This is a genomic window from Nocardia sp. NPDC051900, assembly GCF_044452545.1.
Classification (GTDB): domain Bacteria; phylum Actinomycetota; class Actinomycetes; order Mycobacteriales; family Mycobacteriaceae; genus Nocardia; species Nocardia sichangensis.
The window spans coordinates 1-115343 of sequence record NZ_JBITBU010000013.1 but is presented as its reverse complement, the minus strand read 5'-3'; the positions used below and the strand labels follow the sequence as shown (position 1 = coordinate 115343).

Annotated in this window: 105 protein-coding genes and 2 pseudogenes; 35 read left to right on the top strand and 72 right to left on the bottom strand. The window is 68.1% G+C overall.

The features are described 5' to 3' along the window. Positions 1 to 144 precede the first annotated feature (144 nt). Complete coding sequence (locus ACIA5H_RS22765; RefSeq protein WP_397077277.1) at positions 145 to 942, top strand: helix-turn-helix domain-containing protein; 798 nt, start codon at positions 145 to 147, stop codon at positions 940 to 942. A gap of 25 nt (positions 943 to 967) precedes the next feature. Here ACIA5H_RS22765 and ACIA5H_RS22760 read toward each other — a convergent pair whose 3' ends face one another. After that, positions 968 to 1348, bottom strand: coding sequence for a nitroreductase family deazaflavin-dependent oxidoreductase (locus tag ACIA5H_RS22760; protein WP_355077548.1), 381 nt, complete (start codon positions 1346 to 1348; stop codon positions 968 to 970). A 53-nt stretch (positions 1349 to 1401) separates the two neighbouring features. Here ACIA5H_RS22760 and ACIA5H_RS22755 point away from each other — a divergent pair, with 53 nt between their 5' ends. Next, a complete protein-coding gene (locus ACIA5H_RS22755) occupies positions 1402 to 2004 on the top strand; it encodes an NUDIX domain-containing protein (RefSeq protein ID WP_356962051.1) in 603 nt (200 codons plus the stop codon). On the opposite strand, the gene ACIA5H_RS22750 is transcribed toward ACIA5H_RS22755, so the two are convergent. Then, entirely contained in the window at positions 2005 to 2685 is a 681-nt protein-coding gene (locus tag ACIA5H_RS22750; protein ID WP_195080044.1) for a TIGR00266 family protein, read from the bottom strand. A gap of 44 nt (positions 2686 to 2729) precedes the next feature. Continuing rightward, positions 2730 to 3098 carry an arsenate reductase family protein gene (locus tag ACIA5H_RS22745; protein ID WP_364428320.1) on the bottom strand — a complete coding sequence of 123 codons (369 nt, stop codon included), beginning with the start codon at positions 3096 to 3098 and terminating at the stop codon, positions 2730 to 2732. 103 nt (positions 3099 to 3201) lie between these two features. Here ACIA5H_RS22745 and ACIA5H_RS22740 point away from each other — a divergent pair, with 103 nt between their 5' ends. Then, positions 3202 to 3705 carry a nitroreductase/quinone reductase family protein gene (locus tag ACIA5H_RS22740; RefSeq protein ID WP_356962048.1) on the top strand — a complete coding sequence of 168 codons (504 nt, stop codon included), beginning with the start codon at positions 3202 to 3204 and terminating at the stop codon, positions 3703 to 3705. 8 nt (positions 3706 to 3713) lie between these two features. Here ACIA5H_RS22740 and ACIA5H_RS22735 read toward each other — a convergent pair whose 3' ends face one another. From ACIA5H_RS22735 to ACIA5H_RS22720, 4 genes are read right to left on the bottom strand one after another with little or no spacing between them, the layout of a single operon-like run. Beyond that, complete coding sequence (locus ACIA5H_RS22735; RefSeq protein ID WP_355077538.1) at positions 3714 to 5024, bottom strand: aspartate aminotransferase family protein; 1311 nt, start codon at positions 5022 to 5024, stop codon at positions 3714 to 3716. A gap of 1 nt (position 5025) precedes the next feature. After that, on the bottom strand, positions 5026 to 6072 hold the full coding sequence (locus ACIA5H_RS22730) for a TIGR03842 family LLM class F420-dependent oxidoreductase (protein ID WP_397077276.1): 1047 nt from the start codon (positions 6070 to 6072) through the stop codon (positions 5026 to 5028). Between the two features lie 30 nt (positions 6073 to 6102). Continuing rightward, complete coding sequence (gene hydA / locus ACIA5H_RS22725) at positions 6103 to 7524, bottom strand: dihydropyrimidinase (protein ID WP_379251746.1); 1422 nt, start codon at positions 7522 to 7524, stop codon at positions 6103 to 6105. 16 nt (positions 7525 to 7540) lie between these two features. Continuing rightward, positions 7541 to 8377: a nitrilase-related carbon-nitrogen hydrolase gene (locus tag ACIA5H_RS22720; RefSeq protein ID WP_355077532.1), complete on the bottom strand. Its 837-nt coding sequence runs from the start codon at positions 8375 to 8377 to the stop codon at positions 7541 to 7543. A 212-nt stretch (positions 8378 to 8589) separates the two neighbouring features. On the opposite strand from ACIA5H_RS22720, the gene ACIA5H_RS22715 reads away from it, so the two are divergent. Then, positions 8590 to 9318, top strand: coding sequence for a peptidylprolyl isomerase (locus ACIA5H_RS22715; RefSeq protein ID WP_379251747.1), 729 nt, complete (start codon positions 8590 to 8592; stop codon positions 9316 to 9318). Between the two features lie 75 nt (positions 9319 to 9393). On the opposite strand, the gene ACIA5H_RS22710 is transcribed toward ACIA5H_RS22715, so the two are convergent. Both ACIA5H_RS22710 and ACIA5H_RS22705 read right to left on the bottom strand, forming a co-directional pair. After that, a complete protein-coding gene (locus ACIA5H_RS22710) occupies positions 9394 to 10575 on the bottom strand; it encodes a cation:proton antiporter (protein ID WP_355077528.1) in 1182 nt (393 codons plus the stop codon). Between the two features lie 4 nt (positions 10576 to 10579). Beyond that, on the bottom strand, positions 10580 to 11062 hold the full coding sequence (locus tag ACIA5H_RS22705; RefSeq protein ID WP_355077526.1) for a TrkA C-terminal domain-containing protein: 483 nt from the start codon (positions 11060 to 11062) through the stop codon (positions 10580 to 10582). A gap of 224 nt (positions 11063 to 11286) precedes the next feature. Here ACIA5H_RS22705 and ACIA5H_RS22700 point away from each other — a divergent pair, with 224 nt between their 5' ends. Next, a complete protein-coding gene (locus ACIA5H_RS22700) occupies positions 11287 to 13377 on the top strand; it encodes an acyltransferase family protein (protein ID WP_397077275.1) in 2091 nt (696 codons plus the stop codon). 12 nt (positions 13378 to 13389) lie between these two features. On the opposite strand, the gene ACIA5H_RS22695 is transcribed toward ACIA5H_RS22700, so the two are convergent. The 3 genes from ACIA5H_RS22695 to arc form a co-directional block, all read right to left on the bottom strand. After that, positions 13390 to 14913 (bottom strand): ArnT family glycosyltransferase, encoded by a 1524-nt coding sequence (locus tag ACIA5H_RS22695; protein ID WP_397077274.1) that lies wholly within the window; start codon positions 14911 to 14913, stop codon positions 13390 to 13392. Next, entirely contained in the window at positions 14906 to 15541 is a 636-nt protein-coding gene (locus tag ACIA5H_RS22690; RefSeq protein WP_379251750.1) for a TetR/AcrR family transcriptional regulator, read from the bottom strand. Before ACIA5H_RS22690 ends, ACIA5H_RS22695 begins: the two co-directional genes overlap by 8 nt. A 183-nt stretch (positions 15542 to 15724) precedes the next feature. After that, positions 15725 to 17485: a proteasome ATPase gene (gene arc / locus ACIA5H_RS22685; protein WP_355077520.1), complete on the bottom strand. Its 1761-nt coding sequence runs from the start codon at positions 17483 to 17485 to the stop codon at positions 15725 to 15727. Between the two features lie 179 nt (positions 17486 to 17664). Between arc and ACIA5H_RS22680 the strand changes: the two genes are divergently transcribed. After that, the gene (locus tag ACIA5H_RS22680; RefSeq protein WP_364428346.1) at positions 17665 to 18180 is read left to right on the top strand and encodes a hypothetical protein; all 516 of its coding nucleotides are present in this window, start codon (positions 17665 to 17667) and stop codon (positions 18178 to 18180) included. 31 nt (positions 18181 to 18211) lie between these two features. Here ACIA5H_RS22680 and ACIA5H_RS22675 read toward each other — a convergent pair whose 3' ends face one another. Beyond that, complete coding sequence (locus tag ACIA5H_RS22675; protein ID WP_355077516.1) at positions 18212 to 19045, bottom strand: tRNA (adenine-N1)-methyltransferase; 834 nt, start codon at positions 19043 to 19045, stop codon at positions 18212 to 18214. Positions 19046 to 19119: 74 nt separating this feature from the next. Here ACIA5H_RS22675 and ACIA5H_RS22670 point away from each other — a divergent pair, with 74 nt between their 5' ends. Beyond that, positions 19120 to 20031 carry a RecB family exonuclease gene (locus ACIA5H_RS22670; protein ID WP_397077273.1) on the top strand — a complete coding sequence of 304 codons (912 nt, stop codon included), beginning with the start codon at positions 19120 to 19122 and terminating at the stop codon, positions 20029 to 20031. A gap of 4 nt (positions 20032 to 20035) precedes the next feature. Here the strand turns inward: ACIA5H_RS22670 and ACIA5H_RS22665 are convergent, their stop codons facing one another. The 11 genes from ACIA5H_RS22665 to metH all read right to left on the bottom strand — a co-directional run bounded on the left by ACIA5H_RS22665 (position 20036) and on the right by metH (position 33781). Then, positions 20036 to 20263 (bottom strand): hypothetical protein, encoded by a 228-nt coding sequence (locus ACIA5H_RS22665; RefSeq protein ID WP_355077513.1) that lies wholly within the window; start codon positions 20261 to 20263, stop codon positions 20036 to 20038. Positions 20264 to 20418: 155 nt separating this feature from the next. After that, complete coding sequence (locus ACIA5H_RS22660; RefSeq protein WP_379251753.1) at positions 20419 to 21615, bottom strand: YeiH family protein; 1197 nt, start codon at positions 21613 to 21615, stop codon at positions 20419 to 20421. After that, entirely contained in the window at positions 21615 to 21749 is a 135-nt protein-coding gene (locus tag ACIA5H_RS22655; RefSeq protein ID WP_355077510.1) for a hypothetical protein, read from the bottom strand. Before ACIA5H_RS22655 ends, ACIA5H_RS22660 begins: the two co-directional genes overlap by 1 nt. A gap of 113 nt (positions 21750 to 21862) precedes the next feature. Further along, on the bottom strand, positions 21863 to 22714 hold the full coding sequence (hisG, locus tag ACIA5H_RS22650; RefSeq protein ID WP_379251754.1) for an ATP phosphoribosyltransferase: 852 nt from the start codon (positions 22712 to 22714) through the stop codon (positions 21863 to 21865). Between the two features lie 47 nt (positions 22715 to 22761). Then, complete coding sequence (locus tag ACIA5H_RS22645) at positions 22762 to 23025, bottom strand: phosphoribosyl-ATP diphosphatase (RefSeq protein ID WP_039798430.1); 264 nt, start codon at positions 23023 to 23025, stop codon at positions 22762 to 22764. A 120-nt stretch (positions 23026 to 23145) separates the two neighbouring features. Beyond that, the gene (locus tag ACIA5H_RS22640; protein WP_397077272.1) at positions 23146 to 24960 is read right to left on the bottom strand and encodes a choline/carnitine O-acyltransferase; all 1815 of its coding nucleotides are present in this window, start codon (positions 24958 to 24960) and stop codon (positions 23146 to 23148) included. Further along, positions 24957 to 25793: a class I SAM-dependent methyltransferase gene (locus tag ACIA5H_RS22635; RefSeq protein ID WP_364428360.1), complete on the bottom strand. Its 837-nt coding sequence runs from the start codon at positions 25791 to 25793 to the stop codon at positions 24957 to 24959. Before ACIA5H_RS22635 ends, ACIA5H_RS22640 begins: the two co-directional genes overlap by 4 nt. Positions 25794 to 25837: 44 nt before the next feature. Beyond that, complete coding sequence (locus ACIA5H_RS22630; protein WP_355077505.1) at positions 25838 to 26701, bottom strand: arpA protein; 864 nt, start codon at positions 26699 to 26701, stop codon at positions 25838 to 25840. A 159-nt stretch (positions 26702 to 26860) separates the two neighbouring features. Beyond that, complete coding sequence (locus ACIA5H_RS22625) at positions 26861 to 27562, bottom strand: HAD family hydrolase (RefSeq protein WP_397077271.1); 702 nt, start codon at positions 27560 to 27562, stop codon at positions 26861 to 26863. 146 nt (positions 27563 to 27708) lie between these two features. Next, the gene (locus ACIA5H_RS22620; protein ID WP_397077270.1) at positions 27709 to 29529 is read right to left on the bottom strand and encodes a protein kinase; all 1821 of its coding nucleotides are present in this window, start codon (positions 29527 to 29529) and stop codon (positions 27709 to 27711) included. Positions 29530 to 30184: 655 nt separating this feature from the next. Continuing rightward, positions 30185 to 33781 carry a methionine synthase gene (metH, locus tag ACIA5H_RS22615; protein ID WP_397077269.1) on the bottom strand — a complete coding sequence of 1199 codons (3597 nt, stop codon included), beginning with the start codon at positions 33779 to 33781 and terminating at the stop codon, positions 30185 to 30187. Between the two features lie 167 nt (positions 33782 to 33948). Here metH and ACIA5H_RS22610 point away from each other — a divergent pair, with 167 nt between their 5' ends. Together ACIA5H_RS22610 and ACIA5H_RS22605 are read left to right on the top strand one after the other, a co-directional pair. Next, positions 33949 to 34833: a PAC2 family protein gene (locus ACIA5H_RS22610; RefSeq protein WP_379251758.1), complete on the top strand. Its 885-nt coding sequence runs from the start codon at positions 33949 to 33951 to the stop codon at positions 34831 to 34833. Positions 34834 to 34947: 114 nt separating this feature from the next. Further along, positions 34948 to 37539 carry an AMP-binding protein gene (locus ACIA5H_RS22605; RefSeq protein ID WP_397077268.1) on the top strand — a complete coding sequence of 864 codons (2592 nt, stop codon included), beginning with the start codon at positions 34948 to 34950 and terminating at the stop codon, positions 37537 to 37539. On the opposite strand, the gene ACIA5H_RS22600 is transcribed toward ACIA5H_RS22605, so the two are convergent. Further along, complete coding sequence (locus tag ACIA5H_RS22600; protein ID WP_350901430.1) at positions 37441 to 37746, bottom strand: hypothetical protein; 306 nt, start codon at positions 37744 to 37746, stop codon at positions 37441 to 37443. The two genes, ACIA5H_RS22605 and ACIA5H_RS22600, sit on opposite strands and share 99 nt — an antisense overlap. Before the next feature lie 331 nt (positions 37747 to 38077). Between ACIA5H_RS22600 and ACIA5H_RS22595 the strand changes: the two genes are divergently transcribed. From ACIA5H_RS22595 to ACIA5H_RS22580, 4 genes are all read left to right on the top strand, one after another. After that, entirely contained in the window at positions 38078 to 39217 is a 1140-nt protein-coding gene (locus tag ACIA5H_RS22595) for an XRE family transcriptional regulator (protein WP_355077686.1), read from the top strand. A gap of 155 nt (positions 39218 to 39372) precedes the next feature. Next, the gene (locus tag ACIA5H_RS22590; RefSeq protein ID WP_397077334.1) at positions 39373 to 41022 is read left to right on the top strand and encodes a TIGR02677 family protein; all 1650 of its coding nucleotides are present in this window, start codon (positions 39373 to 39375) and stop codon (positions 41020 to 41022) included. Beyond that, the gene (locus ACIA5H_RS22585; RefSeq protein ID WP_397077267.1) at positions 41022 to 42446 is read left to right on the top strand and encodes a TIGR02678 family protein; all 1425 of its coding nucleotides are present in this window, start codon (positions 41022 to 41024) and stop codon (positions 42444 to 42446) included. The genes ACIA5H_RS22590 and ACIA5H_RS22585 overlap by 1 nt, the downstream gene beginning before the upstream one ends. 3 nt (positions 42447 to 42449) lie before the next feature. Beyond that, positions 42450 to 46640: a TIGR02680 family protein gene (locus ACIA5H_RS22580; protein WP_397077266.1), complete on the top strand. Its 4191-nt coding sequence runs from the start codon at positions 42450 to 42452 to the stop codon at positions 46638 to 46640. A gap of 90 nt (positions 46641 to 46730) precedes the next feature. Here the strand turns inward: ACIA5H_RS22580 and ACIA5H_RS22575 are convergent, their stop codons facing one another. The 4 genes from ACIA5H_RS22575 to ACIA5H_RS22560 all read right to left on the bottom strand — a co-directional run bounded on the left by ACIA5H_RS22575 (position 46731) and on the right by ACIA5H_RS22560 (position 52212). Further along, the gene (locus ACIA5H_RS22575) at positions 46731 to 47150 is read right to left on the bottom strand and encodes a M15 family metallopeptidase (protein WP_355077684.1); all 420 of its coding nucleotides are present in this window, start codon (positions 47148 to 47150) and stop codon (positions 46731 to 46733) included. 268 nt (positions 47151 to 47418) lie between these two features. After that, positions 47419 to 49203: an ABC transporter ATP-binding protein gene (locus ACIA5H_RS22570; RefSeq protein WP_397077265.1), complete on the bottom strand. Its 1785-nt coding sequence runs from the start codon at positions 49201 to 49203 to the stop codon at positions 47419 to 47421. Between the two features lie 731 nt (positions 49204 to 49934). After that, positions 49935 to 50399: a hypothetical protein gene (locus tag ACIA5H_RS22565; RefSeq protein ID WP_379251763.1), complete on the bottom strand. Its 465-nt coding sequence runs from the start codon at positions 50397 to 50399 to the stop codon at positions 49935 to 49937. Between the two features lie 136 nt (positions 50400 to 50535). After that, positions 50536 to 52212: a fumarate hydratase gene (locus tag ACIA5H_RS22560; protein ID WP_356962016.1), complete on the bottom strand. Its 1677-nt coding sequence runs from the start codon at positions 52210 to 52212 to the stop codon at positions 50536 to 50538. 273 nt (positions 52213 to 52485) lie between these two features. Here ACIA5H_RS22560 and ACIA5H_RS22555 point away from each other — a divergent pair, with 273 nt between their 5' ends. Further along, on the top strand, positions 52486 to 52956 hold the full coding sequence (locus ACIA5H_RS22555) for a MarR family winged helix-turn-helix transcriptional regulator (protein ID WP_379251764.1): 471 nt from the start codon (positions 52486 to 52488) through the stop codon (positions 52954 to 52956). A 4-nt stretch (positions 52957 to 52960) separates the two neighbouring features. Here the strand turns inward: ACIA5H_RS22555 and mftD are convergent, their stop codons facing one another. Both mftD and mftE read right to left on the bottom strand, forming a co-directional pair. Next, positions 52961 to 54184, bottom strand: coding sequence for a pre-mycofactocin synthase MftD (mftD, locus tag ACIA5H_RS22550; RefSeq protein ID WP_379251765.1), 1224 nt, complete (start codon positions 54182 to 54184; stop codon positions 52961 to 52963). Beyond that, positions 54181 to 54882 (bottom strand): mycofactocin biosynthesis peptidyl-dipeptidase MftE, encoded by a 702-nt coding sequence (gene mftE, locus ACIA5H_RS22545; protein WP_364428402.1) that lies wholly within the window; start codon positions 54880 to 54882, stop codon positions 54181 to 54183. Before mftE ends, mftD begins: the two co-directional genes overlap by 4 nt. Before the next feature lie 64 nt (positions 54883 to 54946). Between mftE and mftR the strand changes: the two genes are divergently transcribed. The 6 genes from mftR to ACIA5H_RS22515 all read left to right on the top strand — a co-directional run bounded on the left by mftR (position 54947) and on the right by ACIA5H_RS22515 (position 60309). After that, on the top strand, positions 54947 to 55543 hold the full coding sequence (gene mftR / locus ACIA5H_RS22540; RefSeq protein ID WP_355077481.1) for a mycofactocin system transcriptional regulator: 597 nt from the start codon (positions 54947 to 54949) through the stop codon (positions 55541 to 55543). Positions 55544 to 55681: 138 nt separating this feature from the next. Next, on the top strand, positions 55682 to 56587 hold the full coding sequence (locus tag ACIA5H_RS22535) for an STAS domain-containing protein (protein WP_039798458.1): 906 nt from the start codon (positions 55682 to 55684) through the stop codon (positions 56585 to 56587). Between the two features lie 13 nt (positions 56588 to 56600). Then, positions 56601 to 56990, top strand: a complete 390-nt coding sequence (locus tag ACIA5H_RS22530) for an STAS domain-containing protein (protein WP_039798459.1) — start codon at positions 56601 to 56603, stop codon at positions 56988 to 56990. Beyond that, entirely contained in the window at positions 56980 to 57393 is a 414-nt protein-coding gene (locus ACIA5H_RS22525; RefSeq protein ID WP_051020806.1) for an ATP-binding protein, read from the top strand. The genes ACIA5H_RS22530 and ACIA5H_RS22525 overlap by 11 nt, the downstream gene beginning before the upstream one ends. Further along, the gene (locus ACIA5H_RS22520; RefSeq protein ID WP_379251767.1) at positions 57386 to 58021 is read left to right on the top strand and encodes a SpoIIE family protein phosphatase; all 636 of its coding nucleotides are present in this window, start codon (positions 57386 to 57388) and stop codon (positions 58019 to 58021) included. Before ACIA5H_RS22525 ends, ACIA5H_RS22520 begins: the two co-directional genes overlap by 8 nt. After that, positions 58018 to 60309, top strand: a complete 2292-nt coding sequence (locus ACIA5H_RS22515; RefSeq protein ID WP_379251768.1) for a SpoIIE family protein phosphatase — start codon at positions 58018 to 58020, stop codon at positions 60307 to 60309. The genes ACIA5H_RS22520 and ACIA5H_RS22515 overlap by 4 nt, the downstream gene beginning before the upstream one ends. Here ACIA5H_RS22515 and ACIA5H_RS22510 read toward each other — a convergent pair. Then, positions 60254 to 61318, bottom strand: a complete 1065-nt coding sequence (locus ACIA5H_RS22510) for a DUF4185 domain-containing protein (RefSeq protein WP_397077264.1) — start codon at positions 61316 to 61318, stop codon at positions 60254 to 60256. The genes ACIA5H_RS22515 and ACIA5H_RS22510 overlap by 56 nt on opposite strands. A gap of 501 nt (positions 61319 to 61819) precedes the next feature. On the opposite strand from ACIA5H_RS22510, the gene ACIA5H_RS22505 reads away from it, so the two are divergent. Next, entirely contained in the window at positions 61820 to 63022 is a 1203-nt protein-coding gene (locus ACIA5H_RS22505) for an AI-2E family transporter (RefSeq protein WP_397077263.1), read from the top strand. 40 nt (positions 63023 to 63062) lie between these two features. Here the strand turns inward: ACIA5H_RS22505 and ACIA5H_RS22500 are convergent, their stop codons facing one another. The 7 genes from ACIA5H_RS22500 to ACIA5H_RS22470 form a co-directional block, all read right to left on the bottom strand. After that, positions 63063 to 64073: a DNA topoisomerase IB gene (locus ACIA5H_RS22500; RefSeq protein WP_379251917.1), complete on the bottom strand. Its 1011-nt coding sequence runs from the start codon at positions 64071 to 64073 to the stop codon at positions 63063 to 63065. A 107-nt stretch (positions 64074 to 64180) separates the two neighbouring features. Next, entirely contained in the window at positions 64181 to 64891 is a 711-nt protein-coding gene (locus ACIA5H_RS22495) for a hypothetical protein (RefSeq protein WP_379251770.1), read from the bottom strand. A 463-nt stretch (positions 64892 to 65354) separates the two neighbouring features. Next, positions 65355 to 67667: an arylsulfatase gene (locus ACIA5H_RS22490; protein ID WP_397077262.1), complete on the bottom strand. Its 2313-nt coding sequence runs from the start codon at positions 67665 to 67667 to the stop codon at positions 65355 to 65357. A gap of 84 nt (positions 67668 to 67751) precedes the next feature. After that, positions 67752 to 68810, bottom strand: a complete 1059-nt coding sequence (locus ACIA5H_RS22485; protein WP_397077261.1) for a TIGR03617 family F420-dependent LLM class oxidoreductase — start codon at positions 68808 to 68810, stop codon at positions 67752 to 67754. A 156-nt stretch (positions 68811 to 68966) separates the two neighbouring features. Next, positions 68967 to 69512, bottom strand: coding sequence for a hypothetical protein (locus ACIA5H_RS22480; protein ID WP_355077465.1), 546 nt, complete (start codon positions 69510 to 69512; stop codon positions 68967 to 68969). A gap of 178 nt (positions 69513 to 69690) precedes the next feature. Continuing rightward, positions 69691 to 70434: an APC family permease gene (locus tag ACIA5H_RS22475; RefSeq protein WP_397077260.1), complete on the bottom strand. Its 744-nt coding sequence runs from the start codon at positions 70432 to 70434 to the stop codon at positions 69691 to 69693. A 171-nt stretch (positions 70435 to 70605) separates the two neighbouring features. Then, complete coding sequence (locus ACIA5H_RS22470; protein ID WP_397077259.1) at positions 70606 to 70800, bottom strand: hypothetical protein; 195 nt, start codon at positions 70798 to 70800, stop codon at positions 70606 to 70608. Positions 70801 to 71002: 202 nt separating this feature from the next. Between ACIA5H_RS22470 and ACIA5H_RS22465 the strand changes: the two genes are divergently transcribed. After that, positions 71003 to 71668 carry a PAS and ANTAR domain-containing protein gene (locus ACIA5H_RS22465; protein WP_379251776.1) on the top strand — a complete coding sequence of 222 codons (666 nt, stop codon included), beginning with the start codon at positions 71003 to 71005 and terminating at the stop codon, positions 71666 to 71668. 35 nt (positions 71669 to 71703) lie between these two features. On the opposite strand, the gene ACIA5H_RS22460 is transcribed toward ACIA5H_RS22465, so the two are convergent. Then, the gene (locus ACIA5H_RS22460) at positions 71704 to 72093 is read right to left on the bottom strand and encodes a winged helix-turn-helix transcriptional regulator (protein WP_379251777.1); all 390 of its coding nucleotides are present in this window, start codon (positions 72091 to 72093) and stop codon (positions 71704 to 71706) included. Between the two features lie 95 nt (positions 72094 to 72188). Here ACIA5H_RS22460 and ACIA5H_RS22455 point away from each other — a divergent pair, with 95 nt between their 5' ends. Beyond that, complete coding sequence (locus tag ACIA5H_RS22455) at positions 72189 to 73064, top strand: alpha/beta fold hydrolase (RefSeq protein WP_397077258.1); 876 nt, start codon at positions 72189 to 72191, stop codon at positions 73062 to 73064. A gap of 189 nt (positions 73065 to 73253) precedes the next feature. Here ACIA5H_RS22455 and ACIA5H_RS22450 read toward each other — a convergent pair whose 3' ends face one another. The 14 genes from ACIA5H_RS22450 to ACIA5H_RS22385 form a co-directional block, all read right to left on the bottom strand. After that, positions 73254 to 74162: an oxygenase MpaB family protein gene (locus ACIA5H_RS22450; protein ID WP_397077257.1), complete on the bottom strand. Its 909-nt coding sequence runs from the start codon at positions 74160 to 74162 to the stop codon at positions 73254 to 73256. Next, positions 74159 to 74431 (bottom strand): hypothetical protein, encoded by a 273-nt coding sequence (locus tag ACIA5H_RS22445; protein ID WP_397077256.1) that lies wholly within the window; start codon positions 74429 to 74431, stop codon positions 74159 to 74161. Before ACIA5H_RS22445 ends, ACIA5H_RS22450 begins: the two co-directional genes overlap by 4 nt. 197 nt (positions 74432 to 74628) lie before the next feature. Then, complete coding sequence (locus ACIA5H_RS22440) at positions 74629 to 75879, bottom strand: TetR/AcrR family transcriptional regulator (protein ID WP_397077255.1); 1251 nt, start codon at positions 75877 to 75879, stop codon at positions 74629 to 74631. Between the two features lie 10 nt (positions 75880 to 75889). Beyond that, a complete protein-coding gene (locus tag ACIA5H_RS22435; protein ID WP_397077254.1) occupies positions 75890 to 76579 on the bottom strand; it encodes a hypothetical protein in 690 nt (229 codons plus the stop codon). A gap of 10 nt (positions 76580 to 76589) precedes the next feature. Beyond that, positions 76590 to 77768 carry an MCE family protein gene (locus ACIA5H_RS22430; RefSeq protein ID WP_397077253.1) on the bottom strand — a complete coding sequence of 393 codons (1179 nt, stop codon included), beginning with the start codon at positions 77766 to 77768 and terminating at the stop codon, positions 76590 to 76592. Beyond that, positions 77765 to 78895, bottom strand: a complete 1131-nt coding sequence (locus ACIA5H_RS22425; protein ID WP_397077252.1) for an MCE family protein — start codon at positions 78893 to 78895, stop codon at positions 77765 to 77767. The genes ACIA5H_RS22430 and ACIA5H_RS22425 overlap by 4 nt, the downstream gene beginning before the upstream one ends. Continuing rightward, a complete protein-coding gene (locus ACIA5H_RS22420) occupies positions 78892 to 79992 on the bottom strand; it encodes an MCE family protein (protein WP_397077251.1) in 1101 nt (366 codons plus the stop codon). Before ACIA5H_RS22420 ends, ACIA5H_RS22425 begins: the two co-directional genes overlap by 4 nt. After that, positions 79992 to 81005, bottom strand: a complete 1014-nt coding sequence (locus ACIA5H_RS22415) for an MCE family protein (RefSeq protein WP_397077250.1) — start codon at positions 81003 to 81005, stop codon at positions 79992 to 79994. Before ACIA5H_RS22415 ends, ACIA5H_RS22420 begins: the two co-directional genes overlap by 1 nt. Then, on the bottom strand, positions 81002 to 82024 hold the full coding sequence (locus ACIA5H_RS22410) for an MlaD family protein (RefSeq protein WP_397077249.1): 1023 nt from the start codon (positions 82022 to 82024) through the stop codon (positions 81002 to 81004). Before ACIA5H_RS22410 ends, ACIA5H_RS22415 begins: the two co-directional genes overlap by 4 nt. After that, a complete protein-coding gene (locus ACIA5H_RS22405; RefSeq protein ID WP_397077248.1) occupies positions 82021 to 83469 on the bottom strand; it encodes an MlaD family protein in 1449 nt (482 codons plus the stop codon). Before ACIA5H_RS22405 ends, ACIA5H_RS22410 begins: the two co-directional genes overlap by 4 nt. Before the next feature lie 8 nt (positions 83470 to 83477). Beyond that, positions 83478 to 84341, bottom strand: a complete 864-nt coding sequence (locus tag ACIA5H_RS22400; RefSeq protein ID WP_356961971.1) for an ABC transporter permease — start codon at positions 84339 to 84341, stop codon at positions 83478 to 83480. A gap of 2 nt (positions 84342 to 84343) precedes the next feature. Next, the gene (locus ACIA5H_RS22395; protein ID WP_397077333.1) at positions 84344 to 85153 is read right to left on the bottom strand and encodes an MlaE family ABC transporter permease; all 810 of its coding nucleotides are present in this window, start codon (positions 85151 to 85153) and stop codon (positions 84344 to 84346) included. 368 nt (positions 85154 to 85521) lie between these two features. Continuing rightward, positions 85522 to 85710, bottom strand: a complete 189-nt coding sequence (locus ACIA5H_RS22390; RefSeq protein WP_379251788.1) for a hypothetical protein — start codon at positions 85708 to 85710, stop codon at positions 85522 to 85524. Continuing rightward, on the bottom strand, positions 85710 to 85934 hold the full coding sequence (locus ACIA5H_RS22385; RefSeq protein ID WP_195080102.1) for a hypothetical protein: 225 nt from the start codon (positions 85932 to 85934) through the stop codon (positions 85710 to 85712). The genes ACIA5H_RS22390 and ACIA5H_RS22385 overlap by 1 nt, the downstream gene beginning before the upstream one ends. Before the next feature lie 460 nt (positions 85935 to 86394). On the opposite strand from ACIA5H_RS22385, the gene ACIA5H_RS22380 reads away from it, so the two are divergent. Continuing rightward, entirely contained in the window at positions 86395 to 87819 is a 1425-nt protein-coding gene (locus ACIA5H_RS22380; RefSeq protein WP_397077247.1) for a serine hydrolase domain-containing protein, read from the top strand. Positions 87820 to 87992: 173 nt separating this feature from the next. Continuing rightward, on the top strand, positions 87993 to 89171 hold the full coding sequence (locus tag ACIA5H_RS22375; protein WP_397077246.1) for a DUF3089 domain-containing protein: 1179 nt from the start codon (positions 87993 to 87995) through the stop codon (positions 89169 to 89171). Between the two features lie 109 nt (positions 89172 to 89280). Here ACIA5H_RS22375 and ACIA5H_RS22370 read toward each other — a convergent pair whose 3' ends face one another. Next, positions 89281 to 89673 carry a RidA family protein gene (locus tag ACIA5H_RS22370; RefSeq protein WP_379251918.1) on the bottom strand — a complete coding sequence of 131 codons (393 nt, stop codon included), beginning with the start codon at positions 89671 to 89673 and terminating at the stop codon, positions 89281 to 89283. A gap of 18 nt (positions 89674 to 89691) precedes the next feature. After that, positions 89692 to 90249: pseudogene (locus ACIA5H_RS22365) on the bottom strand (DinB family protein); the annotation flags it as partial. Between the two features lie 62 nt (positions 90250 to 90311). Here ACIA5H_RS22365 and ACIA5H_RS22360 point away from each other — a divergent pair. Beyond that, entirely contained in the window at positions 90312 to 91313 is a 1002-nt protein-coding gene (locus ACIA5H_RS22360) for a YafY family protein (protein WP_364428486.1), read from the top strand. 95 nt (positions 91314 to 91408) lie between these two features. On the opposite strand, the gene ACIA5H_RS22355 is transcribed toward ACIA5H_RS22360, so the two are convergent. From ACIA5H_RS22355 to ACIA5H_RS22340, 4 genes are all read right to left on the bottom strand, one after another. Continuing rightward, positions 91409 to 92398 (bottom strand): hypothetical protein, encoded by a 990-nt coding sequence (locus ACIA5H_RS22355; protein WP_397077245.1) that lies wholly within the window; start codon positions 92396 to 92398, stop codon positions 91409 to 91411. Then, positions 92395 to 93444 (bottom strand): 3-oxoacyl-ACP synthase III family protein, encoded by a 1050-nt coding sequence (locus ACIA5H_RS22350; RefSeq protein WP_397077244.1) that lies wholly within the window; start codon positions 93442 to 93444, stop codon positions 92395 to 92397. The genes ACIA5H_RS22355 and ACIA5H_RS22350 overlap by 4 nt, the downstream gene beginning before the upstream one ends. A 78-nt stretch (positions 93445 to 93522) precedes the next feature. After that, positions 93523 to 94359 (bottom strand): SDR family oxidoreductase, encoded by an 837-nt coding sequence (locus tag ACIA5H_RS22345; protein WP_397077243.1) that lies wholly within the window; start codon positions 94357 to 94359, stop codon positions 93523 to 93525. A gap of 123 nt (positions 94360 to 94482) precedes the next feature. Next, a complete protein-coding gene (locus ACIA5H_RS22340) occupies positions 94483 to 94878 on the bottom strand; it encodes a hypothetical protein (RefSeq protein WP_397077242.1) in 396 nt (131 codons plus the stop codon). A gap of 58 nt (positions 94879 to 94936) precedes the next feature. Between ACIA5H_RS22340 and ACIA5H_RS22335 the strand changes: the two genes are divergently transcribed. The 3 genes from ACIA5H_RS22335 (at position 94937) to ACIA5H_RS22325 (ending at position 97241) form a co-directional block, all read left to right on the top strand. Next, positions 94937 to 95383 (top strand): MarR family transcriptional regulator, encoded by a 447-nt coding sequence (locus ACIA5H_RS22335; RefSeq protein WP_355077420.1) that lies wholly within the window; start codon positions 94937 to 94939, stop codon positions 95381 to 95383. 230 nt (positions 95384 to 95613) lie between these two features. Then, positions 95614 to 96120: a hypothetical protein gene (locus ACIA5H_RS22330; protein WP_364428502.1), complete on the top strand. Its 507-nt coding sequence runs from the start codon at positions 95614 to 95616 to the stop codon at positions 96118 to 96120. Further along, on the top strand, positions 96117 to 97241 hold the full coding sequence (locus ACIA5H_RS22325) for a tyrosine-type recombinase/integrase (protein ID WP_364428505.1): 1125 nt from the start codon (positions 96117 to 96119) through the stop codon (positions 97239 to 97241). Before ACIA5H_RS22330 ends, ACIA5H_RS22325 begins: the two co-directional genes overlap by 4 nt. Positions 97242 to 97578: 337 nt before the next feature. On the opposite strand, the gene ACIA5H_RS22320 is transcribed toward ACIA5H_RS22325, so the two are convergent. Next, complete coding sequence (locus tag ACIA5H_RS22320; protein WP_397077241.1) at positions 97579 to 98637, bottom strand: transposase; 1059 nt, start codon at positions 98635 to 98637, stop codon at positions 97579 to 97581. Positions 98638 to 99186: 549 nt separating this feature from the next. After that, a complete protein-coding gene (locus tag ACIA5H_RS22315; RefSeq protein WP_397077240.1) occupies positions 99187 to 99852 on the bottom strand; it encodes a transposase in 666 nt (221 codons plus the stop codon). 867 nt (positions 99853 to 100719) lie between these two features. On the opposite strand from ACIA5H_RS22315, the gene ACIA5H_RS22310 reads away from it, so the two are divergent. Further along, positions 100720 to 101685, top strand: a complete 966-nt coding sequence (locus tag ACIA5H_RS22310) for a ferritin-like domain-containing protein (RefSeq protein ID WP_397077239.1) — start codon at positions 100720 to 100722, stop codon at positions 101683 to 101685. An 86-nt stretch (positions 101686 to 101771) separates the two neighbouring features. Then, on the top strand, positions 101772 to 102083 hold the full coding sequence (locus tag ACIA5H_RS22305) for a hypothetical protein (RefSeq protein WP_397077238.1): 312 nt from the start codon (positions 101772 to 101774) through the stop codon (positions 102081 to 102083). 164 nt (positions 102084 to 102247) lie between these two features. Here ACIA5H_RS22305 and ACIA5H_RS22300 read toward each other — a convergent pair whose 3' ends face one another. Next, positions 102248 to 102748 (bottom strand): hypothetical protein, encoded by a 501-nt coding sequence (locus ACIA5H_RS22300; RefSeq protein WP_397077237.1) that lies wholly within the window; start codon positions 102746 to 102748, stop codon positions 102248 to 102250. Between the two features lie 423 nt (positions 102749 to 103171). Here ACIA5H_RS22300 and ACIA5H_RS22295 point away from each other — a divergent pair, with 423 nt between their 5' ends. Both ACIA5H_RS22295 and ACIA5H_RS22290 read left to right on the top strand, forming a co-directional pair. Continuing rightward, complete coding sequence (locus ACIA5H_RS22295) at positions 103172 to 103654, top strand: hypothetical protein (protein ID WP_397077236.1); 483 nt, start codon at positions 103172 to 103174, stop codon at positions 103652 to 103654. Between the two features lie 156 nt (positions 103655 to 103810). After that, positions 103811 to 104059 carry a hypothetical protein gene (locus ACIA5H_RS22290; protein ID WP_364428526.1) on the top strand — a complete coding sequence of 83 codons (249 nt, stop codon included), beginning with the start codon at positions 103811 to 103813 and terminating at the stop codon, positions 104057 to 104059. Positions 104060 to 104286: 227 nt separating this feature from the next. Here ACIA5H_RS22290 and ACIA5H_RS22285 read toward each other — a convergent pair whose 3' ends face one another. The 4 genes from ACIA5H_RS22285 to ACIA5H_RS22270 form a co-directional block, all read right to left on the bottom strand. Further along, positions 104287 to 104658, bottom strand: coding sequence for a hypothetical protein (locus ACIA5H_RS22285; RefSeq protein ID WP_397077235.1), 372 nt, complete (start codon positions 104656 to 104658; stop codon positions 104287 to 104289). Positions 104659 to 104754: 96 nt separating this feature from the next. Then, positions 104755 to 105693, bottom strand: a complete 939-nt coding sequence (gene whiA / locus ACIA5H_RS22280; protein ID WP_397077234.1) for a DNA-binding protein WhiA — start codon at positions 105691 to 105693, stop codon at positions 104755 to 104757. A 964-nt stretch (positions 105694 to 106657) separates the two neighbouring features. Continuing rightward, positions 106658 to 106786 carry a hypothetical protein gene (locus ACIA5H_RS22275; RefSeq protein WP_397077233.1) on the bottom strand — a complete coding sequence of 43 codons (129 nt, stop codon included), beginning with the start codon at positions 106784 to 106786 and terminating at the stop codon, positions 106658 to 106660. A gap of 159 nt (positions 106787 to 106945) precedes the next feature. Next, a complete protein-coding gene (locus ACIA5H_RS22270) occupies positions 106946 to 108169 on the bottom strand; it encodes a hypothetical protein (RefSeq protein WP_397077232.1) in 1224 nt (407 codons plus the stop codon). 806 nt (positions 108170 to 108975) lie between these two features. Between ACIA5H_RS22270 and ACIA5H_RS22265 the strand changes: the two genes are divergently transcribed. Continuing rightward, on the top strand, positions 108976 to 109269 hold the full coding sequence (locus ACIA5H_RS22265) for a hypothetical protein (RefSeq protein WP_364428535.1): 294 nt from the start codon (positions 108976 to 108978) through the stop codon (positions 109267 to 109269). A gap of 107 nt (positions 109270 to 109376) precedes the next feature. After that, positions 109377 to 109640: pseudogene (locus ACIA5H_RS22260) on the top strand (hypothetical protein); the annotation flags it as partial. Here the strand turns inward: ACIA5H_RS22260 and ACIA5H_RS22255 are convergent. The 5 genes from ACIA5H_RS22255 to ACIA5H_RS22235 all read right to left on the bottom strand — a co-directional run bounded on the left by ACIA5H_RS22255 (position 109602) and on the right by ACIA5H_RS22235 (position 115095). Next, entirely contained in the window at positions 109602 to 110051 is a 450-nt protein-coding gene (locus tag ACIA5H_RS22255) for a Fic family protein (RefSeq protein ID WP_397077332.1), read from the bottom strand. The pseudogene ACIA5H_RS22260 and the gene ACIA5H_RS22255 overlap by 39 nt on opposite strands. Positions 110052 to 110990: 939 nt before the next feature. Beyond that, a complete protein-coding gene (locus ACIA5H_RS22250; protein WP_397077231.1) occupies positions 110991 to 111995 on the bottom strand; it encodes a hypothetical protein in 1005 nt (334 codons plus the stop codon). A gap of 277 nt (positions 111996 to 112272) precedes the next feature. Then, positions 112273 to 112896, bottom strand: coding sequence for a hypothetical protein (locus ACIA5H_RS22245; RefSeq protein WP_397077230.1), 624 nt, complete (start codon positions 112894 to 112896; stop codon positions 112273 to 112275). 179 nt (positions 112897 to 113075) lie between these two features. After that, the gene (locus tag ACIA5H_RS22240; protein WP_397077229.1) at positions 113076 to 113462 is read right to left on the bottom strand and encodes a hypothetical protein; all 387 of its coding nucleotides are present in this window, start codon (positions 113460 to 113462) and stop codon (positions 113076 to 113078) included. Between the two features lie 1285 nt (positions 113463 to 114747). After that, positions 114748 to 115095 (bottom strand): hypothetical protein, encoded by a 348-nt coding sequence (locus tag ACIA5H_RS22235; protein WP_397077228.1) that lies wholly within the window; start codon positions 115093 to 115095, stop codon positions 114748 to 114750. Positions 115096 to 115343 lie beyond the last annotated feature (248 nt).

Here is a 115343-nt window from a genome sequence, read left to right as displayed (position 1 = left end):
GCGGTGATCGGCGGGCCGGGGCGGCGGCTCGGACCGCACTGCCCCGGCGAACGGCGGCAATCGGAGGAATCGGGAATACCGCCTGCGCGAAACCGATACGCTCATCCCAGGATTCAGCGCGAGTGTCTCAGCCGGGAGCATCCCATGATGAAGGCTCTGGTCACCAACGGCTTCTCGATGGCGCCTGGCGGCGCGGCGGACGAACCGGCGCGAGCGGGTGTCGCGCTGCTCCGGCCAGGGGTGCTGGCTTTCGCCGGATCGGTCGGTCCGACGGAGTTACACGCGCATCACGCGGTGCAGATCGTCGCCGCGAGCACGCCGATCGTGGTGGTGGACGGTAGCGGCGTCCGCAAGCAGGGCACCCACGTCATCGTGCCGACCGACGCACCGCACCGGATCGACGTAGGCGCCGCGCACGGCACGGCCGTCTACCTCGACCCCGAGACGGCCGCCGGTGCGGCGGCGGATCGCAGAGCGCACCTCAACGGCTGGGTCGACAGCGCCGACGCCCTCGGCATCACCGCCGGTGGTGGAGACCTGACCGCTCAGGTCACCGCGGTGGTCGACGATCTGCTGCCGCAGGACGGCGCGTCCGGCGCGAGCGAGCGGCACGCGGTGATCACGGCGGCCCTGCAACTGCTGCCCGCACTCGTGCGCACCGGGTCGGTGCGGGGCGCGGATGTCGCACGACAGTTGGGTATTCCCGCGCCCCGACTGTCCCACCTGTTCACCGAGCAGATGGGAATTCCGTTGCGCCGCTATATCCTCTGGCTGCGGCTGCACATAGCGCGGACCCGCGCGCTGGCCGGAGACGACCTCGCGGCCGCCGCGCACGCGGCCGGTTTCTCCGATGGCGCGGATCTCACCCGCACCTGCCGCCGGACGTTCGGGCTGTCTCCATCGGTGCTCAGCCGTACCAGCGAATCGGTCCCGGACGCATAGCGGCCGGGACGGCTCGCGTTCCGTATCAGTCCGCCGGACGGGACTCGACGTAATAGTCCGCCGAGATCGTCTTCAGCATCTGCCGCACGCCGAGTGGCGCCCATACCGCGGAGGGGTCGTGCCGCACGACCGGATCGGTCAGCTCGACCACATGGCCGCGGGTTTCCAGGGCGAAACCACCCGCCGCGCAGATGTTCTTGACCCAGTCGACATTCCGGCCGTACGTCAGCGCGATCCGGTAGGCGCCGTCCTGCTCGAAGACCATGACCGGGGTGCGGTAGGACCGGCCCGACTTCCTGCCCTTGTGCAGCACGATGCCGAACCCGGGCGCGCGTCCCGCGACCAGCCCCGCGGTCGGATTGGTGACATGCCGGTTGAAATTCGCCAGTGCGTGCGGAAGCACCATGGGCGGCGATCCTCTCTCCCTGTGGCCTGCGGTGTTCACGTTACTCTCGACCCATGTCCGCTCCGCCGCCTCATCGCGAGCCGCCCCACACCGGAGATCCGAGCGCGGAAACGATCGCCATCTACGATGCGGCGGGCAACCCGGTGGGGGCCGCCGAGCGGGCCACGGTCTACCGCGACGGATTGTGGCACGCCAGCGCGGGGGTGCTTCTGCGCTCCGGTGACGGCGAGCGCGTCTACGTGCACCGCCGCACCGACACCAAGCTCGTTTTCGCGAGCATGCACGACTGCCTGGCCGGTGGTGTGGTCGCGCCGGGCGAAGCGCCGCGCGAGACGGCCCTGCGCGAACTGGCCGAAGAACTGGGCGTCACGCCGAACCCCGCCGACGTCTCGCCCGAACCGCTGGCGACGGTCTCCTGGGACGGCGAATGGGCCGGTCGGCCGATGCGGTGTCATCTGTTCGCGTACGAGTCGCGCTACGACGGGCCGGTTCGCCACCAACCCGACGAGATCGCCGCGGGATGGTGGTGGACCGACGCCGAACTGCTGGCGCGTCTGGCCGATCCGGACTGGCCGTTCGTCCCGGACACCCGCCTGCTGATCACGGATCTGCTGGTCGGCGCCCGGTCAGCGGCAGACGACGGGACGAGGCCCTGATCAGCTGGACGAGGCGACGGAGGCTGCCCAAGCGGCGAACGCGCCGGGATTGCGTGTCTGCAACAGCACCCGGCCGGGGCCGGTGAAATCGAAGACGAAACCCTCGCCGGACTTCAACGACTGGATCGATCGACCCGAGACCGCTCGCCGGATGCTGAAATTCATCGCCAGGTCGTAGGCGACCACGTGCCCGGTGTCGATCGTGATCGGCTCGCCCGGTTGCAGATCGATCACATCGATCGCCCCGAAGACGCCCACCACGATCTCACCCTCGCCGTGCGCGCGCAGACCGAATCCGCCTTCGCCGCCGAACAGATTGGCGAACCCGCCCCACTTGCTCTCCACCTGCACACCGTGCGAATTGGCGATCCATCCCCCGCGGCTGATGAAGAAAGGCCGATCCGGCGTGATCTGCAAGTTCAACATGTCGCCGGGAAGCGCGGGCGCCACGTCGACCCACCCGCCCTGCGGCGGCGCGGTGAAAGTCGAGACGAAGAACGACTCCCCGGCCAGCACCGACCGCTTCAGTCCGGCCAGGATGCCGCCCTCGGCCTTGGCCTGCAACGTGACTCCCGCCGAATGAGCCACCATGGCGCCGCTCTCGACCCGCATCGGCTCGCCCCCGGCGAGAAAGCACCGCGCGACGGCGGCGGCGGGACTGTGGCGCAGTTGTACTTTCATGTCCGCCGACCCTACCGCCGAATCCCCCACGGCGGGAACGGGTGTCAGAGCAGATCGCGCAGTGCGTCGTCGTCTCGGGCCACCACCGCCCCGCCGTCCGCGGTGAGCACGATCGGCCGCTGGATCAGCCCGGGATGTTCGACCAGCGCTTCGATCCAACGGTCCCGGTCCGCGGCGGTCCGCGCCCAGCTCGCCATGCCGAGGTCCTTGGCGATCTGTTCGCCGGTGCGGGTGATGTCCCAGGGTTCGGCGTCCAGCCGCCGCAACACCTCACGCAGCTCGGCGGCCGTCGGCGGCTGGTCCAGATACTTGCGCACGGTGTAGTCGACACCGGCGTCGTTCAGGAACGCGGTGGCGTTGCGGCTCTTGCTGCACCGCGGGTTGTGCCAGATCTCGGTCTGCCCGGAAGTCATGTACGCAGGGTACCGAGGACGTGCACCCGGGCCGCCCGGCGCCCACTGGCGGATCTCGGACGTCGCGCCGCCGAGCGCCGCGTGTGCTCCGATACTGGAAGCCATGACTGAGCACGCGTCGCCCGAAAACCCCTACGGCACACCGACCACATCCGGTCCCGAGCGCATCCCTTCATATCAGGGCGTGATGAATCGGGTCGTGCGCGCGCTGCTGCGTGTACCCGGGCTGTCCGGCGTCGTCGGCAAGCGGCTGATGATCCTGCACGTCGTCGGGCGCAAGTCGGGGAAGGTCTACGACGTGCCGCTGGCCTACACCCGGCACGGCGACACTCTGCTGATCGGCACCGCCCTGCGCCCGTGGGTGAAGAACCTGCGGGCGGGCGATCCGGTGCGGGCCTCCTTCGGCGGCGAGCCGCGCACCTTCGACCCGGTGGTCCACACCTCCGAGGCCGACGTGCTGCGGCTCTACGAGATCGTCGCGCGGGACAACAAGCAGAACGCCAAGTACAACGGCATCGGCTTCACCGCCGACGGTTCACCCTCCAAGGCCGATATCTACCAGACCTGGCAGCAGGGCGGCGTCGTGGTGGAACTGACGCCGCACTGAGCGGCCGGTCAGCTCGCGACGTAGCCGTCGGCCACGTCGAGCACTTCGTCGACGATCTCGAGGCCGGTGCGCAGTTCGTCGGCCGTCGTGGTCAGCGGCGGCGCGATCTGAAAGCGATTGCCCGCGTTGAACGGCCACAGCCCGCGCGCCTTGGCCGCGGCGGTGACCGCGGCCATCGGCTCGGCGTCCGCGCCCGCCGCCGCGAACGGGATCAGCGGCTGTCTGCTGCGCTGGTCCCGGACCAGTTCCAGCGCCCAGAAGAAGCCGAGTCCACGGACCTCGCCGACGCTCGGATGACGACCGGCGAGTTCGCGCAGGCCTTTTCCGAGCACATCGGCGCCCACCGCCCGTACGTGATCGAGGATTCCTTCGCGCTCGAAGACCGCGATCGAGGCGACACCCGCCGCGCAGGCCAGCGGGTGACCCGCGTAGGTGAGACCGCCCGGATACACCACATGGTCGTAGCGCTGCGCGATCCGCTCGGCCATGAGCACGCCACCGAGCGGGACGTAGCCGGAGTTCACCCCCTTGGCGAAAGTGATGATGTCCGGCTCGACGCCGAACGCCTGTACCGCGAACCATTCGCCCACCCGTCCGAATCCGACCATCACCTCATCGGCGATGTAGACGATGCCGAACTCGTCGCACAGCGCTCGCACGCCGGCCAGATAACCGGGCGGCGGGACGAGCACACCGTTGGTGCCGACCACCGTCTCCAAAATCAACCCCGCGATGTGCTGCGGGCCCTCGAGCTCGATGACCTGCCGCAGGTGCCGCAGCGCGGCGGCCGTCTCTTCCTCGGGAGTCGTCGTGCCCCATGGTGACCGGTAGGGGTAGGGGCCGAAGAACCGCACCACGTCGACGTTCGTCGGTTCCGCGCCCCAGCGGCGCGGTTCCCCGGTCAAGCCGATCGCGACGCCCGTGCCGCCGTGGTAGGAGCGGTAGGCGGCGAGCATTTTCGTCCGCCCGGTGTAGCTTCGCGCCAAACGCACCGCGTGCTCGACGGCCTCGGCGCCGCCGGTGGTGAACAGGATCCGGTTCAGCTCGCCGGGAGCCCGCTCGACGATCAGCCTGGCCAGTTCGCTGCGGACGTCGTTGCCGACCGTCGGCGAGATGGTCGCCAACCGCTGCGCTTGGGCGACGATCGCCGCGACGATGTCCGGATGCTGGTGGCCGATGTTCACGTTGACCAGCTGGGAGGAGAAGTCCAGATAGCGCTTGCCGGTGTCGTCCCAGAAGTAGGAGCCGAACGCCCCGGTGATCGGAGCCGGGTTCAATTCGGCCTGCGCGCTCCAGGGATAGAAGACGTGATCGGCCACGCTAGTCGCTCCCTTCGGTCGACTTGGTCGTGGTCACGAGGGAAGCGAGACGAGGCAGCACCGATTCACCGTACGCCGCCAAAGTCGCGTTCTTCGCGTCGTGCTGGAGATAGACGGCGAACTGGTCCACACCGAGCCTTTCCAGCTCCCGCAACCGGGACAGCTGGTCGTCGGGCGTGCCCAGCAGGCAGAAGCGGTCCACGATGGCGTCGGGCACGTACTCGGCATGGACATTGCCCGCGCGTCCGTGCAGGTTGTAGTCGTAGCCGCGCCTGCCTTCGATGTAGTCCGTGAGGGCAGCCGGGATGTCGCCTGCCGTACCGTATCTCGCCACCATCTCCGCCACGTGGTTGCCGACCATCCCGCCGAACCATCGGCACTGTTGCCGCGCGTGCGCCTGCGCCGCGTCCGTCCCGTCGGTGACATAAGCGGGTGCGGCGACGCAGATCCGCACCGACGCCGGGTCCCGGCCCGCGCGCTCGGCCGCGGCGCGCACCCGGGCGACGGTCCATGCCGTGATGTCGGGGTCGGCCAGTTGCAGGATGAATCCGTCGGCCACGGCACCGGTCAGCTCGAGTGCGCGTGGCCCGTAGCCCGCCACCCACACGTCCAACCGGGAGTCGGCCGCCCACGGCAACCGCACGACCGTGTCGTCCACTCGCGCGCCGCGACCGTTGCCCAGTTCGCGGATCACCTCGATCGATCGGCGCAGCGTGGCCAGCGTGGCGGGCTTGCCGCCCAGCGTGCGCACGGCCGAGTCGCCGCGGCCGATCCCGCATACGGTGCGATTGCCGAACATCTCGTTGAGCGTGGCGAAGGTCGACGCGGTCACCGTCCAGTCCCGGGTGGCCGGGTTCGTCACCATCGGACCGACCATGATCTTGCGGGTGGCGGCCAGAATCTGGCTGTAGATGACATAGGGCTCCTGCCAGAGCAGATGCGAGTCGAAGGTCCAGACGTGGGAGAACCCATATGTCTCCGCGAGCCTGGCCAGTTCGATCACACGCGAGGCCGGGGGCGTGCATTGCAGCACCACACCGATGTCCATGCGGCACTTCTCCGTTCCGAGGATCGAAAGTCAGATCAGGTTCTGCGCGAGTCCACGCGCGACGAACCGGCCGTGCCCCGCGTGCCCGAGGTAGCCGCCGTCGTCCACGACGACCCGGCCCCGGGACAGCACCGTGTCGACGTGACCGTCGATCTCGAATCCCTCGTAGGCCGAGTAGTCCATGTTCATGTGGTGGGTCTTGCCGAGACCGATGCTGGTGTGGCCGTCCGGGTCGTAGATGACGATGTCGGCGTCCGCTCCCGGGCTGATCACCCCTTTGCGCGGGTACATGCCGAACATCCGGGCCGGGGTGGTGCAGCAGACCTCGACCCAGCGTTCCAGCGGGATCCGGCCGGACCGGACGCCCTGGAACATCAGATCCATCCGATGCTCGACGCCGCCGATGCCGTTGGGGATCTTGCTGAAGTCGCCGATCCCCATCTCCTTCTGGCCCTTCATGCAGAACGGACAGTGATCGGTGCCGACGGCCGTGACGTCGCCGGTGCGCAGGTAGCGCCACAGCTTGTCCTGATGTCCTTCGGCCTTCGATCGCAGCGGCGTGGAGCACACCCATTTGGCGCCTTCGAAACCCGGCGCGCCGAGCTGATCCTCGAGCGAGAGATACAGGTACTGCGGGCAGGTCTCGCCGAAGACGTTGCGCCCGGCGTCGCGGGCGGCGGCGATCTGAGCCAGCGCCTGCTCGGCCGACACGTGCACGACGTACAGCGGCACGCCGGTCAATTCGGCCAGCATGATCGCGCGGTGGGTGGCCTCCTCCTCGAGCTGCCACGGTCGGGTCGTGCCGTGGAAGTACGGCGCGTTGTCCCCTCGCGCGAGCGCCTGTTCGACCAGCACATCGATGGCTATCCCGTTCTCCGCGTGCATCATCACCAGCGCGCCGAGTTCCGCCGCTGACTGCATGGCGCGCAGGATCTGGCCGTCGGTGGAGTAGAAGACACCCGGGTAGGCCATGAAGAGCTTGAAGCTGGTGACGCCCTCGGCCACCAATTCGCTCATGCCCTTCAAGGATTCGTCGTCGACGTCGCCGATGATCTGATGGAAGCCGTAGTCGATCGCGCACTGCCCGGCCGCTTTCGCGTGCCAGGCGGCCAGCGTGTCCTGAACCCGTTCCCCTTGCCGCTGGACGACGAAGTCGATGATGGTGGTGGTGCCGCCCCACGCGGCCGCGCGGGTGCCGGTCTCGAAGGTGTCGGAGGCCTCGGTCCCGCCGAAGGGCATCTGCATGTGGGTGTGACCGTCCACGCCGCCGGGGATGACGTATCTGCCGGTCGCGTCGAGCACGCGATCGGCGGACGCGGCGAGATCCGCGCCCAGCGCGACGGAGCCCGGCCGCAGGACGGCGGCGATGGTCTCGCCGTCGACGAGCACGTCGAGCGGCTGCGCTCCGGTGGCGGAGACCACCGTGCCACCGTGGATGAAGGTGCGCGCCATGTCGTTCTCCCCGGTCTCAGGGGGCCACCAGCGGCCCGTAGGCGTCGGGGCGGCGATCGCGGTAGAAGGCCCAGCGGTCGCGCACCACCTTGATCAGGTCCATGTCCAGATCACGGACGACCAGCTCGGGGTCGGTATCGGAGGCGACCTCGCCGACGAACTTGCCTTCGGGGTCGACGAAGTAGCTGGTGCCGTAGAAGTCGTCGTCGCCGTACTCCTCGGCGCCGACCCGATTGATGGCACCGATGTAGTACTCGTTGGCTACCGCGGCCGCCGGCTGTTCCAGTCTCCAGAGGTAACCGGACAAGCCGCGCGACGTGGCCGACGGATTGAACACGAGTTCCGCACCGGCGAGGGCCAGCGCGCGCCACCCCTCCGGGAAGTGCCGGTCGTAGCAGATGTACACGCCGACCTTGCCCACCGCCGTGTCGAACACCGGCCAGCCCAGGTTGCCCGGCCGGAAATAGAACTTCTCCCAGAACCCGTGCACGTGCGGAAGGTGGTGTTTGCGGTACTTGCCGAGATAGCTGCCGTCGGCGTCGATCACCGCCGCCGTGTTGTACAGCAGACCCGGCTGTTCCTGCTCGTACACCGGCAGGATCATCACCAGGCGCAATTCTTTCGCCAGTTCCGCGAATCGTTCCGTCGTCGGCCCCGGGACGGATTCGGCGTAGTCGTAGAACTCCGTGTCCTGCCGCTGGCAGAAATACGGGGCGTAGAACAGTTCTTGGAAGCAGATCACCGCGGCTCCGTGCGCGGCGGCGCGGCGCGCGTAATTCTCGTGCGCCGCGAGCATCGACTCCTTGTCACCGGTCCAGTTCGTTTGGACCAGCGCCGCTCGAACGATTCCCATGCCTCGTTATACGTCACCCGGAACCTGTTCCGTTGTCCGACGAGTGCCTGGAGGCATTTTGTAGCCAATCCGTGGCAACCGCGGTTACGGCGGCATCCCGACCTGCCCGTGCTCGAGTAATCGAGCCGTACTCCCCCACTTGGTCGGGCGAGATGGAATGATTCGCGCTGCATCGTCCGGTGCGCAACCCCGAGTGAAGGAGATTTTCAGCGGTGAGCAGCGAAGTGCAAGCGCGAGAACTCGTCGACGGCCGGCGCACGGGGCGCCGGGGCGTGCCGTGGCGATCGCTGCGGATCCTCGGGGTCCTCGTCGTCGGCGCGGCGCTGGTCGCGTCCGCGACCGGTGTCGTCTCGGCGACCCCGTCGCCTGCTCGGGAGCAGGGCCCGGCCGGCTGTGGCGTACCGACCGCGGGGCAGCCGAACGGTAAGCAGTGGCCCGCCGAACCCGGCATGACCATCGATCCCAACGCGCAATACACGGCGACGCTGATCACCACTTGCGGCACCGTGACCGTCGCCTTGGACGCCGCCCGCGCACCGCGCACCGTCAACTCGTTCGCGTTCCTGGCCGGAGAACGGTACTTCGACCACACGAGGTGCCACCGGATCACCACCGACGGCATCTACGTCCTGCAGTGCGGCGACCCCACCGCGACCGGCATGGGCGGCCCCGGCTATCAATTCCCCGACGAGAACCTGGCGGGCGCTACCTACCCGGCGGGCACGATCGCGATGGCGAACGCGGGCCCCGGCACCAACGGCAGCCAGTTCTTCCTGGTCTACCGGGACGCGCCGCTGCCGCCGAACTACACCCCGTTCGGCCGGGTCACCGCGGGCATGGACGTGCTGAACGCCATCGCCGCCGCCGGAGTCAAGGACGGCTCGTCCGACGGCGCACCGGCCGCCGACGTGGTGCTCGATTCCGTCGCCGTCCGCAACTGAATTCCGGACGACCATGGTGGCGGCGACGATCGGACGCCGCCACCTTGGTCGTCCCGGGGGGCTCGAACGAATCGGTCAGGACACCGCGGCGCGCCGACGCAGCAGCAGCGCCATCGCCGGCTCGACGAACCGGCTGACGACCGGCCCGAGCACCGCCATCAACAGCACGTAGGTTGTGGCCAGCGCGGCGAATTCGGCGGGGACCGCGCCAGCGGCCACCGCGAGACCCGCGATGACGATCGAGAACTCGCCGTGGGCGACCAGGGCGGTGCCCGCCCGCGCACGGCCCAAGCGGCCCGCACCGGCCCGCTTGGCCGCCCACCATCCGGTGGCGATCTTGCTGGCCGTCGTGACCAGTGCCAGCAGGCACGCCCAGCCCAGCACCGGCGGAATGCTCGTCGGGTCGGTGCTCAGGCCGAACAGCACGAAGAACAGTGCGGCGAACAGGTCGCGCAGAGGTTCCAGGAGCTTGGTGGCGTTGTGCGCGGTGGAGTCCGAGATCGCGATGCCGAGCAGGAACGCGCCGACCGCCGCGGACACTTGCACAGCGGAGGCCGCGCCCGCCACCAGCAGCGCGGAACCCAGCAGCTTCAACAGGAAGATCTCGCGGTCGGCGCTGTCGACGATCGCGGAAACGTAGCGGCCGTAGCGCAGCGCGACGATCAGCACGACCGTGACCGCCGCCAGGGCGATGGCCAGCGTCTTCAGTCCGGCGAGGAAACCGACTCCGGCCAGCACCGCGGTCAGCACCGGCAGGTATCCGGCCATCACCAGGTCCTCGAACACCAGGATGGACAGGATCACCGGCGTTTCCCGGTTACCGAGCCTGCCCAGATCGTTGAGCACCTTCGCGACGATGCCGGAGGACGAGATGTAGGTGACCCCGGCCATCGCGATGGCGCCGGTGAACCCCCAGCCGAGCCCGAGCGCGACGAGCACACCCGGCGTCGCGTTGAGCACGATGTCCACCACGCCCGCGGCCCACGATCGGCGCATGCCCGTGACCAGTTCCGGAGCGCTGTATTCCAGGCCGAGCAGCAACAACAGCAGGACGACGCCGATTTCGCTGGCGAGATGGATGAAGTCGTCCACCTGCCGCAACTCGACGAGGCCACCGGTGCCGAACACCAGTCCGCCGATCAGATACAGCGGGATGGGCGACATGCCGATGCGCGCGGCGATCCGCCCGAGCAGGCCGAGGCCGAAGAACACCGCGCCCAGCTGGATCAGCGCGAGCGCGGTCTCGTGTGCGACCATGCGCTCAGCCGTCTAACAGGATCTTGGCGGCGGCCTCGAGGCCCTCCACCGTGCCGACGACGACCAGCACGTCTCCAGCGGTGAAGGTGAAGTCCGGCCCCGGCGAGGGAATCGGCTGGCCACTGCGGACCACGGCGACGATGGACGCCTTCGTCCGGGTGCGCATCTGAGTTTCGCCCAGCCTGCGTCCGTCGAAGCGGGAGCGGTCCGGGATGGAGAGCTGCCGGGTGGTCAGTCCGGTGAACTCGCGGTGTTCCTCGCGCAGTTGTTCGACCAGTTGCGGCGCGCCGAGCAGACTGGCCAGCACGGCCGCCTCCTTCCCCGACAGCGGTACCTGCTCGGTCTCGTCGGGGTTGTCCGGCTTGCTCACGATGAGGTCCATCGTGCCGTCGCGATGGTCGATCACCCCTATCCGGCGTCGTGTATTGGTCAGCGGAAAATCCTTGCGCACACCTATACCCGGCAGGGGTGTCACCTCAACATTCACGACCTCACCCTATCGACCCACCCGTTACGACCCGTCGACGGGTGACCGAATTGTCCGTATTTCTCGCCGTTTCCGCACGCCACTCCGGCCTTGCGAGTTGGACCACGGTTCACCGCCCGTGGTAAGAGAAATGACGTGTCCCGTTCATGCCTCCGTCGCCGAGCCGTTGGATTCCGTTTCCGCGACGACCGCGCCGCGCGAGTCCGGTGACGGTCGCCCGAGCGGTGAATCGGTTGCTCCGGCCGGGTGCGGTCGCCACCGCGGCGGCCGTCCCGCGGGCGGGCGCCGGCGGGTACCGGCACGATCTGGACGGGCTGCGCGGCGTGGCGATCGCGCTGGTGGTGGCGTTCCACATCTGGTTCGGCCGAGTGTCGGGCGGCGTGGACGTGTTCTTGGCGCTGTCCGGGTTCTTCTTCACCGGCTCGCTGCTGCGCGGCGTGGCGGCCACCGGCACGGTCCGTGTCGCGCACACCGCTCGCCGGCTCGCCCGCCGATTACTGCCCGCCCTGGTCACGCTTCTGGCGGCCGTGGTCACGGCGACCGTGCTGCTTCGCCCGTTCACCCAGTGGGGCGAGATGGCGGCGCAGACGCTGGCGTCGCTGCTGTACTACCAGAACTGGTATCTGGCGCTGTCCTGGTCGGACTACCTGGCCGCCGATCCGTCGGTGAGCCCGTTGCAGCATCTGTGGTCGATGGCGGTGCAGATGCAGTTCTACCTGCTCGCGCTGATCGTCGTGGCGTCGGTCGCTGGCCTGTGCCTGCGTTTCGCTCGTCCGGGGGCAGTGCGTCCGGCCTTGGCGATCGTGCTCGCCGCGGGCGCGGTGGCCTCGTTCGTCTACGCCGCGCACGGTACCGCGGTGCATCAGGGCTGGAACTACTACGACAGTTTCGCCCGCGCCTGGGAACTCCTCGCCGGGGCGCTGCTGGCGATCGTCGCGCCCTGGCTGTCACCGCCGCGTTCGGTGCGGGTCGCGGCCGCCGTCCTCGGCGCGGTCGCGGTGCTCACGTGCGGTTGGTTGATCGACGGCGCCGATCGGTTCCCCGGTCCCGCCGCCCTGGTGCCAGTCGGGGCCACACTGGCGCTGATCGTCGCGGGCGGCGGTCTCGCCGCCGCCGATCAGCCACTACCGAACCGGCTGCTCGGCGCACCGGCCGCGGTGCGCCTCGGCGAACTGTCCTACGCGCTGTATCTGTGGCACTGGCCGATCCTGATCTTCGTCCTGGCGCGGACCGGAGCCGCGACCGCGGGACTCGGCGTGGGTCTGGGCGTCGTCGGGGCGTCGCTGGTACTCGCCCACCTGACCAACCGGTTCATCGAGCAGCCGCTACGAATGCGGTCCGGTCGTCCGGCCGGAAAGACGCCCGCCCGAGGACGCCGCACCGGCCGGCTGGTCGCGGCGCTCGGCATCGCGGTACTCGCGGCGGCGCTGGGCGAGCAGGTGGTGACCAAGGCGAATCCGCCGCGAGCGGTGGCCGGGCTGGACTCGGCGCGCTATCCCGGCGCGGAAGCACTGGTCAACGGCGTGAGCGCGCCCGATGCTCCGATGCGGCCGAGCATGTACGAAGCGCCGGCGGACGCGGCCTACCCCTCGCGCGACGGCTGCATCGCGGACTGGGATACCCGCGAGGTCATCACCTGCACCTACGGCGACGCCGCCGCGGAGCGCACCATCGCGGTGGTGGGCAGCTCGCATGCCGAGCACTGGGTGCCCGCGCTCGACCTGCTCGCCCGCGAGCACTCCTTCCGGGTCGAGGTCTACCTGAAGATGGGCTGCCCGCTGACCGTGGCGGCGGAACCGATGTACAAGGGTGAAGCGAATCCGGACTGCCGCGACTGGTCTGTGGAGGTGATCGACCGCCTGGGCGTCGAACGCCCGGAGTGGGTGTTCACGACAGCGACCCGCCCTCGTGACGGCGCGGGTGACGAGACCCCGGCCGACTATCTGGACGTCTGGACCCGCCTGGCCGACCGCGGACTCAACGTGCTCGCCATCCGTGACACGCCGTGGCTGCGCCGCGACGGCGTGCGGTACCGGGCCATCGATTGCCTCGCCCAGCACGGCGACCGGATCAGCTGCGGGATGCCGCGCGCGGAGGCGCTGAACCCGGTCGATCCGGCGCTGGAGTTCGCCGCCTCGTTCCCCAACGTGTTCCCGCTGGACCTGTCCGACGCGCTGTGCGAACGCGACGTGTGCGCGGTCACCGAGGGCAACGTCCTGATCTACCACGACGAGCATCACCTCACCGCCAGCTATTCACGGTCGCTGGCACCGGAACTCGGCAGGCAGTTGTCGCCGATCCTCGGCTGGTGGTGAGCCGGAACCGGATCAGTTCAGCCGCAACATGTCCGGCCAGGCTCGCGACCACGGCACGAGCGGCTGCGCGCAGCGCCAGACAGTGACGCCGCGGGTGACCCCCGGGAACCCGAGACGAGCGTCGACTTGCCCGATCGGGGTCACCTCGGCGCAGTGCGCGCGCACATCGGCCTCGGTGCCGCCCACCCACAGCACCGTCGTCGCCGTGTCCGGCGGGGTGCCGAAGTAGCCGAAGCCGCGATTCGGACTGAAGACGGCGGGCAGGCCATGCGTCGCGCGCGCGAGGTCCAAGGCGCTTGCCTGCCAATAGGAATCGGCGATCACCACGGCCGAAGCCCGCTCCGGCTCCGGCAGCGCCGCGTAGGCCGCCGCGGTCCCGGCCGCGAGTTCGGACCAGCCGAACCGCCCGTAGACCGCGATCTCCAGCCCCGCCTGGGCTTGGGTGTCGACCGGGTCGATGTCGGATTCCGGGCGCAGGGGAAGCGAGAAAATCACCAGCGCAACGGATATCGCGGCCACCGCAACGGTGAGGATCACACGCGATCGCCGCCGGTTCTCCATCCACCGCACCGCACCGACCGCGATCAGCGCTCCGTAGCAACCCGCCGCATAGTACGGTCGTCCACCGGTCGCGATGAAGACCACGATCAGCACCAACGGCAGGACACCGAGAAACCGGTACGGCCGCAAGCTTTCGGCACGAAACAGGGTCCACACCCCGTACACCAGCAGCAATCCACCGATCAATCCGGCGGAGGCGAGCGCGAGCGGCAGCCAGATGTAGCGCCCGCCGATCGTGGCCTGCTCCGCGGCGACCACACCACCCAGACGCAGCTGCGGCCACCCGTGCGCCGCCTGCCACACCAGGCTGGGTACCGAGGTGAGGACGACGATCGCGGCGCCGCACCACAGGGCGGGGCGGCGCAGCAACTCACGCGGTCCGTAGATCGCCACCCCGATCACCAGTGCGAACCAGAAGAAGGGAATCAGCCACTTGACCTGCATATCCACCGCGGTGAACAGCGCCGAGGCCAGCAGCAAGCCGTCGTGGCGGGTGCGGACCCAGCGGATCACCAGCCAGCTCACCACCACCCACAACGCCGTGTCGATCGTATTGGTGGCCAGCTGATCACCCTGGACCAGCAGGAACGGCGAGGTGGCATACGCGGCCGCGGCCAGCACCTGCGCCGGGCGAGCGCCTCCGAACTCCCTGGCGATCTGGGCGGTCACCACCACCGCGGCCACGGTGACGAGCACGGCCGGAAGACGCAGTGCCACCAGTGAATCCGGGGCGAGCAGATCCGTCATCCGCGCGATCGCGGGTAGCAGCGGCCCCTGATCGGCGTAGCCGACCGCGAGCCTGCGGCCCGCCGCGACGAAATACAGCTCGTCGCCGAAGAATCCGTACCGCTCGGTGGAAACCAGCAGCGCCACCGCGCCCAGCGCCGCCACTGCGCCGACTCCGCCGAAGGCGAACGAGGGCAACGGTGTCGTGGCATCGTCCCGGCGCCGCTGGGTGTCCAGTACCTCAGTCATCCTTATCCGCTTTCCGGGTCGCCGTGTCGAACAACCGGCACACGTGTGCCGCGTACGCGTCCATCGCGAAGTCCTGTTCCCGGACCGCCCGTCCGGCGGCGCCATCGATGGCGTCGCGGATGGACTTCGCCATCAAGAGCGGATCGAACTCGCCGAACTCGCCGGTGCGCTGCCCTTCGGTGAGGATGTCGACCAGCGGCGCGATGATGTCGCGTTCACCGTCGGCGGAGGCGAACTTCGGGTTGCCGTCCGCGTCCCGCAGATTCGTCACCACCTCGACCAGCGCCGCCACATACGTGGTGTTCGCATCGATGAAACCGAGGTTCGATTCGAGGTAGGCCAGCAGGCTCGCGCGCGGTCCGGCCGCCGCGCCGACCCGTGGCGCGATGTACTCCGCGGCCGAGACGTAGAGCTGGACCACCAGCTGCGTCATCAGATCGTCCTTCCCCTCGAAGTGATACGAGATGACGCCCTTGGAGATGCCCGCGCGCTCGGCGATCCGCGCCAGCGAAGCATTCGCGTACCCGACCTCGGAGATCACCTCCACCGCGGAGGCGATGATCTGCCGCCGTCGCGCCTCTTCGATGAAAGACCGCCGTTGGCCACTCGTACTGTTTTCTGGCCGCATGGTCAAATTTTAGCACGGGCGGACTGTAGGCCTGCTGATGAGCGACGACGTTCGAATGGAGCGCCGTCGAGAGTCATCCGGATACGAGTGGCGCGGCCGTCGCCGTGCACCGTCACCTGCGCCCTGGACAGCGAAAGGGCCGCGTCTCCGGGGAGACGCGGCCCATCGTGGTCGGCGCAACCTTTACAGGTACTGACCGGTGTTCGACTCGGTGTCGATGGCGCGGCTGGCACTGGCGTTCTTTCCGGTGACCAGCGTGCGGATGTAGACGATCCGCTCGCCCTTCTTACCCGAGATGCGTGCCCAGTCGTCCGGATTCGTGGTGTTGGGCAGGTCCTCGTTCTCGGAGAACTCGTCCACGATCGAATCGTAGAGATGCTGGATGCGCAGACCCGGGTTGCCCGTGTCGAGCACCGCCTTGATGGCGTACTTCTTGGAGCGGTCCACGATGTTCTGGATCATGGCGCCGGAGTTGAAGTCCTTGAAGTACAGGACCTCCTTGTCACCGTTGGCGTAGGTGACCTCCAGGAAGCGATTGTCCTCGCTCTCGGCGTACATCCGGTCGACGACGCGTTCGATCATGGCGTTGATGCACAAGAGCTTGTCGCCGCCGAACTCGGCCAGGTCGTCGTCGTGCAGCGGCAACTCCTTGGTGAGGTACTTCGAGAAGATGTCCTGCGCCGACTCCGCGTCCGGACGCTCGATCTTGATCTTCACGTCCAGGCGGCCCGGCCGCAGGATCGCGGGATCGATCATGTCCTCACGGTTGGAGGCGCCGATCACGATGACGTTCTCCAGGCCCTCGACACCATCGATCTCCGACAGCAGCTGCGGCACCACCGTGGTCTCGACATCGGAGGAGACGCCGGAGCCGCGGGTGCGGAAGATGGAATCCATCTCGTCGAAGAACACGATCACCGGCGTGCCCTCGGACGCCTTCTCGCGGGCCCGCTGGAAGATGATCCGGATGTGACGCTCGGTCTCACCCACGAACTTGTTGAGCAGCTCGGGGCCCTTGATGTTCAGGAAGAACGACTTGGCTTCCTTGGCATCCTCACCGCGCGCCTCGGCGATCTTCTTGGCCAGCGAGTTGGCCACCGCCTTGGCGATGAGCGTCTTACCGCAGCCGGGGGGACCGTAGAGCAGCACACCCTTCGGCGGACGCAGCGCGTACTCGCGGAAGAGGTCCTTGTGCAGGAACGGCAGCTCCACCGCGTCGCGGATCTGCTCGATCTGCCTGCCGAGACCGCCGATGTCGCTGTAGTCGACGTCGGGCACCTCTTCCAGCACGAGGTCCTCGACCTCGGCCTTGGGGATGCGCTCGAAGGCGAAACCGGCCTTGGTGTCGACCAGCAGCGAGTCGCCCGGCCGCAGCTTGCGGATGGGGGAATCGGGATCGTCGAGGTCGTCCATCTCGGCGACCTTCGCCAGCGGGCCTGCCAGCCACACCACACGCTCCTCGTCGGCATGGCCGACGACCAGGGCGCGACGACCGTCGTCGAGGATCTCCCGGAGGGTGCCGATCTCGCCGACCGCGTCGTAGTGCCCGGCCTCGACGACCGTGAGCGCCTCGTTGAGGCGGACGGTCTGACCGTATTCGAGCGTCGAGGTCTCGATGTTCGGTGAACACGTCAACCGCATCTTGCGACCCGAAGTGAACACGTCGACCGTCTGATCGTCGTACACACCGATCAGAATGCCGTATCCGCTCGGCGGCTGACCCAGCCGATCGACCTCCTCACGCAGCGCGACCAGCTGCTGGCGCGCTTCCTTGAGGGTGTCCATCAGCTTCGTGTTGCGAATGGTCAGCGAATCGATGCGGGCTTCCAATTCCCGTGTGCGATCCGGCGAATCGGCGAGTTGCCTTCGGAGTGCAGCCGCCTCGGCGCGCACTGCCTCGAGCTCTCTCCAGGCCGCCGAATCCGAATTCTCGATGGGGCTCATGTGCTGCTCCTCCCAGTCCCGGTCTATCAACGCTACCGGGCGCGACCCGTTCTCGCTTTCCGACATGGTTTCGTGGTGATCACATCTGGGCCGCGATCGGCGGCCGGATCACCATGTTAGCCTGCCCTAATCCGACCCTGGCGAGCCTCCTCGCCGCTCGAGCCGAAAGGTTGCCGACCATGCTCCTTCCCGCGAGAACCCTGCGTTTTTCCCTCGTCACCGCCGCGGCGGCGCTGGCCATCTCCGGCGCGGTGGCGGCGTGCGGCTCCGACGACGACTCCACCGGCGCGGCGACCTCGGCCGCCACCAGCACCGCCGCGTCGGGTACCCACGATCACTCCGCCCATGCGACCGGTGCGCCGACCGCCGATACCTTGCAGGCCGTGCTGGTAAAGCTCACCGATCCGACTGTACCCACCCCCGAGAAGGCCAAGCTGATCGTCAACGGTGAAAAGCGCACAGCGAACATCGACCAGATGAACAAGGGCCTGCAGGGCTACGCGCTCACCTTCGCCGTCGCCGACATCACCACCCAGGGCAACACCGCGAACGCGCAGGTGACCATCACCTCCCCGCATGGCGCCGCCCCCGCCGTGCCGCTGAGCTGGGAAAACGTCGACGGCACCTGGAAGCTGACGGACGCGAGCGGCTGTCTGCTGCTCGGCTTCGCGCAGGCGCCCTGCGTCCCGGCCTGAGTCGGCCACCACCTCGCCCGCCCGGCCGCGCTCAGCCCTTCGAGGGCCTGCGCTGCGGCTTGGGCGTGACGGTGCCCTCGGCGAGCCTGCGGGCGCTGACCAGGAAGGCGGTGTGACCCTGCATGCGATGCTCGGGCCGCACGGCGAGGCCGACCACATGCCACGGTCGCACCAGCGACTCCCAGGAGCGTGGCTCGGTCCAGCACTCCTGCTCGCGCAGCGCTTCGACCACTTTCGACAGCTGGGTGACGGTGGCCACATAGACGATCAGCACGCCGCCCGGCACGAGCGCCTTGGACACCGCAGGTAGCGCATCCCACGGCGCGAGCATGTCCAGTACCGCGCGATCCACCGGCTCCCCGGTGTAGTCGGCCACGTCACCCACGGTCAGCGACCAGTTCGCCGGCCGCTCGCCGAAAAACGTCTCGACGTTGCGGATCGCGTGCTCTGCGTGGTCGGCGCGGATCTCGTAGGACACCACCTGCCCCTGCGGCCCCACCGCCCGCAGCAGCGAGCAGGTCAGCGCACCGGACCCCGCGCCGGCTTCCAGCACACGCGCGCCGGGGAACATGTCGCCCTCGTGCACGATCTGCGCGGCGTCCTTCGGGTAGATCACCGCGGCGCCGCGCGGCATGGACAGCACGTAGTCGATCAGCAGCGGACGCAGTGCGAGGTAGGGCGTGCCGTTGGTGGAATGCACCACGCTGCCCTCGTCGGCGCCGATGAGGCTGTCGTGCTTGATCCCGCCGCGATGGGTGTGGAATTCCTTGCCCGGCTCCAAGACCACCGTGTACAGGCGTCCTTTGGCATCGGTCAGCTGCACCCGGTCACCGATGGTGAATGGCCCGGTCCGTCTGGCCGTCATGAATCTCCGTTCCACTTGTCGGAATCGTGCTGTGACGCACCGGCGTGTCGGTGCCGCCGGATAGCCTGCCAGGTATGTGCTCGCCCGTGTCCACGCCCCCTGCCGACGACGCGCGGACCGCCCGGCCCGATCCGACGGCCACCCGCGCCCGGCCCGCGCTCTCGCCTTCCCGGGCAATGGATTTCAAGCAGTGTCCGCTGAAATACCGCTTCCGCGCGATCGATCGGATACCGGAGCGGCCTTCGGTGCACGCGGTGCGCGGCACGGTGGTGCACGCGGTGCTGGAGGACCTCTACGGGCTGCCCGCGGCCGAGCGGGTGCCCGAGCGCGCCGAGGCCCTGGTGCCGACGGCGTGGGCGCGGGTGCACGCCCAACAGCCGGAGGTGGCGGAACTGGTCGCCGCGGGGCAACTCGACGCGTTCCTCGAGGAGGTGCGCGCGCTGGTGCGCCGCTACTACCGGCTGGAGGATCCGACCCGGTTCGATCCGGAGTCGCGCGAAGCGCGGGTGGAGGTGGAACTGGCCGACGGCGCACCGCTGCGTGGGTTCGTCGACCGGATCGACCTCGCGCCAAGCGGCGCCCTGCGCGTCGTGGACTACAAGACCGGCCGCGCGCCGGGGCCGACGCAAGAGACCAAAGCGCTGTTCCAGTTGAAGTTCTATGCGCTGGTCGTACTGCGCACCCGCGGCCTGGTGCCCGCCCAGCTGCGGCTGATCTACCTCGCCGACGAGCAGATCCTCACCTACGCCCCCGAGGAGCAGGAGTTGCTGCGCTTCGAGCGCACGCTCTCGGCACTGTGGGCGGCCATTCTCGAGGCGGGGCGCACCGGGGACTTCCAGCCGAACACCAGCTGGCTGTGCTCGTACTGCGACTACAAGCCTTTGTGCCCGGCATTCGGCGGCACGCCGCCGCCCTACCCTGGCTGGCCGACCGGCGGCGTCACCGAATCCCCGGACGAGACCCTGGCCGAAGCCGTCTCGGACTGACGAGCTAGTGGCCCAGCGCGGCCACCAGGAAGTCCAATGACGTCCCGCGCTCGCCGAGCAGGAAAACCGCTCCGATCAGGACCACGACCAGTACCGCGTCGCCCGCGATGATGAACAGGTTTCGTATCCGCGTCCACGCCGTGCCGCGCGCGGGGACACCGTCGGCCGCCGGGGTGGTCGCTCGTCGGCCCGGCTCCGCCGCGGCCTTCTCGTCGTTGATCCTGTCCGACACGCCCGACAGTCTTCCCGATGAGGCCGGTGGTTTCGAGCCGACCCGCGTATTCGGCCGGTGAACATTTCCCGAACGGCGGGCCGCCCGGCCCCGATGTCCAGGACCGGGCGACATCGCGTGCCCGAGTTTCGGCTGCGTATCCATAGGGCCGACGCTCAGGCGGTGAAATTGTGGAACAGCAGCACCGAGAGTCCGAGACCCACCGCGAGATTCACGACCGCCGCGGACCCGAACACCACGACCGGCCGCCAGCCCGCTTCCCGCAGTCCGCGCAGCGAGAACTCCAAGCCGATGGAGACGAACGCAAAGATCAGGAACCAGGTGCGGAGATCGTTGATGATCGCGATGTGCGCCGCACCGGACTTCTTGTCCACCGCCTGCAGGTACAGCGTGCCGATGACCGAGGCGGCGATGAAGCCGAGCACGAACTTCGGGAACCGCTCCCAGAACTGGCGCGGCGAGGGCCGCACCGCACCGGGCGCCCGCTCGACGCGCAGCGTGAAGTACGCGGTCAGCGCGATGGCGACCACACCGATCAGCGCGTTCTGCGTGGTCTTGACGATGGTGGCGATCTGCAGCGCCTTCTCCCCCGCGATCGCGCCGGAGGCCGCGACCGCCGCCGTGGTGTCGATATTGCCGCCGATCCAGGCGCCCGCGACCGCGTCCGACAAGCCGAGCTCCTCCGCCAGCCACGGCAGCAGGAAGATCGAGGGCAACGCGAAGACGATCACCAGCGAGGCCGCGTAGGCGATCTGCTCGCGCCGCGCTTGCACCGCGCCCGCCGCGGCGATAGCCGCGCTGACACCGCAGATCGACACCGCCGAGGACAGCAGCGCGCGCAGCTTGTCGTCCAGCCCGAGGCGTCCGCCCAGCCACCAGGTGAAGCCGAACACGGCCGTGATCAGCAGCAGCGCTTGCAGGATCGACGGACCCGCCGCGGTGACCAGGACCTTCAGGTTGATCGAAGCGCCGAGCAGCACCACGCCGGTCTTGATGAAGAATTCGGTGCGGAAACCCGCCGAAAGCCGGTCGCGCAGTGCGAGTTTGCTCAGCACGACATTGCCGAGCAGACCAAGGGCGATGGCGTACACCGGGTATTCGACGGACTTGGCGACGCGCTGGAACGGAGTGCCCACTGCCCACTGCGGGACGTGTGTCTCGAAGTAGCGGGTGAGGGCGCCGAGCACGATCACGACCGCGATACCGGCCGCGATGGTCCCGGCGGTCGGCCGGGACGTCGCCTGCACCGCTTCCGTCTCGGATGACGGGATTCCGCCGGGCGCGGCCACGCCGGAATCCTTGTCCGCCAGAGCCTTCGATTCCTTCGCCGATTCGGCGCCGGTCTCGGCCATCACGGCACCAGCCAATCCGGAATCGCGCCGAGCAGGACCAGCGCGATCAGGATCAGCCCGGCGATCGCCGCCAGCCAGTCCTCGTTCCAGGTGAATGTGCTGCCCGACTGCTCCTCGGGTGGTGACTGTGACACGGGGGCTCCTTGCGTTTCCTCATCGAGAGGCCGCACGGTAGCAACCCCCGGTCACAGGGCACACCGATTGCGCTCAGCCTGAACGAATCAGGCGTATCGGACGAATCCGGCGTTCAGAATGCGCGGCAGGAGCGGATGTCCGTGGCCAGGATGGCTTTCGCGCCCAGATCGGCCAGCTTGTCCATCAACTCGTTGCTCTGCTTGCGCGGCACCAGTGCGCGCACCGCGACCCAGCCGGTGTCGGCCAGCGGCGCCACGGTCGGCGATTCCAACCCGGGGGTGATGACGAACGCCTCGTCGAGCAAATCCTTCGGGCAGTCGTAGTCCAGCATGACGTACTGCTGGGCGAAGACCACGCCCTGGATCCGGGCGACGAGCTGATTCCGTGCCCGGTCGCCGCGATCGGCGTCCTTGCGCTCGACCAGCACACCCTCGGAGTCGCACAGCGATTCACCGAACGCGACGAGGTTGTGCTGGCGCAGCGTGCGCCCGGAACCGACGACGTCGGCGATGGCGTCGGCGACGCCGAGCTGGATGGAGATCTCCACCGCGCCGTCGAGGCGGATCACCTCGGCCTCGATGCCGCGGCCGCGCAGATCGTCGAGCACCAGGTTCGGGTAGGACGTGGCGATGCGCTTGTCGGCGAGGTCCTCGACCTTCCACTCCCGTCCGGCCGGGGCGGCGTAACGGAAGGTGGAGCGGCCGAAGCCGAGGGCGAGCCGTTCCTGCACCGGTGCGCCGGAATCGAGGGCGAGATCACGACCGGTGATGCCGAGATCCAGCTCCCCGGAACCGACGTAGATCGCGATGTCCTTGGGCCGCAGAAAGAAGAACTCGACCTGGTTGGCCGGGTCGAGCACGGTCAGATCGCGGGAATCCGTGCGCTTGCGGTAGCCCGCCTCGGAGAGGATCGAGACGGCGGATTCGGAGAGGGCGCCTTTGTTGGGGACTGCGACGCGCAGCATGGAGGGAGTCCTTTCGGGAGGAGAAACGGGGTGTCGGACGGCCGTCATCACAGATGTCGGTACACGTCTTCGAGCTTCAGCCCGCGACCCACCATCAGCACCTGCACCCAATACAGCAGCTGGGAGATCTCCTCGGCGAGCGACTCGTCGCTCTCGTGTTCGGCGGCCAGCCACACTTCACCGGCCTCCTCGAGCACCTTCTTACCCTGGGTATGCACGCCTGCGTCCAGCGCGGCAACGGTTCCGGACCCCTCGGGGCGGTTGACCGCACGATCCTGCAGTTCGGCGAACAGGGATTCGAAGTTCTTCACGATGAGCCATTGTTTCAGACCCGGATGCGGGTCTGTTGCTCCGGCCCAGGATGGCCGGCAACGGCGACCGCCCGGTTCCTCCACCCCTGACCGGGCGCGGAGGAACCGGGCGGAAAGCGGCTAGTTCCCGGCGAGCAGCGCCTGCAGGTCGGCGACCGCCGTGCGGAGGTGGTCGGCGAACGCGTGCATCTGGTCGGCGACCGGTTTCGGAGTGGCCAGGTAGAGATTCCAGCGGTCCGGCAGCAGGACGTAGGCGATGCCGATGCAGCGGGGACTGGTGGAGCCGAAACCGAAGTAGCGGATGTTGACCGACGGCGCCGAGCTGGTGCTCAGGTAGTCGTCGCGCATGATCGTCCAGCCGGGGCTGTCGTAGAGCGGGATCGGATCGGTGACGCCCAGTTCCGCGCCGCGGCGGCGCTGGATCCACTGCAGCTCCCACAGGTGCTGCTCGGGCGCGTCCCCGGCCTGGCACTGCTTGGCCCGCTCCACGTGCGCGGACGCGGCCGTCCGCGCCGCGGCGAGCTTCGCCTCGGCGCTCGCGTTCTGGTCCTGCATCGCGTCCACGAAGGCGATCATCTCCGGGGTGATCACCCGCATGGCCTCGGTGCGGCCGTTGCGGTACTGCCTGGTCGCGATGGACTCGTAGGTCGCGCCGGTGAGCCCCTTGCTGCGCCGATGGGCCAGCTGGTAGCTCAACTGCGCGAACGCGTCCGGCGAGATGCCGAGCTGCTTGGCCCTGGCGGTGCCGAAGTCCTGGAACGACACCGTCTGGGTGGCGTTCGCCGCGGCGTACTGGGCGAAGGCGGCGGCCGCCGCGGCGATATCGCCGCGCTGCGCCTCGTCGAGCACGAACTCGACCGGCTCCACCGCGGGCAGTCCCTGCGCCTGTGCGCCGGAGTGGGCGGCGTGTTCCGGCACCGAGGTTTCCAGCAGGGTGTCCACGAACGACAGGATGGTGGTGCCGTCGAGTCCGCAGTGCTCGACATTGATGCCCGCCTGTCCGTCGGCGAAGACGACGAAGGACACCGATTTGTCGAACCACCGGTTCGCGCTGTCGCCGTGCAGCAACTCGTCGCAGGCGTGCAGTTCGTCGCGCGGGGCGAAGTCCTCGAGGCAGACGGCGAACAGCGCGGTCTCGATGGTGTCCAGCGCCGCGGCGTTCGCGGGCTCGGCCAGCAGCCGCTGCCTGCTCTTGGCCCATTCCGCGCGGGCCTTGGTGGTGAGGTGCCCGACGGCGGTGTCGGTGCGGGCCGGGCGGGCGCCCGCCTTCAGCACCGCGCGCAGCCCGTCGGCGAGATCCTCCGGCGAGTACGGCGCTCCGTCCGGGCCGATCACGTCCATCCGGAACGTGCTGCCGTGGAAGAACACCACGATGTGCCGAGCCTGCGAGTGACCCGGCCATTCCGCGCTGTAGGGGACCCGGACCGTGTCCTGCTCCACGCCGGGGATCCTGGTCTCGGAGAACAGGTACTTGTTCTGCCACATGGACAGCTGCTGCCCGCGCTGGGTCACCGGCGGGACGGCCTCGCGGTCGAGGGCCAGCTTGTAGTCGACGGCGGCGGAGATGATGCCCGCCGCCCGGTCCACCTGAGTCGCGGCGGTGGAGGCGGCCAGTGGGGTGTCGTCCCGGAACAGGAAGAAGAAGTTCGCGTTCAGGGCGATCCGGTCCCGCCTGCCCAGGTATCGCGACGGCCAGAACAGGTCGAGCCAGCTGCCGACGCCGGGCGTCGCGTCGTACTCCGCGAGCGCCGCGTGCAGCGTGCGCCCCGGCCCGTCGGGTCGCAACAGGTCGTCGACCGCGGCCCGGGTGGCGGCGATCTCTTCGGCGGTCAGCAGCGGCTCGCACCACTGCAGGAACCGGCCACAGCTGTCCTCCAGCGTCGGCAGGGGCACCCGGGGAAGGTGGTCGTCGGCGGCGAAGGTGCGTTCGGTCAATGCGAGTCCTCGGTGTCGGCGTGATGTTTCGGCAGCGGCCTCGACACGTACAGGTTGGCATACAGCCAGCCCTGGTCTTCCCGGCCGGTCGTGTCGATCCCGTTGGCGGACAGGGTGTTCAGCACCTGCGCCTGTTCGGCCGCGGAGGCGAACCTGCGTTGCTCGTACAACCCCGGCGCGTGCTCGGTCCGGTAGCCGAGCGCGGCGAGTTCCGCCTCGATCGGTGCGAAGTCGAACATGCGCAGTACGAAGTGTGCCATCCACGGCCGCCTGCGCGGGTGCGCGGTGGCCACTCGGGTCAAGGTTTTCTCGGTGATATACCCGACGCAGCCGGTGGAGACGACCAGATCGGCGGTCGCGAGCAGGGCGCGCTGCTCGTCGGTCGGCTCGCCGGACTCGAGGTCGGCGTGCACGACGTCGTGCAGGAGCCCGGCCTCCCGCGCGTACTCCAGAGCTGGGCGGGCGGCGTCCATGCCGAGGAAGCGGACGTCCTCCACCGCGGCCCGCCCCGCCACGCGGTCTCGGTCGCGCCGGATCAGACCGGCCCGATCGGTGTCGGCGGCCGCGTAATGCTCGGCCAGCTCGCCGATCGTGGTGTCGAGGCGCAGCAGCGCGGCGTTCACACCGTAGGAGCAGCCGAGGTCGAGCACGGTCGGCACGGCGACCCGGGCGGACGCGCGGTATTCCCGAATCTGCTGCTGGAAGAACGGTTTCGCCAGTTCCGGAATGCGGTAGTCCAATTCGGACATGCGCGCGTAGTAGGCGCGCGGATCGGGGCGGACGTAGATATCGTCGAAAGACGCTTTCCCGGTGGTGTCTAACGGCACTGGCACTGTCGGTCCTCTCGGGTCGAGCTCGGTCAGTCGAGCCGTTCGGCTCAGTCGAGCAGTCGATCGCCCCGGACGGCGTCGGCCGCGGCGGCTAGGTGGTCGGGTAGCACGCGGCCGAACAACTGCCGGGTGCGCTCCACCGTGCCGACCATCCCGGGACGATCGGTGTAGGCGAAAATGGCCGAATGGCGCTGACGCGCACCGTCGACGGGTGAGACGCGGTGCAACGAGAAGCGACCCTGGAACAGCTGCAGGTCGCCCGGACGCAGTTCGAGCCGCTGGACGAAGCGCTCGCCGGTGCCGGTGAGCACGGCGCGGACGTCGTCGAGGTGTTCCGCCTCGGGTGTGCGGATGTTGGGGCAGTACTCGAAGACGCCGCCCTCCTCGGCGGGCTGGGTCAGCATCGAGACGGTGAATTCGTTGGTGTCGAAATGCCAGGGGTGCGACATGCCCGGCGCGACGACGTTCAGGCACAGTCCCGCGAGGGGATCGGCGAATTCGTGCAATTCCGACAGGTCGAAGCAGTCGGCGACGAATCGCTGGAACAGCTCGTCGGTGTAGAGCCGGTGGATCAGCGCGTCGGCGGGGATGCGGTCGCGGGGCACGAAGGCGTTGCCCCGCTCGAGCACGATCCGGCCTGGATGGTCCTCCGGCAGGTCGGCGTCCAGCGGAATGTTGTAGGCGTTGACCCGCTCGACCTCGTAGTGCGCGTGCGGGGCCATCAGCTCGCCCTGCGCCCGCAACGTCTCGGTCAGTTCCGGACGGATGAAGCCACGCAGCACGGTGCAGCCGGTGTCGGCCAGTTCCGCACGGGCGCGCCGAACCGCTTCCCGCAGCGCGGGTCCTTCCGCCTCCGCCAGGGGATACCGTCCGGTATCTACGATCTCGTCGAGGACGCCCAACGCTGCCATGGCGTCATTTTGGTGGAGCGGTCGCCGACACGCCCGGGATTCGGCGAGATTGCCGGTGATCACGGTCACACCTATCATCTGCACGCACACCCGTTGCGGCACAGTAACTCTCGGCACGACCCGTGCGCGAACGTCGCGCGCCGCGGCCACCCGGATGGCTCAATCCCGCAGGCGCAGAGCGTTTTCGAGTTCCGCGACGGTCAGCCCGATCAATGAATCCCGGAACACCCGCCCCGGCGCGTGCGGCACCGGAATCTCGCACGGGACGACCACCACCGCACAGCCCGCGGCCTGCGCCGCACGCGTACCGGTCGGCGAATCCTCCACCGCCACACACTGTTCCGGATCGAGCCCGAGCAGCTCGGCAGCGCGCAGGTAGACATCCGGCTCCGGCTTGCCGTGCGCCACCTCGTCGCCGCAGACCGAGACATCGAAGAAGTCCCGGCCCAGCGTGTCGAGGCCGAACTCCGTGAGCGACCGCTTGGTATTGGTGACGAGCGCGCTGGCCAGCCCCGCCGCGCGCACCATGGCCAGCGCATCCTTCGCACCAGGCCGCCACGGGATGGGGCCGGTCATCAATTCGGTCACCCGCCGCTCCAGGAACTCCCCCGCCGCACGCAACGAGTCCGGCGTCGGCTCGATGCCCAAGCCGGTGAACATGATCCGCAGCGCGTTCGGGCCGGACGCCCCGATCAGCGCGTGCCGGATCGCATCGGTCATCTCGTGACCGTGCTCACGTGCCAGTTCCCGCACCGCGACATCCCAGAGCTTCTCCGAGTCGAGGAGCGTGCCGTCCATGTCCCAGAGCACTCCGGCCAGTCGCGCTGTCACGTTTCGGTCCTTCTCCCAGCTCTCGTCCATGTCGCGGGCGCCGTTGCGAACCTTCCGAGATCACCCGGCCGCCGCACGAACCGTACCGCCGGGACGAAGCCGCTCCGCAGCCGAGCCTGCTCACCCCCGGATGGCTGGGCTACTCGATGGCGCAGGCCAAGGCTCGGCCGTGTCCCCTAGGTACCCGATGCGGCGATCTGCAACTTGGCACTGTCGCCGACGACCTCGATCCAGCGGCTCTCGGAAGTCGTCGTGCCGTTCTTCAAGGTGTAGGTCAACGCGACGACCGCCCGATTCGCGCCGTTCTGTGTAACCGAGCCCACGCTCACCGAACGAATCGTGCCCCAGAAGTTCACGTATGAGTCGTAGCCGGTCTTGGCCTGGTATCCGGGGGCCAGCTGCGTCCAGGCGCCGGACACGTTGGTGGGCAGCATGCCGTAGTAGCCCTGGATGAACGAGGCGATCCGGTCGGGTGTCGGCGGACCGGACGGGGTGGTCGTCGCGGTGGTGGCCGGGCCCGTGGTGGTCGGGGCAGGGCTCGACGTGGACTGCGGCGTGGTGCTGGGCGGCGGAGTGGTGCTCGGCGCGGGGTTCGTCGTTTGCGCCGGAGGGGTGGTTCCCGGGGCAGGCGGGGGCAACGGGGCACCCGCTGAAGTGGGTGCGGGCCCCGGCACGGGCCCAGAAGTGGGCGCGGGCGCCGAGGAGGCGGATGTTTGCGCCTGGGCTGGAGCGGGAGCTTGTACCGGCGCCTGTCGCGGCTCGGTTCCGGCCGCGTCGGCCGGCGCCTGCGTGTTCTCGGGCGCCACGGCGGCCGGAGGCGCGACCGACGACGTCGGCGCGTCGCCGCCCTCGCCGTCCACGCCGGCCAGCATTGCGATGATGCCGACCAGGATCAACACCCCGACCACCGCGGCGACTTCCACGGCGATCAGTCGGCGGCGCTGCCGGCCGCTCAGAACACTCCGCAACGTCGTCGCCACCCCGGCCCGCCTCGGCACCGGCCGTGACGTAACTCCTTGCGGCACGGCCGGACCCGGCACAGCGGCGGGTACGACCGCGGTGACACCGGTGTCGTCCGACTGCTCCGGCGATAAGGCAGCGGCGGGATCGGGCAGCACGGTCGTCGTGGCTGCGGGGGCGGCAATCACCTTGGTCACCGATGCGGGCAGCTCCAGATCCCGTCCCGCCGCAACGGCTTCGAGGACCGCTTTCGCCTCCCGCATGGTCGGGCGGTCGGCGACGGCCGGGGCGAGCAGGTACATCAGCACCGGCCCCAGCGAGCCGGCCGCCTCCGGCGGCGGGATTTCGCCCCGCGCCACCGCGTGCAGCAGGGCCAGCGGGTTGTCGCTCTCACCGAACGGTGGAGCGCCCTGCACCGCCGCGTACAACGTCGAACCGAGGGCGAAGACGTCGGAAGCCGGTTCCGGGTCCTCGCCGCGCGCCACCTCGGGCGACAGGTAGGCCGGCGTCCCGGCGAGAAACCCGGTGGCCGTGACCGTCACGTCGCCGACCGCGCGGGAAATGCCGAAGTCGGTGATCTTGACCGTGCCGTCGTCGGCGACCAGCAGATTCGCCGGCTTCACGTCCCGGTGCATGATCCCCGCGTCGTGCGCCGCGGCCAAGGCGCTCGCCGCCTGCGCGCCGATCCGGGCGACCTCCAGCGGCGGCAGCGTCCGGTTGCCGGACAGCTTGGTCGCCAGGCTCGGCGCGTCCAGGTACTCCATGACCAGCCAGGGCTGGCCGTCTTCCTCTGCCACGTCGAACACGGTGATGGCGTTCGGGTGGTGCAGCCGCGCCGCGATCCGCCCCTCCCGCATGGCACGCCGTTTCGCCTCCAGCGCAGCCGATCCGGTGAGTCCGGGACCGAGGAGAACCTGTTTGACCGCGACGGTGCGCTGCAGCCGGACGTCGGTGGCCCGCCACACCACACCCATGGCGCCGGTGCCGATCGGATCCGTGAGCCGGTAACGTCCCGCGATCAATCGATCCGCCGTCATGGTGGTGTGCCTCTTCCTACTTGCGCGCCTAGCCGTCTCGCACTCCACACGCAAGCCCGGAAGAATTCCGAAAGCGTACGCGCCGAGGTGCTTTGCACCACTGAGCAGGGACGCGAACGCATCCGCCGACTGCCCCGGATGCAGTTACAACGCCTTCGACAATGGCACATCCACCCGACACACAGCCACCTCCCGGTGCGGGCACGGACGATCGCCCAGGTAAACCGCGCGCGCCCGCCACTGTGACGCGCCGACGAGCGCCCCGATGCACGCGAGACATGACATCCGGGCAGGTAGCAAAGGCCCTCTACACGAGAGCATCTCGCTATTGCTCATAGTCCACCACTGATCGCCGTCCGGCCGCGACGCCCGCTGCGGACCACGAACGGACGGACAGGCCGAGAAAGGCGCTCACGTCCGCTGGACTCCGCGCGCCTACGCCCGATCCGCGAGACGAAGATGGCGCGCCCCGGGCACTCGGCAGACCGATCGGCCGGTCGAGAGCGTCCGGAAGCAGCGATGCCGACCTGCGGCAAAGGCGACGCACCGATACGGCTTCCAAAGCCTCGCGCGTGACGATCGGGCAGCCGCATTCGCGCTGACAGCGCGGCGCCGAGATCCTCGGAGGTCGGCGCCGCGCCGCATCGGCGAACGGCTACGCGTTGAAGTACTTCGCCTCCGGATGCAGCAGGACAAAGGCGTCGGTGGACTGCTCCGGATGCAGCTGCAGCTCCTCGGAGAGCACGACGCCGATGCGATCGGCTTCGAGCAGGTCGACAAGTTTGGCGCGGTCCTCCAGCTCCGGGCAGGCGCCGTAGCCGAACGAGTAGCGGGCGCCGCGATAGCCGAGCTTGAAGTACTCCAGCACGTCGGCCGGGTCGGAGTCGGCGACCGCGTGACCGTCGAGGACGAGCTCCTCGCGGATGCGGCGGTGCCAGTACTCGGCGAGCGCCTCGGTGAGCTGCACGCCGATGCCGTGCACCTCGAGGTAATCGCGGTAGCTGTCACCCGCGAACAGCTCGTTGGCGAAGTCGGCGATCGGCTGACCCATCGTGACCAGCTGGAACGGAAGTACGTCCACCTGACCGGTCGAGCGGGCGTACTCCCGCGAACGGATGAAGTCGGCGATGCACAGGAACCGGTCGCGCTGCTGCCGCGGGAAGGTGAACCGGTACCGCTCCGGCGCATCGGGTTCCGGTTCGGACAGCACGATGACGTCGTCGCCTTCGGACACCGCGGGGAAGTAGCCGTACACCACCGCGGCGTGCTGCAACACGCCCTCGGTGCTCAATCGGTCCAGCCAGGCGCGCAGACGCGGCCTGCCCTCGGTCTCCACCAGTTCCTCGTAGCCGGGACCGTCGCCACCGCGCTGCCCACGCAGGCCCCACTGCCCTAGGAACAGCGCTCGCTCGTCGAGCAGGCCCGAATACTCGTGCAGCGCGAGGCCTTTCACCACCCGTGTGCCCCAGAACGGCGGCACCGGCACCGGCAGATCGGCCGCGACGTCGGAGCGCTCCGGCACCACGACGGGCGCCTCGTTCGCCCTGCGCTCCGCCGCGATCCGCTTGGAGCGCTCGTGGCGCGCTTTGCGCTCGGCGGCCTTCTCCCGCTCGGCGACGGCTTCCGGGCTGTCCGGGTCGAGGTCGCCACCGCGTTTGCGGGTCATGATGTCGTCCATCAGCCGCAGGCCCTCGAACGCGTCGCGCGCGTAGTGCACGTCGCCCTCGTACACCTCGGTCAGGTCGTTCTCCACGTAGGAGCGGGTGAGCGCCGCACCGCCCAGCAGCACCGGGAACTGCTCGGCCACGCCCTTGGCGTTGAGCTCCTCGAGGTTCTCCTTCATCACCACGGTCGACTTGACCAGCAGACCCGACATGCCGATGACGTCGGCCTTCTTGTCCACCGCCGCGTCGAGGATGGTGGCGATCGGCTGCTTGATGCCGAGGTTGACCACCTCGTAGCCGTTGTTCGACAGGATGATGTCCACCAGGTTCTTGCCGATGTCGTGCACGTCGCCCTTCACGGTGGCCAGCACGATGCGGCCCTTGCCACTGTCGTCGGTGGCCTCCATGTGCGGCTCGAGGTACGCGACGGCGGCCTTCATCACCTCGGCGGACTGCAGCACGAACGGCAGCTGCATCTGACCGGACCCGAACAGCTCGCCGACCGTCTTCATCCCGGCCAGCAGGGTCTCGTTGATGATCTGCAGCGGCGGCACCTCGGTCATGGCCGCGTCCAGGTCGGCTTCCATCCCGGCGCGTTCACCGTCGACGATCCGCCGCTCCAGCCGCTCGAACAACGGGAGCGCGGCCAGTTCCTCCGCCCGCGACGCCTTCGACGAGGAGGTGGACACGCCTTCGAACAGCGCCATCAGCTTCTGCAGCGGGTCGTAGCCCTCCGCACGGCGGTCGTACACCAGATCCAGCGCGACCTCGCGCTGCTCCTCCGGGATACGGCTGATCGGCAGGATCTTGGAGGCGTGCACGATCGCCGAATCCAGACCGGCTTGGACGCATTCGTGCATGAAGACCGAGTTGAGCACCTGCCGGGCGGCCGGATTGAGGCCGAAGGAGATGTTGGACAGACCCAAGGTGGTCTGCACCCGTGGATGCCGGCGCTTGAGCTCGCGGATGGCCTCGATGGTCTCCAGCCCGTCGCGGCGCGACTCCTCCTGGCCGGTGCCCAGGGTGAAGGTGAGCGTGTCGATGATGATGTCGCTCTCCGACAGCCCCCAGTTGCCGGTGATGTCGGCGATCAGCCGCTCGGCGATCTCCACCTTCTTCGCCGCGGTGCGGGCCTGGCCCTCCTCGTCGATGGTCAGCGCGACCACGGCGGCGCCGTGCTCGGCGACCAGGCGCATGGTCTGCTGGAACCGCGAATCGGGACCGGCGCCGTCCTCGTAGTTCACCGAGTTGACCGCGCAACGCCCGCCGAGGTGCTCCAGCCCGGCCCGCAGTACGGGGGCCTCGGTGGAGTCGAGCATGATCGGCAACGTCGAAGCGGTGGCCAGCCTGCTCGCCAGCTCCGACATGTCGCGGGTGCCGTCCCGGCCGACGTAGTCGACGCACAGGTCGAGCATGTGTGCCCCGTCACGGGTCTGGTCCTTGGCGATGTCCAAGCACTTCTGCCAGTCCCCGGCGAGCATGGCCTCACGGAATGCCTTGGAGCCGTTGGCGTTCGTGCGTTCGCCGATCATCAGGACCGAGGCGTCCTGCTCGAACGGCACCGCGGTGTACATGCTGGACACGCTCGGCTCGTGCACCGGCGCGCGCCGCTGCGCGATCGGCGGCAGGGCCGGCTCGACTTCGCGCACCGCGGCGGTGACCTGGCGGATGTGCTCGGGCGTGGTACCGCAGCAGCCGCCGACCAGGGCCAGGCCGAACTCGGTGACGAACCCGCGCAGCGCGACCGCCAGTTCCTCGGGGGTGAGCGGGTAGACCGCCCCGTCCGCGCCGAGCACCGGCAGCCCGGCGTTCGGCATCACCGAGACCGGCACCTGCGCGTGCCGCGACAGGTGGCGCAGGTGCTCGCTCATCTCGTCCGGGCCGGTCGCGCAGTTCAGGCCGATCATGTCGATGCCGAGGGGCTCCAGCGCGGTGAGCGCCGCGCCGATCTCGCTGCCGACCAGCATCGTGCCCGTGGTCTCCACCGTGACGTGCGTGATGATCGGGATCCGGCGGCCCAGCTCCGCCATCGCGCGCTTGCTGCCGGTCACCGCCGCCTTGACCTGCAGCAGGTCCTGGCAGGTCTCGATGAGGATGGCGTCGGCGCCGCCGTCCAGCATGCCGAGGGCGGCCTCGGTATAGGCGTCGCGCAGCGCGGCGAACGGGGCGTGACCGAGCGTGGGCAGCTTGGTGCCCGGCCCCATCGAGCCGAGCACGTAGCGTGGCGTACCGTCGGGAGACGGTCCCATCTCGTCGGCGACCTCGCGGGCCAGCCGGGTTCCCCGCTCGGAGAGGTCGCGGATCCGGTCGGCGATGTCGTAGTCGGCGAGGTTGGGCAGGTTGCAGCCGAAGGTGTTGGTCTCCACCGCGTCGGCGCCCGCTTCGAAATAGGCGCGGTGGATGCCGCGCAGGACCTCGGGGCGGGTGTCGTTCAGGATCTCGTTACAGCCCTCCAACCCGCGGAAATCGTCGAGGGTCAGATCGGCAGCTTGCAGCATGGTGCCCATCGCACCGTCGCCGATGACGACACGACGGCGCAGCGTGTCGAGTAGCGTGGTGTCGAACTCGGCGGGGACGGACGCAGACATGCGTTCCAGCGTAGTGGGCGGGGCTGACGATCCAGGCCACGGCGTGGAGGCTCGGTGTCCTGGACCACACGCGCGGCCCGGAGCCGCCGCGTCCGCGCGCCGGAACACGCCACCCCGTCCGGCCGTTCTACGACACGCCATATCGCCGCACACCGTAGGCTGACCGAGTGAACGCCAGTGAAACTCCCGAGCCGGAACTGCCGACGTTGCGGGATCCGGTACTGGTCGCCGCCTTCGAGGGGTGGAACGACGCCGGTGACGCGGCCAGCGGCGCCGTCGAGCATCTGGAACTGATCTGGGACGCCGAGCCGTTGGCCGAGCTCGACTCCGAGGACTACTACGACTATCAGGTCAACCGGCCGACGGTACGTCAGGTGGACGGTGTGACCAGGGAAATCCAGTGGCCGTCGACGATGTTGTCGGTGTGCTCGCCGCCCGGCAGCGACCGCGACGTGGTGCTGCTGCGCGGTATCGAACCGAATATGCGCTGGCGCAGCTTCTGCGGCGACCTGCTGGAGTTCATCGAGCAGCTCGGGGTGCAGACCGTGGTCATTCTCGGCGCACTGCTCGCGGACACTCCGCACACTCGTCCGGTACCGGTGACCGGCTCGGCATACAGCAAAGAAGCGGCCGAGCGGTTCAGCCTGGAGCAGACCCGCTACGAGGGACCGACCGGGATCACCGGCGTGCTACAGGACCAGTGCGTGAAGGCGGGGGTCCCGGCGGTGTCGTTCTGGGCCGCCGTTCCGCACTATGTCTCCCAGCCGCCGAATCCGAAGGCGACCATCGCGCTGCTGCACCGGGTCGAGGACGTGCTCGACATCGAGGTGCCGCTGGGTGAGTTGCCCAAGCAGGCCGAGGACTGGGAGACCGCGGTGAACGAGATGACCGTGGGAGACGAGGAGATCAGCGAGTACGTGCGCTCGCTCGAGGAACGCGGCGACGCCGCGGTCGACGTGAACGAGGCGATGGCCAAGATCGACGGCGACGCCATCGCGGCCGAATTCGAGAAGTACCTGCGCAGACGGGGTCCGGGCAGCTTCGGTCTCTGATCGGTTGCGCGTCGGCGCGTTCGGTGCGGGCGGCCGGCGTCCGCGGGGTTCACCGGAAGTTCGCCGGGGGGCCACCTTCAGGTCGGGAAACGACTCCCTCCTACACTTTCGCCGGTGACCGTCCATCCGATCGTCGAGCGTCTGCGCACCTTCGACGAGCGGATCGCCGTCCATTGCCCCGACCGTGCGGGCGCGGACGGCGGCGGGTCGCCACCCACTCGGCAGGTGACCTACGCTCGGCTTGCCGCGCTCGTCGAGTCCTTCGCGGCCGAACTCGGCCCGGCCCGTCGCCTCGTCGCGCTCGCCGCGCGCAACGATCTTTCCTCGCTCGTCGCGTACCTCGGAGCGCTCAGCGCCGGCTGCGTGGTCTTGCTGACCGAGCAGATCACTGCGGAGTTGCGGGACGCCTACGACCCGGACGTGCTCGTCGAAGACGGGCGCGCCGAGGTGGTCCGGGAACGCTCGGCGCATCGCCTGCATCCGGAGCTCGCGCTGCTGCTGAGCACCTCGGGCTCCACCGGCTCGCCCAAACTGGTCCGGCTCTCGGCGACGAACCTGCGTTCCAACGCGGCGGCCATCGCCGAGTACCTGGCCATCGGTCCTGGCGATTGCGCGGCCACCACCCTGCCGATGTTCTACTGCTACGGGCTGTCGGTGGTGCACAGCCACCTGTGGCGCGGGGCGAGCCTCATGCTCACCGACCAGTCGGTATTGGACACGCAGTTCTGGCACGCGTTCCGGGACTGCCGCGCAACGTCGTTCGCCGCGGTTCCCTACACCATCGAACTGCTGGACCGCATCGGTTTCGCCCGTATGGACCTGCCGCACCTGCGTTATGTCACCCAGGCGGGCGGCAGACTGACGCCGGAGCGGGTACGCGAATACGCCGCGCTCGGCCGGGAACACGGCTGGGAGTTCGTGGTCATGTACGGCCAGACCGAGGCCACCGCGCGAATGGCCTATCTGCCCGCCCATCTGGCGAGCGCGCACCCGGACTGCATCGGGATCCCGATTCCGGGCGGCGAATTCACCCTCGAGCCGGTCGAGGAAGCCGACGACGATGGGGACGAACCGCGCGAACTGGTCTATCGCGGGGCCAATGTGATGATGGGATACGCGAAGTCCGCCGCAGACCTCGCCCTCGGCCGTGCGGTCGATGCCTTGCGCACGGGCGACCTGGCACGACGCACACCCGAGGGCTTGTACCAGGTGGTCGGCAGGCGTAGCCGGTTCGCCAAGATCTTCGGACTGCGCATCGATCTGGAGCGTCTCGAATCCGGGCTGGCGGAGGCCGGATTCACGGCACGGTGCGCGGACGACGACACGCACCTCGTCGTGGCCGTGGAGACCCCGCGGTCCGATCTCACCGAGCTCGCCGCGCGACTGTCCGGCCTGCCCGCCGCCGCCGTGCGGGTCCACGTGGTCGAACGGATCCCGCGGTTACCGAATGGCAAACCCGACTACCCCGCTATCCGACGACTGGCCGGATCCGCGCCGCAGACACGTGACATCCGCTCCCTCTACGCCACGACGCTGGGCATCGATCCCGCGCGAGTCCACCCGGACAGCACGTTCGTCGACCTCGGCGGCAACTCGCTCACCTACGTGACCACCGCGGCACGGTTGGAGCGGGCGATCGGCCGCCTGCCCACCGACTGGCCGAACACGTCCGTGGCGGAACTGGAACGGATACCACGAGGCCGCAGGCGTTTCGGACGGGCACTCGACACCGGAACGCTGCTGCGCGCGGTCGGCATCGTGCTCATCGTCAGCTCGCACGCCGGAGTGTACGTGCTCTGGGGCGCGGCGCACGTGCTGCTCGGCGTGGCCGGCTTCAACTTCGCGCGGTTCGGGGTGACCACGGCCCCAGCCGCCGAGCGACTGCGCCACACGTTGCGCACCGTGGCATACATCGCGGTGCCGACGGCGCTCTGGGTCGCGCTGACCATGACCCGCACCGACTACTACGGCTGGCAGAATGTCCTGTTACTGAACAAGATTCTCGGCCCGCACGACAGCGCCACCGCCGGGCACCTGTGGTTTCTCGAGGTGCTCGTGTATTTGATGCTGGCCGCCGCGCTGTTGATCCGGATCCCCGTGGTGGACCGGTGGCAACGTGCCGAGCCGTTCTGGTTCGCGATGGCGCTGGTCGCGCTGAGCCTCGTCTTTCGATACCAAGCGTTCGGTCTGTATTCGGCGAAGGACATCCCGTTCTCTCCGCTGGCGGTGTGGCTCTTCGCGGTCGGCTGGGCGGCGGCGAAGGCGACGTCGATGTGGCAGCGGATGACGGTGAGTGCCGTCGTACTGATCACGGTGCCTGGCTATTTCGGCGTTCCCGAACGGGAACGTTTGATCATGGCGGGCTTGCTCGCGCTGGTGTGGTTGTCCGCGGTCCGGGTTCCCGCCGTCGTCGCCGTCTGCGCCGCGGTGCTGGCCGACGGCTCGTTGTTCGTCTATCTGCTGCATTGGCAGGTATACCCGCTGTTCGAACAGCACCGGCTCGCGGGGCTGCTCGCTTCCCTGGCAGCGGGTGTACTCGTCACCGGCGCGGTGACCGGGCTGCGACGCTGGGGTTCGGGGCGGTACCGGGCAGTTCGGTCGCGGCGATCAGCTCTCCACGGTCCACACCCGCGCCGCCGCCTCCTGAGCCAGCTTGGCGATCAAGATGTCGCGCGGAATCGTCTGGCCGGCAAAGTGATCGAGTGAGGGAACCACCACATGGTGCGCGTCCGCGCGCTTGAGTTCCGCCGTGAGCTCGGCGAAAGCCGCCCCGTCACCGCCGGTCGATTCATGGAACGTTGCGGCGAAGCACAGCCCTTCCTCGCGGGCGAGGCTGCTCATCGCGGCCTCGAGCTCCTTGCTATGGCCATCGGCCAGATCGTCACGCAAGTATCCATAGATCAACGCTTCCACCCGAACCTCCGTTGGATTGGGATCGCTGTTCTCTTATGTGGATCCACCCGTTTTACGGGGTATTTGCGCTTCGTGCAAGAGCAGATGTACTTGCAATTGCTCTTACAGGAGGGGCTGGCTAACTTCTGGCGCCATGTTCAGCATGCACAACGCGGCGGCGCGAAAGTAGCTGTCAACACACGGACATCTGCCTGCCCTCTTAAGGCCACCAAACGTTAACTGGTGCGATACTACAGACGTGGCCGCTACCGACGATCGACCCGTCTGGGCAGTCCGAATGCGTTCCGAGCGTGACGCGAGGGGGTGGTCGCAAGCCGACGCTGTTCGCGTGATGCGTGGAAAGTCTTCGCACAACCTGCCGACCGACAGTACTCTCCTACGCAACTGGCGCCGTTGGGAATCGGGCGAATCACGCCCCGACGACTTCTACGCGCCGATCATCGCCGCCACCTTCGACACGGTGACCGCGGCGTTCTTTCCCAAGGCCAGACCGAACCGGGACGACGAATTGCTCTCGGCCACCGGCATGGACACCCTCGAGTTCATCGGACGACTCCGTATGTCCGATGTGTCCTCCGTGACACTGGAGGCCGTCCGCATCACCGCAGAACGCCTGTGCTGCGAATACTCCTACGCCGACCCGCACGACCTGCACGCCGACGGCACCGCGTGGCTGCGCAGGATCACCTCGTTGCTGGACGGTCGCCTGACCCTGGCGCAGCACCGCGAAATCCTCGTTCTCGCCGGATGGGTGGCGTTGCTGGTCGGCTGCGTCGACTACGACCTCGGCCGGCGTACCGCCGCGGAGGCGACCCGCCGCGCCGCGCAGTCGCTGGCGCAGGAGGCGGAGAACATCGAGATCGCGGCATGGGCAGCGGAAATGACCGCGTGGTTCGCGCTGACCCAGGGCAACTACCGCGGCGTCATCGAGACCGTGCAGCCGACGCTGGAAGTAAGCCAGCACCTGCGCGTCGGTGTCCAGCTCGCCGCCCAGCGCGCCAAAGCCTGGGCCAGGCTGGGCAACCCGCGCGAGGTGGAGGCGGCGCTCGACGAAGGCCGAGCTATCTTGGAGCGACTCGATCATCCGGCCAATCTGGACAACCATTTCGTCATCGATGCGAACAAGTTCGACTTCTACGCGATGGACTGCTGCCGGGTCGCGGGCGAGGATCGGCTCGCCGAAACCTACGCGCGGGAAGTGATCCGCAACGCCACCCGCCCGGACGGCAGCGTGCGCAATCCGATGCGGGTCTCCGAGGCGCACCTGACTTTGGCCGTGGTCGCGGTCCGCGACCGTGACCTGGAACTCGCGGTGGCCGAGGGCATGCGTGCGTTCGCGGGCAGCAGGCGGTCGTTGCCCTCGCTGATGTGGATCGCGGGGGAAGTCGCGCGCGAGATCATCGAGCGGTTCCCCGGCGATCCGCGCACCCGCGCTTATCTGGACCAGTTGCGTTCGCTGTCCGTCGAGTGAGCCGACCTGCGCCGCGGCCGCGGCGAACGGTGCCGAACCGGACGCGGCCACGCCGAACACCAGAACGTCGTGCGGGTGGCGATCGGCCCGCTACTACCCTGTTCCCGGTGACCGACTCCGATGACGGCTGGGCCGACGCCCACTGGGACGACCGGCTGCGGCTGTTCTCTTTCGCCACCGCCGAGCGGCGCGCCGATTACCTCCGGGTGCTGCGCGCGTTCGACGGCGCGCGGGCAGCATACGTGGTGCTGCTGCACGCGGACGACGTCGCGGAGTGGATCGACCGCAACGGGAACACGCTGCACACGCCCGATCCGGTCACTGCGAACCAACCGGTCACGAATGCCGGCGTGGATCCGGCGCAAGCGCGCACGCGTCCGTCGGATCCACCCGGGGGCGAGCCGGAAACCGGTGCGCCGGACCGGTCCCCGGAGACACCCGGCCGACCCGCGGCGCCCCCGCTGACCGCGGCCGAGATCGGCCCGTTGCTAGACCAGTTGCACCAGTGGGGCATGCTGGAGCGCAGTTACGACGGAACCCGCGCCGCGACGCTGGCCGAATATCGTAATCGGCACTACGTGTACCAGTTCTCCCAGGCTGGTTTCCAGGCCTACCAGGCAGTCGCCGGTGTGCTCAGCGCCCGCCTCGACGAAGCTTCGTTGTCGCGCTTGGTGCTGCCGGAACTGCTGGCCGATCTGCACACCCTGGCCGAGGCCAACCGGGCGGGTGACGCCGAACGCGTCTACCGCACGCTGCGCCGTCTCGACATCGCGTTATCCGACCTGGCCGCCCGCGCCGCGCACTTCTATCTGGGGCTCGGCGACCTGGTTCGCACCACCGAGATCACCCCGGAATCGTTTCTCGCGCACAAGGACGCCCTGCTGGCGCACATGCGGGAGTTCAGCCTCGACCTGGCCCGGTTCACCCCGCGGCTGGCGGCCGCGATCGCCGAGATCGAGGAGACCGGCGTCGACGACCTGATCGGCCGGGCGGCGCGCTGCGACGAGCGGGTGCTGCTGAGTGTCGAGGAACGCCGGTCGGATTGGCAGGCCAGGTGGGACGGACTGCGGACCTGGTTCGTCGCGTCCGGCGGTGAACAGGCGGGGACGACGGAGGCCGAGCGGTTGCGTGAGGCCACCATGAGCGCGATCGCCGCAGTGCTGTCGCTGCTGCGGCGGGTCACCGAGACGCGGCGCGGCGGGGTCAGCCGGGAGTCGGCGCTGCGGCATCTGGCCGGCTGGTTCACCGCGGCGCCGACCGTGGACAGCGCCCACGCGCTGTTCGACGCGGTGTTCGGGCTGGGCAAGCCGCGGCACCTGGCGATGGAGCACCCGGACGCCGACGTGATTCCGGCGATTCGATCTTGGTGGGACGCACCGCCGTTGGAGATCTCGCGCACGCTCGCCGAGACCGGACGCCCGCCCTCCGCGGGTGCGCCCGCCCGTATCCACCGCAACGACGCGGGTATCCGGCGTCTGCGCGAGGCGCAGTTGGACGCGCAGCGGGCCCGCGCGGAGGCCGCCAGGTCGCTGGCTTCCGGCGACGTGCACGAACGAGTGCTGGACGACCGGGAGACCGAGGTGCTGCTGCGGCTGCTGGACGCCGCGTCCACCGCGTGGGTTCCGGTGCGCGGCCGGGTGGCGGGCACCACCGGCTCCGACAGCGGCGTCACCCTGACGGTGTCCGAGCACGACGGTCCGACCGTCGTGCGCACCACCCGGGGACTGCTGCGGTTGAACAACCGGACACTGAAGATCGAGCAGACCACCGGAAGCCGGCCCCGTCCGGGCGGGGAGCACAGCTGATGCACGCACGCACCATCGATGCGCTCGCGCTGGACAACTACCAACGCGCCGCCCGAGTCGTCCTGGCCAACCACCTGGTGACCCGCGCCTATCCGGACCGGATCGCGCTGCCGCTGATCCGGCGCTGGGCCACCGAGCTGCGCGAGGACCTCGCCGAATTGTTCGGGTACCGGCTGGAAGTCACCGAGACCACCGCGCGGGTCTTCCCGGTCGTCGACCGCCTGGACGCGGGCAGACCCGCGCGTACCGCCGCCGAGCGCGTCTTCGACCGCCGCCGCTACGCCTACCTGGCTCTCGCGCTGGCCGCGCTGGGGCGCGCCGGGGACCAGATCACGCTGTCGGAGCTGGCCGATCAGGTCGCCGCCTACGCGCACCGGGTGGAGGGACTGGAACTCGCCACCGACCGGGCCGCCGACCGCGACGCGTTCGTCGACGCGGTGGGCTGGCTGACCGTGCGCGGCGCGCTGGGCCTGGCCGACGGTGACGCGGGCGGCTGGGCCAGCGATCCGGAGGCCGGTGAGGCGCTCTACGACATCGACCGGCCGGTGGTCTTCGCGCTGTTCCGGCCGCCGCGGGCCCTGCAACATCTGCACGGCGTGCGCGGGTTGCTCACCGAAGAGCCCATGGTCGGCGGTGTTTCCGCGCACGCGACAACCACCGCCGAGATCGCCCGCCGGGTACGCAGGGCGCTGGTGGAGCATCCGGTGGTGTACGCAGAGGATCTCGCACCCGAAGAGCGTCCTGTTCTCGCCCAGGAGCGGATCGTCGCGGAGGTCGAACTGTTCACCGGGCTGCGCGCCGAACGCCGCGCGGAGGGCGTGGCGCTGATCGACACCTCGGGGCGGCTGTCGGACGTCCGCTTTCCGGGGACCGGGACGCTCGCGCAGGTCGCCTTGCTGCTGGCCGGTGAGATCGCCGACCGCGTGCTGGACATCGATCACCCGCTGCCGCGGCGCCACGCCGGCCCGGACACGGATGCGGCACTGGCCGACCAGCTCGATGAAGCCATTCCCGAATCCACGCTGTTCGCGCCGCTCGCGGAGCCGCGTTCGCCGGATTCGTCCGCCGCCGAACCGGATTCGGCGACGGATGCAGCGGAGCAGACAGACCGGTCTGTCGCAGCAGGCTATCCGCTGATCGACCGGGCCTGGCTGTATGAGACGGTGCAGGCGCTGGCCGATCGCTACGGCACGACGTTCGCCGCGCAATGGCAGGCCGACGTTCCTCGCCTCACCACCGAGGTGGTGGCGCTGCTGGAACGGCTGCGGCTGATCCGGATGGTCGAGGACGGACTGCTCGTGCTGCCCGCACTGGCCCGCTACCGTGGCGCGGTCGTCACGGTCCGCACCAAGCGGGCCGCGGAGCTGTTCGTCACCGCGGCCGACACCTACGGGCCCGGCGGCACCGGGACGGAAGGGAACTGACGAATGTCGCTCATTCACGGCGGAGTGCGGTTCACCCCCACCCGCGCCGGGATCGTCAACCTGTGGGACTACCGCGACCAGGAGTTCTGTTTCGCGGACGGCAGATTGGTCCTGCGCGGGCCGAACGGGTCGGGCAAGACCAAAGCGCTGGAGGTGCTGTTCCCCTTCGTTCTGGACGGACGGATCGAGCCGCGCAGGCTGAACCCGTTCGCGGGCGAGGAACGCACGATGAAGTCGAACCTGCTCTACCGCAAGCAGGACTCGGCGTACTCCTATGTCTGGATGGAGTTCGCGCGCGGTCGCTGGGAAGACCCCGAGGCGGTCACCGTCGGCATCGGCATGCGCGCCACCCGTTCCTCGGACAAGGTGACCCGCTGGTATTTCGTCGCCGAGGGCCGGGTCGGGATCGACTTCTCCCTGATCGGCGCGGACGATCGGCCGTTCACCCGCAAGCAGCTGGCCGAGCAGATCGGCACCGACTCGATCGTCGACCGGCCGGTGGACTATCGCAACGCGATCGACGCTCGCATGTTCGGCCTCGGGACGCAGCGCTACGACCAGCTGATCAATCTGATCCTCACGCTGCGCCGCCCGCAGCTGGCCAAGAACCTCGACCCGCGCGGTTTGTCGCAGGCGCTCACCGACGGCCTGCGCCCGCTCGACGAGCAACTGATCCTGGACGCCGCTCGCTCGTTCAGCGATATGGAGGAGGTCGGCCGGACCCTGGAGGGTTTGGTGCACGCCGACACGGCGACCAGGGCTTTCGTCGAGGTGTATCGCAAATACCTCGCGGTTCAAGCGAAGACGGATGTCGACCAGGTGCGGGCGCGGCTCGACGCGGTGACCCACGCGAGCACCGCGCTGTTCGCCGCCACCGCGCTGCGCGAGCGCAGGGAGACCGAGCGTGCCACGGCCGAGGCTCGGGCCGAGGACGCCGACCGCGCCTACGAGCAGGCAATCGCCGACCGGGAGAATCTCCAGCGTTCCAGCGCCTACGAGGGCAAACAGCAGCTCGACGACCTGGCCGACGCGGTGCGTCGCCTGGAGACCTCGGCGGGCGTGCACGCCGACAAGGCGCTCAAGTCCCGCCAGACCCTGGACCAGCGGACCCAGGAGGCCGAGCGCGCACGCACCGCGGTGCGCACCGCCGCCGCCGCGCTCGCCCGCGGCGAGGACGACCTGCGCGCCGCCGCCGAGGAGGCGGGGATCGCATGGACGCCGCTGCCGGAGTCGACGCGGGCCGAGCAGCTCACCGCGGCGGTGCGCGGGCACGCCGAGGAGCGCGACGTCGATGTGCGCGCGGTGCGCAAGGCGGTGGGCGCGGTGGACACCGCTGCCGCCGAACGCACCAGGGCCGAGCGGCTGGCCGAGCGCGCGCGGGAACTGCGTGATGCCGCCGCGGCGGAGGTCGCGCACGCCGAAGCGACGGTCGCCTTGACCCGCTCCGAGGCCGCGGCCGCGTTGCGGACCTGGTGGGACGAGCACCGCGCGGTCTACACCCCGGTGCGCACCGGCCTGTTGGAAGCGCTGAACTCGGCGCTGGCCGAGGCCGGTTCGGATGCGCCCACCGTGGCCGAAGTGCTGTCCGATCGCACGGAATCCCTGCTCGAGGAGACCCGCACCCGCCGCCAAGAGGCACGCGCCCAGGTGGCCTCGGCCACGGCCCGCGTCGAGGAGCTGACCGCCGAACTCGAGCGGGTCGCGGCCCGGCGCGACGACGCGCCACCGGTATTCGCGGGCCGCTCCGGCCGGACCGGTGACCGGTCCGGCGCCGCGCTGTGGCGGCTGGTGCGCTTCGCCGACGACGTGCCGCCCGAGGCCGCGGCGGGCATCGAGGCCGCGCTGCACGCGGCGAATCTGCTGGACGCCTGGGTGTGCCCGGAAGGCGAGCTGCCGCCGGACTACGAATCCGATCAGTTCCTGCTGCCGCTGCCCGCATCGGACCGCCCGGCCGGTCGCACGCTCGCCGACGTGCTTATCGTGGAAGACGATTCGGACACGCTGGCGGTGCCGCGGCAGGTCGTGGCCGATGTGCTCGCTTCCATCGCCCTGCACGAGGACGCGGGCGAGCCGAGCGGCGCGGTGACGATCGGAGCGAACGGCGCGTTCCGGCAAGGCGTGCAGATCGGCCGCCACCGCAAGACCGACGCGGAATTCATCGGCGCCACCGCGCGAGCCAGACGCCGCGAGCTCCGCTCGGCCGAGTTGACCGCGGCGGTGGCGGCCGCCGAGGCGGACCGGAGCGCCGCCGGACAGCGGGAGGCCGCCGCCACCGCCGAACTCGCGCGAATCTCCGCCGCCGCCAAGGCGCTTCCGCGTCCGACCGCGGTGACCACGGCGCTGCGCGCGGTGTCAGAGGCCGCGGGCGTGCTGCGGTCGCGTGCGGAGGCCGCCGCCCACGCCGAGCGCGAACTCGACCAGGCGGTCGCGGACGTGTCCGCCGCGGAGAAGAAACTACGCGCCGCCGCCACCGCACACCGCACACCGCGCACGGCGCGCGAGATCGACGCCCTCGCCGCCGCCATCCGGCACTTCGAGAACACCGGCACGGGATTGCTGCGGTTGCGCGGCGACCACGAGCGGGAACGAGAGCGCGAACGCGAAGCCGACGACCGCTTGACCGAAGCCACCGACCTGGCCGAGGCGTTCGCGGAAGAGGCCGAGGCCGCGCGCACCGGATACCAGGAGCAATTGCGCAAGCTCGAGACCCTGCGCGATGCCCTCGGCGCAGGCGCGGCCGACATCGACCGCGAATTGGAGCAGGCCCGGCAGCGGATCGAGGCGACCAAGGTCGAGCAGAAGGCCGCGCGCAAGGCCGCAAACCAGGCCATCGAGGCGGTCGGCGACGCCGAAGCCGCGTACCGTACCGCGCACGAGTCGCTGGCCACCGCGCTGACCGAGGTGCTGGCGGAGGTGAAAGCCCTCGCGCCGTACGCTCAGCCGGATCTGCTCACGCTGCTCGGCGCCCCCGCCGACGGACGCTGGCCCGGCAGCGACGCCGCGTGGTCGACGCCCGAGCAACTGCTGTACCGGATCGCGACGGCGGGGCCGGAGGCGTCACCGCGGGTGCTGCCGGACGAAGTCGCCGCGCTGTTCGACAGCCTCTCGGCGGCCACGGCGGCGGTGCGCGCGAGCGAGGCGACGCGCAAGTCCACGCGCACGGCGGTGACCGGGGCGTTGCAGGAGTTCGACGCGGCGTTGGCCGGCTCGGGCCGCGATTACCGGTTGCAATGGGACGCCGCCGACGGCCTCACCGTCGTCCAGGTGCACGACGAACACGGGGTTTCCGCGCTGGCCGACTTCGCCGCCCGTGTCGACGCCGCCCGGCGGGATCAGGAACTGCTGCTGACCGACGCCGAGCGCCGCATCCTGGAGGATGCCCTGTTGACCGGCCTGGCCCAGCAGATCCACGAACGCACCAGCGACGCGCGCGATCTCATCGCCAGGATGGGCGCGGAGATGAAGCAGCGGCGGATGTCCTCGGGCAACACCATCGGCGTGCACTGGGTGCTGGCCGACAGCCTGTCCGACGCGGCGCGGGCGATGTGCAAGCTGCTCGACCGGGACGCGTCGGCGCTGACGGCGGAGGATCTCGCGGCGATCCGGGCGCACTTCGCCTCCGAGATCAGGGCGGCGCGGGCGGCGCACCCGGAACGCTCCTACCCCGAGATCCTGGCCGCGACCCTGGACTATCGCACCTGGCGGGTGTTCTCGTTCACTTTGATCTCCGCCGACGGCAGCGAGGACAAGCTCACCGTGGCCAGGCACAGCGCGCTGTCCGGCGGCGAGCAGTCGGTGTCGCTGCACCTGCCGCTGTTCGCCGCGGCGCACGTCATGCTCGATTCCGCCGACCCGCAGGCCCCGCGCCTACTGGCCCTGGACGAGGCGTTCGCGGGCGTCGACGACAACGGCCGCAGCGAATTGCTCGGACTGAGTGTGCAATTCGATCTCGATCTGTTCATGACCGGCTACGACCTGTGGATCACCTATCCGCATGTCCCGGCGTGCGCGCACTACGACTTGGCGCACTCGGCGGCCGAGAACACCGTCAGCGCGACACTGCTGGTGTGGGACAGCGGCGACCTGCTCGCCGAACACGACGGAACGGATCTCACCGCCGCGCTCGGCTCCCCCGACCGGCGCAGGCTTCCCACCACGATCGAGGGCGGGCTGGAACTCACGCCGGTGAGCTGATCGCCTCCGGGCCGGGTTGATCGACGGCTCGGTCCGGGAGGTCGCAGCGGGCCGCCTTCGAAGTGGCCGTATTCTGCCGAACCGACCCGATCACCGCACGCTGGCGTCGGGGAGCATGGGCGGGCACGGTGTGCCCGGCGCGGTCTGCAGCTCGAAATGCCAGTACTCGTTCTCGAACGAGCGGCAGAGCCCCCATCGGTAGCCGTTCGTCTCGAGCCACCGCGCGCCCTGTTGCGGACCGACATCGATGGCGTCTCCGGACACGTGGGTGGACTCCTCCGGCGGCAGGACCCAGCGGCGCGCGTTGTCCGGCCCGTAGGTCGCCACACCGTCCTCCCACAGCGCCTGCTGCTCGGCGGGCGTCCGGTACCCGGACGTGATGGACAGCGGCACCCCCTGCGCGTGCGCCTCGCGTTCGGCCAACGTGTAGGCCAGCGCCAGCTTGGGATCGAGCCCTTCGGTTCCCGTCGCCGAACCCACCGACTCGCGCTGCTCGATGGCGACTGCCATGTCGGCCTGCGCCTCCCCCGCCGAAAAACCGACCGCGACCAGCGCCGGAAGCACTGCCACCGATAGTCCCGCCGCCACCCGACTCCGCCCAGCATTCCCGAACACCATGCGCCGATGCTATCGCTTGCGATCACCTATGCCGGATATGCCCCGATCGCAACGCGCTCCCGCGCTACCGGGGCAGGACTTTCGCGGTGACCGGCGCACGGCAGGAGGCAGGTCGCCGCCGCACCGGAGCCGGCTCGGCAGCCCGGGCGGTGCGGAGGCTTCACGCGGATGCGGGGATCGTGTCCTTCGCGAGCTCGCGGTAGTACTCGCTCGACGCCATCAGCTCGTCATGGGTTCCGATCGCTTCCACACGTCCGCCGTCGAGCACCACGACACTGTCCACGTCCCGAATCGTCGAATACCGATGGGCGGCCACGAGAACGGTGCAACGTCCGCGCAGTTCGCGCAACGTCCGCAAGACAGCCGCCTCGCTGATCGGGTCCAGGTTCGACGTCGGTTCGTCCAGCAGAAGCAGGTCGGGCTCGGTCAGCAACGCGCGTGCGATCGCCAAACGCTGCCGCTCGCCGCCCGACAGGGACTGTCCGTGCTCGCCGGCCTGCGCGTCCATGCCGCCGTCGAGCCGGGCGAGGACATCCTCGAAACCGGCGAGCTCGACCGCGCGCTCGACCTGCCGCTGGGTGGCGTGCGGATGGGCGTAGGTGAGGTTCTCCCGCACCGAACCGTGCAGGATCGGAGCGCCTTGCTCCACGAAGGCGATGCGACGCCGATAGGGAGGCAGATGGAGGCGAGACACGTCGTGACCATCGAGGAGGATCACGCCGCCATCGGGCTCATAGAAACGCTCGATCAGGGACAACACCGTGCTTTTACCACTGCCGGATCGACCGACCAACGCGACTTGTTCGCCACCCGGCACCGTGAAAGACACTTCGTCGAGCGCTCGGCGTGACGGCTCATAGGAAAAGGTGAGCGTGCGGAGTTCTACCGTGGCCGGTCTGCGCCGCCCATCGTGCACCACCGCCTGCCCCTTCCCGAGACCGGTCAGCGTGGCGGGACCCTCGGTACCGGTGTCGTCTTCGATGTCGACCCGAAGCGCTTCGGCGACGCGCTGGAACGCACCCATCCCTTTCTGTATCGATCCCAGCAGCGAGATGGCGCCGGCGAGCGGTGTGGCCAGAAATGTGGCGTACAGCAAGAACCCGACCAGTTCACCGACTTCCATCCGGTCGCCCGCCACGCGAATACCACCGATCAGCAGCAGAGCGAGAAACGACCCGTTGACCGCCGCCGAACTCGCCGGGCGGATGATCGCCTCCATGCGCGCGGCGCGGACACCGCTGTGCAACGCCTCGGCCGCCTTCGCGGTGAGGCGAGCCGCTTCCCGGTCCGCAGCGGAACTCGCGCGCACCGTTCGCAGTGAACTCAGGGCTCGTTCGGTGTCGGCGGCGAGTTCTCCCACACCGGTCTGCGCGCTCTCCGAGGCGGTCCTGATCCCCGCCAGAGCAGCCGCCACCAGCAATCCTGCCGTGGCGATGGTGACCAGGGTCACCACGGTCATGAACGGACTGAGCCAGACCATGGCCGCCAACGCCGTGATCGCCGAGACCACCGATATTCCCAACTGCACCACGCTCGTCACCGCGTGCTCGCGCATCGCCGAGGTATCGGCGCCCAGTCTGGATGTCAGATCCCCGATCCGCATGCGGTCCAGTACCGGCATTCGCACCCGCAGCAAGCGCTCGACGACACGCGCACGCAGATCGAATACCACTCGTTCGCTGGTGCGCGACACGAGAAAGTCGCCGCAGGTCTCGAACAGCGCCTGTGCGACGAACACCACGACGAGCGATGCCACGAGCCCGGCTACCGCGTGCCGACCGGCTACCGCGTCGATGATCCGCATGGTCACCCAAGGCTGCACGAGGCCCGCGCCGGTACCCGCCAGCAGCAACAGGGCACCGGCACTGACTTCCCTTGCGTGCCGCCGCAGTAGAGCGGCCAGATCGCGGTACCGAACTCGGTCCTCGCGCCGCAATTCCGACACTTCACCCCCCTGTGTCCGACCGATGAAGCAGATATCGATCCACTGCCATAGTCGTACGGTTCAGGGTAGGCGAACAAGTTCATTCCGGCTTCGAACGGTGCGTGGGCGGACAAATCATCCGCTTCCGCCTCGGCGTGTTGCGAGACACAAGATCGACTTCAGCCGGGGCATCCAACTGGCGCACTACTCCACATGCAGCGCACTGCAGGTGTGGACAACAGTCAGCGAATTCCACAGAAAACTCCACAACTTGGGATAATGCTCATCTGCTATGTCCGTTATGCGGCCAATTGTCCTCTTGCGGCAAACATTTCGCCGATCCTGGAACGAGTGATGTCCACAATCTGTGGATGTGTTGTGGATCACTACTGTAGTCAACCCGCTACCAATCGCGAATTGGCCGCCGATAAGCGAATTTTGGGTGATTTGTGCCCTGTCGCAGACAACCGGAGGGATGAGATCGAGCCTCCGCGAGAAACTTTCGCGAGGCGATGTGTCCCTTTCGGCCAGTATGTCAGGCATACCCGGACTCGGGCATCAGTACGGACATATTCCGCGAATCCCCGCGATCCGGGCGCGGCGAACCATTTCGAGTCGTAGACACACCGCGGGCGGCCGTGGCTCGCGCCGCCAGCCGCCCGTGAATCGGGTGAATCATCCACAGATGTCGGGAATTTCACATTCCCTCCCCAGTCATGTGAAGATCGGCCGCATCAGACGATACGGACCGGTCACATTCCCGGCGGGCCGCCCAGCGCGCTCGGACGCGACGGCGGCGCGGTCATCCGCACACCTGCCCGGCGAATCGACTCCGCCGCTTCCCTGTTGCGCGCGATCCGCTCCAGGATCGCACCGCCGTGCGCGCGGGCATACGCGAGCGCCAGCCTGATCTTGCTCGCGTGCAGGTCCGATTTGGCGCTGAGCACGGCGATCCGGCGTTCCAGCGGTCCGTCCAATTCGCGCAGGCGCGCAACGACTTCCCAAACCTCCGGACCGGCCGTCAACGCGGCGCGCCGGTCGTGCAGCGGGCCGCGGAAGACGATTCCGGGGTGGTCGAGCTGGTCGACGCCTTCGTGGATCAGCCGATCGAGCAGTGTGGTACAGCTGGTTCCCTCACGGGCAGCGCGATCGGCCAACCGGGAGGCGGCCGACTCGGTGATACACAACGCCGTCGGTACTGGCCTGGACGTGCTCATAGCTCTCCTCGACCTGCATCGGTGCGGAAATCGACGAAGTTCTTCGCTAAGCGTGCCCGCTGCGACCGCACCACCGCCCCGGTGATCGGGGTGACATCGTCGTGTCCGGGCCTGCCCGGCAGGCCCGGACGACGGCTCAGACGCGCTCTTTGGAGCGGGTGCGCACGCGCAGCGCGATCGGCTTCTGCGTTTCGGCGAAGAAGTCGTTGCCCTTGTCGTCGACGACGATGAACGCCGGGAAGTCCTCGACCTCGATCTTCCAGACGGCTTCCATGCCCAGTTCGGGGTATTCGAGCACCTCGACCGACTTGATGCAGTCCAGCGCCAGCCGCGCCGCGGGCCCGCCGATCGAACCGAGATAGAAGCCGCCGTGTTCCTTGCACGCCTTGGTGACCTGCGCGGAACGGTTGCCCTTGGCGAGCATGACGAACGAGCCGCCCGCCGCCTGGAACTGGTCGACGTAGGAGTCCATCCGGCCCGCGGTGGTCGGGCCGAACGAGCCGGACGCGTAACCCTCCGGCGTCTTGGCCGGGCCCGCGTAGTAGACGGCCATGTCGCGCAGATAGTCCGGCATCGGCTCGCCCGCGTCGAGCCGCTCCTTGATCTTGGCGTGCGCGATGTCCCGGGCGACGACCAGCGGGCCGGTCAGCGAAAGCCTGGTCTTCACCGGATATTTGGACAATTCGGCACGGATCTCGTCCATCGGCCGGTTCAGGTCCACGCGCACCACGTCGCCACCGAGGATCGCGTCGGTCTGCTCGGGCAGGTACTGCGCGGGCTCGCGCTCGAGCTGCTCCAGGAACACACCCTCGGCGGTGATCTTGGCCAGCGCCTGCCGGTCGGCCGAGCAGGACACCGCGATGGCGACCGGGCAGCTGGCGCCGTGCCGGGGCAAACGCACGACCCGCACGTCGTGGCAGAAGTACTTGCCGCCGAACTGGGCGCCGATACCGAAGGACTGGGTCAGCTTGAAGACCTCTTCCTCCAGTTCCAGATCACGGAAGGCGTGCGCCGACAGCGAGCCCTCGGTGGGCAGGTTGTCGAGGTAGTGCGCGGAGGCGTATTTCGCCGTCTTCAAAGCGAACTCGGCGCTGGTGCCGCCGATCACGACAGCGAGGTGGTACGGCGGGCAAGCCGCGGTGCCGAGCGAGCGGATCTTCTCGTCGAGGAACTCCAGCATCCGCGCGGGGTTCAGGACGGCTTTGGTCTCCTGGTACAGGAACGACTTGTTCGCCGACCCGCCGCCCTTGGCCATGAACAGGAACTTGTAGGCGGGGTTCGCCGGATCGCCCGCGGTGGAGTACAGCTCGATCTGCGCGGGCAGGTTCGAACCGGTGTTCTTCTCCTCCCACATGGTGATCGGCGCCAGCTGCGAGTACCGCAGATTCAACTTGGTGTAGGCGTCGAACACGCCCCTGCTGATCCATTCCGCATCGTCGGCGCCGGTCAGCACGCCCTCGGACTTCTTGCCCATCACGATCGCGGTGCCGGTGTCCTGGCACATCGGCAGGACGCCGCCCGCGGAGATGTTGACGTTCTTGAGCAGATCCAGCGCGACGAAGCGGTCGTTGCCGCTGGACTCGGGGTCGTCGATGATCTTGCGCAACTGGCCCAGATGCGCCGGACGCAGGAAGTGACTGATGTCGTGCATCGCCGTTTCGGTGAGCAGCCGCAGCGCCTCCGGGGCGACCTGCAAGAAGGTGCGCCCGTTGTGCTCGAACGTGCTGACGCCCTCCGTCGTGAGCAACCGGTAGGGGGTATCGTCCGCGCCGATGGGCAGCAGGTCTGAATAACGGAACTCCGGCGCGGTCACCAGTCGCACTCCTTCGAACGGGCCCGAACACCGCGAACGGCCGGGCTGGTCACGAGCACAGCGAGCCTAGTCACCGCCGCGCACGCCCTGCTGGTTAGGCAACCCTATCTCGGACAGTTGGCCAGCAAAGGTTGCACGTTCAACCCCGGTGATGCTACCTCTCATCTCTGAGAAAGCGTTCGGGCGGCCGAGTCCGGCCGCGCGCGGACCGTTCCGCGCCGCACATCGCGACACGGAACGATCTTGGGACAAATCGGAGTTTGGAGCGCTGTCGTGACCGATCCCCAATGGCTCGATGACGTCGAGATGCGCGCCTGGCTGGGTTTCGTGCGCACCCGCGACCTCATCGCCGCGGCGGTCGGGCGGGATTCCACCAAGGAGTCCAACCTCACCTACGTCGAATACTCGGTGCTGGCCTATCTGGCCGAGTCACCGGACCACCGGCTCACCTTCGCCGATCTGGCGGCCAAGCTCGAGTGGTCGCAGAGCAGGCTCTCCCACCAGATCACCCGCATGGAGAAACGGGAGCTGGTCGTCCGTGAGCCGATCCCCGACGACGCCCGCCGCACCGCCGCCAAGCTCACCCCGTTCGGCGCCGATGTGCTCACCGACGCCGCGCCCGCGCACGTGCAGAGCGTGCGCAGGCACATGATCGACATCCTCGATCGCCAGCAGCTCGCCGCCCTGGCAGACATCTACGACACCTTGCTCGCGCACCACCGGCGGGCGGCGGCCGAGAGCTGACCGCTCAGGCGGGCGTGGCCGCGTGGTCCGCCGGACCGCTTGCCGCGGAGCGGTTTTCGGGCAGCCCGAGCGCTCGCTCGAACCCGGCGGGCACCACCACGTCCGAGCGGTCCAGATCGCCGACGCTCGTCTTGCGCAGACCCAGCAGCGCCGAATCGATGCCGCCGCGCAGGATGTCCAGCACGTTCTCCACGCCGGCCTGCCCGTTCGCGGCCAGGCCCCAGAGATAGGCGCGCCCGATCATGACCGCCCGCGCACCCAGCGCGACGGCCTTCACCACGTCGCTGCCGCGCCGGATGCCGCCGTCGAGCAGCACCTCGATCTGCGAGCCCACCGCGTCCGCCAGCACCGGCAGCGCGCGGATCGCGGCGGGGGTGCCGTCGAGATTGTTGCCGCCGTGGTTGGACACCGAGATCGCCGCCACACCCGCGTCGACCGCACGCAGCGCGTCGTCCACCCGCATGACGCCCTTGAGCAGCACCGGGCCTTCCCACTGCTCGCAGACCCAGCGCACATCGGCCCAGTCCGGCGCGGGCGTGCCCATCCATTCGCCGTAGGCGCCGAAGAAACCCGGCGCGGGCGCGTCGCCGATGGCCATGTTGGGCGCGGTGAGATCCGGAATGCTGCCCGACCGCGCATAGGTCGCCAGCCACCGGGGACGCGCCAGGGTCTGCGGCGCGAACTTCAGCATCGTGCGCAGGTCCAGCTTCTCCGGGATGACCGGGCTGCCCCAGTCCCGCCCGTGCGAGAACGACCAGTCCAGCGTCAGGATCAACCCGACCGCGCCGGCCCGCTTGGCCCGGTCCATCCGCTGCAGGATCTCGTCCTTGCCGCCACACCAGTACAACTGGAAGAAGGTCGTCGGGTTGGCCGCGATCACTTCTTCGATCGGCTTGCTGGCGAACGAACTCAGGCCCATGGCGATGCCGCGCGCCGCGGCCGCCCTGGCGACGGCGACCTCACCGTCGGGATGCACCGCCTGCACACCGGTCGGCGAGATCAGCACCGGCATCGAAAGCTGTTGTCCCAGTACGGTCGTGGACTGGTCGCGCGCGCCGATCGGCCCGGCCACGTGCGGCGCGAAACCCAGTTCGGTGAACGCCCGCTGATTGTCCTCGATGGTCTGGCCGCGCTCGGAGCCTGCGATCAACGCGCCGTACACCGATTTCGGCAGGCGCTTCTTCGCCCGCCGCTGCGCTTCGGCGACGGTCTCGAACCACGGGTTCATGTTGCGGTCCTTTCCGGGGAGTTCTCCGGCCACCAGTGCCGGGTTCGGTCGAGCAGGTCGGTGCTCAGGTGATCGAGCAGTGCCGCGCCCTCGGCGGCGGTCGCGCCCGCCGGGTCGCCGAGCACGCCGTTGGCGCTGACCGCGCGCACTCCGCCGCTACGCAGCAGCGGCAGCAGTTCGGCCAGCGGGCGGGTGTCCCCGGCCGCGGCGCGGTCGGCGTGCACTCGCTCGGGCGCGAGGGCCAGTTGCAGCGCCGTCTCCGACCGGCCCGCGTGCGGGTCGCCGTCGAAGCGCGGCAGGTACACGCGCACGTCACGCGATTCGGCGCGCAGCAGATCCTCGGCCCGGCGCAGCGGTTCGATGTTGCCGCCGTGCCAGTTGACCAGCAGGATCCGCTCGAAGGCTTCGGTCGCCGAGCGGCACAGCTCGACCACCAGCAGTTCCAGCGCCGCCTGCCCGATCGACAGCGTGCCGGGAAAGCCCGCGTGCTCGCCGCTGGCGCCGTACGGGATCGCCGGTGCGGCGAGCACGTCCGCGCGCGCCGCGGCCAGCCGGGCGCACAATGCCGCGGCGATGTCGGTGTCGGTGGACAGCGGCAGATGCGGGCCGTGTTGCTCGGTCGCGCCGACCGCGACGGCAAGGATCGCACCCGCGGTGGCGCGCACGCCCGCCTCGGGCCAGGTGAGATCCGCCAACATGCGGCGAGATTATCGTCAGTCACTGACAAAATCAAGGGCCGTGGCGGCCGAGCACAATCGAACAATGCTGGAGAACCGGGCCAGGCGCGGCCGCCCACGCGGCACCACCAAACGCGAACTCGAACTGATCGCGATGCGACTGTTCAGCGAACAGGGCTTCGACGAGACCACCGTCGAGCAGATCGCCGTCGCCGCCGGCATCAGCGGACGCACTTTCTTCCGGTACTTCCCCACCAAGGCGGAGGTGCTCTGGTCGCAGTTCGATGATGAGGTCGCCGCACTGCGCGCCGCGTTCGCGACGGTGCCTGACGACGTTCCGATGATGACCGCGGTGCGCCGAGTCGTGGTCGAAGCCAACAAATATCGCGCCGAGGACGTTCCGGAACTGCGCACCCGGATGCAGTTGGTCGCGAACATCCCCGCGCTGGCCGCCACCGCGGGCGCGCACTACGACGCCTGGGAGCGCGCCGTGAGCGCGTTCGCTGCGGGCCGGCTCGGCGAACCGGAGGACGGGCTCATCCCGCTCGCCGTCGGCCGGACCACGCTGGCGGCGGCGCGCGCCGCGTTCGACGCCTGGCTGACCCGCGCGGACGCGGACCTCACGGTGTATTTGGACGAGGCGCTCGCAGCGCTGGAACGCGGATTCGCTACGGTGCCGTGAGGCACTCCCGCACTCGAACATCAGGCGAACAACCGGCAGGTTTCGTCGGCGACTCGGGTGGGGTATGACTAGGCTCGGAATCGGCACGCGCCGAATGCACAGAGATCCCGACTGAACCGTCGAAAGGGGCAGGAGTCCATGTCCGAGGTGTCCATGAGCCTTTCGGCGGATTCCCTGACCGCGGGACCGATCGATCAATTGCTCCCGCAACTCGTCGAGCACCTGCGCCAGAACCGCACCGCGCTGCGTGAAGAGTGGGCCCGCCGCATCGCCGACGCCCAACTGCTCACCGCCATGACCCCGGAGGAGATCTTCTCCGAGGCGACCTCGATCTACGACGGCTACGTCGACGTGCTCGAGACCGGTAGCGTCGAAGCGCTGCAGGCGTACGCGCGGGACCTGTCCGAACGCATCATCCCGAGAGGCGTCGAGACCGACGAGGTCATCGGCATCGTGCTTCTGCTGCGCGACGTGCTCGCACGCAGCCTTTTCGAGAAGTACCAGTCGGACTTCGAACTCCTCAACAAGGTGCTCGACGCCTACGAACCGGCCGCCAACCGCATCGCCAACACCGTGACCGTGTCCTTCGTCCAGGAGCGCGAGCGCGTCATCCGGCAGCAGCAGGAAGCCATTCGCGAGCTGTCCACGCCGGTGCTGCAGGTGCGCGAACAGCTGTTGATCCTGCCCATCATCGGCGTGCTGGACAGTCAGCGCGCCCGCCAGCTCACCGAGCAGTTGCTGCGCGCCATCCGGGCCAACCGCGCGAAGGTCGTCGTCATCGACATCACCGGTGTCCCCCAGATCGACTCCACCGTGGCCAACCATCTGGTGCAGACCGTCGACGCGTCCGGCCTGATGGGCGCGAACGTGATCATCACCGGGTTGTCCTCGGAGATCGCGCTCACCCTGGTCACCATCGGCCTGGATCTGTCGAAGATGAACGCGGTCGGCGACCTGCAGGGCGGTATCGAAGAAGCGGAACGTCTGCTGGGCTACGAGGTTTCCCGCGTGACCGAACGGGTCACCGAACGCGACGGCCGCTGATCGGGCGCGCCACATGCCGGTTCCGATTCTCAAACAAGGGACGTATCTCATCGCGTCGGTGCAGTCGGCGCTGACGGACGCCGATACCGAGCGCCTGCAGGACGACCTGATGAAACAGGTCAGCAAATACCGGGCACACGGCATCATCGTCGATGTCACCGCGATCGACGTGATGGATTCGTTCGCCGCGAGATCGTTGCGTACCATCGCGCACATGACGCAGCTGCGCGGCGCCGAAACGGTGATCGTCGGTCTGCAACCGGAAGTCGCGTTCGCCATGGTGCAGCTCGGTCTCACCTTCGAGGACATGCACACCGCCCTCGATCTGGAAGAGGGACTCGCCTGGTTGGACCGCAAGATCCCAGCCCGTCGCCAGCGAGACGGTCGTGACAGTGGCCGCTGAGAACGTGGTGATCGCGGTCAGGGTGTCCGGAGACATCGTGACCGCACGTCAAGCCGGACGCGAACTGGCAGCGAAACTCGGATTCACCCTCACCGACCGCACGATGATCTCCACGGCGATCTCCGAGATCGCCCGCAACATCACCAGTTACGCGGGCAGCGGCGAGATCCGTCTGCTCGTCGACGACCGGGAGGGCCGTCAGGCCCTGGTGGTGCAGGCCGAGGACCAGGGGCCCGGCATCATCGACATCGCCAGAGCATTGGAGGACGGCTACTCCACCGGACGCGGGCTCGGGCTCGGTCTGCCCGGCGCCCGGCGGTTGATGGACCGGCTGACCGTGGATTCCGCGCCGGGTCGCGGCACGCTGGTGGAGATGTGGAAGTGGGTACCGAACGGTGCATGAGGACGGGTTCATCGGCCGGATCGAGTGGGCGGTGGCCGGACGCGCACTGCCGGGTCAACAGGTCTCCGGTGACCGCGGTGTCGTCCTCGACGCCGGTGGCGGCACCGTCCTCTTCGCGGTCCTCGACGGGCTCGGGCACGGCGCCGCCGCGGCGGACGCGGCCGATCGCGCCGCGCGGGTGCTGTCGGAGAACCGCGCCGAACCGCTGGACGTGCTGATGGTGTTGTGCCATCGGGCGATGGCCGACACCCGGGGGGCGGCGATCTCGCTGGCCCTGTTCGACGAGGGCGACACGGTGCGCTGGCTCGGCGTCGGCAATGTCGAATCGCAGGTGCTCACCGCGGGTCCGGCGGGCAGCCCGAAGGTGCACGCCACCGTCCTGCTGACCGCGGGCATCGTCGGCTATCGCCTTCCGGCCAACCTCCAGCCGCAGTCGGTCGCGGTCCGTCCCGGTGACCTGCTGTTGATGTCCACCGACGGTATCGTCACCGAATCCGCCTCGACCATCGACCTTTCCAAGTCCACCGCCGACATCACCGCCGACATGCTCGCCCGGCACGCCAAAGACACCGACGACGCGCTGGTGCTCGCGGCGCGGCACCGCGGTGCGGGAGGGACGGCCAAATGAGCGCCCTGCTGGCCGACTTCCTGGACGACTATGGCGATGCGCTACGGCGGCACATGGATTCGCCGACCCAGGCCGGTCTCGCCGAGGGCTACGAGCTGGGCAGGCGGGCCCTGGTCGAAGGCATCAGCCTGCTCGACCTCACGGAGAACCACTTCCGCGTGGTCCAGGAAGCGGAGGAACAGCGACAGAAGGACGCGGCCGCCGAGGGCCGCGAACTCGCGGCACGCCTACCGGAAACCGCGCTGGAATTCCTGTTGCAGACCCTGGTTCCGCTGGACATCGCGACCCGCGGCTATCTGGACGGCACCCGCCGCTACGAGCAGCAGCGCACCCGCGCCGACGATCTGGCCGGACGCGACGCGTTCCGCACGGCGCTGGTGGAATCGCTGCAGGACGGCTTCTTCGTCGCCGACGCGCAGGGCACCATCATCGAGGTCAACACCGCCTTCGGCGCCTTGACCGGCTACGGCGCCGCGGGCATCCCCTATCCGCTGCCGCATCCGTGGTCGAGCCCGGACGGTCCGCGCTATCCCGACCTCGGTACCGAGGCACAGCGCTTCGTCATCCCGATCCGGCACCGCGACGGGCGCAATGTATGGCTCGCGGTGAGCACCAGCGCCCTGATCAAGCCGGAGGACAACGAGCGGATCTTCGTCGGCACGCTCCGTGACATCACCGCCGAACACGACGCGCAGGCGCGCGACCAGGCCGCGTCCCGGCTCGCCACGGCTGTCGGCGCGGCCACCAGTGTGGTCGAAGTGCTCGCCGTCGGGCTCGACGAGCTGCGCCGTACCGTGGGCGCGGAAACCGCGGTGGTGGCGGTGTGGCCAAGCCGCAACGCCGTGCCGGAGGTGTACGTCTCCGGCACGGGCGCCGACCGCACTTCGCACGACGGCGCCGCGTCCCTCGACGACGGGTCGCGCGCCCTGCTGGAGCGGGCCAGACGCAGGCCGCCACGCAGCCTGCTGGCCATTCCGGACGGAGCCGAGAGCTCCGAGGGCATCGTCGCTCCGCTCGGCGAGACCGGCGACGCGGCGGTGTGGTTGCGCTTCGCCGCACCCCGGGCGATCAGTGCCGCGGACTGGACGCTGTTCTCCTTGTTGATCGGTCATCTCAGTCTCGCCGTGCAGCGGGCGCGCAACTTCGACCAGGCCCGCGCCACCTCGCTGACCCTCCAGCGCGCCATGCTCGGCCCGATCGATCTGCCGCCGCGTTTCTCGGTGCACTACGAGCCGGCGCTGCCGCCGCTGGAGATCGGCGGCGACTGGTACGACGTGGTGCCGCTGCGCGACGGCACCATCGGCGTCGTGGTCGGCGACTGCGTTGGTCGTGGCTTGTCCGCCGCGGTCGTGATGGGACAGTTGCGAACCGCCGCCCGTGCGCTGCTGCTGCGCGGCGCGGGACCTGCGCAGCTGCTCGCCGAACTCGACACCGTCGCCGCGCGCATCCCCGGCGCCATGTGCACCACCGTCTGCGCCGCCGTGCTGGACCCGGTGCGCGGTCTGGTCCGCTACAGCAGCGCCGGTCACATGCCACCGATCCTCGCCGACGTCGCCAGGACCGGCAGGCTGCTGGAAGGCGGGCGCTCGGTGCCGCTGGCGACCTTCGATCCGCCGCGCAGGCCGGAGGCCACCACGGCGCTCACACCCGGTTCGACCCTGGTGCTGTTCACCGACGGTTTGGTCGAACAGCGCGGCGTCGACATCGACGAGGGGTTCGCCAAGATCGCCGCGGTCCTCGCCGACACCTCGGGACGGCTGCCGCGCGAAGTGGCCGACGCGGTGCTATCGCGCCTGCGGCCGTCCGCGGGGTACGACGACGACGTCGCCATGGTGGTCTACCGCCAGCCGCCCGCACCGCTGCGGCTGGACGTGCCCGCGCGCGCGGACGAGCTCGCGGCCCTGCGGCGCACGCTGAAGGGCTGGCTGGCCGCCGCGGCGGTGCCGCACGACTTGGCCGCCGATCTGGTCGCGGCGGCCAACGAGGCATGCAGCAACAGCATCGAGCACGCCTACCGCAACGACGACACCGGCCGGGTGCGGATGTCGGCCACCTGCGACATCGACACCGTCGTCATCGTGGTCGCCGACGCGGGCGGCTGGAAGCCACGGGCATCCGATCCCGGGTATCGCGGCCGCGGTATCGACATGATGCGCGCCCTGACCGAGGAACTCGACATCGACCACTCGGAATCGGGGACGACCGTGCGGATGTCGGTGACGCTGCCCGCGATCACCTTCCCGGTGGCCAATCCGTTGCGCGGGACGAACCGGCGCGTTCCCGGCTGAGGACTCGCCTTGCGCTGAGCGCAGCGGCGGGCCGAACTCCGTAGATCCGGTATTGCATGCCCCGATACGGGTTACCGGATTCCGCCCATTCGCTGACGATCATGCAGAACGCGCCGTCGAACCTGCTGTCCGGGTGGACATAACAACCATAGAGGCGCGGCACGATATCGGGACCGCCCGGCGCCCAGAAAGATCCTTTCACCGGGCGGTAAGTCCAGGCTGTGCGCCAGTTGTCGGTGATCCTCCTGGCCACCTTGACGAAGGCACCGTAGGCCCCGGCGTCGAATCCCGACATCACCCAATTCCCTTGGATCCGCCGCAATCCGATCTCGCCTAGTTTCGTGTCGTCGGCCAGGATGCCGAAACGCGGATCGCCGCCCGGATCCCGGCCCCAGCCCCAATCCTGTCCGTTCCAGCCCCATCCTTGCCAGGCCGCCGGGTCGATGAGCGCGGCATGGCTCTCGCGTACCCGCCACAGCAGCATGTTCTTGTTCCGGGCCAGTCCGCCGGTGGAGATGACGTAGACGTAGCCGTCGCCACCGCGTTCCCACGAGATCATCGTGCGTTTGCCGCCGTAGGCGCTGGTCGACCACCGCACGGCGGTATCGGTCCAGCTCTCGCCGTTGTCGTCGGAATACCGGATCTCGCACCACCGCTCGTTCGCCAATCCCTGGGTGACCATCACCCACAGATAGATCCGGCTGCCGATGGTGATGGCGTCGCAGGGCAGAACCGTGGAGTACTGGGGATTGTCGTGCGGGTAGTCCCAGAGTTGCCGGGCATCCCGCGCCGCCGATCGGAATTCGATCGGTGCGGACACGTCGTGGGTGCCGCTGCGCAACAGCATCGGGGAACGCCAATTCGGCCCTCCCACCGCGGGTTCGGCGCCGGAGAACGTGTCACCGAGCAGGTATCCGATCTCACCGCTCGGCATGCGGAAGGGGATGAACAGATCCGAGCCTCCGATGTCGGCCATCGGCAGCGGGTTCAGGTTTGCGATCTTGGGCATCGCCGGATCCTGTCGATTCTCGGAGCGTCGCTGATGGATCGGCTCGTAGGGATCACCGCGAGTGTGCACGGGCTGTTCACCAGTATCGGCTGCCGATGGCTGCGACGTTGCTGATTCGGGCGGATGAGGGCACGCGAGAATGCGGAAACCGACTGTGCAGCTTGTATTCCGGCAGCTCGTTCCGGTGATGGGCCGCGCGATATAAGTGGCCGAGAATCCTTTTCGGGTGCCGCTTCGGATGTGCACGGTGTTCGCCGACGGCTGGGAACGCGGGATCAGCTGGTGCCGACCGAACGACCCGACGGTGTCGATTCCATCGGGCCGCGGACCCCCGATGACGTGCGGGCGTGCCGTCGCCGCGGTGCGATTCCGCGCCGGTGCGACACCCTCGGCGCGTAGACCGGCCATCACCGCTCCGGACGCCGTGTTTGGGCGGCCGCACAGCGGGTAAATCGCGCACTGCCATACCGGGCCAGCACACCCACGGATCGGACGGAAGGTATGTCCGAAAGAGACACCCCCGACGAAGAACATCCCGCCCCCGATGCCGCGGACAGCGGACACAGCGGCGACATCGCACAACCCCACGGCACCGACGAATCCGGTCCGATCGTCGCCGCCGAGGCCGAAGCCGCCCGTGCGCGCAGTGCGGAGTTCCCCCTGGGCCGACCCGGGCGTCCCTTCGATCGGCGCTCGCCGTTCATGATCGGGATGACCGGAGCCGCCGGTGTCGCGGTGACCTACGCCGCTATTCGCACGGTGCTCGCGGCGGGCCAGACGCTGATCCTGATCGTGGTGGCGTTGTTCCTGGCCGTCGGGATGGAGCCGTTGGTGTCCCGGCTGGCACGGCCCCGGTTCCCGCGCTGGGCCGCGGTGACGACCGTCTACCTGGTCGGGCTCGGCCTGTTCGCCGGATTCCTCGCCGCGGCGATACCACCGCTGGTCACGCAGGGTGAGGCGCTCGCGCACAACGCGCCCGATTACGTCACTCACCTCGCCGACCGCTATCCCTACATCGGCAGCCTCGACCAGCGATTCCACCTGCAAGACCGGCTGCGGCGAACACTCGAATCGGACTCCTCCGGCTTGACCACCGGGGTGCTGGACGCCGGGCGCGCGGTGTTCTCGATCGTCAGCAGCACGGTCGTCATCGCGGTGCTGACCGCCTACTTCATGGCGAACTTCACCCGCGTGCGCGCTTCGGTCTACCGGCTCTTCCCCCACTCGCGCCGCTCCCGCGCCATTCTGATCGGCGACGAGATCTTCGCCAAGGTCGGCGGCTACATCCTGGGCAACCTGGTCATCTCGCTGATCACCGCCGTCCTGACCGGCATCTGGCTGCTCATCTTCGACGTGCCGTACCCACTGCTGCTGGCAGTGCTGGTAGCTGTGCTCGACCTGATCCCGATCGTCGGTTCGACGCTCGCCGGGGTGATCGTCGCGCTGGTCGCGTTGACCGTCTCCCTGCCGGTCGCGGTGGCGACCGTCGCGTTCTTCATCGCGTTGCGCCTGTTCGAGGACTACGTTCTGGTGCCACGCATCATCGGCCGCGCGGTGCACGTACCCGCGCTCGTGACCGTGGTGGCGGTGCTGCTCGGTGGCGCGTTGCTCGGGATCATCGGGGCGTTGCTGGCCATCCCCGTCGCCGCGGCCGTCCTGTTGATCATGCGCGAGACCGTCCTGCCCTCACTCGACGAGCGATGAGCGAGACCGGGTGGCGGCCACATTCCCGGTAACCTCGGTATCACTGTGTCCGGCGCAGCATGCGGATGACGGCGCTGTCGATGACCGCCCGCTCCGCGTCGGCGGATCCGGCCCGCTTCGCGCGCCGCAGCGCCGCGGCGACAGTCGTACCGTTCTCGAAGGCGGTCACCACGCGTGGATCGACATAGGACGCCTGGGCGACGGCCGGGGTATTGCCGAGTGCGGCTGCGACCTCGTCCATGACCTCCCGGACCGCACGCTTGCGCGCACGCAGGTTCGACGGCCGTTCGATCGAACCGAGCGCGGCCGCGGCCAGGACGGTCGCCTGCCAGGTGCGCAGGTCTTTGACGCTGCACTCGCAGGCGGCGAGTTCTTGGAAGCGCGCGTTGATGTCGTCGGCGCGCAGTTCGCCGTAGCGGTCGCCGTCCCGGTACACCAAGAGCCGATCGGATTCCGTCCTGCCGCGCTGCAGTGATCGAACGGCTTTGGCCAGCAATGGGTCTCGGACGCTCACTCGTCGCCGGATACCGCCCTTGGCGCGATAGTCGAAGAGCATCTGCTCCCCCGACACCCGGACCTGCTCGCGCAGCAATGTCGCGACTCCCCTGGTGCCGTGCTCCTCGGCGTACTCCTCGCCCCCGACCCGGAACACTCCGCGATCCACCAGATCGATCGCCACCGCTTCCACCCGCCGCCGGGCCGAGCCGCGCAGGGCGAGATCCTCCCGGACCTGCGCGCGGACCTCCGGCAGGCGGCCCGCCAAGGCCAGGACCCGGTCGAACTTCTCCTCGTCTCGCTCCTTGCGCCACTGCTCGTGGTACAGGTACTGGCGGCGGCCCGCGGCATCGACGCCGACGGCTTGGATGTGACCGTTCTCGTGCGCGCAGATCCACACCTTTCGCCAGGCCGGCGGAATCGCCAACCCGCGGACGCGCTCCAGTGTCGCGTCGTCCCGCACCGGTTCGCCGTGCACGGTGCGATAGCCGAACCCGCGTCCACGCCGGACGCGTCGCAGTCCGCCGTCGTACGGTCGGCTACGACGCAATCGTATGCTCACATCACATAGCTGCCCTGTCCTGGACAGGCGAAACAGTTCGAGGCGCCAGGACCCGGCAGGACGACCCGGCGCGGCACGTGTTCGGTGATCCAGCCGGAGAGTTACGGGGCCGGCGGGACGAAGGGCTGGTTGACGGTGGTGAAGTACTGCACCAGAGCGGCAACGGCGATCGGCGCGGTGACGAAGAGCTGACCGGCGAGTGTGCCCAGAGCCCCCACGGCCAGGATTCCGCCCAGACAGCCGACGGCGGCGGCCGGGATGAACGGGCCGAACATGCCGACGATCGTCGCGGCCGCGACGGTCGCTCCCGCGATGCCGCCGAGCACGCAGCCGACCAGGCCGCCACCGAGGCCACCGGCGACGGTGCCGATCGCGGCGCCCGTCGCGATGGTGTCCTTCAGCCGGGTGAATGCCGCGACCTCCCGCTCATACGGCGTTCGCCAACGCGCCGAGTCCTCGAACGGCAGGGCGACCGGGCGGTACGCCGCGTGCTGGAGGTCGAACAACGGTGTGAGCGTGGCGGTCCGGCCGCCGATGTCGGCCGCGATCGGGAAAACGAAGTCGTCGACACGGAATTCCAGCGGCGTGCCCGCGAGCACGGTGCCGTCGTTCGCCGCGATCGCGAACACTCCGTTCTCGGCCTGCAACGAGCCGGAGTCGATCCGGACGACCACGCTCTCGGCGGAAGCGGTCGCGGTGTAGTTCACGGCTTGCCCACCGGCTTCCGGTGGCGCGGCGCCTACGTTTCCGGCCGGAACGCAGGCAATCGCGACAGCGAGCGTCGATATCGTGGCGATCTTGCGCACAACCATGTCCGTCAGTCCTGCCGCACCGTGCCCAGCACGGCCCCGCTGTTCGCGTCGACGGCGGCCGCCGCGAGCAGCCCGCGCCGACCGGGAAGTACACGGCGAATAGCGACTTTCATAGGAAAACCTCCTGCGGGAATAGTGATCTCGAAGACGAAGATCACCTTCGCAAGCGAAGGCTTAAGACAGCCTGAAGTCGCCTGAAAACCGGTTCAGGCAAACGTTTCTCTGTCATTGTCGGGCCGACGGCGTTAAGGTCGGTGACGGGTCGGGGTTTCCGGGGGTTTTCGCATTCGTTTCCGTCGGTCAGTCCCGACGCTGCCCGCGTCGGCTGTGCCCGCTGCTCAGCTGTCGCCGAGGCGCGAGGGTGGGTGCGCTCGATCCCCTCCGAATGCACCCACCTTCCCCGAGCACATGTTCGCCGCTGCCAGTCGATCGAACCGGTGCACCAACGCCCGGCCACAAAGGTTCATTCGGCGACGAACTCCGCCTCACGCTCCACCGCCTCGATGGTCCGGCGCGGCACCTGGATCGGACCGGGCGTGTAGGTGACAGCTCGCAGCACACCGGTGTAGCGGAAAGTGCCGCGGCGTTCGCGCAGTTCCCACGCCACAGGACCGCGAGCGTCGACGCCGACGGAAATCCCCGTCCACGGCGACATACCGACCAGCTGGACTCGATCCACCAGCCGCGCGACCTGGACGCCATCGAGCTCGATGACGAAATCCCACCGCAGCCGGGGCCGCACCGTGGCGCGCACGGTGATGTGCCGCGTTCCTTCCGCGAGGGTGCGCGTGGTGACGCTGTCGTAGCGGCCGTAGCTGTTGACACCGAACGTCACCCGGTCGTTCTCGAGGTAGAGCACATAGCCGCCCAGCGGGTCACCGTGCGCGACGAGAACCCCTTCGTCGCCGGACGCGTACCCGGCGAGTTCCGCCTCGATGACGAAGTCCCGATAGGCGATCAATCGCTGCGAGCGATACCGCTCCAGGGTCGGGGTGCCCGGCAGCAGCCGGACAGGCGCGGCGAATCGGTCCTCCTCCGGCCGCCGCCGTGCCAGATCCTGGCGCGTGAGCAAGGGGAACACGGTATTCGCCCAGGCGGATTCGTCCCATGCGGCGGCCAGTTCCGCGACCTTCTCCGGGAACCGCTCGGAAAGATCGTGCAGCTCCGTCGGATCGGCGCGAACGTCGAACAGCTGCCATCTCGGCTCATCGATATCGGTCCCGGGCTCGTACAGCGACAGCAGTTTCCATCCGTCGCGATAGAAGCCGCGATTGCCGACCATCTCCGAGTACTGCTCGGTGTGCTCGGACACCGCATGGGGGTCACGCAGCGTCCGCACGGCCGAGACGCCGTCGAACTCCTTGGCGGGCAGCCCGTTGCGTACGCCCGGCCGCCGCAATCCGGCCAGTTCCAGCAAGGTCGGCGCGAGATCGGTGACGTAGGTGTACTCGTGCCGGATGCCGTTGTCGCCCGCGCCGCGCGGCAGCCCCTTGGGCCAGGAGATCACGAACGGCACGCGTACGCCGCCCGCGAAGGTCTGGCCCTTGTAGAAGCGGAACGGCGTATTGGACGCCTGGCCCCACCCGCGCGGATAGTGGACACCCAGCTTCGCTGTGCCGATCAGGTCCTCGTCGTGCGGGACGTCGCCGATCCAGTCCGGATCGGTGATGTGGGCGAACTCCGCGAAGTAGGTGCGGGTGCCTTCCGGCCCGCCCTCGGCGGTGCCGCCGTTGTCCGAGGTGAACACCACGATGGTGTTGTCGAGCTCGCCGAGTTGTTCGAGCGTGTCGACGAGGCGTCCCAGGCTCTGGTCGATGCTGTCGACCATGCCCGCGTACACCTCCATGTACCGCGCGAATCGCCGCTGCTGCGCGGGAGTCAGCGAATCCCACTCCGCCGCTTCGTAACCCGGCTCGGTGTTGCGGGGCTTCTGCTGGGTGCCCGCGGGAAAGAGGCCCTGGGCGAGTTGGGCGGCGAACCGGCTCCTGCGCAGATCGTCCCACCCCTTCGCGTAGCGGCCGCGGTATTTGGCCAGGTCCGCGGGCTTGGCCTGCAACGGACCGTGCATGGCGACGTGCGCGAAGTACAAGAAGAACGGCTTGGTGGCGTCGTGCGCGCGCAGATCCTTGAGGTAGGCGATGGCCTTGTCGGTCAGATCGTCGGTGAGGTAGTACCCCTCCGGGTACTCCTCGATGTCGACGACCGAGGAGTCCGACACCAGCTGGTTCGGGTAGTAGAAGGAGTTGAGGCCCTCGAGCGAGCCGTAGTAGCGGTCGAAGCCGCGCTGGGTCGGCCAGGAATCCCGGTGCGCGGCCGGGTTCATCGTGGCGTCGCGCACCAGGTGCCATTTGCCGACGGCATAGGTGGCGTAACCGTTGCCGCGCAGGATCTCCGGCAGTGTCAGCACGTCGTCCGCCAGTTCCAGGCGCAGCCCCGGATATCCGGGATCGGCGTTGGCGACGAAGCCGAAGCCGGCGCGGTGGGCGTTGATGCCGGTCAGCAGCGACGCGCGCGACGGCGAGCACAGCGGAGTGGTGTGGTAGTTGGTCAGCCGGAGGCCGTCGGCGGCCAGGCGGTCCAGCGTCGGCGTCTCGATCTCGGAGCCGAACGGGCCGATGTCGCTGTACCCCATGTCGTCGATCAGCACCACGACGATGTTGGGAGCTCCCTCGGGAGCGGTGGGCGGATAGCTCCACTCCGGTGTCGAATCTGCCGTGGTGCGGCCGACGGAGCCGCCGAAGTCGTCATAGCCGCGAGCATGGGGTGGAACAGGCATTCGTGCAGTCAAAGCCACCTTCGCCCGGGTCACCACTCTATCGCGCATCGTGCGCCGAACGGATGACCCGGTGGTCCGCGGTTGCTAACTTCGCTGTCGGCCCTGGGCCGCGTCGAGCGACGGGCGCACCGCACCGCTCCGGTGCAATGCTTGCACCAAGTCTGCGACGTCCGCCGCATCCGGTGTATAGCCGGGGAAGTAGCAGCACACCTCTTCGATCCCGGCGCCGAAGCGGGCGCTGATCTGCGCCGCGCACTCTTCCGGTGTGCCTGCCACCCCGATCGTGCGCACCATCTCGTCGGTGACCGTCGCCCGCATCTCGGCGAAATCGCCCGTCTTGGACAGCGCGTTGAGTCTGGGGTGCAGCGCCGCCCATCCCTCGACTTCGAGGACCGGACGATACGCGGGCGTGGACCCGTAGAACGCGATCAGCGAGCCCACGCCGCCCATCGCGGCGGTCAGAGCTTCCTCGGTGCGCCCGAGCGCGACCATGACTTGAGCGATCACCGGGAATCCGTCCGCGGTCCGCCCGGCCCGGCGCAGGCCCTCGGCGACGGCGGGCATTGTGCGCTCGGCGAAATGGCGCCCGCTGTTGAACGGCATCACCAGCAGTCCGTCGGCGACCTCCGCGGCCTTGCGCGTCATCACCGGTCCGAGCGCGCCCATCAGCACCGGAGGCGGACCGAACGGGTTCGGCCCGGGGTCGAAGGTGGGCGGCATCAGCGTGTGCGTGTAGTACTTGCCGCGAAAGTTCAACGGGCCCCGCCCTTCCCACGCGGCGAGGATCGCTTTCACCGCCGCCACGCTCTCCGCGGTGCGCTCCGCGGGCGCGCCCCAACTGCTGCCGTAGCGCTTCTCGATATGGGCGCGGATCTGCGAGCCCAACCCGAGCCGGAACCGTCCCTCGCTGTAGAGCCGCAGATCGTAGGCAGCGTGGGCCAGATGCATCGGGCTACGCGGCCCGGCGATCGCCACGTTCGTCATCAGTTCCAGGGATGTCACTCCGGCTGCGACGACGAGGGGAAAGAACACGTCGTGCGGGCCCTCGAAGGTGAACAGGCCGTCGGCCCCGGTCTCGGCCAGCGCTCGCGCGTCGGCCGCGACGTGCGGTGGCGCTCCGGTGACCTGCACATGAACCTTCACGCCGACCTCCGCCGGTCTCGGTGCGTCACGCTTTCCGCGACACGACGATTCCATCGTATGGACAGTGCTCTGTGCACGTGTCCAGTTCGAGCGAACCGCTCTCGGATCTGCTTCGCGCGATGTCCCCGCCGGACATCGGAACTCCGAGGGGTGAGGTCACGTACCGAGCAGCGAGTTCTCGCTCACGGTGACGACGACCACGATGTCGCCGTAGGGCGCCGCGCCCATGGCCAGTCTGTGGCCCAGACGCGCCAGGCCGAGCCATCGTCCGTATTTGGTCTGCATACCGGTCCGCACCTGGTGGAACAGTGGCCCGGTACGAAGCAATTCGGCCGTGCCCTGATGCTGCCGCGATCCGAGAGCCGGCGCACCTCGCCAGTCCGCGGCCTGCACGATGACCCGGGGTTCGCGGGCCAGATGCCGAGCCTCGCTGGAATGCGACGAGATACAGAAGGCCAGACGCCCGTGGTCGACCGGTAACACGAGGTGCGGCACGGTGTTCCAACGCCCCGTGGCCTCCGGCCGTGGGTACGTCACGCGCACTGTGCTCGCATCCCACCACAGCATCCCCGGATGCCATTCGCTGGGACGATTCGGGACGGCGAGAACGCGATGCGCCGCCGGGAGCCGGTTGTACCGCCGCGGGGTGTAGCCGCGGAGTCTGCTGCGGAGCGAGGAGCCGCCGTGCACTGGATAAGTCATCGCGTGGAACCTCCGGGACAGGGGCGAGTTCAGGGGGTACCGATCCGATCTCCGTACTGCGATCGGCGCCATGGCGCCGTGAAGAAGTACCACCGGGCGCATCCAGGTGCAACGACCTGTCCGTGTCGCCGCGCAATGGAGAGCGAATCGTCATGCGCCGCGCCCGGCCGAGAAAGTGTTATGGCCCGTCCGGCTGGGACCGATGCGCGCGAACCGCGTTCACGGCGGCGAACAGCAATCCGATGCCGATCAGAACGCAACCCCGCAACCACACGACCCCGTCGATCCGGGTGAACAGGAACAGACAGGAGGCCAGTCCCAGCCAAGGCACGACGCGTGGCACGCGAAAATGCTCGTCCACGTCGGGCTCCCGCCGCAGGATCAGCGCCGACGCATTGACCGCCGCGAAAACGACCAGCAGCAACAACACCAATGTCTCGGCGAGGGAGGCCACCTCGCCGGTCAGTGCGAGCGACAACGACGCCGCCGCGGTCACGGCGATCGCCACCCACGGCGTCCGGCGGCCCGGCAGAATCCGGCCCAGCGCGCGCGGAAGCAGCTCCTCGCGAGCCATGCCGTAGGCCAGCCGCGAGGACATGATGCCGGTCAGCAGCGCCCCGTTCGCGACGGCCACCAGGGCGACCACGGCGAACAACTCGTCCGGGACGCCACCGGCCAGGCGCACCACCTCCAGCAGCGGACCGCTCGAATTCGCCAGCCGATCGGTGGGCACCGCCGCACCGGCCACGAAGCCGATCAGCAGGTACACGCCACCGGCGGTAAGCAGCGCCCCGAACAGCGCGCGCGGATAGGACCTGCGCGGCTCGGCGACTTCCTCCGCCAGATTCACCGAGGTCTCGAACCCGACGAAAGAGTAGAAGGCCAGCACCGCGCCCGACTTGCGGACCCGGTCGCTGTTCACCGCGTAACTTGCCGCGCGACACCGCGTTGTAGACGGTCGCTCCGCCGAAGAACAGTGTCGCGTACTCGGCGCCCAGGTACACCCGACGTCGCAGTCCGATCCGCACGGCCCCAGCATAATTTCGCAGCGACAAGCGCGCCGATCACATTCGGACGATGGGTACCGACATCCTCAGCGGGACAACCACCCTGCGAACCACCGGGACAGCAGCGGCATGATCACCCACACCATCGCGGCCACCGCGACCGGCACGATACAGGCCAGCCGGAGCGGCGGCGGCAGATGGTCCACTTCCCGCTCCTTGCTTCGCCGCTCGCGCCCCGCGTTCTCTCCGAGCAGACGGAGCAGACCACGCCACTGTGACATTCGCGAATGCCTCGCACAGTGTGCCTGCTGCCGGAGCCGCGACGCGCATGGTCGGTCTTCCCGCGCCAGGGCACGATGGTCGCGCAGGTGCTTCCACCGCTGTGACGCCCGGCCGCCCTCGGATGCGTCGCGGCGTCGTGAGGCGGTTCACGCCTGCGCGGTACACACGCATACCCATTACGCGGCGGGGAATGCCGGATCAGTGAACGACAACGCGCCATCGGGGGCCGTGCCCACGGTCCCCGTCTCCAAAAGGACGGGAAGTTTCCAATTCTGGTTCGCCGATCAACGCTGGGAATGGTCGGAGGAGGTCGCGGCCCTGCACGGGTACGCACCGGGTGAGGTGACACCGACGACGGAACTGGTCCTGGCGCACAAGCATCCGGACGACCGAGCGGAGGTCGCCGACACTTTGGCGACGGCGGTGCGGACCGGGCTGCCGTTCAGCGGCCGTCACCGCATCGTCGATACCACGGGCGTCACGCACCACGTGCTGGTCGTCGGCGATCAGATGCGTGACGCCACCGGTGCGGTGGTCGGCACGGCGGGGTACTACATCGATGTCACCGACACCGTCGACGAGGAGCGCCAGGAGATCATCGACGCCACGCTGCCGGAGATGGTCGCCGCCCGCGAAGTGATCGAGCAGGCGAAGGGCGCCTTGATGCTGGTGTACGGGATTTCGGCCGATCAGGCATTCCGTGTGCTCACCTGGCGATCACAAGAGACGAATACGAAACTGCGTGTTCTGGCCGAGGAACTCGTGGCCGCGCTGAGCGATTTCGGCGGTGCGGATGTGCAGACCCGCACGCGCTTCGACCACGTGCTGCTCACCGCGGACGAACGTCGTGTTCAGGGCTGCCCTTGACCCGATGTCGTCGGGGTCTCGACTCCCCCGTCGTGTCAGTGGTTGTCCGGACGGCCGTGGTCGATCTCGGCCATGTGCGCTTCGGCCCACGCGCGTAGCGCCGCCAGCGGAACTTCCAGCGACATACCGAGTTCGGTGAGCCGGTAGTACACGCGCGGCGGCACAGTGGGTTCCACGCGCCGTGCGACCAGCCCGTCCCCGGTCAGATTCCGGAGGGTCACAGAGAGCATCTTCTGCGAGACGCCGGGCATGCGGCGCTGGAGTTCGGCGAAGCGCACCTCGCCGGGCGCGGCCTCGGCGAGCAGTTTCACCACCATGGAGACCCATTTCGTGCCGATGCGGTCGAGCAGCCGCCGGGTCGGACAGGCGGGATCGAACAGGTCACCGGCGGCTTCGGCGTGCTTACGCCGGGGATCGGTAGTCACCTCGAGCTCACCACCTGATTCGAAAGTGCGGTCTTGGCAGCGCCGCCCAGCCTACCTACGGTCACCTGATAACCAATAGTGACCAGGAGTAGGTGATGACCACCCTGTCTTCCGAGATCTCGTTGCGCCGCATCGCGACCAATGGCATCGAGGTGAATGTCGCGATCGCCGGACGTGGGCCCGCGGTCCTGTTGCTGCACGGGTTCCCGCACACCTGGCAGCTGTGGTCCGAGGTGATCGGGCCGCTCGCGCGAGGGCGCCGAGTGATCGCACCGGATCTGCGCGGCCTCGGGGCGAGCACGCGCGCGGCCGACGGCTACGACGCGGGGAATCTGGCCGTCGACGCCGCAGGACTGCTGGACGCGCTCGGCGAGCCGACCGCGGCGGTGGTCGGAATCGATGCGGGCACGCCACCCGCCTTTCTGCTGGCCATGCGGTACCAGCACCGGGTGCGGCGACTGGTGCTGATGGAATCGCTGCTGGGCACGCTGCCCGGCGCCGAGGATTTCCTGTCCGCCGGGCCGCCCTGGTGGTTCGGGTTCCATGCGGTGCCCGGCCTCGCGGAGAAGGTCGTCGCCGGAAACGAGGCGGCGTATATCGACTGGTTTCTGGCCGCGGGCACTTTGGGCCACGGTGTCCCCGGGCCGATTCGAGACGCCTTCGTCGAGGCCTACGGCGACCCGGAGGCGTTGCGATGCGCGTTCTCGCACTACCGTGCGATGTCGGCCAGCGCCCGGCAGATACACGACGCGGTGGCCACCGCACGGCTCACGGTGCCGACCATGGCCGTCGGCGCACACCCGGTGGGTGACGCGCTGGCCCGGCAATTGGCTCCCAACACCGATGTGCTGATCCACCACGAGATTCCGGGTTGCGGGCACATCATCCCGCTGCACGCACCGACGGAACTGGTGTCGTTGCTCAGCGATTTTCTTGCCGACGACCGCGGGGCCGCACTCCGGCCGGATTGACGGGAAAGCGCGGACAAACCAACCGAGCCCCGAACCGGTATATATCGGTTCGGGGCTCGCTCGGGGGTATTCGCGCCTATCCACCGATCGCTCGGTAGTTTGACAAGACGAATGTACCGGGCTGTACGCGAAATCACCAAACCCGGGTTCCGCGGGAGCGGAATGGTTCAATGAGCAACTTGTACGGACTCATATGAGGTTCTTCTGCTTGCGGATTCGCCGACGCAGATCGACCATCAGCGCGTGCGATCCGCCGTGCCGCACGAAGCGCGGAATGAAGCGGTTGACAAAGGAAACGAATACGAACAGGTTCTCGAACCTCCGCTGGTCGGCGTCGGTCCACTCGACCCGGAGCTGTTCCCGGAAAATCGGGGCCAGGAATCCGATGGTGAGGAACCGGAGCAGGTTCCGGAAAGGCAGCCGCAGGTACCAGTGGATCATGCGAAGATTCAGCAGGCTCTCGAGGTAGCCCCGGACGTAGTCGTCCAGCACGACTTGCTCGCACGCGGTGTTCCAATATTCGTCGAATTCCGCGCGGGTGGCGGGCCACATGTCCTCCGTGACCTGCAAGGTGGTGCCCAGAGTGGAGGACGAGGTGTAGAACGCTTCGGCCTGCTCGTCGTTCATTCTCCCGTGCAACAGCTGGTAGGTGTCCTCGAAACCGATGTAAAGGCAGGCGGCGACCCACAGTTGGAGGTTGCGGTCGAAGGCGTTGTACTTCACGGCGGCACCCGGGGCCGAATGCACCTGCCGGTGCGCCACATTCACCGCTTCGCGATATGCCCTGCGCTCTTCCTCGGTACCGAGGATGGCGACCGCGAGATATTGCGTGGTCGTGCGCGCCCGTTTCCACGGGTGCTTCATCAGCGAGCCGGACTCCACCTTGCTTTCGGCCACGCCGTAGCCGACGCCCGGCCGGGCCATCTGCATGACAACGTTGGCCGCGGCGCCGGCGAAGGACCAGAAGTCCAGAGCGTCGGTGAGTTTGACCGGCCGCTTGGTGTACGGCCGATGCGTGACGCTGATACCGATGCGGGTGTAGTCCTTCGTCAGCGGCGCACTGTGGTCGCGATCGGGTTGATGAGCGACTGCGGTCATCGGGATGTCCTTCCATCTGCGTTCATGCGTCGCGCGACCAGGCGAACCAGCCGCGCCGACGTCAGCCGGACACCGCCGAACACCAGCCCGGCGGCGGAGAGCACGACGAGGAACTCGAACACGGTCAACTCCGCTCCCAGCACCCGACTGACGGTCGACGGTCCGGATCCGACCGTGTCGCGACGCCCCGCGGACGCCGAAGCCGGAGTACGCCCGACTCTGGCGCGTTCCCACTTCGGCCGCTCCTCCACGAGAACATCGGCGGGCATCGGACTCTCCTGCGTTCGATGACCTGAACCGGTCACCCGTGTTTATGTTATTGGCGATTCTACTCGGCGCTGAGTTAATGACGCAATAGAACTAGTAACCAAGGCGATATTTGGCGGGGCTCATAACCTCATATGTGGTCCCATGTTCTGAGTCTCACATCGATCGCCAGGCCGCCGGACTGGCCGTGCCAGGTCGCTCATTTCCGCACGCCGGGCGGCTGTGTCGCCGTATCGAACAAGATGACCCGCATCAAGCGCGCCACGGCATCCTGCGGACAGCCGTGCCTGCCGTCGCCCAGAGCCCTGCCGAGGTCGACGACCAGACCGAACGCGGCGTGCACGAGAATTCGCGCTTGCGCTTCGGAGAGATCGGAGCGCACGGCGACCAGCAGTTTGCCCCACTCGGCCACCAACAGACGCTGAATGTTGCGCAACACGACTCGCTCTTCGGCCTGGACGTGCGAGAACTCCGTGTAGTAGACGAATGTCAGTTCCCGCTCGGCGAAGGAGCCCGCGACGTAGAGTGCGATCAATTCCGTCAGCGCCGCGGAGGGAGTGGCCGAAGACGCGATGACGGGACCGATGGCGTCCGCCACCCGGTCGGCGGCGCGACGGAAAGCGGCGGTCAACAGGTCGCTTTTGCTGCGGTAGTAGCGGTAGACCGCGGACGCGGCGGCCAGGTCCGCCGCGCCGGCGATGTCCTCGACGCTGACATTCGGATATCCGCGCTCATGGAACAGTTCCACGGCTTTCGCCAGCAACAACTGATGTTTGAAAGGGGTCGGCGGGTCCGTCGACGGCTGCGCGACGGGGGATTCGGCGAAAGTCGGCAACACCGCGTGCACCACCGTCCAACAGGCTGAGGCCAGCAGGGCCGCGAGCGATTTCGTCGGCAGGGCGGCGTGGTGATCACCGATGCTGCTGACGATGCTGAGTATCGCCACCGGCCGGACGAATTCGTCTCGCTTGCTCAACCCTGGGCGCACCGCAGCGATCAGCCGGCGAAGCGCGGTGATCGAGGTCGCGAATTGATCGGTGAGGGTCTTGCCGTCTTCGTCGTCCGGATAGCGGCCTTCCCAGCGCGCCGAAGTCACGGTCGGGCGATTGGTGACGGCCTGGGCGATCAACGCATCGATGACGTATCGCAATCGAGCCTCGGCGCTCCAGCTCTCGGCCTCGGCGGGAAGCGTCACCGCGTCGACGGTGATCTGGCCCAAGCGGAGCAACTCTTCGCGGAACAGCGAATACTTACTGGGGTAGTGGCGATACAGCGCCGCGGAGCTGATCCCGACCTTGGCCGCGATCTCCTCCATGCTGACGCCGTGATAGCCGAGGGCCCCGAACGCGGCGGCGGACGTGGCCGCGATCTGCGCCCGCCGGTTGCGCGGGCGCCTGCGCACCACCCGTTCCGAGCCGGGCTCGGCGGATTCTGTTCTCGCGCTTTTCACGGCACCGGCGTCACGGTTGCGCGGGTAATGTCAACGGCGAGTTGACCTTGTTCACCAGCCACCTGTCCCCGACCTTCTCCAAGCGCATCACCATCGACAATTGCCCCGGCGCGGGCTTGCCCTTGGTGCCGAGACTGGTGATGGTCTGGCCGATGACCACGATCGCTTCGGCGGAGTGTTCGTCACCGGCGCGAATCGCGCACTGCACGTCGCGCGTGGCCGAAGTGACCTGGCCTTCGCCGAGCACCGTACGCAGCTCCGTGCTGGTGGACTCGAATTGTTTCTTCCAGTCGCCGGTGGCGCCGTCGCTGACGGCGGCGAAGTAGGCGTCGAGATTCTTCGAGTCGTAGTTCGCCAGGACGGGCGCGTACCGGCAGGCCGCGGCGCGTGCGTCTTCCTGTGCCGCCAGCAGATTCTTGCTGTTGTGATCCTGGACGTACCAGTAACCGGCCGACGCCACCGACACACCCACGAGGATCGCGGCCGCCGAACGCAGGGCGATCGGACCGGGACGGCGGATCGGCAGACCGCGCAGCCGGCGCCACCGATCACCGGATTTCGCTGTGCCGGTTCCGGCGGGATTCGCGTCCGGCGCAGTCGTGCCCGCGGAGTCGGTGCGCACGGACTCGGCGTCCTTCTCATCCGCTTGCGTTGCGGGCGAGCCGGTTTCGGCGGGCGGATCGACGTCTTCACTCTTCATCGGAAATCTCCTAGTTGCCGGGGACCGGGCGGGACAGTTCGTCGCCATGGACACCGGGCGGCCGGGCGGCCCCGTTGTCCGGAATGCCGGGACGCGGCGCGTTCGCCGAACCACGCACCTGCAGGGCGGGATCGTTGGTGACGCAGTAGTTGTAGAGCCGGACTCGGGTGTCGGTCATCTTGTCCGTGGGCACCACCGGGATGGTGTCGTATTCGCATGTGGGGCGCGGCCAGATGTCGACCAGGGTGTAGAAGGCGTTGTCGTGGGCGGGTATGCCCAGCGCCTCCGAGCCGACCCGCAACGCGGGGAACAGTGCCGCGATCGCCGGGGCGCGCAGCTTGGCCGCCTTGGTGATCGCGACGAAGTTCGTCACCAGGTTCGTGATGGGATCCTGGGTGCGGGACACGAAGCCGCCGAGCGTGCTGAGCTGGGCGGGCCCTTCGTCCAGGAGGTGACGTACTTCCAGATCCGCCGCGGTCAGCTGCTCGAACAGCACGCCGCCCGTGCGCGTGAGTGTCGCGAGGTCCGGTTGCGCATGCGAGGTCGTCTCCGCGATCACTTCGAGGTTTTCGATCAGCTGACGTGTCTGCGGCAGCAGGTCGGTCAGCCCGGCCATGGCGCGACTGATGCCCGACACCATGTTGCGCAACTGGTCGGGGCCTCCGGCCAGCGCCTTGTCGAGTTCGTCGACGATCACGTTCAACCGGTCCGGGTTCAATCCCCCGATGAAGCCGCTGAGATCGGTCAGCACCGACTGCACGCTCACCGGCACGGTCGTCTGGGAGCGTTCCACCAGCGCGCCGTCGGTGAGGTAGGGGCCGGTGTCGGAATCCGGGCGGAAGTCCAGGTACTGCTCGCCCGCCGCCGACAACCGGCCGACGGCGACCGTGCCGCCCACGGGAATCTCGGCAGCGGAGTCGATCTCGGCCACGGCCGCGACGCCGCTGCCCGCGACTTTCACCTCGCGGACCTTGCCGACCCTGGTGCCGCGGAAGGTGACGTCGTTGCCCGCCGACAAGCCACCGGACGACTGCAACTCCACAGTCACCGTGTAGTCGTCGCGTAGCGGATCGAACCGCAGGACTTCGGCGCCGAGATAGGCCGCGCCGAGGATCAGCACCACGATCAATCCGAAGTTCGCCACCGCGACACGGCGGCGGACCAGCCATCGCCACAAGGGGGGATTCATCGCTCTCCTCCTTGCTGGGGCTGCTGAGGTTGCTGTGGCGGACTGGTGACCCGGCCGATCACCTTCTCGATCACCTGCGCCAAGCTGCCGATGAACGCGGGCACGTCGCCGATCTCGGGCAGCCTACTGCCGCTGGGATCGGTCAAGGCCCCGACGCTGAGGTAGGACACCGTCGCGGCGACGGCCAGGGCGGGCCCGTCGAGGCTCGCCATCAGCGAGGGATAGATGGTGTGCAGGCCGTTCAACGTTCCGTCCAGGTCGTCGCCCATCTGGGTGAAACCCGCCATCAACCGCTGGATGCTGTCGAACAAGCTGACCGCCTGCGGGCCGGTCGTCTCGGTGAAATCGCCGAGCGCGGTCATCGTGGTCGAGACTTTGTCGAGCAGGTCCACGATGGACTGGTTGTTCTCCGCGAGCAGAGCCAGCAGCCCCGGGAAGGTATCCGCGGCGTCGCCCAACTCGGCCTTCCGCCTGGCCAATTCACCGGTGAGCACATTGAGGCCGGTCAGGACGCTGTCGATGTCGCCGGTGCGCTGATTCAGCGCGGCGATGACACCGGTCAGTTCGCTGAGCAGGTGCGCGAGTTGCGACGCGCGGCCCGCGAACATCGAATCCATCTCGGAGGTGATCTTCGCGGCCTGGTTGATGCCGCCGCCGTTGATCAACATCGAGACCGACATCATCAGCTGCTCGACGGACGCGGCGGCCGACGTGTGCTCGGTTCCGATGACGTCACCGGCGCGCAGATTCTCGCCGCCGGATGTGGCCGCGGGCAACGTCATCGCGACGAAGATGTCGCCGAGCGGCGTCGCCTGACGCAACTCCGCGGTGGTACCGCGTGGCAGCTGGATGTCCTCCCTGATCAGCATTTCCACCTCCGCGATGAAGTTGGTCGTGCTGATCGCGGTGACGACGCCGATATCGGTGCCACCGATCTTCACGTGCGCGTGATCGGGCAGATTGAGCGCGTCACGGAAGGCAGCGCGAATGGTGTAGCCGGGGGCTCCGATACCCGGTTTGGGCATCGGCAGATTCGCCACCGTCACGCCGCAGCCGGTCGCGGTGCCCATGACCGCGACCAACGCCGCCGCCACCGCGGTGCGTCGAAGCGGGTTCGTTCCGATCATTTCGAAATCCCCAGTAGTGCCGCGGTGAGGCCGAAGTCGGGCCCGAAGTCCTGGATCTTCCCGGTGCGGCAGCCATCCAGGCGCATCTGGACGCGTTCGCAGAACTGGGACACGACCTCGTTGTCGAGCAGGACCTTGTCGGTCAGCGCGTGCAGGCGCAGCGCTTGGTGCTCCCGGCTGACCGCGTTGGACAAGTTCTCGAACAGCAACGGCCCGACGTCGACGATCTCGGTGAGGCCGCGGGCGTTGGCCCGCATCTGTTCGGTGATGGTCGTGAATCGCTCCAGCGCACCGGCGAGCTGATCGGAGTTCTCGCCGACCAGCGTGGCGGTGTTGGCGACGAACTGGTCCAACTGCCGCAGCACCGCCTGCAGACCGGGCGCCTGGTCGCCCATCAGCTGCACCAGTTCGGTGAGGCGGCCGCTGAAATCACGTACCGTCTGGTCGTTCTGGGCGATGATCTGCGTGATCTCGTTGAGTTTGATGATCGTGTTCGAGATCTGGTCCTTGTTGGCGAAGGTCACCTCGAACGCCGAGGACAGCGCGTCCAGGGTCGCGCGCAGTCTGTCGCCGTTGCCGTCCAAGAGCGGGAACAGGACACGGCTGGCCATCGGACCGTTCCGGTCGTCGCCTTTGAGCGCGGCGCCGAGCTGGTCGAAATTCTGCAGGATGCGGTCGAGTTCGACCGGTGTGCGCGTCCTGGCCAGCGGGATGTGCGTCCCGTCGGTGAGCAGCGGCCCGTCCCCGCTGTACGCGGGGGCGAGTTCGACATGCCGATTGGTGATCAGCTGCGGCGACACCAAGGCGGCGATGGCATCGGCCGGGACCTTGGTTCCCTGTTCCAGGCTCATGGTGACCTGGACGTAGCTGCCCTTGGCCTCCACGGTGTCGACCCGGCCGACCGGAACGCCCAGCACCGCGACCTCGTTGCCCGCGTACAGCCCGGCGACGTTCTCGAAATCGGCGCTGATGCGGATGCGCTCGCCGAGGTACTGCCTCGGCAGCGCGGTCAGGCTGTCCGGTACGAGCGCGCAACTCGCGGTGACCAGCGCGGCCACGACCAGCACGCCGAGCTGCGCGAATCGTCGTGTTCTCATCAATTGCACCCCTGTACGGCTCGAGCGAAGCACAGCCAGTTGTCCGGGAAGAACCACGGCGCCCAGACGTCGCCGTACGGACCGTTGCCGACGGCGTTGTTGAACTGCCGCAGAGCGATCGGCATGTTCTCGTAGAGCCGGTCCAGATTGTCGCGGTTCTTGACCAATCCCTCGGACATGGTGTTCAGGTCGTGGATCAGCGGCCCGAGCTGGCCGTTGTTCTCCAGACCCATCTCCTGGAGCAATCTCGACAGGGCCGCGACGTTGTCGAGCAACTGTTTCAACAGATCCTGTCGCTGCTGGACGGCGTTGCCGATCGCCTCGCCGCGGGTCAACATCAACAGCACGCTGTTCTGGTTGTCCGAGACCAGCTGGGACACCTGGTCCATGCTCTTCAGCAGCGAATCCACTTCGTCGCGGCGATCGGTCACGACCTTGGCGAGCGCGCCGATGCTGTCGAGCGCCTGGACCGCCAGCTGCGGGGAATCCCCCATCTGCTGGTCGACCAGGTCGAGCGCCTGGCGTAGCTTCTGCGGATCGAGGCGTTCGATGCGTTCGAAGGAGTTCTGGTACTTCGGGTCCTGGATGACCTTGCTCAGGTTGTACGGCACCGACGTGTTCTCGATGCGGATGCGATTGCCCGGCAGGCCCTTTCCGTCTCCTGGCACCAGGTCCACGTGCAGGCGGCCGAGAATCGTCGACATCTTGATCGCCGCACGCGCGTCGGGGCCGAGACGGAGATCGCGACGCACTTTGAGATCGACCACGACCTTGGCGCCTTCGAGACGGACCGCGCGCACCGCACCCACTTCGATTCCCGACACGTCCACCGTCGCACCGGGACGTAAACCCGCGGCCTGGGCGAATTCGGCGTGAATCGTCTTGTCGCCCAACCGGGCCTGGGTCAGGACACTGGAGCCGATCAACAGAGCGGCCACCGTCGCGGCGGCGATCAGGCCGAGTCGCAGATACCGGTTCCGCAGGAAGCCCGGCCACGGAATGCGCTTGCTCATCGGCACACCTCCGAATGCGAGTTGCCGCCCACCTGGGAGAACAGTCCCGGAGGCAACAGCACGCCCCACAACGACACGTCGAGGCTGCACAAATACGCGTTGCCGTAGGCGCCGTTGCTGGTGAAGCGCGCGACGCCGTTGAGTACGGCGGGCAGTTCGACCGCAGCCCGGTCCAAGGAAGCGCCGTTGAGCAGCAGCAACGCCACACCTGTGGTGGCATCGTTCTGCGCCTTCGACAAACCCGGCTTGACCTGCATGATCAGCTGGGTCAGCGAGTCGGTCGTGTGCGCGACGCGGTCCACCGACTGCTTCAGACTCTCGCCTTGCGAGTAGAGCGCCTCGACCAGCGCCCTGGCCTGGGTGAGCAGCGTCTCCAGCTCGCCGCTGCGATTGGCCAGGCCGCCGATCACGGAGCTCAGGTTGCTCAGGACCTCCCCCAGGATCTTATCCCGCTGCCCGAAAGTGCCCGCCAGATCCGCGGCTTGGGTGATCAGGCTGCTGAGCGACACCTGGTTGCCTTGCAGGGCCTGGATCAACGTCTCGGACAGGGAATTGACCTGATCGGGTTGCAGCACGCTGAACAACGGCTCGAAGCCGGACAACAACGCGGACACGTCGAACGACGGTTCGGTTCGCTCCAGCGGAATCCGCGCGCCCGCCGCGACGACGGCGCCCGCTTCCTTGCCCGGCGCCAGGGCGATATAGCGCTGACCGATCAGATTCTGGTAGCGCACCAGCGCCTTCGTCGTGGTGGTGAGATGCTGGCGCGCATCGATCCGGAACTCCACCTCGGCGCGGTAGCCGTCGGTGAAGTCGATCTTGTCCACGCGACCGACCCGCACGCCTGCCATGCGTACGTCGTCCCCGACGCGCAGGCCGAGCACGTCGGAGAAGACCGCCGAGTAGCGCTGGGTATCCCCGGTGACCGATCGCTGCAACGTGGACCAGATGGTGACGGTGAGCGCGACCGCCAGCACCGCGAACAAGCTGAATCCCGCCAGCGCCTTGCCTGATCTCATCGGCGCGCCCCTCCCTCGTCGGCGGCGGTCACGGTGACCGATCCGCCCGCCAGCACCGGAGTCAGCAGCAGGTACTGGGCCACGGTCGGCCGCGCTCCCACGATCGCCGCAACGGCGTCGGAACCGCGCAGCGCGATGGGCCCCGCCTCGGGGCCCGGACTCTGCGGGCCGGGCTCGCCGGGTGCCACGGCGCTCGGCGAAAGGCCGGGGACGGACGGCAGACCCGGGATGAACGGGAGACCGGGTATGGCGGGCAGGCCCGGCAGCACCAGTCCCATCGCGCCCAGCGGCGTGGGCGCGACCGGCACGGGCGCGGGCCCCGCCGCGTCGAGCCACTTCGGCATCAGCTGCGGCGGGTAGTTCTGCTCCGGCGCCACCTCGGGCACCGTGGCGCCTCCGCAGCGGGGACCGTACTGGTCGCCGTAGTGCGGGCAGTCCTTCGCCGTGTACTGCTGGAACGGCGTGAACGAGACATCCATCTTCCACACCATCTGTTTGGACGGACCGAAGTGGAACGTGGTCGCCAGCCGTCGCAGGGCCACGTTCAGATTCGCGGCCGTGTACGGGATGGCCTCGGGATCCTCGGCCAACCCGCCGAACAGATCGTCCAGACCGGACACGAGGAACTTGCCCGCGTCGGGGTTGCGGGCGAACAGTGCGTTGACCGAGTCGACCGTCGCGTTACCGGTGGCCAGCAAGTCGATGAGCTTCGACCGTCGTTCGGCCAGCGTGCGGGCGGTGGTCACCGACTCCGACAGCACCCCGACCAGTTCGGGAGCCGACTGGCTCAACGCGATCGATGCCCGCCCGAGGTCACCGAGCAGCGCGTCGATGCCGGGCGTCGCCCGAATTTCGGTCAGCCAGTTGTCCAGGCGCTCCACCGTCGAGCCGGGCGCACGCGCCGCGGGATCCAGCGCGGCCGCGAGAGTGGCCAGCACCCGGCCCAATTTCTCCGGTTGGATGTTCTCGAGCACGTTCCGCAGCACATTCAACGTCGTCTGCAACGCCACCGTCTCGCTGCTGGTGTCCTCCGCGATGGTGGCGCCTGCGCGCAGCGTTCTCGGTTCAGGGCCGTTGTCGACGAATTCGATCGCCGTGACGCCGAACAGGTTGTTCGGGATCACCCTGGCCGTCACGTTCACCGGAATGGTCGAGGCGACACCCGGTTTCAGATCCACGCGCGCCTGCTGCCGGGCGCCGCGGGCCACCACGTCCACCGCGACCACCCGGCCGACGACCATGCCGCGGAATTTGACGTCCGCCCGCCCGGGCAAGCCGTCGCCGGTGCTGGTGAGCTCCACGGTCACCGGGACCTTGTCCTCGAAGTAGCCGGTGTAGCGCAGCGCGAGCAGGTACAGCAGGACCGCTACCGTCGTCAGCACCGCCAACCCGGCGAGGGTCAGCTGTCTCGCGGTCGGTCCGCGACCACTGGGGTCAAGAATCATCGTCGGCCTTACCCCGAGATCCGGAATCCGGGATCGATGCCCCAGATCGTCAGCGTGAGAAAGAGATTCGCGAACACCATCACGACGATCACCATCTTGATGGCGCGCCCGGCCGCGACCCCGACGCCTTCCGGGCCACCGGTGGCGACGTAGCCGTGGTAACACTGGATGAACGTCGAAAGCAGCACGAACACCACTACTTTGAGCAGCGAGAAGAAGACGTCCGGGCCGATCAGGAACTGGAAGAAGTAGTGATCGTAGGTGCCCGCCGCCGTGCCGCCCAAGAACAGCACCGTGATCTTGGTGGCCAGGTAGGCGGTGGCGAGCCCGATGCTGTAGAGCGGGATGATGGTCAGGGTCGCGGCGATCATGCGGGTGCTGATCAGATACGGCAGCGGGCGGATGGCGATGGATTCCAGCGCGTCGATCTCCTCGGAGATGCGCATCGAGCCCAGTTGAGCGGTGAACCGGCATCCCGCCTGGATGGCGAAAGCCAAGGTCGCCAGGATCGGCGCGAGTTCGCGAGTGGTCGCGAATCCGGAGATCGCTCCGGTGAGCGGAGACATCGTCAGCAGATTCAGAGCCGTGAACGACTCCATGCCGACGATGATGCCGCCGAACGCGCACAGGATGACGACCACACCGATCGTGCCGCCGCCCACGATGAGCGAGCCGTTGCCCCAGCCGACATCGGCCGTCAGCCGGGCCACCTCACGGCGATAGTGCTTCAGGACGAACGGGATGGCGATCAGCGCCTGGAAGAACGTGATGGCCTGATGCCCCACGCGCTGATTGGCGTGCACAGGCGCCAGCGCGACTTTCCCGGCGGCATGCAGGGGCCGCAGCGCCGGAGGTGTGTAGCTGCTCGCCATGCTCACACCACCTTCGCCGGAAAGAGCGTGTTGTACAGCTGAGTGAGAATGATGTTGGTGGCGAACAACATCAGCGCCGAGCTGACCACCGCCGAGTTCACCGCGTTCGCGACACCGCCAGGGCCGCCGTGCGCGTGCAAGCCGATATCACAGGCGATGACCGCGGTCAGCACACCGAAGATCGCGGCCTTGACCAAGGCGATGATCAGATCGTTCGCCACCGCGAAGGACGCGAACGAGCTGATGAACGAGCCCGGCGTACCGGATTGGGCGTACACGTTGAACATGTACGCGGTGGCGAATCCGACGAACACGACGAATCCGCAGAGCAGGACGCTCACCAGCACCGCCGCGGCGAGCCGGGGCGCGACCAGGCGGCGTACCGGATCGACGCCCATCACCATCATCGCGTCGATCTCTTCCCGGATGGTTCGCGATCCCAGATCGGCACAGATCGCCGAACCGACCGCACCGGCGACCATCAACGCCGACACCAGCGGAGCGCCCTGGCGGATGATGCCCAATCCGGCGACCGCGCCGATGAATGTCGTTGCGCCGACTTGATTCACGAGCGCGCCGACCTGGATGGAGACCACGACGGCGATCGGGATGGCCACGAATACCGTCGGCGCCGCCGACACGTTGGCCATGAAGGCGCACTGCTTGATGAATTCCCGGTACGGGAATCGTCCCCGCACCAGTGAGACGAACAGCTGGACGAAGGCTTCGCGGCCCAGAGTGACCTGCCTGCCCAGTGTTTCCAGCGACCGCTGGGGGTGGCGCCGCCACAAGCCCGAAGCGCTGTCGATCATCTTCCCGAGCTCGCCCGGTTCCAATGGCGGTTGCTTGTCGGCTGGCGTTCGCAACGAGGCAGTCACCGGTAGCCGTTCCTTTCCGATTTCTCGTCCACCGCGCCGGCGGCCGCCCCTTCGATGACGCGGAGCGTGTGAAGTGTTGCATACCTCACAGACGTCAGACAAGTTGCAAGTGATTCATTATTCCAGCAAAAACGACATCCGTCGAAGCGCGCGGTGCATGTCACGGACCTTGTTCGATACCGCTTCTAGCCTGCATATACATGCGTCCACTGCACATAGATGACCACGCCGGAAAGCGACTCCCGAAAGTAAGTGATCATCTATTCTGCACTCGGACGACCAGAGCCGAGTCTGCGAAGCCGCTAGGCGAGGGCCTCCAGCCAACGTTGCAGCAGCACCGCGAGTGCGGCGAGCACCGCGCAGCCGGCCAGGAAAAGACCGAGTACGGCCACCCACAGCCCGAAGCGGAGCACGGGATTGACCTTCATCCGCCCACCGAGGATCTTGACCACGATCACGAGAACGTCGATGAGCCACACCAAAGCCATCATCAGGTCATGCACACATTCGAGAAGGTCAGCACGGGCCAGCACACGATCGATCCCAGGAACGACATCAGCAGATCGATGCCGTGCATATCGCGCAGATGACCGGTGTGCGTGAGCGTCCAGATCACCCCGGCCAGGCCGTAGGGAACGCCGATGATGATGAGAGTGCCGAGGAACTCGGAGACCTTCATCTCGTAACCGAGTATTCGGTCCAGCTTCTTGAGCATGCGTCGATGCATCCTTTCGCTTCGATCCACGCCGCCGCACACGCATCGGACACCACGGGACGAGGCGTCCGGCCGCGCGCCAGTCAACGAGATCCGCGCCGTATGTTAGTCGACATTCTTTCTTCTATGGAAGGGGTACCGGGAGATTCGGACCGGCAACTTGGATACAAGCAGGTAATAGGTCCATAAGAGCAGCCAGTCGCTCGGATCATGTTGATGGACATTCTTCTGGATGTGCAACACTGCGCCCGCACCACATGTGCCACGACACGCACGTCTACGTTGGTGGCGTTCGGTTTCGGCACGGCGCACATGTCGTCGATTGCGTCGACCACCGGCGCGAGCGCCTCGCCATCTGCGCCGCACACCCCGTCACGCCGCCACGTAAGGCCGAGGCGGGAATGGACTCCGTCGCACGGGCTTGACCTTGCCCCAGGGGCAAGGTTGGACGGTGGTCGGCATGAACAACAACGCACTGCACACCGCCGAAGCCCGAATTCGCGAGCAGATCGCCGCCTACTGCATGTCCAACGAAGTCCCCGGATTCGTCGCGGGCGTCTACCGTGCGGGCGAGCAGATCGTCGTCGCCCACGGCACCGCGAACGTCGCCACCGGGGCGCCGATGCGCGCGGACACCGGGTTCCTCTTCGGCTCGGTGACCAAGGTGCTGACCACCACGTTGGTCCTCCAGCAGGTCGAGCGCGGGCTGCTCGATCTGGACGCGCCGGTGGTGCGGTACCTGCCCGAGTTCGCCCTGACCGCGCCGGGCGCCGCGGAGAAGATCCTGGTTCGCCACCTCATTTCGCATACCAACGGCATCGATGCGGACTTGTTCTTCCCCGATGCGAAAGGGCGCGACTCCCTGAAAACTTATGTCGAGGGTCTCGCGCGCAATTGCGGTGTCCTGTTCGAGCCCGGCGAGCAGCTCAGCTACTCCAACGGCGGCATGATCGTCGCGGGCCGCTTGTTGGAGGTGGTGACCGGTCTGTCCTTCCCCGACCTGCTCGAGCGCGACGTCTACGCACCTGTCGGCATGACCGACTCCAGCACGTCGGCCGAACGAGCGATCCTGCGCAGCACCGCCATCGGGCACTTCCCGGACCCCGAGACCATGGCGGCCGAGCCCACCGGAATGTTCACACTGCCCGACACCTGGGGACCGGCGGGCGGCACGCCGATCGGCACCGTCGCCGACCTGCTCGCCTTCGGACGCACCCATCTCGCGGACGGTGTGTCCCCCTCCGGAAGGCGCGTCCTCTCGGCCGGGTCTACCGCACTGATGCAACAGGTCTCGCACGACATGGCCACCCCGAACGTCCCCCCGATGGGCCTGGGTTGGGTGCGGTATCCGTTCGGCGACACGACCGTCCTCGCGATGTCGGGCGCGTCACCCGGCGGCGTGTCCATCCTGTGCGTCGTGCCCGAGCACGACCTGGTGTTCACCGCCTTCGGCAACACCCCGGGGGCGATCATGCTGCACGACCAGATTCTGCGCTGGCTGCTGAGCGAACACCTCGGCGTTCGGATCCCCACCCTGATCACCGAATCGGCGCAGGACATCGATCTCACCCCCTACGTGGGCACCTACCGTTCCGATCAGCTGCGCGTCGAGGTCGGCGTCGTCGACGGCCAACTCGAGGAGCGCGTGACCTACGAACCGGCGGACGCATCGCAGGAGCGGATCTTCACCGAGTTCGCCGGGGGCACGACCACCGCCCCTCCGCAACGGTACGTGCCGATCCGGCCCGGCCTTTTCGCGCCCGCCGGATACCCGTTCGAGACGTTCGACGGATACCTGCGACTGCTGCTCGTCTCCTTCCACGACATCCGTGACGGCCGAGCGCGTTTCCGCAACGGCGGCGGCCGACTTGCCCGGCGGGCCTGACCGCTGTCGGAGCCATCCGTCACGGCGGGCGAGGTCTCCGCCGTCCGAGGTGATGCGTGCGTGAACCGGTGCGTTCGCCATTAGGCTGACGCCGTCGAAGGTGACCGAACGGCCGATCCCGGTGTGGCGAGGCCGTCTTCAACGGTCGGGCGCGGAAAAGCGAGGTATGCGCTATGCGGGACGGTCGGTGGCGGCGGGTGGTCGCATCCGTCGTGTGCGGAGTCGGAGTGCTGGCGGGATCGTCGGTCGGCGCGGTGGCGGACCCGGCCGGTGACACCGGCGTCGTGTGGTTGTGCAGGCCGGATCGAGCCGACGACCCCTGCCGAGGCAGCACGGCGACCACGGTGCGACAGGCGGGGCAACCCGATGTGCGGGAGGAGCCTACGCCTGCTGGGGATTCCGGGGTGGACTGCTTCTATGTGTATCCGACGGTGTCGTTGGAGCCGACGCCCAACTCCGACACTGCGGTGACCCGAGAGGTGCGGGCGGTGGCCGAACAGCAGGCCGCCCGATTCTCCCAGGTCTGTCAGGTCTTCGCGCCGGTTTACCGGCAGCGGACCCTCACCGCGCTGGCGCGGGAACGGGCGTACTCCCCCGACGAGCGCGCCGAGATGGCGCGTATCGCGTACGAGGACGTCCTGCGCGCGTGGCGGCAGTTCCTCGCGGAGCGCGAAAGCGGAAGGCCGATCGTCCTTCTCGGGCATTCGCAGGGTGCGCGCATGCTGCGCCAACTGATCCGGGAGGAGATCGACCCGCAGCAGGCGGTGCGCGAGCGGATCCTGTCGGCGATCCTGCTGGGTGGCAATGTGGTGGTGCCGAAGAACGGTGACGTCGGCGGCGACTTCCAGCACCTTCCGCTGTGCCGCGGCGAACAGCAGACACGGTGCGTCCTGGCCTGGCAGACCTTCGGCGCGACCCCGCCCCCGGACAGCCGATTCGGCCGCAACCCGACGACCCCTGAGCCGCTGCCGCGTCCTTACGGCCCGGACTACGAGGTCGCCTGCACCAATCCGACTTCGTTGAGCGGCAACGAGTCCCGCACCGCGGCCACCGTGCTCCGCACCGGTCCCGTGCCCAGCCCACTCGCCGCCGAACTGGCGCTGCGCCACGGGCCGTCCGCCGTCGCCGCGCCGACTCCGTGGCTGGTCCCCGCCGAGAAGTACCGGCTCCAATGCGTCCGCGACGGCGACGCGACGGCGCTACTGGCGACGCCGGAACCCGGCAGCGCCGAGCTGTACGCCGTCCCGGACGCGACCTGGGGCCTGCACCTCGCGGACGTGGAGATCGCACTGGGCGATCTGGTCCGCATCGTCGCGTCCCAGATCAGCGCCGACCGCGCGGCGCACCGCTGAACGCCGGAGTCCGCGAAGCCGCCCATCGCTCCGAACCGGCCCGACCCGGTTCGGCACCCGAGACCGCGCGGCGATGCCCGACCGCGCGGGGAATCGGCCACAGGCGCGGCTATTCGGGGATGGTCGCTATCGCATCGATCTCCACCAGCGCGCCGGGGCGAGCGTGTCCCGCGGTGGAGACGACCGTGATGGCGGTGCGGTGGTCGCCCCACACTTTCCGCGCCGCAGCGTATCCCGCCTGTGCGTCGACCCCGGCGACAAGGTAGATCGTGAGTTTGACGACGTGTTCGGGACCGGTATTCGCAGACGCCAGCACGGTCAGTACGTTGCGCATGGCCTGGATGGTCTGCTCTTCCAAGCCGTCCAGCAGTTCTCCCGTGCTGTCGGTGCCGAGCTGACCGCCGACATAGACCGTCTGGGCAGCGGGCGCGATCACGCCCTGTGTGAAGGCCGGGTTGTGATGCAGTTCTTCGGGGTCGAGGTGGGTCGTCTTCGTGATCATGGGTTTCCTGACAGCGTCGGAGTGTGTATAGAGGTCGCGGATCAGGCAGACCTCGGACAGGTGGTGGATCAGCTCACGGTGGATGTGCAGCACCAGATCGGCCATGGGCGCCTCGGGGAAGGGCTCGTTCGGACCGATCGGGACCCGGAGTTCGGCATCGCCGAGACCACGCACTCCGGTCAGCCAGATGTCGAGCTGGGCTTCGAGCTGGTCGAGCGCCGTGGCCGCGTCGCCCGCGTATTCCCATGTCTCGTACGCGGCCGCCGGCGCGCCGAAATGGGTCGCGTTGCGCGCGGCGAGCACGCCGACGATGACGTGACCGAGCCGCCAGGCGATCGTGGTGAACGGCGCGGGGACCGGATTCGGGAAGGCGTAGTCGATCGTGAAGTCCCCGGCCCCTGCCTGCACGGGCGCCGTCGAACTGCCACGCGGTCGCACGCTCCAGGCGTCCGGTACCGGAGACCAGAAGTACTCGTCGTCGGTGAGACCGTGGAGCCGGTCGCGTAGCTGATCGTTCCAGTGGGCTTCCCACTGCTCGCGCAGTGTCTTGTTCCAGTCGAGTGCGTCTGCGTTCATGCCGCCACCCTGGCACCCCTAGCGGACAGAATCGGTCCGCTATTTCTGGCAGGCTGAGCGACATGGAAGCGGCGAGCGGTACCGAGCGGGGCACGACCGAGCGGGTGCTGACCCTGCTCGGACTGCTGCAGCAACGCCAGGTCTGGACCGCGCGCGAGCTCGCGGAGCGGCTGGGCGTCACGCCGCGCACGGTACGGCGCGATGTCGAGCGCCTGCGTACGCTCGGCTATCCGGTGCACGCCTGTCACGGCGTCGGCGGCGGCTATCAGCTCGGCCGGGGACAGGAGCTGCCGCCGCTGCTGCTCGACGACGAGGAAGCGATCGTCACCGCGGTCTCGCTCCTCGGCGGCGCGGGCGCCGCGGTCGCGGGCGCCGGGGATGTCGCGCTCCGGGCGCTGGCCAAACTCGACCGGGTGCTGCCCACCCGTTTGCGGCACGAAGTGCAGGCACTCTCCGGCTCGGTGGAGTCCTTCGGCGGAGGTCACCCGCCGGTCGACCCCGACGTGCTGATGACGCTGGCCAGAGCCTGCCGCGACGAGGTCGAGGCCGGTTTCGACTATCCCGCCGGAGACCGGGTGCGCCGGCGGCGGGTCGAGCCCTACCGCTTGGTCGCCTCCGACCGGCGCTGGTACCTGCTGGCCTTCGACCTCGATCGTGCGGACTGGCGCAGCTTCCGTGTCGACCGGATGACCGAAGTGGCCGCGCGGACGTGGCGCTTCCGACCACGCGCGGCGCCCGAGGCTGCGGCCTACGTGCAGGAAGGCGTGGCGAACCGGGTCTACCCACTGCGGGCCCGCTTCCTCGTGCACGCCTCCGCCGACACGGTGCGCGCGCAGATTCCGGCGTCGGCGGCCGTCGTACGGCCGTGCGGCAGCGGGCGCTGCGAGGTCCGCAGCGGAGCCGACCACAGCCTGGACTTCGTGCTCATGCATGTGCTGTTGCTGGGGCACGACTTCGAGATACTCGACCCGCCCGAGCTCGCGCACCGCGCCCGCGCGCTGGCCGAGAAACTGCTGTCGGCTGGTGTGACAGCCGCACCGACGCACCGCATCGCGGATTCGTGAGCCCGTCGCGGCCCACGAGCGTCGCGAGCCTCGGATGTAGCGGTTCGCGCCCTCGCGTCCACGGCATGGACACCCGCGCATCGCTCGTGTGCGTCCTACTGCCGAGCGAGTACAACCGGCTCGGTACCGGAGCCGGTCGGTGTCCCGGCCTGTGCGGTTCCACCGCCCGATTCGCCGCACGTGGGCGACGCCGACCGCGGTCTGTAGGTCAGACAGGCTGCCGATGCTCCGTCCACTGCCAGGAAGACCACTATGCGCGCGGTGTCGAGTACGCCCGTTTCCCGCGCATGGAGGTAGGCGTGTACCGGCCCCGCGGTGTAGGGATCTCCGATCGAGGCGTCGAAACCGACGACCGACCGCGACGGAATGGCGAGCGCGCCGGCCAAGCGGACGCGGAAGTCGACGGCCTGGTCGGGCGCCAGCAGCAGCGCGTGTCCTTCGGCGAAGTGGCGGCCGTCGAGCCCTTCGGAGTCCAGACAGGCACGCACCACCTCGGCCGCCGAATCCACCCGGTCCTCCGCACCGGTACGAACGCGGATCGCGCTGCGACCGTCGGCGCCGACGTCGTTCAGCGGCACCCAGGCGATGGGGCCGACCGGGCCGGTGGTGTCGCGCGTGTGCAGCCGCCCGAATCCTCCTGTGGCAGGCGAGGTTCCGAGCAACAGGGCGGCGCCGCTGGCGCTGTAGGGGAAATCGGCGACGTGGCGCTCGGTCGAGGGGTGGGTGTCGCCCGCGACGAGCAACGCGTACCGAACCGTGCCGGTGGCGAGGAAGGTGTCGGCGGTCGCGATGGCGTGCAGCAGGCCGCAGGCCCCGTGCATCAGGTCGAAGGACAGAACCGGGACGCGCCCGGCCGCATACGTGAGCCCGAGGCCGATCCGCTTCTGGATGAGGGCCGACACCGCCGGCTCGGAGATATTGCTGTCCCGGAAGACGCCCCCGTTGATCAGCATCCCGATCTCGCGCAGGCCGATCTCCGAGCGCTCGACGCAGGCCAGTGCCGCGCGAGTGGCCAGTTCGAGGTAGCTGCCGGTGTCGAGGTCGCGGTTCGTCGCGGCCGAGACGATCGTCGTCGCCATGCTCATGCCGCCAAACGCGAGATGGTCGCGGCGAGATACCCGGAGACGATGCCCGATGCCGCGGGGATCATCAGAATCTTGGATCCCTTCGGGACCTTCTGTTGCGCGAGATGCTCGTGCAGGACCAGGAAGTGAGAGGTCGAAGCGGTATTGCCGTAGTCGTGCAGCACGTTGAGGGACTGCGGCATCGGCGTGCCGAAATGCCGTTCGGTCAGATCCGAGATGTACTCGATGGCTGGCGCGCTGAATTGATGATGGATCCAGTAGTCGTATTTCTCGCTCTCCCAGGTGCGTCCGGTCTCGGCGAGGAAGTCGGCCATACGGTCGATGCCCTGCCGATACCGGGCTTCGTTCTGCATGGCGCGGTTGTCGGTGTACATCGCGATGCCGCCGGTGCGGTCGCTGGGCATTCCGATGCAGTGCTCGGCGCCGTCGGCCGCGGTCATCAGCTCGACATAGTGCAGTTCGTCCTCGTCGTCGCCCCGGTCGTCGAGCACAACCGCGACCGCGGCGTCACCGACCGTCAACGCCGCGAATTGCGGGTCGTAGGGGCGGCTGATCTCGCGCAGCGCCGTCTCGGCGATCGGCGTGATCTGCTCGCCGCTGACCACCAGGCCGTTGCGCACCGCACCGGCCTTGATCATGCGATCGAGCACCATCACTCCGGTGATCATCCCGGCGCAGGCATTGGAGACATCGAAGTGCCGAGCCGCGTTCGCGCCGATCGCATTGCCGAGCATGAGCGCGAAAGACGGTGCATAGCAGAAGATTCCCGCGCCGCGAGTACGCGTGATGGAGGCCGAGATGACGACATCCAATTCGTCGGCCCGATACCCGGAATGCCACAGACAGTCCTCGATCGCGTGCAACGCCAGCTCGAAGGAAGATTCGTACCGGTCCGGATCCGAGTCGTAGACACGACGATTCTTGATCCCGGTGATGCGCTCCAGGTCCAGCGACCGCGGCACGGCCAGCTCGGCGATCAGATCCTCGGTGGAGCGGACAGTCGTCGGCGTGTACGCGCCGATCGACTCGAAACGAGTACGGATCATGCTCCCCTGCCTTCCGCTTCAGTCGGCGTCGATTGTCGTGTTGCTCAGCGATAACGGTGTCGCTGGTCGTGGGTGCGCCTACCCGGTGAGTCCGACCAGAGCGGCGCTGACTTCACACAGCTGCTGCCCGAGTGCGTCGTCCTGCGCGAGGCGGGACGGAGCCTTGACGCGGTTGTTCTGGAAGTAACAGCCGCTGACCGCGGCGACTTCCGGGTCGGCGGCCAGGTAGGTCAGCGCTCGTCCTCCTTCCGCGGCGGAGATCATGAACAATCGCTTGGCGAGCGCCACGAAGGGTTGCCCGAACCACGGCATCGAATCCCAGATCCCGGTTGCCACCGCACCGGGGTGAAAGGCGTTGACCGTTACGCCGGTTCCCTCCAGACGCCGCACCAGCGCCCGGGTGTACAGGACGTTCGCCAGCTTGGACCGGCTGTATGCCTTTTCTCCCGAATAACTCTGCCGGAACTCCAGATCGGCGAAATCCATGGTGGCGCCGAATTGCATGACCGACGAGGTGAACACGATGCGCGACGGGGCGCTGCGCACCATCAGATCCGTCAGCAGTTCGGTGAGCAGGAAACCACCGAGATGGTTGACGGCGAACGTCGCCTCGATGCCGTCCACGGTCTCGCTCCTGGCCTTGTGGTAGCCACCTGCGTTGTTGGCCAGCACATCCAGCCGGTCGTAGGCGGACGAAACCTCCTTCGCCAGCTGACGGACCGACGACTGCGACGCGAAATCGCACTCCAGCGTGTCGACTCCCGCCGCCCCCGCGCCTCGGACCAGCTTCGCCGCGGCGGAGAGCTTCTCCGGGTTCCGCCCCACCAACACGAGCCGATTCCCTTGCGCCGCCAGCTGCTGAGCCGACTCCAGCCCGATACCCGATGTCGCCCCCGTGATCAGGATTGTCTGCACAGCCGACCACCCTGCCACAGAAGTTTCCTCGGAGATTGCTGACACGAGCCATCCGAACCGAGATTTCCGTCGTCGCCGACCTCGGCTTCGCCGAGCATGTCCGACTCACGCCGAAGTCTCGGCTCAGGCTGCGGCTGTGGCGAAGCGGCTCCTGCGGCGAACCAAATGCCCCGCGGTGGCGAGGTGAACGAGCGCGAGCGCGCTTCCGCCTGCCATCATGCCCGGAATTCCCTGCGCGGCGCCGATGGCGACGTCACCGAGCTGTACCGCGCCGGACACGGTGAGCAGCGGTAGAAGTGCCCTCTTGCGGCGGCCGGCCAGGCTGAACAGCAGCGCGGCACCCAGCGGGATCGCCCGGGCCGCGTACGCCTGGGCATACAGATCGATCCCGGGCGAGTCCGCGCCGATCGAGATCGCGGCGGTCGGATCGACCAGTGCCGCGACGCTGAAGGCCACGGCGGTGGCCGCGCCGATCGCATTGACAACGACCGCGGTTCGACTGAGCTTCTCGCCCTGCATTTTTCACTCCAAAAATCATTCAGACCGTGACTGATTTAGGTTCAGTATTATGCTCGCCATGAAGAACGTCAAGGCGGAAAAGCTGCCGGAGACCCTCAGCTTCCGGCTCGGACTGCTGGGCGCGTTCCTGACCGACCGCTTCAGCGCCGATGTGTCGGGTCTCGAGCTCAAGCCGAAGCACGCCGGGATGTTGAATGTGTTGGCGGCCAACGGACCGACATCGCAGATGGAGATGGCACAGCTACTGCGCGTCGCGCCGAGTCTGGTCGTCGCGCTGGCCGACCACCTCGAGTCCCTCGGGGCCATCGAACGGTTGCGAGATCCGAAGGATCGCCGCCGTCAGAATCTGAACCTGACCCCGCACGGCCGCGCGCTACTGCGCAAATGCCTCGACGCCGCGCGGGCGATCGACGCCGAGACCACCACGGATCTCACCGCCGCCGAGCGTGCCGACCTGCATCGCATCCTCGGCACGATCGCCGATCGGCTGGGGCTGCCCAGCTGATGGCGTGCGAGCGCTGCCACCGTAGCCGTCGCCTCGGCAGGCCGATCGGCGAAACGGGGTATGGTTAGCTCTATGAACACCCAAAGGTTGCGAATCCGCCGCGATTTGTGTGTTGTGAAGTTGTTTCCTGCGCACACAGCGTGAACATTCGCGGCACCTGCTGCGTATGTCCGGTTCGAGAACACAGAACCGGGTGTGTAACCGCCTGACACTGAAAGTTGGGCGCTCTGATGCTATCCGGCCTCGTTTCCGCCATCCCCTCGACCCTGAACGCCCCCTCTCGGACACCCGGTAACCGCCCGCTCGCCGGGCCCGCCGCCAAGCCGCTCGCGTGGAACACACCGCTCCCGCTCCCGGCGCTGATCCGGCCGCAGGAACCGGCGCGTGCGCCCGCGCTGTACGACGTCCGCCCCATCGACCGGGCGGGCCGGATCATGGCCCGGCGCCTGCTCACCGCCCTGCAATGGCGGCGGGGCCAACAGTGCCGCATTCGCGTCGACGAGGGCGTGCTCGCCCTCACCGCCGACAACCAGGACGATGCCGCCCCGGCCTACGTCGACGGGCAGGCCAACCTGCGCCTGCGCGCGGCACTGCGGCGCGAGACCCGCATCGACGGCGGATATCTGCTGCTGCTCGCCGATATTCCGTCGGCGACTCTGCTGGTCTTCCCACCCGCCACCCTGACCGCACTGCTGGCTCCGTGGACCGGCCCGCTCGAGGAGGCCTTCCCAGCATGAGCACACCGCCCTCCGACGCTCAGCTGGCCGCCGCGCGAGTTCTGCTGCAAGGGCTCGGAATCGAACCCGAACAGCTACTCGGCCAACCAGGTACCACGCGAGCGATACCGACCCTGGCTGAATACGTCCCGATCGTCTACGCCGCCATGCCCGACACTCCCACCCGCAACCACTACCTCTCCTACTGGAACAAGCTCCTCGTCGACCACGCCGACCAGCGCCTGAACGAACCCACCGTCTCCCAGCTGCAGACCTTCGTGCACACGGTGCGCGAGCAACGCCAGCGGCGCAGCAACGACCGCGGCGGGGTCAGCACCGCCAACCACTGCATCCACGCCCTGCGCTGCCTCTACCAGCACGCGGTCAACGACAACTACATCACCGCCGCCGACAACCCCACCGCCAAACTCGGCAAGGCCCCGCGCCCGGCCTCCAACCGGCGCGCCCTGCCCCACGACTCGCTGGCCCAGATCTGCACCGCGGTCGCCGACGGCGGCGACGACCCCGTCTTGGACACCCTGATCGTGCGCCTGCACATCGAAACGGCCTGCCGCCGAGCAGGCATCCTCACCATGAGCGGCGACGACCTCGACCCCGTGCGCTGCCTGATCCAGGTCCGGGAGAAGGGTGGCTTCTCCCGCTGGCAGCCGATTTCCCCCACCCTGACCGAGGCTCTGATCGAACACCGCGAAACCCGAACCCCACCCACCGACCAACTGCCCGCTTTCACCCGCAACGGCCATCCCATCACCGCCGCCCGCAATCGGCGGCTGCTGCGCTACCGCAACGGCCACCCCCTCGGCATCCGCCGCTACGACGTGCTCTGGGACCGCCTCGGCCGACAACTCCCCTGGATCGCCGAGCACGGCATCTCCACCCACTGGCTCCGCCACACCACCCTGCGCTGGGTCGAACGCAACTACGGCCCCGCCGTCGCCAAGGCCTACGCCGGCCACTCCGACCGCAGCTACAACGGCAACGCCATCGATATCTACACCCGCGCCACCATCGACGAAATCGCCCACGCCCTGGCCACACTCACCGGCGAGCCACACCCCCTCGCCAGCGACCCCACCAACCAGCACCAGGGGCACGAATTCCTCCTCCCCGCGCGCGCCTGACCACCCCCCACCACCAGCAACGTCGGCTGCCGACCTCCGACGACACCAGGCCGCCGCCCCGCTCGCCGTGCACACGATGTTAGGACGGGCGACGGCGATGAACAGGCCCGTTCGCTGATCGTGGGAGTTGGGGCCCGTGTCGATGTCGGCGACCGGGCTGATCTACGCCTCCAGCGCGCTGGCGAGCAGCTCTTCTTGTTCGGCCAGCGCAGGTAGATCGAAGCCTTGCCGACGTCGGCGCACTTGGACACCGAGTTGACGGTGAACTTGCCCCAGTGTCAATGGCCAGTGAGTTCTGGCTCAGGCACAAATTTGGTGATCTTGCCGGGGGTGGTGGTCAACTGAGGAGCACGAGGCGTCGCAGGAGATCGAAGTTGGCCCGGCCAAAGCACCTGCGCTTGATCGCCTTCAATTGGCAGACCGCGCCCTCGACGGCTCCGCTGCTCCATTCGAGGGTGAGTCCGTTGCGGACTGCGTCGTAGTCCTTGAGCAGACCGGCGGCGAATCCTTGAAGTTGGGAGATGTCACTGGCTTGGGCTGCAGCGATCCAGGCGTTGAGGTGCTGGCCCCGACGGTGGCGCAGCATCCCGCCGAAGTCGCTGACCAGCTGATCGACGCCGCGCAGGACCGGGCATCGGTCCAGGATCCGGGCCAGGTCGGCTCGTTCGGCCTCGGTGCGCTGGTGTGCCGGACGGATGATCCAGCCGGTGACCTGCCGGGGTTTAGGTGTCGTGATCGGCGTGGCGGTCGGTGGCGTGGTGCCGGCTCGCCAGGTCTGCAGGAAGCGGCGAACCTGGCGTTCACCGCCCCGGTAACCGCGCTCGCGCAGCTCGCCGGTCAGGGTTGCGGCGTTGGTGCACCCTTGCTGCCAGCGTTCGGCCAGGTAGGCGGTGTGTGGGTCGAGCGCGCTGCCGCGTTTGGGCGACTGGGTCAGCAACTCGTCGGCGCTGCCGGCTCGGGCGTAGCGGCGTACCGTCTTGTCGTCGAGGTTGAGCGCCCTGCAGATTGCGGTGTGCCCGATTCCCTTGTCCCACAACGCGTGAACCTCCACCCACCGTTGCCGGGTAAACTCCGCACGCCGACCGTCGACGACCACCGGCGCGGGAGCGGGCTGGGCAACAGCCTCATCGACTGGCCGATCATGCAGGCACTTGCGGTGGGCCCGCACCACCCGGTCGACAGCATCAGTGAGGTTGTAAAGCAGGTGGAAGCGGTCAGCGACCTGGATGGCGTCCGGCGCTCCCCGCCGAGCACCCTCGGCGAACCCGCTCGCCCGGTCGCGGCAGATCACGGCGGCACCGGGGTGGGCACGCAACCATTCGGCAAAGGTGTCGTTCAATCGGTCCGGCCAGGTCCACCGGCCGGTGAGTGCGCATGTCGACCACGATGGCGCCATAGTTCGCGCCTCTGCGGAAGGCGAAGTCATCGACGCCGAGCGCGGTCACCGGGCCGGGTTCGGGCATCGGCACTGCCCGGATCAACCGCAGCAGAGTCATCCTGGATACCGTCACCGACAAGTGGCGGGTCAACCGCTGGCCGGGGCGGCCACCCACCGCCAACGCGATCCGCTCGAGCATGCTGCGTAGCAATGGGGTCCGTCGGGCATGCGCCGTGGTCAGGCCGGGTACCTGCTCGGCGAACGTGGCGCGGGCGCAATCCGGGTTGTCGCAGTAGAACCGGCGTACCCGCAGGCAGATCAATGTCTCTGTCCCGCCGACCGCGGCATCGGACAGACACCGCTGGTAGCGACTGTGCACCCGAACCGACCAGCACGTGCCGCCCGGACACGACGCGCCCTGCGCAGTGATGTCGGCATGGATCCATAAAGCCATTCCGCGGCGGGTGACCTGCTCGATGTTCAGGTCGGCGAGATGCGGAAGCAGGACCTTCAGATCAAGATCAGCACACCCTGGTCATGATCGATTACCTCCCGCCAGGCTCCAAATCATCGGCACGCCACCAACTTTGTGCCTGAGCCCAATTCATCCGGTGAGGCGGCGCGGGCGAAGCGGCGGATCGTGCCGCGGGCCAAGCCCAGCTCGCGACCGATGCGGCGCAGGCTGTGGCCCTGCGCGAGCAGTGTGTGGACCTGGGCATAACGCTCGCGGGTTCGGACCGCGGTCCGATCGGCACGCAGATGTGGTTCGACCGGGCCGTGGGGCAGAGCCGCCGCGATTTCGCTGATGTCGGGCCGTGCTGGTGCGTCGTCGGGGTCGGGCACCGCGGTCAGGTGGCGGCGGTGGCGGGCGACGGTGCGTTCGACGGCGTCGCCGAGGTTTTTCCATAGGTGCCAGCGATCAGCGACCTGGATCGCGTGCGGTGCTGCTGTGGTCGCTGCTTCGGCGTAGACGCCGGCCCGGTCGCGGCAGATGATTTCGATGCCGGGGCGGTCTCGAAGCCAGGCGGTCAGGCTCTCGGTGCTGCGGTCGGTGAGCATGTCGATCGGTCGGCGGGTCGTCATGTCGATCAGGATCGTGCCGTAGCGGTGTCCGCGGCGCAGGGCGAAGTCGTCCACACCCACAACCCGGGGCCGTACCGGCGCTGAGGCGCACGGCGGGTTCGGCGAGAGGTCCGGGGCACGCACCTCGCGGTCCATGACAGGCTCGCTCACCCGAATCTCCCTACGGTTCAGAGGGTCCGAGTGTCAAGCAACTCCGTCAGTTTTATACATCACAAGGGGGCTGGTGCGCGGCAGATTGACTCAGAAGCCAGCGACAGAGATCGAGAAACTCCTACGGCTTGCTGAGCATGGGTTCAACGCCAACGCAGTCGCGACCGAACTGAGTCGGATCACGAGCGTCAAGTGGACGCGCTCGACGGTCGATCGCATCGTGGCTCGCGCCGAGTCGATGGGCTTCCGAATCGGATCCAGGCAGGGGGTGGGGACCGCGGTCACCTCCGCCTGATGCGACGGCCGGGGCGCGCGGCTTAGCCGCACGCTACGCCGCGTACCCCACGCCCTGCGTGAGCATCAGCGCACAACAACTCCAGATATGACGAAGGCCCCCAGCGGCAACTGAGGGCACTTCTGATACACGACCCGAAGGTTGCTCATGAAAACCACCTCCGAGGGTAGCGCACGCCCTGCCACGGCATCAAATACCGCCAACGGCACACGGGCCATCCTCTACCGGCCAGCGTGCGGGGCCATAGCTGTCCTGGGGATTTATGCTGAGAAGGCGGCGGAGTCCACTGGTAACGAATCCGATTCAGGCGCGGGTAGACACCCCTAACGCCGCACCGTTCGACCAGCGCAATACGGCGGCCCGCAGGCATCCTGTCTGCGGGCCGTCTCTCTACCGATCGGTTTCTCTCCTGGTGGCCGCGTGGGCCCGACGCACACACCCGCTGCCTGGCGCGGGCGGAAGGGGAAGGTAACGGGCGGGTTGCCGGTCCGGAACGCGGGTAAGCCTGACAGTCGGTGCACCGTTGCGCCGATTCGATGCTGTCTCACCATCGGAAGGAGGGGAAAGTCGATATGAGTACCCGCGAGATCACGACGTTGCTGGCGCAGCTGCGCGCTGTGCAGGCGTTGACCAATACCGAGATCCAGATTGCCGATACCCGTATCGCCCAAGCCCGCACCGAGGCGATACGCCAGGAGTTGTCCGCCAACGCCGAGCGCGCCCGCGACCGCGCCGCCGCCATCGAGGCCGCCATGCGCGAGTTGGGTGGTGTCCCGGAGGTGATCGGCCCGTTCCTCGGCCGCGCGGTCGCCGCGGTCAAGGCACTAGCCGACCAAGCGCAGCCGTTCGAGGAGGCCCTGCTGGGTGATCTGACCCTGGAGCACCAACTACTCGACCGCGCCCGTTACATCAAAGCCCTCGCCACCACCGCCGGGCATCCCGAGGTCGTGGGGTTGGCGGACCGGTTGATCACCGCCCACACCGAGACCGTGGACTGGCTGACCACCGTCCTGGCCGAAGACGCCCTCGGCGGGCCCGCCGCGCTGCGCCCGACCCTGCTGCAAGCAGCCACCGGGACCGCGGTGCGACTGTTCAACCTGCCCGTCGACTGGTCGGCGCGTGGCCTGGACCGGGCGCTGGACACCGTCCGCGCCACCCGGCCCGCACTCGGGGAACTGCTCACCCAAGGCGGCCGCGCCGGGGATGTCGCGGTCAAAACCTTCACCGCGTCCCGGGACGCGGCATTGGCCACCGCCGGGCAGGTCACCCGCGGTGAAGGCGCCGACACCGCCGCCGACGCGCTGCGGTCGGTCCGCGGCGCCACCACCAGTGTCCTGGATCCCGACGAACTCCCCATCAGCGACTACCCGGAGCTGAACCTCACCCAGGCCGCCGACGCGATCAAAGAACTCACTGACCCCGTCGATATCCGCGTGATCCTCGCCTACGAGGAAGCGAACAAGAACCGCCAGGGCGTGCTCACCGCCGCCCGCAACCGGCTCACCACCATCGCCAGAGACATCACCGGCCTCACCTGACCCAAGGTCCCTGCATCTTCACGCCGCGCGTCGGCGAGGCTCATCGCTGCGTTCCTGGCCGGGGTCGATGTTGTGGCTGCGGGCCGATGCTCGGCGGCTCGGCGGGCTACAGCCTCCCGTTGCGGCTCGGCCACAGCGAGGGCGAGGGCTCGTTCGCCCCGTTCACGTGCCGCGGCGACGAGCCCGTCGGCTTGGGTGGCCTGGTTCAGCAGTATGCGGCGGCGCTGCGGGTCATCGGTGACGCTGGCGAGCGCTTCGTTCTTCAGCTCCTGCACACGCCGGCCGATCTCGTCGATGACCGCCACCGGCGCCGTGCGATCGAGCCTGTTCAATACAGCGAGGACACCGGCGATTCTTTCTTCCAAACTGAGCATCCTCTTCCCCCTGGATCCAGGTAACCGGCTGCGTCCTGTCCGAGCCAGGGTAACGCCGTCACCAGCACCGAGAGGTGTTCCCTATCATGAAAACCCTTCGGCCAGAGGTGGATAGGGCCCCGCTGCGGCGTCCTTGAACGTGCGCGGGCATTGTCTCGGCGCTCACGGCCCCCTTCCTGGCGAGCCGATCAGTCGTGGGCTCGGATCGCCACCCGGACCCAGGGTCCGGCAGCCGCGTTGGTCACCCGAATTCGGCGTCCACACCTGTGACTACGGCTATTCGCCCGTGGCGTGCTCCGGTGCCCGCCGCTGAGCCGGGTAACCACCCGAGTGTGGCCGTGGGGGAACGCGACGGGGATCGGGTCACCTGGCCGGAAGGCTTGGATGACACGGAGGTGGGTGGTCAGACCGGGCAGGTCGGTGAGGCGGGCTTGCCCGCGGGGGGTGCCGACGAGCAGCACTTCGACCTCGCAACCGGTGACGATGTCGGCCGGTTGGGACCGGTCCAGGGTAACCACGCCGGTGGTGACTGGTTCGAGCCCCGCATGCAGGTACACCGGTCCGGCGTCGGAGGGCCGGTAGCTGAAGGTGAGCACTTCCGGTCCGGAACACTCCCGCACGAAGCTCCAGCCCCGGGCGGCGAGGGTGATGCCCAGTCCGGTGAACACCTGCATGTCGGCTGCGGTCAACGGGTACCCGCGGGCCGTGGCGAGCGCTTGGAGGAGGCTGGCGGGTGGCTAGCGGCGATGCCAGATCTCGGCTTGTATCGCCGTGACCAGACCGCTCGTCTCGGCGCGCGGGCCGCGTGCGCGCTGCCCGGCACGTCGATCGGGTCTTTCCTTGCCCCTGGACATGAATGATCATCCTCGCAGTTCGGGCACCGGACCGTCCGCAGACACGCCTACCCAGGGGGTGAGTAGAGCTGGTCACGCCGCCGGATACGGCCAGCGACCACAGCGCCCACCGCCTGTGGAAGCGACACCGCACAATGGTGGGCACGGTCGGCGGAACCCGATGATCTGGGCCGCGGCCGGGTTCAGCGTGGCATGGTTCGTGCCGGACCTGTTGCCGAACGGGGTCCATGTTCGCACTGATGCTGATAGTTTGCGGCTATGGCAGGTAGGCATCGGAAAGGACGGGATCACGACCAGGCGGACTCCACTGCACTCACCGGGGCGCAGTCGGGGGATCCGTGCGGGCCCGGCACCGGCGGTGGGTTCGCGCAGCGGGCGTTGGCGGCGCAGCCGTTTATTCCGGCGTGGATCGCGTGGCTGCTCGAGCACGCGGGTGAGCCGTTGGCGCGGCTGGAGTATCAGATGCATTACCCGTTGGATCACACCAGTGACCCCGACCGGCGCACCGATGACGAGGCGGTGATCATCCGCCGTGCTTGCCACGCTGAACTCGCCGCTCGATCGGTGCAGCGCGCCCACCGCTTCTACCGCGACCAGCCGGGTGTGCTCTCTGCCCACACTCCTGCTCTGCCGGATGACATCGAGTTCTACACCGCGTTGGAAGCCGGGCGTGAATGGAGCGGTCACTGGTATTCCCGCGACCCCATCGAAGCGTGGGAGTCGAGCGGCATGCCAGCCTGACCGCCTGCCAACCGGGTGCCCGGCGGCATCCTGGAAACAACTGTCGTCCCTCGACAACGCCCCACCCCTCGAGGAGGGCACGTGCCACCGCAAACAATCGGCGAGGGAAAGGGACACGCCGGGATGGACGATCGTGTCGCTGTGCGGATTGCGGCCGTGCGCGATTCACGGATCTCGTTCCGGGCCAAAGGGGTATTGGTGTTTCTGCTGGCCGCGGGCCGCGGTGAGGACCTCACCCTCGAGTCGATCGCCGCCGCAGGCACCGAGGACGCCACCGAGGTTGCCGAAGCGCTACAGGAACTCATCGACTCCGGGTATCTGGCCCGCGAACGCCAGTTCGGCGGCGAACTCGGCGAATCGGCATGGACCATCACCGACACCCCCGACCAACCCGAAACACCTTGACACCGACGCCCGAGGCCCCGCTGGCGGCTCTGTCGATTCTTCAGGACAGAGCTGAAGAAGCCGCAGTCCCCGCACAACCAGTCGCAACGAGGCAGTTCGCAATGACGTGCTCGACTCGGGTCTGGCCCGGACCTGGCCGAGCGTCATCGACCACGTCATCACCTCGATACCCAGCGGTAGTGGCAGTTTCCGCACGCCGATGCGCCCTCCGCATGCTGGGCGCGGTGTCATTCGGGGAAGTCGAGTCCGGCGACGAGATCGAAGAACTGTTGGTCGATGACGCCCCAGACCTCGACCTCGATGCCCTCGATGACGCCCCGGTACTCGATGGTCCCACCCGTGGACGGTGGCACGACGCGGGACAACCCCAGCAATTGTGCCCAGGCCTGCACGATCTCCGGGACCTGGGCTTCGCTGTAGTCCCGGCCGGCGGTGGTGCCGGAGACCGCGAGCGCGCCGGTGTCGTCGGTGACGAACAGCTCCCAGTTCAGCGGTGCGCACCCCGCCCGCTGACCGACCTTGTTCACTACGGCCTCGACACCCAACTCGATCATCCGGCCGAAACCATGACCACCGGCCGCATCACGCCACGACGTCACCGCCCCACCTCCTGTCCACATCGAGGGCTGCCGACCTGGGCCGCAGCAACCTACCGACTGTGAGACTTCGCTGAAAGATAACCACTGCGGTGATCGTCAGGATGTTTGGGTCGTGTCGGGTTGCGTGGTGTGACGCTCGGCCAGGGCGATCAGCCGCCGCAGCCGCCCGGCGACGGTGTCCTTCGACAGGGGTGGGCTGGCCAGTTTCCCCAGCGCGCCCATCCCGGCCTGCGGATGTTGCAGCCGCAGGTGCGCGATGGCCGCGAGGTGGTCGGGGACCCGGTCGCCGAGCACCGCGAGCGCCGCCCGCACGGCCGCCACCTGGGTGGCGGCGGCATGCTGGGCGCGTCCGGTGTTGGCGGCAGTGAGCTCCCGCGTCGCGGAGTAAGCGCGGCTGCGGCACCGGTCGTCCCAGCGCACGCGCATCCGCTGCGCCGCCCTGGGTGCGCCGATCGCGGCCAACGCCGTGGCGACCGCGTCGATCCCGGCCACGGTGACCTGCTCGGCGCCGGTTCGCTCGTGGTGACGCACCCCGGCGACGGCCCCTACCCGCCGCAGTGCCCCGGCGACAGCCAACGCGACCGCCAGGGTGGGACAGGTGATCTGCAGTCGCGGCACCGGGCCGGTCAGATGAACAGTCCCCGCGGCCGAGAACCCCGCCCGTGCGATCGCCGCGGCGTCCTGGTCGAGGCGGGCGATCACCTCCGGCGGCAGCCCCTGCACCCGACGCCCACCCCGGCGGCGGTCGAGCAGTCCCAACCGAATCCGCACGCCGGTCGCCTCCGCCACCCGCACCTGCCACCGCGGCCGCGCCCGCGGCCCGATCACCGCCACCCGCCCCGGCGTCTTCAGTTGCGTACCCAGCAGCGTGCACACGCGCCATGCCGCGGCCCGGGAACCGAACGCGAGCACACCGTCGCCGGTCGCGAACCGCATCAGCGTGACCAGCTCGACACGATCGGTGTGGTCGTCTCGCGGTGCCGCACCCAACTCTAGGGCCGCTATATCGGTTACCGATCGGAAATCGTCATCCACACCCCTCACCGTGCCAGCACACCCCCACCAGCCCCGTCACCAGGCGCGGCGCGGGCGGGCGCCACACATCTCGCGGCCGCAGCGCAACAGCAACCGACGAGTGATGACCCGACGATCCGGAATGACGATCAGGCCGCCACCGGGATCCACGGGTGCCGTTGTATGCGTTGGTTTGTCGCTGGTTCGCCGGTTGCGCGGGAGGCCACGACGAGGAGCGTGCTCAGTGGCCGTTGTTGCCAGACGTGGGCAGTGCAACCCGGCGGCCGAACCGCAGTGAGCGCCTACGCTGCACCCGAGCGGCCTGCCAGCGAGGCGCCGACGCGCTCGAAACGTTCCCGGACCGGCCCAAGAAAGCCCTGGCGACGGCCGGGAGAAAGAGAGTCCGAAGTGAATATCCTGTCGATTCTGTCGCTGCTGCTCAGCGCCGGAAGCAGCGTCCTGTCCCTCGGCAGCAGCGGGCTGTGACTGTAACCGACGATTCGACCCTGCTGGCGCGGCGCCCTGCGGACCGGCCCATGGTCCGCAGGGCGTTCACGACCACCAGGGTTGCCGGACTGATGAAGCCTGCCGCAGTCCCAGTCAGCGACTCGGGGGCGCCCGCAGAGCCGTTCACCTTCGACCAGGTGTGGGCACTGCTCGCGCTGGCCCAGCATCGAGAAGCCCGAGTTGATGTGTGGCCGAACGGCTCGACGCCTTGGACTCAGCCCCTCACAACTTGGTTAAGGGCCGCCCGGCCACCAAAGACGTGAACACCTCGCCGCACTGAGCGATACGAGCGGGCCGCGCCTGCCAGGTCCGTGCCTGTCCTTCGGCCGCACGTAGCCGTGGTTCGACGAGAGGCCCGGGGAATCCGAACGGGTGTTATCCCGACTGTGCCCCGGCCTGCTCGACTCTGTCTCAACACGTGTTCACAGTCCCTCAGAATTCGGGCACCGACGCCACGGGCGATCGCTGGGAGTTCGGGTTATGGGCGGGTCACCTCGGTGGCGTGGAGGTTGCGCAGGGCGCCGTCACCGGCCTCGTGCTGGGAGGGGTAGAGCAGTTGCACGGCCACGGTCAGGGGTGTGCCGGGCTCGATGGTGTGTGGTGTCATCCGGTGTGGTGATGACGACCGATCCGTCGGTGCCGTCCTCGAGCACCTTGTACCACTGGGTTTGCTGGGGATTGATGCGGGTTCGGGGCGGGACGTCGAAGCCGATCTCCCACCACACCACCCGCTGCTGGTGGGCGGCCAGAGTGAGTTCATAGCTGATCACCACCCTTTGGCGTCCTCGGGCCAGGTCTGTGGCCACTGCCCGACGATCACGGGGGACACGGTGACCGGTGGCCGATCGACCTCGGTGGTGACCGAGCCGGAGTGCCGTTCGGCGGTGTTGGCGCGGGAGGGTGAGGTGACAAGGCTGGTGCAGGTGAGCCTGCCTTCGTACTGCGAATCGATGGTGCCGGTCAGGTTGATGGTCGCTTTGCTGCCCTTGGGCAGGTCGATCGGCATGTGTAGGCCGTCGCGGACCGAACCGGTGCCGCAGACGGCTCCGTTCTCGGCCTGGCAGGTGACTTCCAAGTCGGTCAGCTCTGTCGGGACGGTGGCGTCCAGCACGGCGTCGGGGGCGTCGTTGGGGCCGAGGTTCTGCACGCCGATGGTGTAGGCGATTCGCTGTCCGGACTGCGCTGTGCGCGGGCCGTGGATCTCCAGCGGCATTTCCGCGGGCAGGGTCACCTTGAGGTTGCGGATGCGGTGGGAGGCGGTCGCGGCGCCGGTCCCGGCGGCAAAGCCCAGTTTGAAGGTCTGCGGCACGGGTGGCTGACCGTCGGCGCCGGCGAGATGGAAGTCGTTGATCAGCAGGGTGCCGTTCGGGTTGGTTTTGTCGGCGTGGCGCACGGTGAGCCGGCCGCCGACGATGGAGACCTGGATGTGGGCGCCGCGCTCCCAATCCGCTCGGAAGCCACCCGGCACCGCAACGCCGGTGAGCCACCTGAACCCTTCCCGCAGGTTGCCGGCTCCGCGCACCCCCAGAGTGTTGGGCCGTTGCGCACCGCCTCCGGTACCGGCCAGCGGCGTGGCGAAGTTCCCGTAGTTGTCGAAGCCGACGCCGACGAACCCGGCGGTGACTCCCGGCGCGACGATCTGCCCCGACCCCGTTTTCGTGACGGAGTAGCCGAGTGCGGCGCCGATACCGCCGGGCTGGGTGGTATGCGCGCCGTCGATCACGTAGACGCTGAAGCCGTCGCCGAGGCCAGCTGCTCCCTCGCAGGAGTAGTCGAAGTCGATGGTGACCCCGAGCGTGGAGGAGAACGGCTGATCGAGGAACGCTGTCCCGGCTTGGGAATCGGTGTTGGGGGTCAGCTCCAGGCTGCCGCCGTGCAGCCGCGCACTGCCCAGCAGTTGCCAGTGCGGGTTGGTCACGGTGTCCTGGGTGAACGATTCGATGATCGGGAACTGCGCCTGCTGGATGGTGACCGGTGCATACGTCGTCATAGTCGAATCCTCTCGGGGGGCGGATACGCCAGGAGATGGGCGATTGCGCCACGCGGGTCGGCTCCGCCGCGGGTCCGGCGAACCCCCGGTCTATGAGGTTCCTTGCCGAGCAGCCAAGGGCCACACAGTCGACTGTAGGAACAACCGGGCGCGACCGATTCACCTCTTTCGAATGAACCGGGGCAACCACCGGCCCGCACTCTGCGGCTTCGCGGGTGCAGGGCCGGACCGAACCCCTGGCCGGGTGGACCGGCGAAGTCGTCGTTGCAGCCGTGATCCGCGAAGCGGGTGTGTGATCCGAGGGGACCACCCAGCGGTCGGCTCCGTCACCGACGGCGACGAGGGAGGCTTCAGCGGGCGACCGAGTTCTGCGATACCGGAGAGCGCGTGTGCGGTGCAAGTGCGCCGCACACGCCACCACCCAGGGCGTCATGCGAGAAGGCGTCCTGGGCGGGTAGGGAGGCGAGTCGCACAGTGCTCCCTCAAACCGGTCGCCGGACGATTGAAGGGAGATCCGACGACACACCCACGATAACACCGGCCAGTCGGTTTAATCTCGGCGTCCCCTCGCCCAGGGATCCCGATGTCTGGGGTATCGCCTGCGCGTTCCCGGGGCGCCACACTCGAGAATCTGCGGTGACGCCAGCGCAGGTCCTGGTGGCGCACCCCGCGAGAGATCCGGGCGACCGCGACCCCACCGGCGGCCCATCAATGGTGCTGTGGCGTTGCGGTTGTCCTGGTCGGGCACCGTGTACGACAGATCTCACTGAAGTGCGGCGGAACGCAGGATCGACTGACAGATCGTTGTGCAACTGGGCAATCAGTTGTTCCGGTTCACCACAGGCCGCAGTGACCGCCTGCGCGGCGGGTGGGACGAACGCCAGAGCCAGATGGTGGGCGGCGAATCGCCGGTCCGCGTCGAGCAGCTGGATCGGTTCCTGGCCGGCGACACGGGCGCAGGCAACGCAGCAGCCGACGCATCGTCGGCGAGGAATGAGGACACCTCGTTGTCCAGCAGTTCAGTGAACGCCAAGTCGCCGGCGTGTCCGGTCTGCCTCGCCAGGTTCTCCATGGCCTGCAATGCCAGCGACTCGGCATGAAGCGACGCCGTCAGCGAGGCCAGATGCCCGACATCGGATGCGGTCGGTATCGCGTGGTGAGAGGAGATACCGCCCCTTCCCCGGGCCGGTGAGACCTCCTCGAAGGCATGGTGGTCCTTTCTCCAGATCGATCGTCCGGCGTTTCGGCCGCAGTCCCCCCTGGAGCAGCCCGTGAACTTCGAGTGTCAGACAGCGGCCGAACAACCGTATTTGCTACCGCTGCGACGAAGAAGGTTGTCGGGAGGTCCTTTTCGACAGTTCCGGACACGGCGTTAGTCAATAACGCGGTGAATATGGCGGTCCGGGAACGGAAAAGATCCCACGGCGCTATATTACATGCCGACCACGGCACTCAGTTCACATCCTGGTCGTTCGGAGAAAATCTCCGCAGACACAATCTGATACCCTCGTTCGGAACCGTGGGCGACTGCTTCGACGACGCCGCCATCGAAGCGTTCTCGAACCATGTCGGTCCACTCTCCGGTTGTCGAGAAAATGTCTTTGTCGAAATCTGAAAGTGCGCTCGGGGGTAGCTCATGGTTTTCCAGTGACCAGTTCATCAGGATTCGGGACGAACTTCCGTTGTAGTCCCTGTAGGGGTGGATGGAGATGTAACGTCGCTGGAGTTCGGCGGCGAGCTGGTAGGGGTCGGTGCCGGGCAGTTTGCGATCGACGTTGTACCAGTCCGAGAGGGCTTGAAGTTCACCCTCGATTGCCTTCGGCGGGGTTCGGTACTCGACCGCACTGTAGTCCGGCCCCAGGGGGACGGTTCCTTGCGGCATGTGTTCCAGATAGGGATTCGCCTCGATTGCGGCTTCCCTGTCGGTGAATGGTCTCTCGCTGAGGGCTACCCGCCTGCGGCGACTAGTGACCCCACCGATGTGGGGCTTAGTGAACTGCGATATTCGCCGGTGGAGTTCGGTCATGAACGGCACGGTCAACTCTTGATCACCGTAATGGCGGGCGAAGGCGCGGGCATCCAGATAGCCCGCCCAATCCCTCTCACCGAACGTCAGTTCCGGGCGCGGGTAGCGCGAAAGCAGGGCTACCTGATGGGCCGGCTCGTCGATGAACAAGCTCGATTCCAGCGCACGCTGGGCCGGTGTGTGCAACCCCAACTCCGCCGACCGTTGATCAATCAGCCCCGGCAGCCCGGCAATGTTGTATGAGAAGGGCGGCCTCGTGATGTCGGTACTGTCGGGGTTCGACGGTCGCTCGTCACGTCCGGCTTCCTTGCGCTCGGGCAAATCACCGACGTGCGTCGATTCAACCTCGGATCCCCTGCCGTGCCGTTCCAGCCATTTCGCGAGCGTCTCGTCGGCATGCGTCGTTGTCGACACCGCAGACCGAAGACCGTACGCGGTGCTGGAGAGCGGGTGCGCCGCTGCTTTCGCGACGCCGTGTATGTGGTCCGCACTGAGCATGTCGCGCACGGCTTGCAATACTCTACTTATCCGGCTCACAGCACCGCTCGATCGATTACATCACCCATCGAGCAAGTCGTAGGTGTAGTCGGAAAGCGAGCGCTCGCCGACCGCGCCGCTGCTGTGATCGTCGCCAGGTCGACCTCGCGCCGCGGCTGCCGCGGCACGGTCACCGGGCACCCCTCACGCAGCAGAACGATGACGAGACCAATTGCCTTCAGCGTCGTTGTCGCCGATGACGGCACGCGCAGCGTGCAGAGCGGCCGAGATCTTGCTGGTAGTCGACTCTTGCGGCATCTACTCGCCTACCGCATCGTCGTCGGGCGGGAGAGGATCGATGCGCTCGCGCATCAGCCGTTCGAGCTCCGCCAGTGGCGACAATGCGCGCTCTGCCAGCCGCATCGCGGCCGGTAGCTCGCCGCGGCGGCGATGGGCCTTCGCGATGAGCATCACCGACGCGGACAACTGCGCGAGTAACAGCGTCTCGCGCGCCGTGTCGTGGGCGGTGGCCGATTGTTGAGCCAGCACATACGCAGTCCGCGCAAGACTGGCCGAAGGGGCCCCGTCCGGCCTCGGGCGGGGACCGCTGCTCCGGGCCATGCCGGATCGGGCAACTTGCTCGGATGCGGTGGCCAACGGGCCACCGGAGGCGGGTTCGGAGCGCAGCGACCAGATGGCGAGAACTCCGGCGACTCGGGTGGCCGACCACTGCCAGCTTTGGCGATCTGCTGCCTCGGTAAGCCGTAGGCGGTGATTGAACTGTGCGGCATCTACCAGCGCTCGCTGCCACATCGCCTGCGAGGTCAACAGGATTGATTCCCGCTCCCGTCGGCCCATAATGCGCACATGTCGCCACTCCGCCGCCGCCTCCGACCGTGCCTGTTCGCTGGAGTCCCAATCCAGGCGCAGCACCTGCAGCAGGCAATCGCCACCGAGTTCTGCGTCCGATATCTCCGGTCGCAGAAGCGTTGTCCGCGGATCGCGCAGCGAGAAACCGACGACAGTCGAATCATTCGCACCGAAGCGTGGCTGCAACATCATTCGCGGCGTGCGCAGCCGACGGACGAACTCTCCCTCGCTCACGCTAGCGACCGCTGCGGCCCGCACGATCCTGCGCAGCAGATCGAATTCGGTTGCCGGGTCGGCATCGCGGCGTTCGGCATGCGCGAGTTCATGCTCCGCGCCAAACGGACCCCACGCGAGAAGACCATCTGCGGGCACTATCCCATAGAGCCCTAACCGGTCAGGTCTGCAACGACCATCATCGTGGTGGCGCGGCTGGTCGTCCTCGTAGAAGCTCATCGTGAGTCCGCCGCTCGATCGTGGCGCCCGGGCACATCGCTCAGCCCGCCGACCACTGGCGCGCATCTCGCACGCGAATGCCCGCTCCTGCTGTGCCAGCATCCCTTCGGCGTAGCGCAGATCGTCGGCGTGGAAACCGGAAATTCGGCCACGCCGAGCAGGTCCGGTAGCCCTCGCGGACTGCGTTTCGGTGGCGCAACGACATCGAATACGGTCGTCGGTGCGGCAGCGGCGCTCGAGGCCAAGACGTATCGCGTGTGGCTTTGCGCTTCGGCACTCATCGCCCGTTCCCCGAGAGATCATGCGAGGCTGCGGCGAACCAGTCGGTCTGGCCGTTGGCGCCGTACCCGGTGTGCGCGACAGTGACGGTCGCGTAGTGCAACAGGGTTGCGGGATTCGGCAGGTCAGCGTTCGCCGCGATCTCAGCGCCGACCGCGGCGCCGATCTGATTGACCAGCCTCGGGATCTGTCCTAGAGGGTCGGCGCTGATAGCGCCGACGAGTTGACCGACTGTGTCCGCCGCGGCCTGGGTCTGCTCCGTGGTCGGCGCGGGAGTGCGTGGATCTACTGCCTCCGCCAGGCGCTGCGAGACGGTTTGCGCGGGTGCTTGGTTCACCTGGCCGGCCGGATCAACCGTGACATCCGACAGCAACACCGTATTGGCTGCCTCGGTTACCGTGTGGCTCCATACCCCTGCCAGGCTGCCCGCCGCCGTGATCGGGTCCCGCAGGTCGGCCTGCGCCGCGAGTCCGGCTGCCGTGCGCAGCGCCGCGGCATGACCGGGGGCATCGCATGCCAAATCACCCGCCGCGCAAAACTCGCCCACTCGCCCGGCAAGGGCACCGAAGTCGGTGCCCCGGTCGGCAATGCCGCCGCTGCCCGGGACCGGCGACAGCCGCACATGTGCGGGGTGTGTGCCGTCTGTGCCCGGCGGGGCACTCGGCGACGCCTGGCCCCCCAGACTCGGTGTCGGCCCTGTCCCAGCCGGTCGGGTGGGATCACTCAGCAGCGCAATCGCGGCCACTCGATCTGCAGGCACCGGACCGATACCTGCAGTGGTGTCCTGCGCGAAACCGGACACTACCGCGGCGCCGCCGGAATATCCCGCGGCGCGATCTGCGTGTGTGGGCAGCGGTCCACGACCTCGGCTGCCGTGGCGTCCAGTCGAGCGGGGGCCTGATCAGTCGAGGAGGCGAACGGGTCGGTGGCCTGTCCGGCGCCCAGCACACCACCGAATGACGTTGGGTAGGGAATGTAGACGCGGTCCACGCTCGCTCCCTCAGCGACTATCGGAGCGAACAGCCGGCCGAGCATTCCCGAATCCGCAGTAGGGGAGGCGGTCGGCGACGACTCGGAGGTGCCCTGCACGTCCAACACCAGCAGCACCGGGCAGCCGGGCAGCGGGACGGGGCCTTCGTCTGCGGCCGCAGTGCCAGCGCCCGTCGCCATCACAGCGGCGGTGGTCACCGCCACCGCTTCCCACTCCCCCGGCTCGTGCACTCGTACGGCAGCGGCGATGCCTACTCACGCACTCACCTCCACAACTGCGCAAGCACAGGCTTCGCGCAGCGACCTGGATACTGCCGAGCGCCACACTGGACTCGGCCACGATCCGTACAATGAAACGTCGCAATGGAGTTCCTCTTTCAACGATCGAAGGCATTGGTAGATAGACAGCGCAGAAGCGACGGACTCCCAGGAGCCGGCCCGCAGCGTTAGGGCCGGATCCCACCAAGCCGGTCGATCGCGCCGAACGAGTGCAGAATCGCGATCCCGTTCGCCAGGATCGACAGGCCGCTCGAGACGAGATTCGAAACTGCGTAGGCCGAGAATGTCCATGAGTTAAGTATTCCTTTCATTACTGACGCACGAAGGCTATACAATCGGAATAGTGGCCGCCTGATATGAACTGATGACATTTCACAGCGAGCTTCAGTGGTCGCACGGCAGTGAATGGAAGTAAACCTCGTACACGTGCAGCGCACAGCGCAGCAACGGCGCACGCAAATTTCCCACCGCCCCCGGCGAATGTCAGCCCTACACATTCATAACCGAGCAGATTCCCCACAGCAGCTACCGCCGGGATGTCCGACCGAATACTGAATGTTCGGTCTACAAGTAAGTCTTCGGTAGCAAGATGTACGTGTCAACGCTCTTTTGGGTATCCACTTTGTATCACATTCTGCAGAAAGACACCCAGACCGTCAGCGCCACCGACATATCGGCAATTTCACCCACGCTGGGTACATTTTATGTCGAATGTTGGCTGCATTCAGGTGATCACACAGACCTGCTCTACACTCGCACCGCCGGCGACAAAAGGGCCGGCGTCGCCTGCGATCACCCGCACCAGCCTCAGTTGCCGGACACCGGAAGGAGTGGAACGCATCGTATTGCAATATCGGTGCGCTGCCGAACGCCTCGACACGTGACGGTGGCCGCCACAGTTGTAAATAATCGGCTACGGCGGCAATTGACCGCTAGAGAGTTGGACAGATCGAACCCCATACCCTCCACATCACGACTGGATGGGTCCGCACTCCATGCTCTACCGGCAGCGTCCGCGTCGATAGGTGACCGACAGCCGACGCAGACGCGCTAAATGCCCCGATCGAGTTGACAACCGCTCAGCAATCTCCCACACTTCCTCGACCCAGCTCCTTACCTGTCCATATTGTGCGAGAAAGCAACAGGTTCAGACATCCGCCCCTACGGTAAAGGTACATACGTAGGCCACCCTGAGCCAGAGCCTTCAGCGAGATAGTCCCCCGGAACGGTGCGCCCCCGGTGGCTGCCGTTGCGGATGGACGCCCCGCCGTCGCGCCGGATCGCTCGCCTTCACCCGGGATATCGCCAAGGTGATCGTGCGACCGCCGGGCCGCCCATAGTCCAGCGGCACAGCGACGTTCGCGCATTCGCCACCGGCCTTGTCCAGGTTCTCGACACCGCACGGCTTCCACTCGAGCGGCTGGTGATAGAAGCGGTCCAAGTCGTTCCGGTGCGAGTCGCCCACCGGATCGGCCCGGCTGTACGCGGGCGCGGCCAGCAGTGCGGACACCGCCACTATCGACATCGAACGCCAGAACGGATTCGTGGACAACGAAATTCGCCTCTCCGCCGGAGCGAGCACATAGGTGGATGCGAAAGAACCGTATCGGATCTGCGCTCGCCACGGCGGCAACGCCTTCCCCGCGCGGCGTGGTCGGATCGAGGCGTCCATTCATCTCGTCCGGCCGCGACGGGGCGGTACGGGTCCTCACGCCCACGGCCGAACGACCCCATGACCGGCGGAACCGAGGCTGCCCCCCGCCCAACCAAAAACACCGGGGGGGGGGGACCAAAAAAAAA

Excerpts from the sequence above, each read along its gene's own strand:
- ACIA5H_RS22765 (WP_397077277.1), top strand. The coding sequence starts at position 145 with ATGATGAAGGCTCTGGTCACCAACGGCTTCTCGATGGCGCCTGGCGGC.
- ACIA5H_RS22760 (WP_355077548.1), bottom strand. The coding sequence starts at position 1,348 with ATGGTGCTTCCGCACGCACTGGCGAATTTCAACCGGCATGTCACCAAT.
- ACIA5H_RS22755 (WP_356962051.1), top strand. The coding sequence starts at position 1,402 with ATGTCCGCTCCGCCGCCTCATCGCGAGCCGCCCCACACCGGAGATCCG.
- ACIA5H_RS22750 (WP_195080044.1), bottom strand. The coding sequence starts at position 2,685 with ATGAAAGTACAACTGCGCCACAGTCCCGCCGCCGCCGTCGCGCGGTGC.
- ACIA5H_RS22745 (WP_364428320.1), bottom strand. The coding sequence starts at position 3,098 with ATGACTTCCGGGCAGACCGAGATCTGGCACAACCCGCGGTGCAGCAAG.
- ACIA5H_RS22740 (WP_356962048.1), top strand. The coding sequence starts at position 3,202 with ATGACTGAGCACGCGTCGCCCGAAAACCCCTACGGCACACCGACCACA.
- ACIA5H_RS22730 (WP_397077276.1), bottom strand. The coding sequence starts at position 6,072 with ATGGACATCGGTGTGGTGCTGCAATGCACGCCCCCGGCCTCGCGTGTG.
- hydA (WP_379251746.1), bottom strand. The coding sequence starts at position 7,524 with ATGGCGCGCACCTTCATCCACGGTGGCACGGTGGTCTCCGCCACCGGA.
- ACIA5H_RS22720 (WP_355077532.1), bottom strand. The coding sequence starts at position 8,377 with ATGGGAATCGTTCGAGCGGCGCTGGTCCAAACGAACTGGACCGGTGAC.
- ACIA5H_RS22710 (WP_355077528.1), bottom strand. The coding sequence starts at position 10,575 with ATGGTCGCACACGAGACCGCGCTCGCGCTGATCCAGCTGGGCGCGGTG.
- ACIA5H_RS22695 (WP_397077274.1), bottom strand. The coding sequence starts at position 14,913 with ATGACTGAGGTACTGGACACCCAGCGGCGCCGGGACGATGCCACGACA.
- ACIA5H_RS22690 (WP_379251750.1), bottom strand. The coding sequence starts at position 15,541 with ATGCGGCCAGAAAACAGTACGAGTGGCCAACGGCGGTCTTTCATCGAA.
- arc (WP_355077520.1), bottom strand. The coding sequence starts at position 17,485 with ATGAGCCCCATCGAGAATTCGGATTCGGCGGCCTGGAGAGAGCTCGAG.
- ACIA5H_RS22680 (WP_364428346.1), top strand. The coding sequence starts at position 17,665 with ATGCTCCTTCCCGCGAGAACCCTGCGTTTTTCCCTCGTCACCGCCGCG.
- ACIA5H_RS22675 (WP_355077516.1), bottom strand. The coding sequence starts at position 19,045 with ATGACGGCCAGACGGACCGGGCCATTCACCATCGGTGACCGGGTGCAG.
- ACIA5H_RS22670 (WP_397077273.1), top strand. The coding sequence starts at position 19,120 with ATGTGCTCGCCCGTGTCCACGCCCCCTGCCGACGACGCGCGGACCGCC.
- ACIA5H_RS22660 (WP_379251753.1), bottom strand. The coding sequence starts at position 21,615 with ATGGCCGAGACCGGCGCCGAATCGGCGAAGGAATCGAAGGCTCTGGCG.
- hisG (WP_379251754.1), bottom strand. The coding sequence starts at position 22,714 with ATGCTGCGCGTCGCAGTCCCCAACAAAGGCGCCCTCTCCGAATCCGCC.
- ACIA5H_RS22630 (WP_355077505.1), bottom strand. The coding sequence starts at position 26,701 with ATGGCAGCGTTGGGCGTCCTCGACGAGATCGTAGATACCGGACGGTAT.
- ACIA5H_RS22625 (WP_397077271.1), bottom strand. The coding sequence starts at position 27,562 with ATGGACGAGAGCTGGGAGAAGGACCGAAACGTGACAGCGCGACTGGCC.
- ACIA5H_RS22620 (WP_397077270.1), bottom strand. The coding sequence starts at position 29,529 with ATGACGGCGGATCGATTGATCGCGGGACGTTACCGGCTCACGGATCCG.
- metH (WP_397077269.1), bottom strand. The coding sequence starts at position 33,781 with ATGTCTGCGTCCGTCCCCGCCGAGTTCGACACCACGCTACTCGACACG.
- ACIA5H_RS22595 (WP_355077686.1), top strand. The coding sequence starts at position 38,078 with ATGCGTGGAAAGTCTTCGCACAACCTGCCGACCGACAGTACTCTCCTA.
- ACIA5H_RS22585 (WP_397077267.1), top strand. The coding sequence starts at position 41,022 with ATGCACGCACGCACCATCGATGCGCTCGCGCTGGACAACTACCAACGC.
- ACIA5H_RS22580 (WP_397077266.1), top strand. The coding sequence starts at position 42,450 with ATGTCGCTCATTCACGGCGGAGTGCGGTTCACCCCCACCCGCGCCGGG.
- ACIA5H_RS22575 (WP_355077684.1), bottom strand. The coding sequence starts at position 47,150 with ATGGCAGTCGCCATCGAGCAGCGCGAGTCGGTGGGTTCGGCGACGGGA.
- ACIA5H_RS22565 (WP_379251763.1), bottom strand. The coding sequence starts at position 50,399 with ATGAGCACGTCCAGGCCAGTACCGACGGCGTTGTGTATCACCGAGTCG.
- mftD (WP_379251765.1), bottom strand. The coding sequence starts at position 54,184 with ATGAACCCGTGGTTCGAGACCGTCGCCGAAGCGCAGCGGCGGGCGAAG.
- mftE (WP_364428402.1), bottom strand. The coding sequence starts at position 54,882 with ATGTTGGCGGATCTCACCTGGCCCGAGGCGGGCGTGCGCGCCACCGCG.
- mftR (WP_355077481.1), top strand. The coding sequence starts at position 54,947 with ATGCTGGAGAACCGGGCCAGGCGCGGCCGCCCACGCGGCACCACCAAA.
- ACIA5H_RS22535 (WP_039798458.1), top strand. The coding sequence starts at position 55,682 with ATGTCCGAGGTGTCCATGAGCCTTTCGGCGGATTCCCTGACCGCGGGA.
- ACIA5H_RS22530 (WP_039798459.1), top strand. The coding sequence starts at position 56,601 with ATGCCGGTTCCGATTCTCAAACAAGGGACGTATCTCATCGCGTCGGTG.
- ACIA5H_RS22515 (WP_379251768.1), top strand. The coding sequence starts at position 58,018 with ATGAGCGCCCTGCTGGCCGACTTCCTGGACGACTATGGCGATGCGCTA.
- ACIA5H_RS22510 (WP_397077264.1), bottom strand. The coding sequence starts at position 61,318 with ATGCCCAAGATCGCAAACCTGAACCCGCTGCCGATGGCCGACATCGGA.
- ACIA5H_RS22505 (WP_397077263.1), top strand. The coding sequence starts at position 61,820 with ATGTCCGAAAGAGACACCCCCGACGAAGAACATCCCGCCCCCGATGCC.
- ACIA5H_RS22495 (WP_379251770.1), bottom strand. The coding sequence starts at position 64,891 with ATGGTTGTGCGCAAGATCGCCACGATATCGACGCTCGCTGTCGCGATT.
- ACIA5H_RS22490 (WP_397077262.1), bottom strand. The coding sequence starts at position 67,667 with ATGCCTGTTCCACCCCATGCTCGCGGCTATGACGACTTCGGCGGCTCC.
- ACIA5H_RS22480 (WP_355077465.1), bottom strand. The coding sequence starts at position 69,512 with ATGACTTATCCAGTGCACGGCGGCTCCTCGCTCCGCAGCAGACTCCGC.
- ACIA5H_RS22470 (WP_397077259.1), bottom strand. The coding sequence starts at position 70,800 with ATGTCACAGTGGCGTGGTCTGCTCCGTCTGCTCGGAGAGAACGCGGGG.
- ACIA5H_RS22455 (WP_397077258.1), top strand. The coding sequence starts at position 72,189 with ATGACCACCCTGTCTTCCGAGATCTCGTTGCGCCGCATCGCGACCAAT.
- ACIA5H_RS22450 (WP_397077257.1), bottom strand. The coding sequence starts at position 74,162 with ATGACCGCAGTCGCTCATCAACCCGATCGCGACCACAGTGCGCCGCTG.
- ACIA5H_RS22445 (WP_397077256.1), bottom strand. The coding sequence starts at position 74,431 with ATGCCCGCCGATGTTCTCGTGGAGGAGCGGCCGAAGTGGGAACGCGCC.
- ACIA5H_RS22435 (WP_397077254.1), bottom strand. The coding sequence starts at position 76,579 with ATGAAGAGTGAAGACGTCGATCCGCCCGCCGAAACCGGCTCGCCCGCA.
- ACIA5H_RS22430 (WP_397077253.1), bottom strand. The coding sequence starts at position 77,768 with ATGAATCCCCCCTTGTGGCGATGGCTGGTCCGCCGCCGTGTCGCGGTG.
- ACIA5H_RS22425 (WP_397077252.1), bottom strand. The coding sequence starts at position 78,895 with ATGATCGGAACGAACCCGCTTCGACGCACCGCGGTGGCGGCGGCGTTG.
- ACIA5H_RS22420 (WP_397077251.1), bottom strand. The coding sequence starts at position 79,992 with ATGAGAACACGACGATTCGCGCAGCTCGGCGTGCTGGTCGTGGCCGCG.
- ACIA5H_RS22415 (WP_397077250.1), bottom strand. The coding sequence starts at position 81,005 with ATGAGCAAGCGCATTCCGTGGCCGGGCTTCCTGCGGAACCGGTATCTG.
- ACIA5H_RS22410 (WP_397077249.1), bottom strand. The coding sequence starts at position 82,024 with ATGAGATCAGGCAAGGCGCTGGCGGGATTCAGCTTGTTCGCGGTGCTG.
- ACIA5H_RS22405 (WP_397077248.1), bottom strand. The coding sequence starts at position 83,469 with ATGATTCTTGACCCCAGTGGTCGCGGACCGACCGCGAGACAGCTGACC.
- ACIA5H_RS22400 (WP_356961971.1), bottom strand. The coding sequence starts at position 84,341 with ATGGCGAGCAGCTACACACCTCCGGCGCTGCGGCCCCTGCATGCCGCC.
- ACIA5H_RS22395 (WP_397077333.1), bottom strand. The coding sequence starts at position 85,153 with ATGATCGACAGCGCTTCGGGCTTGTGGCGGCGCCACCCCCAGCGGTCG.
- ACIA5H_RS22390 (WP_379251788.1), bottom strand. The coding sequence starts at position 85,710 with ATGATGGCTTTGGTGTGGCTCATCGACGTTCTCGTGATCGTGGTCAAG.
- ACIA5H_RS22385 (WP_195080102.1), bottom strand. The coding sequence starts at position 85,934 with ATGCTCAAGAAGCTGGACCGAATACTCGGTTACGAGATGAAGGTCTCC.
- ACIA5H_RS22380 (WP_397077247.1), top strand. The coding sequence starts at position 86,395 with ATGAACAACAACGCACTGCACACCGCCGAAGCCCGAATTCGCGAGCAG.
- ACIA5H_RS22375 (WP_397077246.1), top strand. The coding sequence starts at position 87,993 with ATGCGGGACGGTCGGTGGCGGCGGGTGGTCGCATCCGTCGTGTGCGGA.
- ACIA5H_RS22370 (WP_379251918.1), bottom strand. The coding sequence starts at position 89,673 with ATGATCACGAAGACGACCCACCTCGACCCCGAAGAACTGCATCACAAC.
- ACIA5H_RS22360 (WP_364428486.1), top strand. The coding sequence starts at position 90,312 with ATGGAAGCGGCGAGCGGTACCGAGCGGGGCACGACCGAGCGGGTGCTG.
- ACIA5H_RS22355 (WP_397077245.1), bottom strand. The coding sequence starts at position 92,398 with ATGAGCATGGCGACGACGATCGTCTCGGCCGCGACGAACCGCGACCTC.
- ACIA5H_RS22350 (WP_397077244.1), bottom strand. The coding sequence starts at position 93,444 with ATGATCCGTACTCGTTTCGAGTCGATCGGCGCGTACACGCCGACGACT.
- ACIA5H_RS22340 (WP_397077242.1), bottom strand. The coding sequence starts at position 94,878 with ATGCAGGGCGAGAAGCTCAGTCGAACCGCGGTCGTTGTCAATGCGATC.
- ACIA5H_RS22335 (WP_355077420.1), top strand. The coding sequence starts at position 94,937 with ATGAAGAACGTCAAGGCGGAAAAGCTGCCGGAGACCCTCAGCTTCCGG.
- ACIA5H_RS22330 (WP_364428502.1), top strand. The coding sequence starts at position 95,614 with ATGCTATCCGGCCTCGTTTCCGCCATCCCCTCGACCCTGAACGCCCCC.
- ACIA5H_RS22325 (WP_364428505.1), top strand. The coding sequence starts at position 96,117 with ATGAGCACACCGCCCTCCGACGCTCAGCTGGCCGCCGCGCGAGTTCTG.
- ACIA5H_RS22320 (WP_397077241.1), bottom strand. The coding sequence starts at position 98,637 with ATGGCGCCATCGTGGTCGACATGCGCACTCACCGGCCGGTGGACCTGG.
- ACIA5H_RS22310 (WP_397077239.1), top strand. The coding sequence starts at position 100,720 with ATGAGTACCCGCGAGATCACGACGTTGCTGGCGCAGCTGCGCGCTGTG.
- ACIA5H_RS22305 (WP_397077238.1), top strand. The coding sequence starts at position 101,772 with ATGCTCGGCGGCTCGGCGGGCTACAGCCTCCCGTTGCGGCTCGGCCAC.
- ACIA5H_RS22295 (WP_397077236.1), top strand. The coding sequence starts at position 103,172 with ATGGCAGGTAGGCATCGGAAAGGACGGGATCACGACCAGGCGGACTCC.
- ACIA5H_RS22275 (WP_397077233.1), bottom strand. The coding sequence starts at position 106,786 with ATGACACCACACACCATCGAGCCCGGCACACCCCTGACCGTGGCCGTG.
- ACIA5H_RS22270 (WP_397077232.1), bottom strand. The coding sequence starts at position 108,169 with ATGACGACGTATGCACCGGTCACCATCCAGCAGGCGCAGTTCCCGATC.
- ACIA5H_RS22255 (WP_397077332.1), bottom strand. The coding sequence starts at position 110,051 with ATGCCGCAAGGAACCGTCCCCCTGGGGCCGGACTACAGTGCGGTCGAG.
- ACIA5H_RS22250 (WP_397077231.1), bottom strand. The coding sequence starts at position 111,995 with ATGAGCTTCTACGAGGACGACCAGCCGCGCCACCACGATGATGGTCGT.